Here is a 115,343-nt window from a genome sequence, read left to right as displayed (position 1 = left end):
CGGTGCGCCGCGGCCACGGCGCCATGCAGCGCGCCGGCATCGCCGCCCCGAAGATCGGCGTCTGCGCCATCAACCCGCATGCCGGCGAAAACGGGCTCTTCGGCTACGGCGAGGAGGCGGAGAAGATCACCCCGGCCATCGAGAAGCTCCAGGCCGACGGCATCGATGCCCGCGGCCCGCTCCCGGCGGACACGGCGTTCTTCCTGGCCGGCCGCGGCGACTACGACCTCATCGTGGCGATGTACCACGACCAGGGCCACGGACCGATCAAGGTCCTCGGCATCGAGGCCGGCGTCAACATCACGGTGGGCCTGCCCGTCATCCGCACGTCAGTGGACCACGGCACCGCCTTCGACATCGCGGGCAAGGGCATCGTGGACGTGCGCAGCATGATCGAGGCGCTGCGCCAGGCGGCCGAGATGTCGCCCAGCCCCGCGGCAGCCTGAGCTCTAGGAAATCTGCAGGCCGCCGTTGATATCGTACGTCGCGGCGGTGATGTAGCCGGCGTCCTCCCCCATCAGGAACGCCATGAGGGCGGCGATGTCTCGGACCGTGCCCACCCGGCCCATGAGGATGTCCCTGGACATGTCCGCCTTGCGTTCGTCGGTCAGGGTGCCGCCCATAATGTCGGTGTCCACCGGCCCCGGGGCGATGCAGTTGACGGTGATGTTGTACTGGCCCATCTCCCGTGCCAGCGCACGGGTGAAGCCGATGATGGCTGCCTTCGATGCACTGTAGGCCACCTTGGAATACGTGCCGCCACCGCGCTGCGCGGAGATGGAGGAGACGCTGACCACCCGGCCGAGCCTGCGCTCGATCATGCCGCGGAGCACGCGCTGCGTGACCAGGAACGTGCCGGTCATGTTGACCCGGAACACCCGCTCCCAGGCCTCGAGCGTCTCGTCCATGAACTCGGTGGGCGAGCTGATGCCTGCCAGGTTCGCCAGCCCCACAATGGGCGGCATGTTGGCCTCCACCTCGTCGATGGCGGCGTTCACGGTGGCCTGGTCGGAGACGTCGGCGCCCACGCCCCTGGCCGCCACGCCGTACACCGAGGAGATGTCCTCCGCCGCGCGCCGCGCAGCGTCGCCGTCGATGTCGAGGACGGCCACGGACCAGCCCTGGCTGGCGAGCATTTCCGCCGTCGCCCGGCCAATGCCCCGCGCGGAGGCTGCCCCGGTCAGCACCGCGGTGCGTTCGGCCGGGAACGTGTCGTGGTGCGTCATGTCAGTGATCCCCTCGTCGTTTGCTGCAGTGTCAGTACTTGGTGTCGTCGAACTCGTCGGCAGCGACTGCTTCTTCACCGACAGCAGCGTGGGTGCCCGGCTTCACGTGCCCTTCGGGACGTTTGCGGGCGTACAGGAAGGTGGCGACGGCGGTAACAGCGAGGCAGGCGGCCAGGAACAGCAGGCCGGAACGGTTGTCGCCGGTGGCATCATTGAGCACGCCCACGATGTACGGCGCCACGAAGCCGCCGAGGTTGCCGAGTGAGTTCACCATCGCGAGGCCGGCCGCGGCGGCCGCTCCCACCAGTGCGGTGGACGGCATCGCCAGGAACGGGGCGATGGCGGAGTAGATGCCCATGGCCGCGAGGGTCAGTGCGATCAGGGCCAGGATGGCGTTGACCTGCACCAGGCTGCCGGCAGCCACCAGGCCGACGGCGGCCATCACCATGCTGATGCTGGCGTGCATGACGCGGTTTCCGGTGCGGTCGGACCGGCGGCCCCAGTAGTAGACGAACACGGCGGCGATGGTGTACGGGATGGCGACGATGAAGCCCACCTCCGTGGTGGTGAACTTGCCGAGCGCGGCCACGATTGTAGGCATCCACAGGCCCAGGCCGTAGATGCCGCAGACCAGGCCGAAGTACAGCGCCGAGTAGGCGATGGTCCGGGAATCCTTCAGGCCGGCGAGGAAGTGGTGCGGCTGGCCCTTTTGCTTGTGGGCGAGTTCCGCGTCCATGGTCCGGGTGAGCCATTCCCGCTCGTCCGCGGCGAGCCAGTGGGCATGGCTTGGCCGGTCAGTCATGAGGACCGGGGTCAGGAGGCCGAGGAGGATGGCCGGGATGCCCTCAATGATGTACAGCCACTGCCAGCCGTGCAGGCCCGCGACGCCTTCCATCTGCAGCAGAAGGCCGGACACCGGGGCGCCGAGCGCATTCGAGACTGGCTGGGCGAGGATGAAGATGCCCAGCACCAGCACTCGCTGCTGGGCGGGGAACCAAAGGGTCAGGAAGAAGAGGATGGCCGGGAAGAAGCCGGCCTCGGCCGCGCCGAGCAGGAAGCGGATGATGTAGAAGGTGGTCTCCCCGTTCACCAGCGCCATGGCCGTGGCGAAGATGCCCCACGAGATCAGGATGCGGGCTATCCACTTCCGGGCGCCGAACCTGTACATGCCGGCGTTGCTGGGGATCTCCAGCAGCGCGTAGCCGATGAAGAACATGCCTGCACCGAGGCCATAGGCCGCGGCGCTCAGGCCGATGTCCTCGCTCATGGTCAGCTTGGCGAAGCCGACGTTGTTCCGGTCGAGATAGGCAACGAAGTAAAGCAGCACAATGAGCGGCATGAGGCGGCCGCGCACTTTTCGGAGGGTCCGGTGGCCCAGTTCGTCCAGATGGTTCGCCGGATTCATAGCGGTCATGGTGCACCTCGCAACGGGAGACGGGTCCGCCGGTTCCTCGGCGGAACAGTTAAGGTGTACCACTCCGCCAGCAGATAGTCATTATGCTTACTAATTCTTGAGCGAGCGCAACCTTCCAGTGACTGCCGCTAGTTCCTGCTGTTCAACCACTCCAGCAGCCGGTCCAGCAGCCACGTTGTGATGATGCGTTCAGCCGGAACCCCATTGCGTTCGGCACGCTCGGCGCCGTACTGCAGGAAGTCGAGCTGTCCCGGTGCGTGGGCGTCGCTGTCGATGCTGAAAAGGCAGCCGGCCTCGAGCGCCAGCTGCATCAGGTTGTCCGGCGGGTCCTGCCGTTCCGGCCGGGAGTTGATTTCGACGGCGACATTGGCTTCCGCGCAGGCCGCAAAGATCCGCTCGGCATCGAATTCGGACTCGGGACGGGTTCCGCGTGACCCCTGCAGCAAGCGGCCGGTGCAGTGGCCAAGCACGTTGGTGTGGGGATCGGAGATGCCGCCGAGCATCCGCTCCGTCATGGTGCGCCGGTCTGAGCGGAGCTTGGAGTGCACGCTGGCCACCACCACGTCCAGCCGGTCCAGCATCTCAGGCGTCTGGTCCAGCTCGCCGTTTTCCAGGATGTCCACTTCGATGCCGGACAGGAGCCGGAACCCGCCGTCGGCGTCGCCGTTCAGCCCGGCCACCACGTCCAGCTGCTTGGTGAGCCGCTCGGCAGTCAGCCCGTTCGCGATCTTCAGGTTCGGCGAGTGGTCCGTCAGGGCGAGGTAGTCGCGGCCCAGGTGCCGGGCGGCGGCGGCCATCAGCTCCGGCGGGGAACCGCCGTCGGACCAGTCACTGTGGCTGTGCAGGTCGCCGCGGAGCTGCGCGCGGAGCCCGTCTCCCCCGGCGGCCAGTGGCTTGGCGCCGCCCTGCCGCAGCTTTTCCAGATAGTCGGGCACACCGCCGTCCACAGCCTGCCGGATGACAGCGAAGGTGGTTTCGCCGATCCCTTTCGTCCGTTTGAGCCTGCCGTCACGGGCGCGCTCCGCCACCTCGTCCGGCGTCAGTCCGCTGATGACGCCGGCCGCCTTCCGGAAGGCCTGGACCTTGAACGTCGGCGCGGCGGAGCGCTCGAGCCAGAAGGCGATCTCGTTGAGGGCGTCAGCGGCGTCCATTCAGTGCTAGTCCTGGTGCAGCTGGATGTAGTTGCCGCAGCCGTCGTCGAACACTGCGGTGATCCCGAAGGGGTCCTCGGCAGGCTCGCCCCGGAACCGGACTCCGGCGGCGGACAGGCGCTCATACTCGGCTTTGACGTCCGGTGCGCCAAAGACGATGGCGGGGATCCCGGCGTCGTACAGTCCCTTGCTGTACGCGGAGGCGATTGGGTTGTCGCTGGGCTCCAGCAGCAGGCCAGCACCGGAAGCCGCCCCGGGGTCCTTGACGATGAAGAGGTTGTGCTCGGGCATGGCCATGAGCGTGTCGAAGCCGAGGGTCTCCGTGTAAAAGGAGTGTGCCGCGGCAGGGTCCTGGACGTGGATGCTGCACATTTTGAGTCGCATGGCGCCTACGCTACGCCGCACGGCCGCCGCTGCAAACCGCCCGTTGACCTGCGCCGCGATAGGGGCTGCAATTTAAGTGCGGCCCGAATTGCCGGGCAGCGCCCGTCCTTGGGAGGTGCAGTGGTGCCCGCAGTTTCCGAAGCCGCCCCGTTGGGGCTGCTGCAACTGGTCCTCTGGAGCGCAGTCCTGGCGGCCGCCGTCGCCTGCACGGTTATCGTCGTGCGCCACCACTTGAAGGCGTCCGACGGCGACAGTCCAGACCTGCTGTTCTGGGACCTTTTCGGCGGCGCGGTGGTGATAGCCCCGGCCCTGCTCATCCCAGCGGTTGCCTCGCCGCCTGCGGGCCTTGCCCTGGCCGCCGTGGCAGGGGTGAGCGCCATTGCCGCCTACCGCAGCAGTCCTGCGGTGCTCACCTGGTACGAAACCCGGCGGCGCCGGCGGGTGGACGGCCCGCTGTGCCGGGCGGCGGCCGTCGTGCATGAAGAGATCCTGGGGCGCTGGGCGCGCTACGAGCTGGACCCCGCACTCGCCATCAGCTATCCGGACCTCGCGGACGTCGCACGGCCTGAGACCGCTGATTTTGTGAAGGCCCTGCGGGAGGCGGAGACGCTGAAAACTGCCTGGGACTCCGGGTATCCGCATGCCGTAGACCGCCTCGGCCAGGCGCTGGACCGCGCGGAAGCCGCAGCGGGAGTCCCGGCCAGCCTGCGGCCGGCACCTTTCACAGGCACGAGGTTCACAGGCACAGCACAGCGGCGGTGAAGCCGCATCACACACCCGAATCGGACTATTTTCCCAGGCCGCACCAGCGGCCCGCCCGGTCTTTCGCCGGGCCCGGAGAATAGGAGATTCACAATGGCCAAGATCAACAAGACGACGGCAGGGATAGTCCTTGCCGCCGCCGTCGGAGGCGGGGCAATCGGCGCGGCAGCCCTCCCCGCCATGGCGGACAGCAGCACGGCATCCTCGACGTCGACGTACGCACAGGGCGGCTACGGTGACGCCGGTGGCAGCGGCGGCGGTAACAGCGGCGAAGCCCGGGGCCAGCACCAGGCGAACGGGAAGACCGAGGAAATCCTGACCGGCGATACCGCGGCCAAGGTCGAGGCCGCCGTCAAGGCCGCCCAGCCCGGCGCCACCATAGAGCGGATGGAAACCGACGCCGACGGCGCTACCTACGAAGCCCACATCAGCAAGGCGGACGGCACCCACGCCACCGTGTTGCTCGATGCGAACTTCGCAGTTACCGGCACCGAGGAGGGCTTCGGCGGTCCCGGCGGGCGCGGCGGTCCGCAGGGCTCCGGCGACGCCGCCGCCCGCAGCTAGCGGCGGCTACGATAACGGCCCGCTGTTTCCCCGGGTTGCAGCGGGCCGGTTGGAGGAGCCAGCCATAGGATGGGCCCATGTCAACGTACTCAGTCACGCGCAGCACTGTCATCCCCGCCCCGGCCAAGGACGTGTTTCCGCTGGTCAACAGCTTCCGCGGGTGGCCCAAGTGGTCGCCTTGGGAGTCCGTGGACCCGGACATGAAGCGGACCTACTCCGGCGCGGAAGCCGGCGTCGGTGCCAAGTATGCCTGGAGCGGCAACCGCAAAGCAGGTGCCGGCACCATGGAGATCGTCGAGTCGAAGGAAGCGGACGTCGTTCGAATCCGGCTCGAGTTCACCAAGCCTTTCCACGCAGTCAACCCCACTGCCTTTACGTTCGCTCCGGAGGGTGGAGGAACCCGGGTCACCTGGACCATGGTGGGCGAGCACAAGGGCATCGGCAAGGTCTTTGCGCTGTTCATGAACATGGACAAGATGGTGGGCGGCGACTTCGAGAAGGGCCTGGCGTCCCTGGCTTCAGCCGTCGGGAGCCGGCCGGCCTAGTCTGCGGTTCCTCGGTCACAGGTTCCTGCCCGGCACTTGTTCGGCATGCCTTTTTCGGCGAAGGTAGTAAGCACCCTTAGCAGTTCCCGAAATCGCAAAGGAGAACACCATGCAGATCGACAAGTCCCAGATCCTCGAATTCCTCAAGTCCCGAGGCGACAACGACAAGGCCGCCCAGGCCGAAAATGAGCTGCCGGACCAGGTGGACACCGACCAGCACGCAGGGCTGCTCTCCAAGCTCGGCATCAATCCTGCAGACCTGCTCGGCAAGCTTCCCGGTGGGTTGGGGGACAAGCTGGGGGGCCTCGGTCTGTAGCGAGGTCTAGGTGGAACCGGCTCCGGCTTGGCCGCAGTACCGAAAGGACGGGTTCCCGCGATTTGGCGGGGAACCCGTCTTTTCTGGGTGCGCGAACGCTGGACTATCGTCTAAACAGAGCACTGATCGACGTCAACCGATGGAGGGGCACGACGTGAAGCCAGAAGCCGCGCCGCGGCAGCGCCGCCTCCGGCAGGATTCGATCCGCAACCAGCAGGAACTCGTGGTAGCTGTCGGCGAGCTTCTCCGCGAAAACCCGGACTCGGCAACTATGCCCGCCGTGGCAGAACGCGCGGGCCTCTCCCTTGCCACGGCCTACCGGTACTTTCCAACGCTCGATGAGCTTCACCGCAAGTTCATGCTGAGCGTCATTGACGAGCTTTACGAGTCGACGAATAGCCTGGAAAGTACCGGAATGGAGCTCTTCAAGGACACCATGGCGCAATGGCTCAAGGTCGTGGCCGAGTACGGACCCGCCATGGTTCTTGTCCGTTCCCGCGAAGGGTTCCTCACCAGACTGCAGGCCGGCGAACCCCACGCCCATGCACTGGAACGTGTATGGGGGCCACCCGTCCGGGAGTTGCTCGAGGAAGCCAACATCGACGGGGACCAGCTTCCTTACGCGCTTTCCCTCTTCAATGCCATGTTCAACTCCAGGGAGATCATGGATTTCCGGGCGGTGGCAAGCATGCCTGACGAGCAACTCGTGCAGCGGTGCAGCCGCCTCTACTGGAGCGCCATTCAGGGATTGCGCAGCACGGAAGACTGACCGGCCACCCTGGGCCGCACGCCTTTCCTAACACCAACCAGCGCTAAATAACACTATAGTCTTAGATAAGCCCCGACCATCCGGCGTCGTAAGGCGGAAACAGAGCAGCGAGGACAGCGGCTTGGATGGAGTCTTAAAGGGATTCTTTGTGGTGGGCATGGTCCTGCTCGTCGGCTACATTTTGGCCCGGACAAACGCCCTTGGGCCGCACGGGACGAAGGTGCTGTCCACCCTGACCTTCATGGCCGGGCTGCCAAGCCTGATGTTTTCCACCATCGCTTCCCGGCATATCTCCGAAGTCCTCAGCCAGACAGGCCTCATCTCCGTTGTCACCGCACTTTGCTGCATGGCGCTGTTCGCGCTCAGCGGGGCAATCGGCAGGTGGGGCGTCCGGCGCACCACCGTCGGCGCGCTGGCCACGGGAATCGTCAATTCCACGAACCTCGGCGTTCCGCTGTCCCTGTACATTCTCGGCAGTGCCACGTTCGTCACGCCGATCATGCTGTTCCAACTGGCGCTGGTAACCCCGGTTGCGCTGACCATCCTGGACCTGACCGATCCTGAGGGGAAAAGGACGTCTGTGTGGAGCATCCTGTCCACTCCCCTGCGCAACCCCGTCACGGTGGCGGCCATCCTCGGCGTCATCGTCAGCGCGGCCGGGATTCAGCTTCCTGCCCTGGTGCTGGATCCCCTGAAGCTGGTGGCCCAGCTGACGGTCCCGCTGATGCTGATCATCTTCGGCATGTCGCTCCACGGCCTCTCACCGCGCCAAGACTCGGTGGACCGCGTCCCCACGCTGTTCGCGGTCATTCTCAAGTCGGCCGTCCAGCCGGCTCTCGCGTGGCTGCTGGCCGTGTTTGTGTTCCACCTCGATACCTTCAGCACCTTCGTTGTCACGGCCTGCGCGATCCTTCCCACCGGGCAGAACGTGGTTCTTTACGCTGTCCGGTACGGCGTGGGCCAGAACCTCGCGCAATCCACGGCCGTCATTACCTCGGCTTTGGCAATCCCCCTGCTTCTGGGGGCCGCCTGGCTGTTTGGCTGAGTCCTGCCCAGCTACTGACGGCTGGCGCATTCCCGGAATAAACTCTGCCATGGACTCCATGAACAGTGACGGGCCTTCGCTGGATCCCTTCCCGCAGTACGAAAAGATGCGGGAGTCCGCCCCCGTGTTCCGGGACGAGGCATCCGGAAGCTGGCAGGTCTTCAGGTACGACGACGTCCAGCGGGTGTTGTCCGAACACGGGACGTTCTCGTCGAGGATGGGAGGCGACGATCCATCCGAGACGGGCCAGCTGTTCGCGGCGAGCCTGATCACCGCCGACCCGCCCCGGCACCGGCAGTTGCGCTCCCTCGTGACCCAGGCGTTCACCCCGAAAGCAGTGGAGGCCCTTGCACCGCGGATCTCGAGCCTGACGGAGGAGCTGCTGGACGGGATCGCTTCCAAAGGATCGGCCGACCTCATCGACGAGTTGGCCTACCCGCTTCCGGTAATCGTGATCGCGGAGCTCATGGGCATCCCCGCCGAGGACCGCAGCCGCTTCAAGCACTGGTCCGATGTGATCGTCAGCCAGACGCAGACCGGCGCCCAGAACGCCGACCACAGCGCCACCAACCGGGAAATGACCGAGTACTTCCTGGCCCTCATCGAACGCCGCAGGCGCCAGCCCGGAACTGATCTGATCAGCAACCTGCTCGCGGCCGAGATCGACGGGCAGAAGCTGAGCGTGGCCGAACTGCTCGGTTTCTGCAGCCTCCTGCTCGTGGCCGGCAACGAAACCACCACCAACCTGATCGGCAACGCGGTCCTCAGTTTCACCGAACAGCCCGGGACGATGGAACGGCTCCGCGCCGAGCCGTCCCTGCTCTCCCACGCCGTAGAAGAAGTGCTGCGCTACCGCTCACCCGTCCAGTCGATGTACCGCGTGACGGCTGCTGACACCACGCTGGGTGACGTCCAGGTACCGGCCGGCGCCCCGCTGGTTGCCTGGATCGGTTCAGCCAACCGCGATGAGCGGCAGTTCCACCGGCCGGAACAGTTCGACATCCACCGGACACCAAACCGGCATCTCGCCTTCGGCCACGGCATCCACTTCTGCCTCGGCGCCCCGCTGGCCAGGCTCGAAGCCAGGATCGCGCTGCAGGGCATTCTGGACCGGCTCCCCGGACTCACCCTCACCCCGGGAGCCCACCTCGAACGGATGGACAGCACCATCATTTACGGAGTCAAGGAGCTGCCTGTCTCCTGGCAGGCGTCAAAGGAGCAGCAGTGACCACGCTTAGCGACGACGCGCCCGGAGCGCTTCAGGCCTACTACCGGATCCTTGGTGCAGGAATGGGGACCTACGATCCGGCCGGCGAATTCCGGACGCTCCTCGCGGACGATCTGGAGTTTGAAGGGCCCCTGGCCGGCAAACGCGCAGGTGCGGAAGGCTTTTGCCAAGGGGTCAAGGGTTTATCGGCAGCGTGACAGCCATTAGCGTCATCCAGGAAGTCCACGGATTAAACGGATCGGCGATCCTTTACGATGCCCGGATGCCCGGCGGGACAGTGCGATTCGCCGAATTCTTCAGCATCAGTGACGGCAACATTACTGCCCTGCGATTGCATTACGACGCGGCCGACTACACCCAAAAGGGCGGCCGCTGAAAGACAGGCCGGCCTGGCAGCCTCTTGACCCCGGCAGCCCGTGGAACCGATGCTTGTTTCTTCGTTCTGTCACCGCGCGAGGAAGGCCGATGATGTCCGCTACTCGATCTGCCCTGTTAAAATTCCGATGGCTTCCGGCGCTGGCCGCCGCCGTGCTGCTGATGCTTCCGGCCGTCCCTGCCCGGGCTGCCAGCGCGGGCGTAGGCAATGATGTGTCGTGGCCCCAGTGCGGCAAGGCCCTGCCGAAAGGACCGGCTTTCGGCATCGTGGGAGTCAACAACGGCCTCGCAAACACCACAAACCCGTGCCTGGCCACAGAGCTGACCTGGGCGGGGTCCTCGTCGGGCACCACAGGACAGCCCAAGGTGCAGCTGTACGTCAACACCGCCAACCCTGGGCTGGCCGGCAGCTGGTGGCCCACGAGCAACACGTACGCCGGAACCAAGGTCTTCAACCCCTACGGCGACTGCAAAGCGAAGGACGTCGGTCCGGCCTGTTCCTACATGTACGGCTGGGCCAAGGCCTACGACGACGCGAACATCCGCGGCATCAGCAGCCCGTCCAGCTACACCTGGTGGCTGGATGTTGAAACCGGCAACTCATGGTCCGGAGACAAGGTGTCCAACCGCGCGGACCTGGAGGGAATGGTGGCCTTCTTCGGCAGCATCAACGCGAAAACAGGCATCTACTCCACCGCCGCCCAGTGGTCGCAGATCGCCGGCACTGTCCCGTCCACCAGCCCGCTGTATACGCTCCCCAGCTGGCTGGCCGGGGCACGAACCCTGACTGCGGCCAGCCGCAACTGCTCGAGCGCAGCGTTGACCGGCGGCGGCAAGGTCTCGCTCACCCAATACGTCTCCGGCGGCTTCGACTACGACTACTCCTGCATCTGACGTACGAGGTCAGGGAGGCGTAGAAGCAGCAACGCGGTGGGCCCCGCCCGCAGGGTTCCCTGTGGGCGGAGGCCACGGTTGCTGTTGGCAGCGGAGCTACAGCTCCACAGTGCCGCTTTCACCGACGCTCATCCGGCTGTGGGTGACCCTCGACTTGACCCACTGCAGGACCGTCGCCGCGGTACCGCCGGGACTGGTCCAGTACTCGGCGGAGTCGGAGTCCACGCGCAGCAGGACCACCTCGGGGGTGTCCGGCCCGTCCGGGAACCAGGCGTCGACGGACTGGTTCCACAGTTCGCGTATCTTGGCCCGGTCGCGCACCACCTCGGCGGTCCCGGCGACCGAGACCCACTCGGTCCGTTTGCCGAAGGACACGTTGACCCTGGCGTCGGCAGTTACGTGGGCCACCTGGGAGGTTCGCTCCCCGGTGAAGAACCACATGTCGCCGTCGTCCTTCACGTCCTGGACAGCCAGCGGCCGGCTGACCAGGGCGCCTTCTTCATTGATGGTGGTGAACATTCCGATGTGGGAATCGTTGATGATGTCCGTGACCTTGCTGATGCTTTCCGTGTCCGTCATGCTGTCACCTCGTTCTGCTCGAGTACGTTCTCAGTACGTTCAGTTGGACCGGGTCAATGCCCTAACAGCCAGCCTATTGATAAGTGTGCTTAGTTTCCAGTCAGAGCCCCCGCGCCAGCACCTTGCCCTTGAAGAACTCGGGCCGGATCCGGGCCATCACCAGCATGCTCACCACGCCGAGCAGGATGACGCCCATGCCCAGGATGAACACCATGCCCACGCCGCCCACCGACGAACCGGAACCGTACTCCGGGTCCATGGAGTCGTACGCGGTTTTGACGAACATCACCAGCAGGATCACCCCGCCCAGCAGCGGAGCCAGGAACTTGAAGAGGAACGCCCGGGCGCTGCTGAACGCCATGGCACGGAAGAACCAGACACACGCCAGCGCCGTGATCCCGTAGTAAAAGCAGATCATCATGCCCAGCGCCGTGATGGTGTCCCACAGCGCGTTCTCCGACGTGGTCCGGGTGATGACGTAGAACGCCGCCGCGGCAACAGCCGCCGCAATCGTGGCGTAGCTCGGTGACTTGAAGGTGGGGCTGACCTTGCCGAACCTCCCGGGCAGGGCTTTGTAGTGGCCCATGGCCAGCAGCGTCCGGGCCGGGGAGACGAACGGACTGCAGTGACGCCGCGGAACTGCTCAGGATGGCCAGCGACATCAGGATGGCGAACGGCCCCATGACCGGCCCGGACAGGACCGCGAAGATGCTGGACTGGTTGTCCGGGTTGCCGGTGCCCAGACCGGCCTCCCCCACGCCCGCAAAGGACAGGGTGGCCAGCGCAGCCGTCATGTAGATGGCCACGATGACGACGACGGTCACGGTCGCCGCCCGCCCGGGGGTCTTCTCCGGGTTCCGCGTCTCCTCATTCATGGTCAGGGTCACGTCCCAGCCCCAGTAGATGAAGATCGACAGTGACACCCCGGCCGCGAAGGCTGAGAAGGAGTCCACGGCGAAGGGGTTGAACCAATCCGGCGAGACGGCCGTGGCGTCGAAGGCGGTTCCGTTGGCTACGTGCACGAACGCGGAGACGGCGAACCACCCCAGCACCAGCAGCTGGAACCCCACCAGGACGTACTGGACGCCCTTGGTGGTTTCCATGCCGCGGTAGGAGATCCAGCACGCCGCCGCAATGAACACCAGTGTGGTGGCGATGTTCAGCGGCAGATTCTGTGACAGCTCAGCGATCCCGGGTTTGCCGAGCAGCTGGGCGAGCATCAGATAGAAGAAGTCGACGGCGACCGCCGCCAGGTTGGACAGCACGATGATGGTGGCGGCGATCAGCCCCCACCCTCCCATCCAGCCAATCCACGGACCAAAGGCGCGCGTTGCCCACGTGAAGGAGGTTCCGGCGTCGGGCATTGCGTTGTTCAGCTCCCGGTAGCCCAGCGCCACCAGCAGCATGGGGATGAATCCCACGAGGAAGACCGCCGGCAGGTGCACGCCCACCTCGGACACGGTGGGGCCCAGGGCTGCGGTGAGCGTGTACGCCGGCGCGATGCAGGACACCCCGATCACCACGGCCCCGATCAGCCCGACGGACCCGGCCTTGAGGCCCTTTTCACTCAGGCTCTTGTGCGCGTCCGGGGTGACTGCAGCTTTTGTACTCATGGGATTGCCTCTTTGTCATTCATCGTTGAATGGGAAAATGCGCGGCTGCGCTGTTAGCCGACGGCGGCCGTTGCGTTCGCCAGTTCAGGCTCACTCTGCGCTTCGGCGGACGCCGCAGCGGCGGCGATGCGGGCTGCGGTGAACTGGCCCATGCGGACCGCCCCGTCCACGTGCTGGTAGCCTTCGGCGGCGAGGTCGGAGGAGCACCAGTAGATGGGGCCGACAGCTGCGTGCTGGTCCTTGCCGTACCGGTGCAGCCCGCCGAGGTCGTAGCTCGCGGCGTAGGCGCCGCGCGTCCACTCCTCGGAACCCCAGTCGGACTCGTAGTACACCTCAGGCTCGAGGGCCTTGTCCCCCAGGAAGCCGGCGATCGATTCCAGGATGGCCTTCTTGCGGTCCTCGGCACTCAGCTCGAAGACGGCGTCGGCCTTTTCGTCGGAGATGAAGCCCACGAGCGTTCCGCGGGTGTCGCCGTGGTTGGTGTTGTCGTAGACCTCCTGGACCAGCGAGCCAGCGCCGAACCCCGTTCCGGAGAGCCCGTCCTCGCGCCAGAAGGGCGTGCTGTAGACGGCATGGACCTTGATGACGAGGCCCAGCGACTGGTGCTGGTGCATCTGGTGCTGGCGGCGCGGCAGCGGAGGGTTGAAGGAGACCCGCGAGTACAGGTTGGGCGGCACGGCCATGATCACGAAGCGCGCGTTCACCGTGGCCCGGTCAGAGACCACGGTGACGCGGTGACCGTTTTCGCCGTCGGCCTCCCAGTTGATGGTTCGCACCGGGCTGTTAAGGATGACGTCGGCCCCAAGTTCCGCTGCCTGCAGCAGCGAGACCTGCTGCATCCCGCCGATAACCCGTTTGTCCAGGATGAAGTCCTCATCCGTGAGGTGGGAGAAGGAACCCGCGGAGGCGGCCATCAGGACGGCCTGCAGGGCGGAGAACGCGTGCGCCGGCTTGGTGAGCATGCCGCCGGCGATGAAAAGCCCGATGTTGTTGCAGGCCTCCTCGTCCGGGGAGTTCTGGCGCAGCCAGTGGTGGAAGGAGATGGTGTCCAGCTCCCGAGCCTTGGGGTGCGCCCACGGTTCGGTGGCACCGACCTCGGCCGCCAGTTCATCCAGCAGTGCGATGAGCTTGTCCATCTCGGCAGCCGTGGTGGCGCTGACGGGAAACATGTCCCCGGTGTAGCGGACCGGCGCGCCGTCCGACCCGACGTAGACGGACTCGCCTTCACGGTAGCGGGAGTACGTTTTCAGGCCGAGCTCCTCCAGCAGGGCCAGCAGTGCGGTCTGGTCCGGCGATACCCACTGGCCGCCGATCTCGAGCATGGCTCCGTCTACGGTGTCGGTCCAGGTCCGGCCGCCCACGCGGTCGCGGGCTTCCAGCACGGCGACGGTCAGGCCGGCTTTTTTCAGTTCACGGGCAGCGGTGAGGCCGGAGGGGCCGGCGCCGACGATCACTACGTCGCGGTCAAGATTCAGCATGATGTCCTCTCTCTGTGGCTGCGCGAGTGATGCGAACCACTAAATGAATGCCATTCATTTATAAAGAAACTATAGAGCCTTTGGCGAGGGAGCGGAAGAGGCTGATGGAATAATGCAAAGGACGTTCACCCGGAGAAAGGTCAGCCATGCCGGCATCACCAGCCGTAGCAACAGCCGGTTCAGCGGCAGCCGGGCAGGGCAGCCGGCGCCGCGCCGGACGCCCCGTGGGAGGCGTGCTGGACAAGGCCGGCATCACGGAAGCCGCGCTGCGGCTGATCGAGAAGAAGGGTTACGACGGCCTGACCATGGCCGCGCTGGCCCGCTCACTGAACGTCGCGCCGTCGGCCCTCTATAACCACGTGAAATCCAAGCGGGACGTGCTCCTGCTGCTGGAAGACCATCTCGCCTCCCTCGTGGACGTCTCGCCGTTCGGTGCCGGCCCGTGGGAGGACGCCGTCCGGACGTGGGCCTGGAGCTACCGCGACGTGTTCTCGCAGCACACCCCGCTGATTCCGGTCATTGCCGTGCTGCCCGTGACCGACGCGCCGCAGACCCTGGCCATGTATGAAACGGTCAGCGCCGGCTTCCGCGACGCCGGCTTTCCCGAGGAGCGGATCGTCTCCTCCATCGTCGCGCTGGAGTCCTTCATCTTCGGCTCGGCCTACGACGTCACGGCGCCGGCGGACATCTTTGATCCCGGAACCATGGCCGAGGCGACGCCCAGCTTCACGGGTGCAGTCCGGAGCCTGGCCGAGCAGGGGCATGAACGGCCGGCCGACGTCGCCTTCAGCCTTGGCCTTGAGGCTCTGATCAGCGGGCTGGGCGGGCTGCGGGGCTGATCCCATTTCCCACACCGTCAAAGGCGACTAAAATTCCCTAATACGCAACGTTGCGAGCTCAAGGACGGCGCCATGACCGTAATCGACCCGGAATCGCTGTTCTTTGAGTACCAGCTCCGGTACCGCGGTACGCCGGGGCTTGGGCATGAACCCTCGGACTATCCGCTGCGCTGGGAAGTCGCGGTGAGCTGTCCAAGTCCGACTCCTGGCGGCGACGAGGTGCGGCAGCTGGGGACCGCCGTCGTCCAGGTTGTTCCCAAAGCCGGCATGATCAATCTCTTCCTCACCACCGGCACGGCCGATCGGGAGATGGCCAAGGCCGTGGAGATGCTCACCATGGACCGTCCGGACCTGATCAGGGAGTACCTGCAGGACGGCGGGGACCTGATGATCGTCTCCTCGCTCGAGATTTTCCCGGAGTACCGTGGCGGCAGGACAGGCTACTCGGTGCTCAACGCCATCGTCGAAACGGTTGGCCGGTCCGTGAACCTGGTGGTGGTCCACGCCGCGCCGACGGCCGGTGAAGGGTCCCCGCCGGAGGACTCGCCGGCGTATGACGCGGCTAAATCGGCTCTGCGGGCGTACTGGAAGGACTTCGGGTTCGAGGACGCCACGGGCGACTACCTCGTGTTTTTCCACAAGAAAATCCTGGCCTGACAACACGCAGGCTACAGCGCAGACACGGTGAACCAGTCGTCCAGCTCGGCGGCAGGTACGGGGCGGAGGATATGGAATCCCTGCGCCTGGTCGCAGCCGTAGCTGCCCAGCTGGTCGAGTGCGCCCCCGTCCTCCACCCCTTCGGCTACCACCGTCAGGCCAAGGCTGTGCGCGAGGTTGATCGTGGAGGCCACCAGGGCAGCAGCCCGCGGGTCCTCTGTCATCGAAACGATGAAGGAGCGGTCAAGCTTCAGCTCGTTGATGGGGAGGTCACGGAGGTAGGCCAGCGAGCTGTAGCCCGTGCCGAAGTCGTCAATGGCCACCCGTATGCCGCGGGACTGCAGCCCGGACAGGATATCCCTGGCGCGGACCCGGTCCGGCATCATGAAATCCTCGGTGATCTCGACCATCAGGGCCGACTCCGCGAGGCCCCGCTCCTTGATCATGGCGGCAATCCGGTCCGGCAGTTCTGCGTCGATGAGTGAGCTGGCCGAGAGGTTTGCAGCCACGGTCATTGGCCTGCCCTGCGAATGCCAGACGGCTGCCTGATCCAGGGCCAGGGTGAGCACGCGGTCATTCAGGGCGTTCATGAGCCCGCCCTCCTCTGCCAGCAGGAGGAACGAACCGGGGGCAAGCAGTCCGTGCCGGGGATGGTTCCAGCGGACCAGTGCTTCCACGCCCTTCGCTTCCCCGGTGAGCACGTCCACCTTGGGCTGGTAATGCAGCACGAGCTGGTCCTCGATGAGCGCGGCGCGGAGCTCCTGGAGCATCCTCAGCCGCTCCTCCCCCGGACTGTGGTCTTCACTGGCGTACACGTGCCTGCCACTGCGCGAGGCTTTGGCCCGGTACATGGCCGTGTCCGCCTTGCGCAGCAGCGTCTTCAGGTCCTCCCCCTGCTCCGGGAACAGGGCGATGCCCACGCTGACACCGACCTGAAGGGCAATGCCCCTCAGCGTGAGGGGCTCGCTGAGTGCTGCCCGGAGCCGGTCGGCGAGCTGCAGGGCCTCGTGCTCGCCGGCATCAAGGAGGAGGATGGCGAACTCGTCCCCGCCCAGCCTGGCTATCAGGTCATCGGGTCCCAGGCAGCGGCGAAGCCGTTCGCTGACCTGGATCAGCAACCGGTCCCCCACGTCGTGGCCCAGGCTGTCGTTGATTTCCTTGAATCTGTCCGCATCCAGCAGGAGGAAGGCGCACGGCGCACCCTGCCGCGCCTCGAGCACGGCGGGAGCGTCGGTGTACAGCGCCCGCCGGTTCGGCAGCCCCGTCAGTTCGTCCGTCCTGGACTGCCGGCGCACCTCGGCGAGGGTGACCAGCTGGCGGAAGGCCAACTGGGTCCGGATGCCCGCGGATACCAGGGTGGCCGCGGCGAGCCCGACGGCGAGGTCCGGCACCGGGATCCCGGTGCCCACGATCAGGACCCCGAGCCCCGCGGCGGTGGCAACCATCGGAACGGCCGGCGTCCACGAGCCTTCACTGGCACCCTGGGCTTTCTCCTCCTGCCGGCCGAACCCGTCCGCCCAGGTTGCAATGAGGCACAAACCCGCCGTCCAGCCGGCGTCCAGCGGCGTGCCGAGGACGTAGTCGTCCGTGGCCAGCCGGGAGGCGTAAACAACGTCAGCGGCGGCGAACACCGTGAGCCCCAGCATCAGGGTAGCCCCGCTACGGGCCGTGGCAAGGCCCGGTACTGCCGCCATTCCGGCGGTCACGGCCAGGACGATGAGATCCAGGAGAGGGTAGGCCACCGCCACGGCCGTAGCCAGTGAGGAAAACCGGCCGGTGGCCGAGAGCAGCGGGCTGAGCAGAACCACCAGGATGGAGGCGGCACCGAGTGATCCGACGACGGAGTCCAGCAGCACGGAGCGCGCGAGCCGCTGGCGAAGCGGGAGCAAATAGACGAACAATCCGCCAAGTGCGAGCGGGTAAAACAGCAGGTAGCCAGTATCCGCAGGCGACGGGAAGGGCAGGGAGCTGGCCCCCGCGAGCGCGGCCACGTAGTAGGTGCTCCCCGCCGCAAACGCAGACAACGCCATCGCCGCCAGGGCGAGGGCCCAGTGGTCCTTGGCCCGGTAGGCCGCCAGCCAGGCCACCGCCGCGGGCGCCCACGCCGCGGGCACCCCGATCCAGACATTCACAAGCGGACTGAACCCCTCGCTGTCCAGCAGCAAGCCAGCCAGGTACAGGCCCAGGAGCACCCACATGAGCCACAACAGTGTGCGCCGCGGACCCTTCCCGCGGCCCAGTGGATGGCCGTTTGGAATCACGCCTGTTTTCATCCGCCCCCCAGCATCAGATGCGCCCAACAGCACCCGACGGGTACAAGGCAACCACTTGTGACTCGTATCGTACGTCACATGCGGGGTCCATCCGATAGCCGTCTCGTGATTGTGACCGCCCCTTGACTTCTGGTTACCGGCCGGTAGCTTTAGGGAAGCACTCCGGGACCCCAGATACCCGGAGGATTCGCCAAAGAAGCCCCGCACCGCCCTTTCACGGGCGGTGCGGGGCTTCCGCTTGGCTAGCCCCGAAAACCGGCTTGTCAGGAAAACCGGGCCGGACGGAACGTGGATAGCATCGGGTGCCTGTCACCGCTCAGGATCTCGCCGGCAAGGAGTTCGCCGACGACGAGCCCCAGGGTGGCTCCGGAGTGGGTGAACGCCACGAAGCAGCCGGGCACCTGGCCAAGCTCGCCCAGCACCGGCTCACCGTCGCCCGGGATGGGCTTGTAGCCGATCTTCCAACTCGCGGGCTTCAGCTCAGGGTTGCCGGAAATGAGCTTGGAGGCCTCGTCGGCGAGTTCCTGGACCACGTCGTCCGGGATGCTGAAAGAACCGTCCCCGTGCTCCGTGATGTGCCCCTCGTACCAGTCATGGTCCAGGGCAAAGGTGCCGCCCGGGTTAGGCCGCACGGCGGCGCGCGGCGTGTTCATCACCGTTCGGACGTCGTGCTCCACCGGCTTGGTCAGCACCAGCATGGACACCGGGGAACCGTTGGGGATGTCGACGCCGAGGGGCGCGACGACGGCGGGTGTCGCTGCGCCGCACGCCACCAGTACCGCGTCGGCGTCGTACGTCTGGCCAGCCGAGGTTTCGACGCCCACCGCCCTTCCGCCGTCGACCACCACGGAGGACCTGCCGGCGTTCAGCACCAGCCGGCCGCCGCGCTCGTGGAACTCCTCCATCAGGAAGTCCACCAGGTCCGGCAGGCTGACCCAGCCCTCACCCGGGTTGAAGATGGCGTTTTCAGGAACAGCACCCGCGTCGATGCCGGGCGTGAACGCCGCAATGCCTTCCGGGGCCAGCAGCTTGGAGTCGTAGCCGATGGACTTCTCGTAGGCGTGGCGGGCCTCGGTGGTCCCCCGCTGCCCGGCGGCGTTCCACATCAGGCCACCGCCGAACTGCAGCCACTCCCGGGTGGGATCCGCAGCGAAGAGCGTGCGATACCGGTCCACGCCGGCGAGGCGGAGCTGGTGGTAGGGCGTGGATCGCTCACCGGCGGAGTTGAGCCAGGACAGCGAACGGCCGGTGGCTTCGCTGGCCAGGCCGCGTTCGGTCAGCAGCGTCACGGAGGCGCCTTCGCGGAGCAGGTGGACAGCGGTGGAGACGCCCAGAATGCCGCCGCCGATGATGGCGACGTGCTTGGTGGCGGTGGAGGACATGAGTTCTCCCTTTCTATGGATGTTGGACACGGTTGATAAGGACGCGAAGCCGCGTCCGGAATGAGTGGGCGGCGAGTCGCCGCAGCAGTGATGGGTGGCGCTAAGTCTCAGGCCAGCGCGTGGATACCTTCGATGACTTTGAGAACCTCGAGCGGCTCTGACGGATCAACGGGCACCGGCCCCTCCCCGCGGAGGGCGGCGGCAAGCTGAACATAGAACTCGGGGTAGGCACCCCGCTCTGCTGGGACCGGACTGGCGGCCCCGTCCACTCCCAGAAGCCCCCAGGACTCCTGGGGATCGATGCCGTAGGCGGGATCCGAGGGCAGCATGCCGGCCGCGAGCGCGGGCTCCTGGCCGTCCAGGCCCCACTTCGTGTAGCCGGCTTCGGAGCCGAGGACGTGGAAGCGCGGCCCCACCTGCGCTGCCATGCCGTTCATCCACAGCCTGGTCCGGACTCCGGACCCGTGGAGCAGGGAGACAAACGCTTCCGTGTCGGCGGCGCCTGGATCGGAGCCTCGGTTGGCGGTCTCGCCGTAGCTCTTTTCAACCGGTCCGAACAGCTGGATGGCCTGGTCGATCAGGTGCGCGCCGAGGTCGTGGAGGATTCCGCCGCCCTGGGCAAGCGAGACGCTGTCCCGCCAGTTTCCAAAACCCTCCGGCCGCCACCATTCGAACCGTGATTCGAAGGTGCGCACCTCGCCCACAGCCCCCGACCGCAGCAGCTTCTGCAGGGTCAGGAAGTCGGCATCCCACCGGCGGTTCTGGAACACCGTGAGCTGCACCCCGCCGTCGGACGCCAGTGCGATCAGTTCCGCCCCCTGGGCGGAGGTGGGCACGAAGGGCTTGTCCACCACCACGTGGAGGCCGTGTGCAATGGCTGCAGCCGCCAGGTCGAAGTGGGTGTGTGGCGGAGTGCCCAGGATGACGAGGTCCAGCTCCCGGGCCTGGGCGAACAGCGACTCCGGCGTCGGAAGGATGCGCGCCTGCGGGTAAAGCCGGGCCGCGTCGGCGGCGCGTGCCGGGTCCGCCGTCACGATCACGTCCAGTGAGTACCGCGGATCCGCCGCTAGCAGCGGGGCGTGGAAAACCTTGCCGGAGATTCCAAAACCGACGACGGCAGTCCGGATGGGTGCCGCTGTACCGTTCCCCATCACAGCACCTCCGAGAGGAAGCGCTGCAGGCGTTCGCTGCGCGGGTTGTCGAAGAGTTCGGCCGGTGTTCCGGCCTCAACGACTTCGCCTTCGTCCATGAACACCACCTGGTCAGCGACCTTGCGTGCGAAGCCCATCTCGTGTGTGACCACCAGCATGGTCATGCCGCGCCGGCCGAGCCCGGCCATCAGGTTCAGGACGCCCTTGACCAGTTCCGGGTCCAAAGCGCTGGTGGCCTCGTCGAAAAGCATTACCTCCGGTTCCATGGCCAGGGCGCGGGCGATTGCCACGCGCTGCTGCTGGCCTCCGGAGAGGTCGCGGGGCCGGTGGTCGGCGCGTTCGGCCAGGCCTACTTCGGCCAGCCGGCGGCGGGCGCGTTCCATGGCCTCGGCCTTGGGCATGCCCTTGACACTCCACAGGGCCAGCGCCACATTTTCCAGTGCGGTGTGGTCCGGAAAGAGGTTGAAGTGCTGGAACACCATGCCGATCCGGCGGCGGAGGGTGTCCGGCCTGACCTGCAGGGCGCTTTCGCCGGCCAGCAGCACGTCGCCGCTCTTGGGTTCGTGCAGCCGGTTGACGCCGCGCAGCAGGGTGGACTTGCCCGAGCCTGAGGGGCCGATGATGCAGGTGGTGGTGCCGGGGGCGACCGAGAGGCTGACGTTGCGGAGGACCTCGATGTCCCCGTAGGCCATGGTCAGGTTCTGAAGCTCGAGGCTGGAGCCGTGGAACGTCTCAATGTCAGCTACTGTTTTGCTGTTGCTGGTGCTGGTGTTGGCGCTTGTGAGGTTCATGTGTTGCTCCCGGTGGTGAGCGGCGAGGCCGCGTCGAGTTCGGTGACTTCCTTCAGGCCGGACATGGGCGGGGTGGGCCGGCGGCGGCCGGTGCGGAACCTGTTGTCGAAGAAGTTGACCAGGTGGGTCAGGGGCACCGTGATCACCAGGTAGAAGATGCCGGCCATGACCAGGGGCGAGAGGTTGCCGGAGAGCACGGCGGCGTCCTGGCCCACCCGGAAGAGTTCGCGTTCGCTGACCAGCAGGCCCAGGAAGTAGACCAGGGAGGAGTCCTTGACGATGGCGATGAACTGGTTGACTAGAGCCGGCAGGACGCGGCGGACACCCTGCGGGACCACCACCAGGGCCATCGACTTGGCATAGCTCATGCCCAGCGCCCGGCAGGCCTCGCCCTGGCCCTTGTCCACGCTGAGGATGCCGGCGCGGAAGATTTCGCCGATGTAGGCGCTGGCGATGAGGCTCAGCGCGATGATTCCCAGCGGGTAGGGCGAGGGCCCGAAGATCGACTGGCTGAAGCGGGCGAAGCCCTGGCCGATCAGCAGGATGGTCAGGATTGCGGGCAGGCCACGGAAGAGGTCGGTGTAGATCCGGGCCGGAATGCGCAGCCAGCGGGACCTCGAGATGCCCATGACAGCCACCACCATGCCCAGCACGACGCCAAGGATGGTCGCTGCGACGGAGATGATCAGCGTATTCAGAAGGCCAACCCCGAGGAGTTGGGGCAGCACCTCGAGCATTGCTTCAAAGTCGAAGAAGGTGCGGCCGATGATGTTGAGCCAGTCCATTGATTGCTCTCAGACGTTAGTTGTTCGGTTCGGGTGCCGGGCGGGCTGTGGGTGCAGCCCGCCCGGCGGTGGTGAATCGGCTCGGCTGCCGCTTACTTGCTTGCGGTTGGCGCCGGGGTGGCGGTCTGCTCGGCCTTGGGCAGGTACTGCTCAGGCATCGGGGAACCCGGGAACCACTTCTGGTAGAGCTTCTTCCAGGTGCCGTCTTCCATTGCCGCGGCGAGGCCTTTGTTCAGCGCTTCCTTGAAGGCAGGCTTGTCCTTGGCGATGGCGAAGCCAGCGGGGGCGTCGAAGGACGGGATGTCAGCCGCGCTGATCAGGCCGTACTGTTTCTCGTAGGCCTTGGCGGCCTCGTAGTCGAGGAAGTGGGCGTCCACGGAACCGCTGTTGACGGCGGCGACGGCGGTGTTGTTGTCCGGGAAGCGCACCAGGCTGGCAGAGGTGAAGTTCTTGACGGCGTACGCTTCCTGAAGCGTTCCCTGCACCACGCCCAGGCGCTTGCCGTTGAGGCCGTCGACATCCTTGATGCCCGAGGTCTTGGTGGTGATGACCGTCAGGTAGCCCGCGAGGTAGCCGTCGGAGAAGTCAACCGTTTCCTTGCGCTTGTCCGTGATGCCGATCGCGGCCACGCCAACGTCGAACTGGCCATTTGCCACGGCGGAGAGCAGACCGGAGAAGTCCTGACCGGTGAAGACCACTTTGTCTACACCTGCCCGGTGGGCCACGTCCTTGAACAATTCGACATCGAAGCCCGTGAAATTACCCTGCGCGTCAGTGAAGGTGTACGGCTTTGAGTCACCCAGGCTAGCCACCCGGATGGTGCCCGGTTCAATCAGCCCGTACGGGTTCTCGGCCGGGCTGGAGGTGGCGGAGGACGACCCGCCGCAGCCGGAGAGGGCGAGGATGGCCGCCAGTGCGGCCGCAGCCACCGCGGCGGGGCGGAAGTTCAATTTGATCACAGCGTTGTCCAATCGTGGGAGGGAAAGCGGTGCTGTCAGGGGCCGCCGAAGGATTTGGTCGATGAAGCTCTTGCTGAGTCCGGTCTCAGTCCCTACGATTGAGACCGGACTCACATCGATTGCTAGAAATGTAGCGGAACTCACACGCCGCGTCAACAGCCCCTCTGAAAGGTGAACATGAGCAGTGACGGAGCAAGACGGCGGGACGTAACAGTTGCCGACGTCGCAAAAGCTGCCCAGGTCTCCAAAGCCCAAGCCGCCCGCGCGCTGGGCAACTACGGTGCCGTCAGCGACGACGTCCGCGAGCGGGTTCTTGCCGCCGCGGAGGAACTGGAGTACCGGCCGAATGAGCTGGCACGCAGCATGAATACCGGGAAATCGCACACCATCGGCGTAGTGGTGGGCGACATCGAGAACCCGCATTTCGGCCTGGCCACCAGGGGGATCACGGACACCGCCAAGAAGAGCGGGTTCAACGTCATCCTGATCAACACGGACGAGAACACCGCGGCGGAAGTGGACGCTGTCCGCGTGCTGCTCGACAAGAGGGTCGACGGCCTGATCGTCGCGCCGGCGTCGTCGGTGGAGACGCAGCACCTGCGGCGGGTCCACGAATCAGGCCGCCCGCTGGTGCTTCTGGACCGCTCTGCTGATGGCCTCGGGCTGGAGACGGTCGCCGTCGACATGGCCACCATCTCGTACGAATCAACGCGCTATCTTCTGGATGCCGGGCACCGAAGGATCGCCTTCATCTCGACGCTGCGCACCGACGTTGAGTACTCCGAGGGGACGCGGCTGGATTCATCGCAAATCTCGGACCGCCTGGAGGGGATGCGGCGGGCCTTTAGTGACGCGCGGTGCGAGTTCCCGGGGGACCTCGTGCGGCTCAACGCAGGGGATGCCGGCTCCATCCGGAACCTCACGCGCGAGGTGCTGCTCGGCGCTGACCCGGCCACCGCCGTCGTGGCTTCAGACGGCCTGATTGCCCTCAGCGTGGTGGAAGCCATCCAGGAGATGGGACTCCGGATCCCGGATGACGTGTCGTTCCTGATGTATGACGACTTCGCCTGGACCCGCCTGACCACGCCACCCCTGACGGTGGTGGCGCAGCCTGTCTACGACATGGGGGCCGCGGCGGCGAGCGCCCTGATTAGGCAGATCGAGGGCCGCCCGCCTCTGGCCCCGGCGCCGGAGTTCCACGCCACGCTGGTCCGCCGGGGCTCGGTGGGTGCGCTTCCCGGGTCAGAGCCGCCTCACTCGGCGTCGTCCTCCCTTTCGCCTTCCTTCAGGACCAGTGCCGTGCCCTGATAGGCGCCCAGCTCCAGGAAGAAGCTGTGCAGGTCGTCAACCTGCCCCACGGGCTCGCCGCTGAAGAGGTCGTGGACGCTGCTGCCGGGGACCAGGTGGGTCGACTGGATGCTGCCCGCGATGTCCTGGCCGGAGAAGTTGAGCACGGTGGCCTGAAGGTTCCCGTCCCCCAGCCTGTTAACCATGACCAGCAGGCCGCGCTGGGATACTTCCGGCACGTCCAGCAGGGTGCTGGTGGCAATGCCGCTTTCTTCCCGGACGGCAAGGATCTTCTGCAGCCGCCGGGCGAAGGACGCCGGGTCCTTGAGCTGGTCGGGCAGCGGGCCGTAGAGACTGCGGGCGCGCGGCATGCCGGCGGAGGAGGCCGTCGCTTCAGGGCTGGTGCCCATGATGTCGTGTGCGCCGCGGTTGATCCAGCGGGTGTCTCCCTGTGCGGTGAGTTCCCGTACCTTTTGGCGGTCAAGAGTGACTATGCCGGTGAGGTCCCAGCCGGACAGGGCAAAGACACCGGGCTGCAGGGCGTTGTACATGGACAGCAGGATGTGGACGTCCAGGATCTGGGCCTGCTGTTCGTCGGTGAGGTTCTCCGGGTCCTGGATGCCCAGGGCGGCCATGATGACGCTGGCCGTGGTGCAGGCGATGCCGTTGGTGGTGAACAAGGCGTTGTACGGGGTGTCCGGGCCCGTCAGCCTTTCCCGCAGGGTCTGCTGGACATGCTCCGCAATCTCGGCGCCGGTGAGTTCCTGGCCGTTGAGTTCGAAGACGTCGTCCTTGTGGCCGGCGGCGAAATGGACCAGCTCATAGGTCAGTTCATCGTGGTTCTGCAGGGCATGGACCAGTGATGCCTGGTCCACGCCGATTTCCATAGCGAGCCGCAGGGTCAGGCGCAGGAACTCCGTGTCGGCGGTCACCAGCGCGTAGTGGTAGGCCGGCCTGGTGACGAAGTCGTAGGAAAGGTCGGGACCCGCCTCCGAGGTGGCCTTGATGTCGTCGATGGTCAGGTTGAGTTCCTGGAAGGAGAACCCGCCCACCTTGCGGATCATGGACCCGATCAGCTGGTTTGCCGCTTCGGACAGCGGGTGCCCCTCGGACCAGCCCGGCTGCTCCTCGGCGCTCTTCTCCACGCCCAGGAACCCGTTCGCGTCCAGCCGCAGCGCACCCGTGCCCAGGTCGAGCAGCGAGTGCAGCGCGTCACCGACCACCAGGCGCATGCCCGCGAAGGTCGGGTCCAGCCAGTTGATGGACGGCTGGCCGGCCTTGAAGTAGTGAAGGTAGACCCAGCGCCTGGTTTTCCCGGCTGTGTCCACGATCGGGCGGGTGGCGCTCCAGTTGGTCTCCTTGACCCCGGGTTCGTAGAAAATCACGCGCTGCAGCCGGCCGATGATGTACCCGGCCTCCTGCAGTGCCTGCTCCGCGTCGGGGCTGAGGTTGACCGAATCTTCGCCTTCGGGAACGTCCGGCAGCAGGTGCCAGTCCTCTTCCGGGATGTCGATCATGTGGTAAATGCCCGGGTAGTCCCGGAAGTTCATCTCGGCCAGGCGGAAGTCGGCCCCCTTGCCGGTGTGGCCGGGAACGATGTCATCGATCACCGTGCCTTCGTGGTCGGCCGCGACCTCGCACATTTTGCGGAATTCGTCCTCGGTGCCGAACACCGGGTCGATCGCCATGCTGATGCGGTCGAAGTGCCCGTCCACGCTCGGCGTCTGCGACCAGCCGCTGATGCCGCCGGCGAGCTTGACGGGACCGGTGTGCAGGCCCCTGATCCCGATCTCGCGGAAAGCATCCCACAGCTCAGGATCCCCCAAAGCCGAGAGGAAGGACTGGCCCGGCCGGGTGATGAAGGACAGGGGGTAGGCGGTAAACCAGACGGGGGCGCGTTCCACGGCCGCCCGCGGGTTGGGATGGGCATACGAGTTCTGCCACATGCTGGCCTGGCCGGAGAGCTGCCGTGCCATAACGTTCGCGTCCCCCAGCATGGCCTGGTTCCGCAGCCACTCGACGTAGGCCGCGTTGCGCCCGTCGAATTCGAGCGATGGGCGGTCCGCAAAGAACTGGCGACGGCGGGCGATCGGCCTCAGCGCCTTGGGACGCGCGGGATAGAACTGCTCATCGTAGGTGATGTCGGCCGCCTCGGTGACTTCCGGCGCTTCGCCTGCTTCGGCCAATTCCGGCGCTTCGGCCGCCTCGGCTGCTGAGTCGGCCGGAACCGCTTCGTCGGCTGGGACCGCTCCTGCCTCGGGTCCGAATCCGTTGCTCTCGCCGTCAAACTCATCGGCTGCTGAAACGCTCTGGTTGAAGCTTGCTTCCCGCACAGACTGCTCCTTTATCGGTGGTTCCTGCGTGGCATCCCCGGGGTGTTCTCAAGTCTTTCCGTACCCCGGCATTTGGAGAGTATTCACGCTTGTCCGCTCCGCCCACCCTATGTCGACGGCGGCGGGAATATCGACTATTGCCTCAGCGGTTCTGACAGCCGGTCGGCTCACCGTCCTCCGCTGCTCCCCCGTCACCGGGGCGAGCCGGGCCAGTCGGGCCTACGTGCTGAGGTTCCAGTGGGCTCGGATTGCCTCTGCAATCGGGCTAACGGTGACGTCCACCCGGAAGGCAACGGGCGCGGTGCCTGTTTCTTCGATTGTCGTGTCACGGTATACGCGGCCGCATGAGGGACAGAGGGTGTAAAGATCCTCATCGGCGGGCCATTGCGCCAGCTCGACGGGGACGGAGGTGTTTCCGCCGACGTAAACCGGGACGCCTTGCGAGTTGGCCTGTATCAGTCCGTCCTTGCTGACGGTGTTGCCGCAAACGCAGGTGATGGTGGTGACGTCATGACCGATCACGTCGGCGGTTTCAGTTTCCACGATGAGCTCCCCGGGGCTGGAAGCGACCTTCTGGTATTAGCTTATGCCTGCCGGAACGTTCGTGTCGCTGCACAAAAAAGCCCCGGACCCAAAGGTCCGGGGCTGCACGAAAGTCCTTTACCGCTCGATGCTCACCGTGAGGTCCAGATGGATGTCCGTGTCGGCGGCAAGCCGGGTCTGGAGGTAGCGGGCAAGACTCGCGTCGGTGGCAGTATGAGCGCTCTGCGGGACCGCACCGCGGAGGAGCGCCTTGGAATTGGTGGACTTGACCATGTCCAACGGCACCCAGCCACGCTGGGTGGAAGTGAGGCGTTCCAAGTCGGTGCGGAAGGAGCGAGTGTGGTCGTCTCGGACCGTGGCGCACATAGTGAACGGGATGAAGGCAGTAGGCAAAGATGTCCTTTCACGAGGCCACCGATTGTCGGAGCCCGCTTAAGGAAAGGTCTTTTCGGTCGCGGCTATTCCTTGAAGCCGCCTTAAGAGTCCGACGTCACGGCACGGTGATCCTGGCCGCGCGGTGGCGGGCTAGTTCCCGTAATGCCGGGGACGGCGGGCCTTGCCGGCTTTCCGGAAGACCGTCAGCCCATCCTTCTGGTGGACCATGGCGCGGCCCTTTCCGCCCTCCTGGATGATCCAGAAAACGCTGCCGTCCAGGGACACCATGTCAACGCGGCCGGCCGCCACCTTCCGGCGGTCGCGGCACACGGTCACCTCGTCGGCACGCGAAAGCTTGCACCAGTTGGGGACGGGCTCGAGCGGGTTGAGGCGGGCGGGCTCGCCACCGGAGCCTGGCTGCGTCCGCAAACGGTGCTGGCGGGGCGTGGATGCGATCAAAGTGGACATGGGGCTTTCCTTGTAAAGTGCGGGGATATGGCTGAGGCGGGCCGGGATCCTGAACGGGAGCCCGGCCCGCCTCTTACCAAGCGGTGCTTCGGGTACTAAAACTGGCCGCCGTCGGCCTTCACGGCCAAAACGGGACGGTCAGCCTGCATGAGGATGCGCTGGGCGTGGCTGCCCAGGATGAACTTGCCCACCTGCGTGCGGTGCCGCAGCCCGATGACAATCAGGGAGGCGTCTTCCTCCCGGGCGACGTCGAGGAACTCATCCGCCAGGTCATGCTGGTAGGGCGGCTGGATCACCCGGGCCGTGACGCCTGCGTCCGCTGCCTGCCTGGAGGCCTTGGCCAGGACATCGTCCGGTGCCACGGACTTGTCAACCAGGGCGCCTTCACGGGCGGAATTGACGATCACCAGGTCCTGGTTGCGGAGGCGGGCCTCCGCAATGCCTGCCGCGAGGGCGGCCTCCCCCGCCGGGGTGGGGACGAATCCAACGATGATGCTCATACCTTCTCCTTGATTTCTGTGGCGGCGGTTTGCGCAGGGACGGTGGTCTTGCGCTTGGCCAGCGCCGAGCGGATGCCCGGGAGCGCGGCCACGAGGACGAAGACAATAAGGAGCGTGGCGGAGATCGGCCGGCTGAAGAAGCCGAGCGGGTCGCCGCCGAACACCAGCAGCGCGCGGCGCAGGGAGCTTTCCAGCAGCGAACCCAACACGAATGCCAGCACCAGCGGACCCGGTTCGAAGCCGAACTTCTTCATCAGGTAGCCCACGATCCCGAAGACCACCACGAGCGTTACGTCGAACATGCTGTTGTTGATCGTGTAGGCGCCAAGCAGGGTGATCAGCGCTGTGATGGGTGCCAGGATGGCGGCGCGGACGCGCAGGATCTTCACGAAGATCCCCACTAGCGGCAGGCTCATGATCAGCAGCAGGATGTTGCCGATGTACATGGAGTTCACCACGCCCCAGAACAGTCCGGGGTCCTGCTCCACGAGCTGCGGCCCAGGCGTAACGCCCTGGATGAGCAGTGCGCCGAACATCAGTGCCATGGTGGCGTTGGCCGGGATGCCGAGGGTCAGCAGCGGAATGAACGAGGACGTCGCCGCCGCGTTGTTGGCGGTTTCCGGTCCGGCCACGCCTTCCGGCGCGCCCTTGCCGAAGCGCTCGGGCTGCTTGGCCCGCTTCTTCTCCATGGCATAGGAGGCCATCGAGGCGATGGTGGCGCCGCCGCCGGGCAGGATGCCCAGGAAGAAGCCGAGGACCGAGCCGCGTCCAATGGCGCCGGACGCCTGCTTGAGGTCACTCCGGGAGGGCCAGACGTTTGCGACGGCGGAGGGCGCCTTCGCGGCGCGGTGCCGCTCTTCGAGGTTGTACATGATCTCGCCCAGGCCGAAGATTCCCATGGCGATCGGCACGAAGTCGATGCCGTCGGCCAGCTCAAGGCTGCCGAAGGTGAACCGGTTTTCACCGGTGAATATGTCCCGGCCAACGGTCGCCAGCAGCAGGCCGAGGGCGGCCGCGATGAGTGCCTTGGTCTTGGACCCGCTGCTGATGGTGGCCACCAGCAGGATACCCAGCAGCGCCAGGGCGGTGTATTCGGCCGGACCGAAGTCCAGGGCGAAGCTCGCCACGATCGGGGCCAGGAACGTCAGCCCGATGATGGCCGCGGTGCCGCCGATGAACGAGCCAATGGAGGCCAGGCCCAAGGCCGTGCCGGCCCGTCCCTGCTTAGCCATCTGGTAGCCGTCGAAGACAGTGACCACCGAGGATGCTTCGCCGGGCAGCCGCAGGAGCACCGAGGTGATGGTGCCGCCGTACTGGGCACCGTAGAAGATGCCAGCCAGCATGATGATGGCGGTGACGGGCTCAACGTTGTATGTGAGCGGGAGCAGGATGGCGATGGTTGCCGCGGGCCCCAGACCGGGCAAGACACCGATCAGCATGCCGATGACGACGCCGATCAGGCAGTACAGGAGGTTCATCGGCTCCAGGACGACTGCAAATCCGTTGATCACGGGATTTAGAAAATCCACGGTGGTCTCCTAGAAGAGGTGGGGGATGGAAGTGTTGAGCGCCATCACGAAGATGCCGTAAAAAGCTGCCACGACGACGGCGCTGACCACCAGCGTGGAGCGCCAGGTTTCGCCTCCGAGGAAGCGCATCCAGATGATGCACAGCACCAGGGCCGGCAGTTCGAAGCCGGCCACGGGCATGAGCGCCACCATGGCGGCCAGGGTGACCAGACCGGTCAGCGGCGCTACGGACATGCGGGTGAACTTCTCCGCGTCCCGGTTATGCCGGCCTATGATCAGCTGGAACAGCCCGAGGACCACCATGACGCAGCTGATCAGGAACGGCCACAGGCCGGGCTGCGGGGCGGCCGGTGTGCCCAGGCCCATCGCGATGGACAGGACCACGGCTCCGATGCCGACGCCGATGACCACCAGGGAGGATCCCACGTTGGCCAGCGCGCCGGCGGCCGGGGGCTTTTCTTCCTCCCACTGGGCTGCCAGCTGCTCCGGAGTCAGATCGTCCGGCTCGGCGAGGGGAAGGTCATTGGTGCCGTTCCCGGCGGAGGAAACAGTGCTGGAGCTGTTCCCTCCGCCGGATACCGGTGATGCTGCCTGCACTGGACTCACTTGTTCCCGGCAAGGCTGATGTCGTACTTCTCCACCAGGGCCTTGTACTTGGCTGCGTAGTCCTTCCACTGGGTGACTACTTCCTCACCGGAGATTGCCTTCGGGGTCAGCATGTTCTTCTTGTTGAACTCCTTGTACGCGTCCGACTTCAGGGTGTCCTGGATGGAGGCAAGGAGCTTGTCCTTGACTTCCTGCGGGGTTCCCTTGGGAGCGGCGACTGCGCGGTACTGGGCGACCGGGACGTCGTAGCCGGATTCCTTGGCGGTGGGCGTGTCCGGCAGGAAGGAGTTGCGGGCCTCCGAGAAGACGAGCAGCGGGGAGACCTTGCCGGCCTGGATCTGCGGCATCGCTTCACCAAGCTGGATGGTGGTGACTTCCACCTGGTTGCCGAGGACGGCGGTCAGGGCGGGCTTGCCGCTGTCGAACGGGACGTCGGTGCCCTTCACGTTGGCCTGCTTGAACAGGACGGTCTGGGCGAGCTGGCTGCCGGTGCCGACGCCGGTGGTGCCGTAGGTGATGTTGCGGCCGGCCGAGGTCAGGTCCTTGATGGACTTGAAGCCGGACTTTTCGCTGGCAACCAGAACGTAGTCGTCCTGGGACAGGCCGGTGATGATGTCAAAGTCGTCGATGTTGACGGCCTCGTCCGGGGTCACGGCCAGCGGGGTGATAGTGATCAGGGAAGCGTTGATCAGCAGCAGGTTCTGGCCGTCGGCCGGCTTGCCCGCCACCTCCTTGCTGGCGAGTGCGCCGTTGGCGCCTGGCTTGTTGACCACGGGGATCGGGGCGCCAAGGGTCTTGGCCGCGCCTTCCGAGACTGCCCGTGCGATGAGGTCGGTGCTGCCGCCGGGTGCCTGGCCCACGGTCAGGTTGACAGGGCCGTTGGGGTACTTCGATGAATCGCTGCTGCCGCCGGCAACGTTGCCGCATGCGGTCGTGGCCAGCAGGGTGATGGCCGATGCCGCTCCAAGAATGGCGCGGCGGGTGGGGAAGTGCATCATTGAAACTCCTCGTTTGCACTACGGGCTGCCTCAGCCCGACGGTCTGTGTGAACCGGGTCACTGCCGGTTCGCTAGGTCGAGTGTAGGGAGGCGCTATGATGCATGTCTAAGCCCAAATATGCATCAAGTAATACCGGGAGGGCATCATGTTTACCTTCGACCAGCTGACAGGGTTCATTGCCGTCGCCGAGGAACTGCACTTCGGCCGGGCCGCCGAGCGCCTCAACATGACCCAGCCGCCGCTGAGCCGCCAAATCCAGAAACTGGAAAAAACGGTGGGGGCAGAACTCCTCGATCGGGATAACCGCCGGGTTGAGCTGACCGCCGCTGGACGCGCCTTCCTTGATGAGGCCCGCAGGCTCATGGCACTGGCCAGCCGGGCACCTGTGACGGCACGGCGTATTGCCTCCGGCCGGCAGGGCCATCTCCGCATCGGCTTCACAGCCGCCAGCGGGTTCAGCATCCTGGGCCCCCTGCTGGAGGAGATCAGCGCAATCGTGCCCGATGTGGACATCGACCTCCAGGAGCTGGTCACGGGCGAGCAGATCCAGGGCCTACTGACCGGCGAACTGGACATGGGCCTCGCGCGGCCGCCCTTCGACACTGAAGTTTTCGACTCCCACCTGCTGTACCGCGAGTCGATGGTGCTGGCGGTTCCTGCATCACACCCGCTCGCGGACCTCAAGCGGGATATCCAGAGCGAGGACCTCAAGGACGAGCCGCTCATCATGCACTCCCCCACTCAGGCCCGGTACTTCTATGACCTCGTGGTCCGCCTGCACGATATCCGGCACGAGAACGTGGTGCACACGGTCAGCCAGATCCTCACCATGGTCTCGCTCGTGGCAGCGAAGCGCGGCGTGGCCTTCGTGCCGCACTCGGCAACAGCGCTGGGAATCCGCGGTGTGTCATTCCTGCGGCTGGCCAGCGGCGAAGAGGAGCCCGTGGAACTCCATGCCATCTGGAACAGGGACGCCAAGAACCCTGCGTTGGTGCGCCTGCTGCGCGACCTTGAGTTTGCAGCCGGCTAATCAATGGCTCGCCTTCGCTCAATGCGCCGAGGGTATCAATAGATACAAAAATGCACTTAGACAGGCATAGACGAGTGTCCCTAGTCTGAAAGGGAACCACCAACACTCCCGCCGCTCCCGGCACCGACTCCAAGGACAATCCCGTGGCTAAACTTTCACCCCAGGAACTCGCCAACACCCTCAAGGACGGGCTGCTGTCCTTCCCCGTGACCTCCTTTGATGCAGACCTGCAGTTCGACGAGGAAAACTACCGCAAGCACCTGGCATGGCAGGCCAGTTACCCCGTTGCCGGCCTGTTTGCTGCCGGTGGCACGGGTGAAGGCTTCTCCCTCACCCCGGCCGAGTCGGCCCGGGTGGTCCGCGCCGCCGTCGAGGAAGTCGGCAGCACCGTCCCCGTTCTGGCTTCCGCCGGCGGCTCCACCGCCCAGGCCATCGAAAACGCCAAGGCTGCCGAGGCCGCCGGCGCAGAGGGCATCCTGCTGCTGCCGCCGTACCTGACCGAAGCGGACCAGGGCGGCCTGATCGAGCACGTCAGCGCGGTCTGCAGCGCCACTTCCCTCGGCGTCATCATCTACAACCGCGCCAACGCCATCTACAAGGACACCACCGTGGCCACGCTGGCCGACCGGCACGAGAACCTGATCGGATTCAAGGACGGCGTGGGCGACCTCGAGCACGATGCCCGCGTCTACGCAAAGCTCGGCGACCGCCTGTTCTACCTCGGCGGCCTCCCCACGGCCGAGACCTTCGCGCTGCCGCTCCTGCAGCTGGGCATGAGCACCTATTCCAGCGCCATGTACAACTTCGTTCCGCAGTTCGCCCTAGACTTCTACCAGGACGTGCGCAACCAGGACCGCGTCGCCGTCAACCAGAAGCTCAACGACTTCGTCATCCCGTACCTGGACATCCGCGACCGCGTGAAGGGCTACTCCGTGTCCATCGTCAAGGGCGGCCTCGACGCCATCGGCCGTTCCGCCGGCGGCGTCCGTCCCCCGCTGCAGAACCTTGCGCCGCAGGACCTGGCCGACCTCAAGGCACTCATCGCTAAGGTCTCCTAGCCGGCCCTCGCCTCACTGCCGGCCCATCCCCCGGCTCCACCTATTTACCCAGGAGGAACAAACCGTGACCCTCACCGGACACTCCCTGATTGCCGGACAAACCGTTGCCGGCGAAGGCAAGACCACCTTCGCCTTCAACCCGGCCACCAACGAACAGCTCGAGCCCGCCTACACCCTGCTCAGCGAGGAGCAGCTCAAGGCCGCCACCGCCGCAGCCGCCGAGGCCTTCCAGTCATTCAGCACGCTTGACCCCGGAACCCACGCCGCGTTCCTGGACGCCATTGCGGACAACATCGAAGCCATCGGCGACGACCTGATCGTCCGTGCCGGCCAGGAGACCGGCCTGCCCGCCGCCCGGCTGCAGGGCGAACGCGCCCGCACCACCGGACAGCTGCGGCTGTTCGCGAACGTTGTCCGCCAGGGCGACTTCCGCGGCGTCCGCATCGATCCGGCGCTGCCGGACCGGGCGCCGCTGCCCCGCGCCGACATCCGCCAGCGCCAGATCCCGCTCGGTCCTGTGGCCGTCTTCGGTGCGAGCAACTTCCCGCTGGCCTTCTCGACGGCGGGCGGGGACACCGCCTCTGCCCTCGCCGCCGGCTGCCCCGTGGTTTTCAAGGCGCACAACGCCCACCCCGGCACCAGCGAGCTCGTGGGCCAGGCCATCGCCAAGGCCGTTGCCGATCTCGGTCTGCACCCGGGCGTTTTCTCCCTGATCTACGGTCCGGGCAGCAGCATCGGCCAGGCTCTCGTGGCGGACCCGGCCATCAAGGCCGTGGGCTTCACCGGTTCCCAGAGCGCCGGGATCGCCCTGATGCGCACCGCCGCCGCGCGCCCTGAGCCCATCCCCGTATACGCGGAGATGTCCTCTCTCAACCCGGTATTCGTGTTCCCCGGCGCGCTCAAGGGTGACGTTGACGCCCTGGCGCAGCAGTACGTCACTGCCGTCACCGGCAGCTCCGGCCAGCTCTGCACCTCCCCCGGCCTGCTGTTCGCCCCGGCAGGTGAGGCAGGTGACAAACTGGCTGCCGCCGTCGGCCGCGCTGTTTCCGCCTGTGCCGGACAGACCATGCTCACCGCCGGCATCGCCGGCTCCTGGAACTCCGGGACCGAAGCGCTTGGCGCCGCCGAGAACGTGACGGTCGTGGGGACCGGAACCCCCGGCCCCACCGAGAACGCGCCCGCACCCGCCATCTACGGCACGGAAATCCGCGACTTCATCAGCAACGAGGTGCTGCACGCGGAAATCTTCGGTGCAGCGTCCCTGGTGATCCGCTACTCCTCCGCCGAGGAACTGGTGGAGGCCACCAACCGGATCGAGGGGCAGCTCACCGCTTCCCTGCAGCTCACCGAAGAGGACTACCCGACGGCGGCACGCCTGATCCCCGCACTGGAACAGAAGGTGGGGCGCATCATCGTGAACGGCTGGCCCACCGGCGTCGAAGTTGGACACGCCATGGTCCACGGCGGACCCTTCCCCGCCACGTCGGACGCACGCACCACCTCCGTGGGTACGCTGGCCATAAATCGGTTCCTCCGGCCGGTCGCCTACCAGAACCTGCCCCAGGAACTGCTGCCCGCACCGCTGCAGGATGCCAACCCGTGGCAGCTGAACCGCCGGATCGACGGCACGGTTATCGCTGCCGACGCCGCACAGGCAGAGAAAGAGGAGGTCAACGCATGACCGCCCAGCCGACAATCGCCCGCGTCGAGGTCGTCCCGGTTGCGGGCTACGACAGCATGCTGATGAACCTCAGCGGCGCCCACGGGCCGTTCTTCACCCGGAACGTGGTCATCGTGACCGACTCCGACGGCCGGACCGGCCTCGGCGAGGTCCCGGGCGGTGAGAAGATCCGCACCACCATCGAGGAAGCCGGCGCGCTGATCGCCGGCAGGCCGGTGGCCCGCTACCGCTCGCTGCTGCGCGAGATCGCCGCGGAGTTCGCGGACCGCGACGCCGGCGGCCGCGGCCTCCAGACCTTCGACCTGCGCACCACCGTCCACGCCGTCACCGCCGTCGAGTCCGCGCTGCTGGACCTGCACGGCCAGTTCCTTGGCGTCCCGGTGGCCGAACTGCTGGGCGACGGCCAGCAGCGCACGTCCGTGCCGATGCTGGGCTACCTGTTCTTCGTCGGTGACCACAAGCGGACGGATCTGCCGTACCTCGTGGAGGACGCGCCGTCGGACCGATGGGGGGAACTGCGCCGCCAGGAGGCAATGACTCAGGAAGCCGTCGTCGCGCTGGCGGAAGCCGCGCAGGAGCGCTATGGCTTCAGCGACTTCAAGCTCAAGGGCGGCGTGCTGTCCGGCGACGACGAAGTGGACGTGGTCACCGCACTGGCCAAGCGTTTCCCCGATGCCCGTGTCACGCTGGACCCGAACGGCGGCTGGCTGCTTGAGGAGGCCATCCGGCTGGGCAAGCGGATGCAGGGCGTCGTGGCCTACGCCGAGGACCCCTGCGGCGCTGAAGGCCGCTTTTCCGGGCGCGAGGTCATGGCGGAGTTCCGCCGGGCCACCGGCCTGAAGACGGCCACCAACATGATCGCCACGGACTGGCGCGAAATGGCGCACGCCATCCGCAACAACGCTGTGGACATCCCGCTAGCGGACCCGCACTTCTGGACCATGCACGGTTCTGTCCGCGTGGCGCAGCTGTGCAACGAGTTCGGCCTGACCTGGGGCTCGCACTCGAACAACCACTTCGACATCTCGCTGGCCATGTTCACCCACACGGGCGCGGCAGCACCGGGCGAAATCACCGCGCTGGACACGCACTGGATCTGGCAGGACGGGCAGGGCCTCACCAAGAACCCGCTGCAGATCAAGGGCGGCGCCATCGAGGTTCCGGCCGCGCCCGGGCTCGGCATCGAACTGGACCGCGAGGCGCTGGACAAGGCGCACCAGCTGTACCTGCAGCATGGACTGGATGCCCGCGACGACAGCATCGGCATGCAGTACTACATCGACGGCTGGTCCTTCGACCCGAAGCGGCCCTGCCTGGTCCGGTAGGTTATTAACCTTCCGCACGGCCGCCCTCCCTGCGCAACTGGAGACGGCCGTGCGGGACCCCAACATGCAGGTAAATAGAAGGGCAGAGTGTGGGCGGCGTTGTCTCCGGAATACTCATCGTTTCGGCAGTCATCGCCGTCGGTTACCTCGCAGCAAGGTTCCGCATTCTGGGTCCCGAGGTCCAGGGTGCGCTGACGCGCACGGCCTTCTACATCACCAACCCCGCCCTGCTTTACACCGTGGTGGCCGGCTCCGATATCCGGGCCGCACTCGGAACGGACGCTCCGCTGGCGCTGCTTTCGGCAGCGGCGGTGGGGCTTCTTTACTGGCTGTTGAGCTTCCTGTTCTTCCGGCGCCCGGCCGCGGAGACCGCCGTCGGCGCGATGGCCAGCAGTTACGCGAACGCCAACAACATCGGCATTCCGGTCTCGCTGTACGCCGTCGGCACCGCCCAGCACGTGGCGCCTGTGCTGCTAGTGCAGCTCCTGGTTTTGGCCCCGTTCTACCTCACCCTGTTGGGGACCTTTGGCGGCGCCCGGATCTCGTGGAAGAAGGTGCTGCTCCAGCCGCTGTCCAACCCGATGATCATCGCGTCTGCACTCGGCGTCGTCGTGGCATTGACGGGCTGGCAGGAACCGGACCTGCTACAGAAGCCCATCGACATGCTGGCCGGCGGGGCCGTCCCCATGGTGCTTCTCGCCTTTGGCCTATCGCTCGCCGGGAGGGCACCGCTGCAGAAGGACGACGGCCGGACAGAGACGCTCGTGGCCACGTTCCTGAAGATCGCCGGCATGCCCGCGATCGTCTGGCTGCTGGGGCGTTTTGTCTTTGGCCTGGAGGGGCAGCATCTGCTGGCCAGCGTGATCATGGCGGCCCTCCCCACCGCTCAGAACGTCTTCCTCTTCGCCTCGCCCTATGGCCGGGGCATGACTGTGGCCCGCGACGTAATCCTCTGCACCACCATCCTGTGCGTGGGAGCACTCCTGGTTGTCGCATGGGTAGCAGGATAGCGGCTGCGACCGGGGCTGGTTCTAACGGAAGATGTTGTAGGGGGTCCAGCCTCGGCCTACAAAGGTCCGGGCACCCCAGGTGCCTTTGCTAAAGGGGTAGTTGGCGAGTCGGCCGTCGCTGAGCCGGGCCATGAGCCCGGAACTTCCCGTGGTGAACCCGGCCACACTGGTGATGCTGCTGATGCTGTTCCAGCCGGTGCCGACGGTGCGCCTGGCTTCGAAAGCAAAGCCGCCGTTTCCGGTGGACCGGTACAGCGCCAGCCTGCCGTCGCTGCGTTTGGCCAGAAGATCCTGCGCCCCGTCCTGGTCGAAATCAGTCATGGTGAGGTACAGGCCGCCCCAGCCGGTTCCGCTCCTGATGCGAGGTGACAGGAATGATCCGGTGCTATTGCCGTAGTACCACAGGGTCCCTGCGGCGTCGTAGCCAACGATTCCGGGGTACCTGTCGGTTGTGCGCCAGCGCCCGACCGTAATGCGGAAGCTGCCCCAGCCGTGTCCGATGACCCGCCCGACGGCGAATCCGCCGTCGGGCCTTCCGGCGTAGAAGCTCAGCCGACCGTCTTTCCATTGCGCAATGAGATCGAAAACGCCATCGCTGTTCCAGTCCGCAACGAACCCCTTGTTCAGCCCGGACCAGCCGACGCCGATCTTTTGCCGGGGCTGGAACCCGCCCCGGCCGGTTGCCGCGTAGTTCCACAGCACGCCGTCGGATCCGGCAGCGACGACGTCCGCTGCGCTGCGGATGGACGGCCCGGAGGTGACCGGATTGGTAGTGGGGGGAAGGGTAGCGGTGAAGGTCCAGGTTTTGTCTGCCGCCAAGGCGTTGCCGGCCGCGTCTTTCACTCCATTGATGCCTCCCTTGATGGTCGCCGTGTACGTCGCACCCGCGGCCAGGTCGGCAGTGGGGTTCAGTGTCGCTGCCCTGTTCGTGCTGTTATACGTCACAGCGGTCGGCACGGTCGTCGTCCCGGCGGTCAGCGTGAACGTGGCGGAGGTGACCGTCGAGGCGTTCATCGCTTCCGAGAACGTTGCCGTCACATTCGCCGTCGCCGCCGTGCCGGTCGCGCCGGCTGCCGGAGACGTACTCGTCACCGTCGGAGGCGTTGTGTCGTTACCACTGCCACCAGTGGAGTCGTAGTAGTGCCAGTACTGGCTTGTAGCGTTCACATCGGCAAGCACCAGCAGGCCGCTGTTGGCCGTGCCCTGCGCCGTACTGTTGAGGTTCTGCTTGGTCGACGTTACGTTGTGGACATACTGGTCGGCATCCACGATGCGGGCCGTCTTGGTGGTAGTGAAGTTGATGTTGTCCACTGGCGTGGATTTTTCGTAAATCGCGCCCCCGGAGCTGGTGCAGACACCGGCGTTCGTCGTGCCGCTTGGCTTGGGATAGGTGGCGAAGGTGCGAAGCCTCTGCGCGCTCTCATCGATCATGACGATCACCCGGTTCGGGCACTCCGACACAGTCGCGATCGTGTGCGCCGACCACGCCGTGCCGTCGAATGCCAACAGCTGGATCAGCGGCTGGCCCGCCGACGTGAAAGACGTCTTGGTAGCGGCGAAAACGCGGCCACTCGAGGAGTCCAGCCACTTCAGGTTCATGTGGTCATCACCACTGCGCTGGCCCGACACCGCCGCCACAGGTGTGCTCCAGGCGGTGTCTGGGGCTCCGTCGACGTGGGAGCTCCAGTACATGCCGTCCGTAGCGTCGCCGACCTGCCGGCTCCACATCACGCCGATCTTGCCGGGTCCGTACGCGATCAGAGCGGAATCGTCGTCCACAGACACGTTGCCCAGCGCCGCAGGAAGTGGGAACGGTGTCCCCCAGGTCGTGCCATCGGTGCCGGTGACGTTCACATAGATCTGGTTCCCCTGCTGCCACGTGGCCCACACCCGGCCGGTCGAGTCCTTATCGATGGATAGGGTCTCAATGGCGTGGTTGTTGATGTTCGTACTACTTTCCAGCGTGTACGTCTTAGTACTCGAGTCGTAGCTGTAACGCCGCATCGTCGACGGGAAGTTCGGCTCAGCCGGCAGACCGTCATTGACGAACCGATAGCTCGCCACGAACAACGTGCTTCCGTCCCACAACACGTCATGATGAGTGTTCGCCCGCGTCTCCGTCACTACGCCGGTGTTGACCCACGAGCTCGTCTCGGCGTTGAACCGGAAGATATGGAAATCCGAGGTGGCAGTGTCCCACAGGTTCCCCCACCAGGTCCCGTCGTTGAACCACAAGGCGTTCGTCTGCCGCTTCGTGCCCGTCGGAGTACCAGTCCCTGCATGCGAGGGACCCTCAACCCCGACATCGCCCGGAGCAGCCGAGGCCGTGCCAGGTACCACCAGACCTCCCAGCGCAAGCAGCAGCGCCGCCGTCAGTGCAGTGAAGCCCAGGTTTTTCCCTCCGTGCAGACGGGGACCGGCCGAAGGGCCACCTCCCCGCCTTACGCCAAGCCAGGAAGTCCAGCGGCCTCTGCCGCGCCCGGCCATGCGAAAAAACGTATAGTCCACGTCTAACTGCATAGGGTTATTCACTAGCCCCACCACTCCCCAAAGTTGTGTCCCTATGCCCGTCCGTGAACAACCATCCCGACTGGATACGGGAAATCACGGCCCATGCTGCTGCGGGCCTGGCACCTTGCGTACACTCCCCCTCGTAACAGGTTCACTCGGGCAACTTGTAAAAACCTTTGGGATTTTCTGGACCCGCCCCAGTTTTAGGGGTGACGATTCTTCCTAACGAAGCGCGGTGTCTATAACTTTGGGTTCAGCGGCTCCACCCACCCATCCGGCGGAAGGGCCTAATCACGAAGGAGCCGTGCCATGTGACCGCCCGGGGGAGCTCCATGTTCGTCGGTTGGGGCAGGCACCAGCGGGGCGAGTCCTGACAGCCAGGTGCCACGGATGAGCTAGCGGCGCAGGAGGCGTTTGCGTACGGTTGGCAGGGTCAATCGACGAGGCGGCGCGCCGGCCGGAGGCTTGGGCTGTTGCCACAACAGGCTGACATTCCGCTCGAACCAGGCAAGGGCAGGGGTGATAGCGTCCGGAGACGGAACCCGCCCGAGAACGTCGGCCAAGTGCGCGGCGCCGGCTATCTCCAGCGCCGCTCCCTGGCCGGCGAGGAGTGACACGGCGCCTGACGTGTCGCCGACCAGGACAGCCCGATCTCTGTGCTGTGGGCATGCTGACCTGAGCGACGACGACGTCGTACGGGTGCTCGGGGCAGAGCTCGATAAGCCGGTCCACCGCAGGACCCAGCCCCGCGAACTCCGTCCTGAGCGTGTGCCAATCCACGGATGGAACCGGGCCGTCGCATTCAAGTTGGTACCGCGGGACCAACGCAGACCCGGAACCATCGGCTCCATGGCTGGAATCCGGCGTCGAGATGCCTGCTGAATTGCCAACTTCAATGAGACAACCGAAGCTAGGTTTGTCTCACTCGAGTTGGCAAAAGCCCACGTCAGCGTTGCCAACTACATTGAGACTGGACACACCCTTCCTGCCATTTAAGCTCAACATGGCCGGCGTCGGCCGCTCATTTCGCCTCCACCCTGCTTGGCTATTTTAAGCGCCGATAATCGACGTTCCGTCAACCTGCTTGTCCCAACAATTGCTGGGACCAAAGGCACATGGCGGAGACGCTCTCGAGCTTGGTCGCTGCAGCACCCTGACCGTCCGCACCGACCCATATGCCTCGTCGTACCGAACGTGGAACTTCAAGGGCGATTTCCATGGAAGGCCCCAGATTCTTCCAAGGTGTATCGGGGATGATCGAATAACTCTCCGCTGGATGGACCTTCCAGCTTCGACCAGCGGGATGGACAGTCGGTTCGGACACGACCATCCCCCAGTGGCCATTCGCTCCGGCTGTCCAACACATGCATACTTCCAGCTGACTGCCGCATTTTTCCGTCTAATAACAGCCAAGTTGAAGGGAGATAACCGTGTTTCTTCAAACCAGCCTGACCGAAAGCATCGTAGAGGAACCAGGTGAGATTACTCGGATCGCCGTCCCTATCAACATGCACCAGCCCGAGTGGGCTAGCATTAGCGACTTTTTATTAGAGGCTCGGGAAGGGCGCGCAGGGTATGCGGCACACGAATTAGGGGAACGTGACCTCCTCCTCGCATTCGACACTCGGCGAACGTTGCCACGAGATTTGTCGACCAGATTACGAGAATTACAGTCCATGACGACCCCTCTCATTTACACCCTGACTCAGATGATTCAGGACCCCAAAGCAGGATTTATGGAACCAGTGAGCCATACAGTGTCTGCCGGGGTTCGCGCTGCCCTCCTAGAGCAAGAACTCATCGTAATCCGCCTTGTTGACTTATCACTTCTCGCAGGAGACTTTGCGGCTGATGGCACCCTGATCAGCATGCAGCCGGTGGAGTGCGAGAAAGGCTATGAACTGGCCGTTGTGGTTGCCGGATTGGAGCGGTTCCGTTTCACGCCCAGAATGGTCGAGCAACTACTTGCGCACCCTGTAGCTTTGTCTCTTTCGTTGGATCCTCTGATCGCAGTGATCAACCAAGTTCTGTCACAAGCCGAAGAGGGTCGAGATGAAATGCGGTATAAAGCAGAAGGTGACAAAGTTGATTGCTTGACAGTGTCCTGAAATGGACACGTCAACAACTGAAGGAGAAGCAACGATACCTCGGTACGAAGGGAAATAATCCAAGTTCATCGGATGATATTTACATATGTCATATGACGATTGGCGCGAACCAGTCGGGCTGCTGGAAGCGGGCAACGGGGCACTTGCACCCGAAGATGTGCCGCTATATGCGCTCTCAAAGCGGTTCGCATCAGCCTGGATCAACTAGTATCTAGCGGAACGACCATCAGTGCGCTTCGGTCTTTGCAACCTTGTCGGGGCACTGTTCGTGTCCGTCGATCAATGAGGTTCAAGGCGCCTGTCAGCATGTTCGAGGGCGGAACGGATCCCGGGAAGAGTCCGTGCGCAAGGCGCGGCATGGTCGTCAATCCGTTCCTGTTACGTCGCGCCCACAAGTAGCCCAGAAAGGGTTAGGCAACCGTGACCCTCGGGGCGTTCCTCCGTGAGGCAGCACCCATTAGTGTCAATGGCACCATCGGGAACGACGTAAGAGGCACCATGACCATCGACATCGGGCTCATCCTCAGTCACGAGGACGACTTTGCAGCCCAGACCGAAGCTGTCACCGCAGCAAGGCAACAGGTACGGAAACTGCACCTGGCATACAGTTGGGTGGGCACCGATGAGATTCGCTGCAGAGGATGCAATGCCCGCCTCGACATACCGTCCCTCGCCAGCACGAACGCCAACGCCGACAAGGCCTTTCGGGCGCACCAGACGGCCCAGGTCGACGCCATGCTGGCTGCTGACGGGCGTTATTCGATTCGAAACTATTCGGTGAGTCATGATCCGATGCGGGGCTTGAACCTGGCCGGATGACCCATGGCGGCCGCCGCAGTGTCCTGCTTCCGATACGAGAAAGAGGTCCCATCGGCGCTGCCCGCGTCCCGGCCGGCGACGCCTCAGGGTTCCAGATGCGGGAACAACGGCGCACTGGTATGCGTTGCAGTGTCGTCAGAAATGAACATCAACGAAACATCAGAAATGAGAATCACCTAAGTGGCAACCGATTATGATGAAGTCCGTTCCGACGTCAAGGAATCGCAGGACCGTTCGCTGGAGGCATTGCAGTCTGCAAACGCTCCGGATGCTCGCAGCGTCGTCAACGAACTGGACGAAGCCGATGCACTCGATGAAGGACTGACCCCCGGTGGAGAAATCGTCTCCGAGGAGCTCATCGTCCAGGTCATCCCAGAGGCCGCGGATGAATTCACCTGTTATTCCTGCTTCCTGGTCCGACACCGGTCCCAACTCGTGCGCGAGAGCAACGGCCACTCATACTGCATCGAGTGCGAAGGCTAAGGCCGCTGCCAGCGGAGTGCGGTGAAACTGGCGGAGGCGGTCAATCCTCCGGTGCCGACGCCGGGCGAATCGCGTCAGTTTCCTGTCCGTCTTCTCAGGGAGCTTCAAGGTCTGAGTGGGCATAATGCAGCTGGAGCTTCGGTCCACCGCTATGTGACCGGAGCTTCGCCAAAACGTAAGAAGGATCTCGACTTCTCAACGAGCATGTCTTAAACATCGCTGGAGTACCCCACGGCCACGCCTACCGCAGGCCGCTGAATTTCTGTCACCCTCATCCCTTCCGCATGATCGGTGACTTAGAGCCCTAAGGGTGCGTCGGCACGACCAAGAGCATGTTCGCGAATAGGCGTCTGCGGTGGATACGCTTTCAACGTGCAGTCATGGACAGCGGAGGGCCCTGTCTCGTAACGGCCGTCACCCCAATCCGAGGGCCGCGCTCATCGCTTCATCCGGCATCTCACCGGCTGCTTCGGCAAATGCGGATAGCGCCGTTTCCAGCATGCGACGGTCATCGGGTTTCATGCGCTCCACCACGTCATTGAGCGCGTGCCTGCGGTGAGACATCACGCGCTCAACCAATGAACGTCCCTCACCGGTGAGCCGGAGGCGGAGGGAACGCCGGTCCACGGGGTCTCCCTCCCTGCAGACCAGCCCAGCGGCTTCAAGCCTGTCTCCTGTGCGCGCGGCATTGGAAGGGTGCACTCCCAAATCTGCTGCGACCGCCCCAAGGGTCTGCGGACCGCGCGTCGCGATCAGAACCAGGACACGCCACTGAGGTGGGGTGACAAGGTCCTCAACTCCCCTGTGGACCCGCGACGTCGAGGAAATGATCCTGCCGCTGCTGCGCGAACTCGGCATCGGCTTCGTCCCCTACTCACCACTCGGACACGGCCTGCTGACCGGTCAAATCCGCTCCGTGGAGGACTTCCCCGACGACGACTGGCGCAAGACCAACCCCCGCTTCACCGGCGAGAACTTCCACCGGAACCTCGCGATAGTCGACGAGGTGAAAGCTATCGGCGCCGAAGTCGGAGCAACCCCCGCACAGACCGCCCTCGCCTGGCTGCTGACCCGAGGCAACGACACCGCCCCGATCCCCGGCACCCGCCGGGTCACCCGGGTCGAGGAGAACACCGCGGCCCACAGCATCGAACTCACCACCGACCAGCTAAACCGGCTGAACAGGCTCCGGCCCGCCGCCGGAGAATGCCACGACGAGACCAACACGGCCTCGATCGACCGCTGACTCAAGAGAGACAGGACACAAAGCCCACTTGATCCTTGGGGCTGAACTACATCCTCAGTGGGTGATGCCATCTTTGGACCGCCCACCAATTTGTGCAGAACTGCTCAACGACCTTCAAACCCGAACTGCTCTTCAGAAAGACCTAAGAAGTCCGATTCGAAGTCCAGTTGGCGACTATAGGAGCATCGTCGAAAGTGTCCGCGAGGGTAACAGCCGACAGGCACACGTTTCGGCCGCCAACGTGAGCATCACACCCAGGATCGCCACCGGAACCGGCGTGGACATGGCCATCGAACCACCGTGGGACCCCGAACAGCTCATAACCGAACCCGACCACGCACACGGGGACGGATGATAACCAAAGCCGCCCACGATTGATCGAAGAAGGAAAATCATGGTGCCTGAAACCCGGGGTTTCAACTGGTGCGATATAGCTTTGGTCCGGGGGTCGTCTACTGAGCGCGCAGGAGCGCCAGGAATTCGTCGGCCATACCGAGTTGTTCCTCCAGCTTGGCACGGCGCTTCGCTGCCTCTTCAATAAAGCCGTTCAACTCGGAGCGAACATTGGCGTCGCCTTCGCCGGGTTCGGACGCCTCCAGGGCGTCGATGACCCGGAGGAGGTCAGCCATGGCTTCCAGCGTGAACCCCAGCGGCTTCATCCTGCGGATCAAGAGCAGGCGGGTGAAGTCGCGTTCTGTGTACAGGCGGAATCCGCCCTCCGTGCGACCGGACGGTTTGAGCAGGCCGACCTCGTCATAGTGGCGGATGGTCCGCAAAGACATCTGCGAACGGTCTGCCAGCTCGCCGATATGCATTGTGGTCACGACCTCTTCGGCCGTCATGTCCTTCATCATCGCGTCACCCGTCCGACTCAACCCTCACGTCACGGTAATGTTGCAGTTACGGCCGAAAAGTCACCGGTCTGCTCTTCTCTCCGTCCATTGTCTTCCATGACAGGGCTGGAAGAGTGCGCATCGTGGCGCGCATACATGTCACCCACCCGCTCTCGGGAGAGAGCCAAGCCCCTGGAGTCGCTCCTTGGCCACCGCCGATCGCCCACACCTGGTCCGCAAACCGGTCACCGTCCTGAGCGCCCTGCGCTCCCCACGGCAGCTTTCCCGCGAGGTCCTTGCGGGCATGGTCACCACTCTCGCCCTGGTCCCGGAGGTCATTTCGTTCTCCATCCTCGCCGGAGTCGATCCGATGGTCAGCCTTGTCGCCTCCATCGTCCTGGCCTTGACGATGTCGTTCCTGGGCGGACGGCCGGGCGTGATCACCGCCGCGGCCGGATCCGTCGCCCTCGTCATCGCCCCGCTCGTGCACGAGCACGGCGTGCAGTACGTGCTGCCGACAGTGATCCTGGCCGGTGTCATCCAGATCGTCTTCGGCTTTGCCGGTCTTGCCCGGCTGATGCGCTTCATCCCACGGTCGGTCATGATCGGATTCGTCAACGCCCTGGGTGTGCTCATTTTCATGGCGCAGGTGCCCCACGTACTGAACGTTCCGTGGCTCGCCTACGTCCTGCTCGCTCTGACGTTCGCCATCATTTTCATCCTTCCACGTTTCACAAAGGCCGTCCCGTCGCCGCTGGTTGCGATCGTCGTCGTCACGGCGATCGTCATTGTCGCCCAGCTCGCCGTTCCGAACGTCGCCGACGAGGGACCCATCACCGGGAGGATGCCCGGGTTCACGCCGTTCCTCGTTCCGCTGACCCTGTCAACGCTGCAGCTGATTCTCCCGACTGCGCTGAGCGTGGCGTTCGTCGGCCTCATGGAAACCCTCCTCACCGCGAAACTCGTCGATGAAATCACCGACACCCCCTCGCACAAGGGCCGTGAGTCCTGGGCCCTTGGCCTGTCGAACATTCTTGCAGGGTTCTACGGCGGCATCGCCGGCTGCGCGATGATCGGCCAGACCGTCCTTAACGTGAAGACCGGGCAGGCCCGCACCCGCATTTCCACGTTTGTGGCCGCAGTGTTTCTTCTGGCCCTGGTGACCGGGCTCAGCTCGATCATGGGACAGATCCCCATGGTCGCCCTCGCCGCAGTCATGATGGTCGTCGCTGTCACCACCGTCGACTGGCACAGCGTACAGCCGTCCACCCTAAAAAGGATGCCGGTCCCGGAAACGATCGTCATGGCCGTCACCGTCGCCGTTGTCGTCCTCACCGGTAACCTCGCCTACGGGGTCCTCGTCGGCGTCATCCTCGCGATGGTGCTCTTTGCGCGCCGGGTAGCCCACGTCATCAGCGTCAACCGGATCCTGGCAGACGACGGCGCCACTGTCCGGTACGAGGTGGTGGGGCCGCTGTTCTTCGGCAGCAGCAATGACCTCGTCGACCATTTCGCATACCCCCACGATCCGACATCCGTGACCATCGATCTCAGCCGGGCCCAGATCTGGGACGCCTCAACCGTTGCCGCCCTCGACTCCATCGAGACGAAATACCGCGACCACGGTGCAACAGTGGCGATCGAAGGTCTGGACGAGCGCAGCACCGGGTTCCACCGCCGCCTCACCGGCCAACTCGGCGCCTAACCAGGCCGCATCTCCTCCGGGATCACCCCGCACTGTGCGGAACTGAGCTGGTAAGTACGGCAGCGTGAACGGGTCCGCTAACCAGTCGATCCTCATTGGTTTTATCGAACCCACCGTCACACAACGTGACGGCATCCGGATCGGACAAGCAACGTCCTACCCTTGACTGGTGACTTTGACTAAGATGCGCACCGCCGCCGCGAGCTCCCTCGCCGCCGCAGGTCTCCTGTTTACCCTCGCCGCGTGTTCCACGCCGGCCGCCACCCAGCCATCCACCTCAGCACCTGCTGCCACCGCAACGGCTTCATCCAGCGCCGCCTCCGGGCCCTGCGCAGGTGTGAAGGTCATAGTCGATTCGGGCGCCCTGAAGCAGGCTGCCGCTGACTCGTCCGTTTGCGTCCCCGTGGATGCGCCGACTCTCGCTTCAAAGGTGCTCGACGAGGCAAAGGTGAAAACCGAGGGCACTGACGCCTATCCCAAGGAACTGGTGTGCCGTGTGAACGGTGTACCCGCCGCAGACTTCGACATCGCCCACAAGGGCGGCACGTACCGGGAAGAATGCAAGAAGATGCCCGCCGCCTTTGCCTACTGGTCGCTTTGGGTTAAGCCGGCCTCCGGGGCTTGGGCATACGCGCAGGAAGGCCTCGCCACCCTGAAGGTGAGCCCGGGACAAAGCCTGGAACTGCTCTACACGGTGGACGGCGCACCCGCCGCACCCGCGGCGTGACCTTTCGACCCGCGCCGTTACGCGCAGCGGCGGCCCTCGCCGTCGTATTCATCGCGGCGCGGGTCACTTACCGCATCCTTTTTAACGGGGCGGGCACCGATGGCCCGGTTCTGGTCAACATGCCGCCGGTGCCGCTGCCTGCCCCCTACGCCCATGTGGTCCTCTTCGGCCCGGTAACAACACCTGGCCTGTGGGAGGCGGTCCTGTCCGCCCTGCCGATTGCCGGGATGATCCTCGGTTTCGGCATGCTCAACGCCTGGGTGGACGTGGCCCGCGGCTTCGTGCATCTGGCCCGCGGCGGCCCCATGCAGGGCATCGCCCGGATGCTTGTGGTGGCATGGGCGGCGCTCCCGGCGCTTTCGGACGCCGTGAAGTCGGTGCGCCTGGCTTTTCGGTTGCGGGGCGAACGCTTCGGACCCCGCGCCCTTGTTCCCGTGCTTGAGCGCACCCTCGAGCACGCCGGCCGGGTTGCCGCGGCCTTGGAGCTGCGCGGCTTCGCGAGCCGGGCAGCACACCAGCCCGGCCGCACTATCGAACCACCGGTGCTCGTCCGGGACGCACAATTCCGCATTGGTGACGCCCAGGTGCGCGTCGCCGGGTTCGCGCCGCCGAGCGGGTCAATCACGGTCATTACCGGGCCGACGGGCTCCGGCAAGTCCACGGTCCTGCGGGGTATCGCGGGGCTCCTCTCCCACGTTGACGGCGGCGAAATTTCCGGCACGGTGCGCATCGCCGGAACTCACCGTGCCACCACGCCGCCGCGCGATACCGCCCGCCTCATCGGCGTCGTATTGCAGAATCCCCGCGCCGCATTCGCCACCACCCGGGTCCGGGACGAAATCTCCCTCGCACTTGAGCTGCGCGGCATCTCGTCCAATACCGCCAAGGCCTGGGTGCTGGAGGTCGCGGAGCGCGTCGGAGTGTCGGCGCTGCTGGACCGGAACCTCAGCACCCTCTCGGCGGGCGAAGCCACGCTCGTGGCCATCGCCGCCGCGGTGGTGGAGCATCCGCCCCTGCTCCTGGTTGACGAGCCCCTGGCAGACCTCGACACCGCAGCACGCGGACGCGTCATCGCCGTGCTCAACACCCTCGCCCGCGAGGCGGGCGTCTGCGTCATCGTTGCGGAGCACCGGGCGGCGCCGCTCGCCCCCGTTGCCGACTCGTGGTGGAATATCGACGACGGCGCCCTGGTTCCGGGGGTTGCCCCCGCACCTTCGCACCCGGTCGCCTCACCGCCAACGCCGGCACAGCCGCCCGTCCAGCAGGTACAGCACGCGCCCGTGCTGACTGCGATCAACCTGGCGGTGCACCGTGAGGGCAAGCCTCTCGTGCGCAGCGCTTCCCTAACCCTGCACCGCGGTGAAGTGGTCGCCCTGGTGGGGCCGAACGGTGCCGGGAAGTCCTCCCTCCTTGTGGCACTCGCGCTCGGTGAAGGCGCGCTCAATGAAGGCACACCCGGTGGAAGCACGGTCGGCGGCGGCCACGTCGCCCTTGTGCCGGACGCCTCGGACGACCTCTTTACCAGGGATACCGTCGCAGCAGAGCTCCGTGCGGCAGAGCGGCGCCAGGCGCGGCGAAAGACAGGCGGCCGGCCTGCCCCCGGGGCCGCAACTGCACACCTTGCCCGTTTGCGGGGAGACGTTCGGATCCCCATTGGACACGAGCATCCCCGGGATCTCTCTGCTGGCGAACGCAGGATCCTTGCCATCGCGCTGCAGACCATGGACAGCCCACAGGTACTCCTGATCGATGAGCCCACCCGCGGACTCGATCCTGCGGCGCGCACAGCAGTCTCGGTGGCGCTGCGGGCCGCAACGGACGCTGGTGCGGCGGTCCTGATCGCCACCCACGACCTCGATTTTGCGCACGGCCTCGGCGCCCGGATCCTCCCGATGCGTGACGGCGTCGCCCCCTCATCCGGAACATCCGGAACAGAAGCCGCCCCGGCCAGTGCCGCCACAGCCAACGCGGCCCCCGCCAGTCCGGCCACAGCACAGCACATCACAGCACAGCGCAGCGCAACACCACGCATCGCAGCACCACCGTTCACCGGCCGGCCAACCGACCTTCCCGCCGCCGGGAAAGCCCGCCACATCCGGATGCCACGGGCCGCCGAGCTCGCAGTCCTCGCGGCTGCCAACCTTCTGGCTCTCGGTGCCTTCTGCTGGCCGTTGCTCGCTGCGGCACTCCCGGAGGATGCCGCAGCGGCCGTCCCCTATGCGGCGCTGGCCATTGCCCCCCTTGCCGTCGTTGCCGTCGTGGTGTCCCTGGACGGCTCGGTCCGCTCCGCACACACGGTGGCATTGCTCGGCGTCCTGGCCGCCGTCGGCTCGGCGGTCCGGGTGGCCAGCACCGGCGTCGGGGGTGTGGAGGCAGTCTTTATCCTGCTGATCCTGGCCGGCCGTGCCTTTGGCGCCCGTTTCGGCATGCTCCTCGGCGCCGCCACCATCGCCGTCTCAAGCGCCTTGTGGAGCGGCATCGGCCCGTGGTCCCCGTTCCAGATTTTCGCCTGTGCGTGGGTGGGCGCCGGGGCAGGCCTGCTCCCCAAACGCGTGCGGGGACGGGCCGAACTGTGGATGCTTTGCGGCTACGGCGTCCTGGCGTCTTACGTGTTCGGCCTGCTGACCAATCTGTGGTTCTGGCCCTTCGCCGTCGGCGCCGGAACCGGCATCTCCTACGTGCCGGGCGCGCCGCTATACACCAACCTCAGCAGCTTCCTGCTCTACTCGCTTTTGACCTCGACGGCGGGCTGGGACACCCTGCGCGCCGTCACCACGATCATCGGGATCGCCGTGGTGGGGCGGGCCATCCTCGCCGCACTGCGGCGGGTGAAGCCGGTCTCCAGCCCGGGTGGCCCGGGCGGGCTACCCGCCCGGGCTCAATCTATACAGGACAAGGACCGGCGTCAGCTCACACCTTGAAGTACTTCGCCTCCGGGTGGTGGAACACGAACGCGTCGGTGGACTGTTCGGGGTGCAGCATCAGCTCATCGCTCAGGACCACGCCCATCCGCTCGGGGTGCAGCAGTTCCACCACCTTGCGGCGGTCCTCCATGTCAGGGCACGCCGGGTATCCCAGTGAGAAGCGCGCTCCGCGGTAGTCGAGCTTGAACAGCCCGGCCTTGTCCTTCGGCTCCTCGGCCGCGAAGCCCAACTCCGAGCGGATCCGCGCATGCCAGAACTCCGCAAGCGCCTCGGTGAGCTGCATGACCAGGCCGTTGAGCTCGTAGTAATCGCGGTAGTGATCGCCGGCGAAGAGCTTGGCAGTCACCTCATCGACGTTCCCGCCGGCGGTGACCAGCTGCACCGGCAGCACGTCGATCTGCCCCGCTTCGCGCGAGCGGACGAAGTCGGCGAGGCACAGGTGCCGGTCGCGGCGCTGGCGCGGGAAGTCGAACCGCAACCGCTCGGTGCCGATCGGACCGCCTGACCCGCCGTCCGGGGCGAGGAGTCCCGGGGTGCCAAGCACGCCGTCGGGATCCGTACCGTGGTGCAGCACCACCACCTGCTCGCCCTCGGAAACCACCGGGAAATAGCCGTAGGCGACGGACGCGTCGAGCATTCCCTCGGCGAGGATGCGGTCCATCCAGTACCGCAGGCGCGGCCGGCCCTCGCGTTCCACCAGCTCGTCATAGGAAGCGCCGTCCTCGCCGCGGCCGGGCTTGAGCCCCCACTGTCCCATGAACGTAGCGCGCTCATCGAGGAACGCCGCGAAGTCGTGGAGGGCCACACCGCGCACGATGCGTGTACCCCAGAACGGCGGCGAAGGCACTGTGTTGTCGGAGGCGACGTCGGAACGGCCGGGCATGGCCTCCGGCTCGGTCAACGTGACTTTCGCACCGGTTCGATGGATCCGCTTCTTTAGAGCGGGGAGGCCGACGGCGTCCGGCGCCTCGCCCCGGGCAACGCGCACCAGCGGCTCCATCAGCGAAAGGCCTTCGAAGGCATCCTTGGCGTAGCGCACCTCGCCGTCGAACTGGCCCGCCAGGTCCTGCTCGACGTAGGCGCGGGTGAGGGCAGCTCCACCGAGGATCACCGGCCATTTCTTCCCAAGGCCACGCGACTGCAGCTCGGCCAGGTTCTCTTTCATCACTACCGTGGACTTCACCAGCAGGCCGGACATGCCGATGACGTCGGCGTTGTGCTCCTCGGCCGCAGCGATGATGTCGGCGATGGGCTGCTTGATGCCAAGGTTGATCACCTTGTAGCCGTTGTTGGTGAGGATGATGTCCACGAGGTTCTTGCCGATGTCGTGCACGTCGCCGCGCACGGTGGCGATCACCATGGTGCCCTTGCCGGAAGCATCCGATTTCTCCATGTGCGGCTCGAGCAGCGCGACCGCGTTTTTCATCACCTCGGCGGACTGCAGCACGAACGGCAGCTGCATCTCGCCGGCCCCGAAGCGTTCGCCCACCACCTTCATGCCCTCGAGCAGCTGGTCGTTGATGATGCCAAGCGGGGTCATGCCTTCGCTGCGGGCAAGGTCGAGGTCCTCCTCGAGGGCCTTGCCCTCGCCGTCGATGATGCGCCGCTGGAGGCGCTCGCCGGTGGGCAGCGCAGCAAGTTCCGCTGCGCGCTGGTCGCGCAGCGCGGCAGTGTCGACGCCGGCGAACATGTCCAGCATGCTGGCCAGGGGGTCGTACGTGACATTGCCGTCGGCGTCGTATTCGCGGCGGTCCCAGACGAGGTCCAGGGCCACCTTGCGCTGCTCCTCCGGCAGTGAAGCGAGCGGCACGATCTTGGCGGCGTCGATGATGCCGCTGGACAGGCCCGCCTCCACGGCTTCGTGCAGGAACACCGAGTTCAGGACGATGCGCGCTGCCGGGTTCAGGCCGAAGGATACATTCGAAACGCCGAGGGTGGTGTGGATGCCGGGGTACTTCGTGGTGATCTGGCGGATGGCCTCGATCGTTTCGATGCCGTCCCGGCGGGTCTCCTCCTGGCCGGTGGCGATGGGGAAGGTCAGGGCGTCGACGATGATGTCTTCCACCCGCATCCCCCACTCACCCACCAGGGCGTCGATGAGGCGCGAGGCGATGGCCACCTTGCCCTCGGTGGTGCGTGCCTGGCCGTGCTCGTCGATGGTCAGGGCGATGACGGCGGTGCCGTGTTCCTTCACGAGCGGCATGATGCGCGCGAAGCGGCTGTCCGGGCCGTCGCCGTCCTCATAGTTGACGGAGTTGATGACCGGGCGCCCGCCGATGTGCTCGAGCCCGGCCTGCAGCACGGGCGGTTCGGTGGAGTCGATGACGAGCGGGAGCGTGGAGGCTGAAGCGAAACGTGAGACGACCTCCTTGATGTCGGCCACGCCGTCGCGGCCCACGTAGTCAATGCACACGTCGAGCAGGTGCGCACCGACGCGGATCTGTTCGCGGGCAATATCAACGCAGTCATCCCAGCGCTCCTCGAGCATCGCCTGGCGGAACGCCTTCGAACCGTTGGCGTTGGTGCGCTCACCGATGGCGAGGTACGACGATTCCTGGTCGAAATTCACGTGCTGGTAAAGGGAGGCGATGCCTGCTTCCCGTTCGGTGGGAACCCGGCGGGCACCGGTGCCGTTCTCATTGCTGCGGAAGGGCGCAAGACGTTCGACGACGGCGGCCATGTGTTCCGGCGTCGTACCGCAACATCCGCCCACCAGGCCCAGGCCGAATTCCCGCACAAACTGCTCGTGCGAGGTGGCGAGTTCGGAAGGCGACAGCGGATAGTGCGCGCCGTCGGCGGTGAGGACCGGCAGGCCTGCGTTGGGCATGCAGGCGATCGCGACGGAGGACTGCTTGGACAGGTGGCGCAGGTGCTCGCTCATCTCATCGGGCCCCGTGGCACAGTTCAGGCCGATGGCATCCACGCCGAGCGGCTCGAGCGCGGTGAGCGCCGCGCCGATCTCGGATCCCATCAGCATGGTTCCGGTGGTCTCGACAGTCACCTCGACGAAGATTGGAAGCCGGACGCCGCGGGCCACGATCGCCTGCTTGCAACCGTTGACCGCGGCTTTGGTCTGCAGGAGGTCCTGGCTCGTTTCGATGAGGAAGGCATCGGCTCCCCCGTCGATGAGCCCCTCGGCCTGCAGGGCGAATGTCTGCTTGAGGTAGCCGTAGCTGGTGTGCCCGAGGCTGGGGAGCTTGGTGCCCGGCCCCATCGAGCCCAGGACCCACCGCATTCGTCCGTCTGTTTTTTCTGCCGCTTCGGCGCGGTCGCGGGCGATTTCGGCGCCCTTGCGGGCGAGCTCTTCGATGCGGTCGTCGATGCCGTAGTCGGAGAGGTTTGACCAGTTCGCGCCGAAGGTGTTGGTTTCGACTGCGTCGATGCCTGTGGCGAAGTAGGCGTCATGGATGTCCCCGATGATATCGGGGCGCGTGTCATTCAGGATCTCGTTGCAGCCCTCGAGGTTCTGAAAGTCGGCCTCGAGCGACAGTTCCCGGTCCTGCAACATGGTACCCATCGCACCATCGGCAATGACGACCCGTTGGTTCACAGCATCCAGAAGCGCCTGGGAGCGAACAGGACGGGGGACGGAGTCTATATCAAGCGCAAAACGAGGCATGTAAACAGACTACGGCCGGGGTCCGTAACAGTGCGCCGTATTTCCAAAGTGCTACGACGGCGGATGACCGCTTGAAGAACCAGTTACTTGTATTACAAGTAACTAACTTATATCCTAGGCAAGCGGGCAATGCCGCCCTACTTCCCAAGGAGAATCCATTGAGCACCGTCGATCTCATCCGGCACGTCAAACTTTCCACCGCACGCCTCCCGCTGGCCGTCCCGATCAGCGACGCCAAGGTGTTCACGGGCCGCCAGAAGCCCATGACGGAGGTCGTTTTCCTTTTCGCCGAGATCACCACGGAGCAGGGCCACACCGGCCTCGGCTTCAGCTACTCCAAGCGCGCCGGCGGTCCCGCCCAGTTCGCCCACGCCAAGGAAGTTGCCGAAGGAATCATTGGCGAGGACCCCAACGACATCGGCAAGCTCTACACCAAGCTGCTCTGGTCCGGCGCCTCGGTGGGCCGCTCGGGCGTCGCCACCCAGGCTCTCGCCGCCATCGACATCGCACTGTACGACCTCAAGGCCAAGCGCGCCGGGCTGCCCCTGGCCAAGCTCCTGGGCTCCTACCGCGACTCCGTCCAGACTTACAACACCTCCGGCGGCTTCCTGAACGCCACCCTCGACGAGGTGAAGGCCCGCGCCACGCAGTCCGTCGAAGAGGGCATCGGTGGCATCAAGATCAAGGTTGGACTCCCGGACACCAAGGAGGACCTGCGCCGTGTGGCGGGCATCCGCGAGCACATCGGATGGGACGTGCCCCTCATGGTCGACGCCAACCAGCAGTGGGACCGCGCCACGGCACTGCGCATGGGCCGCCAGCTCGAGGAATTCAACCTCATCTGGATCGAAGAGCCGCTGGACGCCTACGACTTCGAGGGCCACGCGCACCTCGCCCAGGTCCTGGACACCCCCATCGCCACCGGCGAAATGCTCGCCTCCGTGGCCGAGCACAAGGGCCTCATCGCCGCCAACGGCTGTGACATCATCCAGCCCGACGCCCCGCGCGTCGGCGGCATCACCCAATTCCTCCGGCTGGCAGCCCTCGCCGACGAACGCGGACTGGGCCTGGCGCCGCACTTCGCGATGGAAATCCACCTGCATCTGGCTGCCGCCTACCCGCGCGAACCGTGGGTGGAGCACTTCGACTGGCTGGACCCGCTGTTCAACGAGCGCCTCGAGACCAAGGACGGCCGGATGATCGTTCCGGACCGCCCCGGCCTCGGCGTCAGCCTCAGCGACCAGGCCCGTGCGTGGACCACCGAAACCGCGGAATTCGGCGCGTAACCTTGAACCCATGAGCCGGAACCTGACCGCGGACCTCGCCGCCGATCTTCGCACCCGCATTGTGGACGGCGTCATCCAGCCCGGTGAGAAGCTTCCGAGCGAAAACACCCTCATCGGTGAGTTCGGCGTCAGCCGGACGGTGGTCCGGTCCGCGCTCACGCGCCTCCAGGCAGAGGGCCTCGTGGAAACCGAACGGGGGCGGGGCAGCTTTGCGCTGACCCCGCCCCCGGCGGGTCCGACGTCGGGCCAGCCCACCAGGGCTGTGGTCACGGCCGAGGACCGGCTGCATCTGTTGGAATTCCGGATAGGCGTGGAAACTGAAGCGGCAGCCCTGGCTGCCGGAAACCGGACGGAGCGGCAACTGAACGCCCTGCGGCAGGCGCTGGCGGAGTTCACTGACAGCGTGGAGCACCCTGCCCATGCGATGAAGGCGGACTTTGAGTTCCACAAAGCCGTCGCCGCAGCCTCGGGAAACCCCTTTTACACCGACTGCCTCACAGCGCTGGGCCAGACGATGATCGCGATGCCGCGCACGCGGCTGATGACCGGCGTCGAGCACTATGCACGGGACCACTTCGAACAGGTGGTCCACGAACACGGGTCCATTTTTGCGGCCATTGCGGACAGCGATGGCGCGGCAGCGTCCGCGGCGATGCGAAATCACCTGGCCAACTCCCGGCGCAGGCTCCGGGCCGGACGGGACTAAGGGCCCCGGATCACGCCCCGCCGGCCGCGGGCTGGCCGCGCCGCTCACTTCCGGGCGAGCCAGCCGATTCAGGCGACCCAATCAGTTCCAGAAGCCTCAAAACCGCTGGGTTGGCCGTCTCTTCATTCCACGCGAGCTCCAGTTCCACGCGGTTCAGCTCCTGCACGCCGTTCCGTCCGTCGATCTCGTGGAATTCCACGCCCGGTGGGGCAAATGCCATGGCCGAGGCAGGAACTAGCGTCACTCCCAGCCCCGCTTGGACGAAGGCGAGGAGCGCCGGAACCTGGCTGGCGTACTGGGTGGTGTTGGCATGTGCTCCGGCGCTGGCGAACAACCGCAACACCAGGTCGTGGAAGTAGCGGGCCTCCTTGGTGGAGTACATGAGCAGGGGCAGCCTGTCCAGGTATCCAAGCGGCAGCGGCTCGCCGTCGCGCCCAACCATGTTGCCCAGCAGCGAACTGCCTTCGGGCAGCGCCACCACCAGGCGGTCCTGCATCAGCGGCCGGGACACCACACCGGGCCGGGCCACGATGGGGCGCAGCAGGCCGATGTCCACGTTCCCTTTCACCAGCCCGTCCATCTGGTCCGTCGAGACAAGTTCCCGAAGCACGAAAGACACCCTGGGCATGTTCTCGGCCGCAAGGCGCAGCATCAGCGGCAGCGCACTATGCCCGGCTATCGCCGTGTAGCCGACCGTAATGGTGCCTGCCTGGCCTGACGAGACCCGGCGGACGTCCAGATCGGTCTTGATGCACATGTCCAAGATCTGGCGTGCCCTCGGCAGCAGCGTGGCACCCGCTGCGGTGAGCTCCACCTTCCGGCTGGTCCGGCCGAAAAGCTGGGCACCCAGCTTCTTCTCGAGCATCTGGATCTGGCGGCTCAGGGGCGGCTGCGTCATGTTGAGCCGCTCCGCCGCAGCGCCGAAGTGCAGTTCTTCAGCAACGGCCACGAACGCCTCTAGCTGGGGTAGCGAAAACATCCATACCTTTACTGAATTATCGAGTGCAGAAATTAGCTTGGACTTGTATTGATGACTCCCCTTATGGTCGTGAACAAAGCAGCTTTTATCAACCCCCACGGGCCGAAAAGCTCAGCCCACCCAAGGAGCACAGCGCAGTGAACCAGGCATGCGAACCCGCCCAGCGCGTCAACCAGGCAAATCTCAACCAGGCCAGGATCACCGGCGTCTCCATCACGCCAGTGGCCTTCAAGGATCCGCCCCTGCTCAACACCGTGGGCGTGCACGAGCCGTTCGCGCTGCGGGCCATCGTCGAGGTGCAGACGGACGCCGGCGTCTCGGGCTTCGGCGAGACCTACGGCGATGCCGGCCACCTCGCACGCCTCCAGTTGGCAGCCTCCGTCCTGCCGGGGACGGACGTGTTCAACATCAACGCGTTGCGCAGCAGGATCGCCCAGGCACTGGAGCAGGACACCGTCCAGGGCGGCCACGGCATGGGCGGCATGGTCACGGGCTCGAGCACCGCTGACCGCGTGCTGTCCGCCTTCGACGTCGCCGCCCTGGACATCCAGGGCAAGCTGCTGGGCCTGCCCGTCAGCGACCTGCTGGGAGGCGCCGTCCGCGGGTCCGTCCAGTTCAGCGGCTACCTGTTCTACAAGTGGGCAGGTCACCCGGGCCAGGCCGACGACAGTTGGGACGCCGCGCTGGACCCCGCAGGAATTGTTCAGCAAGCCCGGACAATGGTGGACAGCTACGGCTTCAGCGCGCTGAAGCTGAAGGCAGGCGTCTTCCCGCCGGAGGAAGAGATTGCCGCCATCCAGGCGCTGAGGGTTGAATTCCCCGGCATGCCGCTCCGCATCGACCCCAACGGCGCGTGGACGGTGGAGACCTCCATCCGGGTGGGCAAGGAACTGCACGGGGTCCTTGAGTACCTCGAAGACCCGACGCCGGGCATTGAAGGCATGGCGGCCGTCCGCCGCGAGGTAGGGATGCCCCTGGCAACGAACATGTGCGTGGTCAGCTTCGCCGATGTTGCCCCCGCCGTGGCCGCCGGCGCCGTCGACGTTATCCTCTCGGACCACCACTTCTGGGGCGGCCTGCGGCGGACCCAGTCCCTCGCCGGCATCACTGAGACGTTCGGCCTGGGACTGTCCATGCACTCAAACTCCCACCTGGGCATCAGCCTCGCCGCCATGGTCCACCTCGCGGCTGCCACCCCCAACCTCGACTATGCGTGCGACACGCATTGGCCTTGGAAGGACTCCTCCGAGGACGTCATTGCCGACGGCGTGTTCACGTTTACGAACGGTGCCGTGCAGGTCCCCACCGGTCCTGGGCTCGGAGTGGAAGTCGACCGTGACGCCCTGGAACGCCTGCACCGCCAGTACCTGGAGTGCGGGCTCAGGAGCCGGGATGACACCGGCTATATGAAGCGGCTCCACCCGTCGTACGAGCTCCAAAGCCCCCGGTGGTGACGGCGGGGGCTGGCTCGTCGGCCATGGAATCCCTGAGGATTGTGGTCACCGACCCCATCATCAGCCGCTTTTCTGACCAATTAACGGCCGACGGCGGCACTCACTACTGGGATATGGCGGCGGCTTGGACTCCGGAACGCCGGCTTGACGCGCTGGCGGGGGCCGACGTCGTCGTCTGTTCCTCCCTCAGCCCCGTGGAGGCCCAGACGGCCTCCCGGGTGCGCCTGGTCCACGTCACCGGCGCCGGCTACGACAAGATCTGTTTCCCCCGGCTGGCGCCCCCGGCCCTGGTGGCCAACACCTTCCACCACGCGCGGCCCATCGCGGAGCATGTCCTCATGGTCACCCTGATGCTGTCGCGCAACGCTGCCGTTGCCGAGCGCGCGCTCCGGCGAGGAGAGTGGCGAACCATCGCCACGGACGCCGACGTGCCTTTCCATCCCATCCTTGCCGACCTGACGCTGGGACTGGTGGGCCTGGGTTCCATCGGCGCCGAGGTGGCCCGCGTGGCGGGCTCGCTGGGGATGAAGGTCCGGGCCGTTCGGCGGAACCCGGCAGCTTCCCTTCCTGACGGCGTCCGGCTCGACTGGGTGGGCGGGGACGGGCAGCTCCATGAGCTGCTGGCCGCGTCCGACGTCGTCGTGGTCACGGTGCCGCTGGATGCCGGTACGAAGGGGATGATCGGTGCAGCAGAACTGTCTGCCATGAAGGCAACAGGACTGCTCATCAACGTGGCGCGGGGCGCCGTGGTGGACCAGTCCGCGCTCTACGCGGCGCTTAAGGAAGGGCGCATCGCCGGGGCCGGCATCGACGTCTGGTGGGGTTTGCCGGCGGACGGCGCGGTCCCGCCCGCCGAGCTGCCTTTTGCGGAACTGCAGAATACGGTGCTCACACCGCACCATTCCGGGCATGCGCGCATCACGTTCGAGCGCCGGGCGGACGACATTGCCGCCAATATCGCCCGGCTTGCCCGCGGCGAGGACCTGGTGAACCTGGTGGCCCGTCCCGCTACAGAACCAGCAGTATTGCCGGCTGCACAATAAGCAGCACGCTTATACCGAAACTTCCTGGCCGCCTGCAGGCAGGCGGCCAGGAAGATCACCCCGGCGATGACGGCGTACTCTGCACCCGTCACAAGGCGGTGGCCGCGGCGCCGGTGAGCCCCTTGATGGAATCGAGCGGGAAGTGGCACTCCGCGACGTGCCGGGTGCCGTCGGGGGCCGCCAGAACCTGCGGTTCCGGCGGTACTTCGGCACAGATGTCCTGCGCCTTCCAGCACCTGGTCCGGAAGCGGCAGCCCGACGGCGGATCCAGCGGCGAGGGCAGCTCGCCGCGGAGAACGATCCTGTCCCGCGGCGTTCCGCTGACGTCCAGCTTGGGGGACGCCGACATCAGGGCCGCGGTGTAGGGATGTTTGGGGTGGTCAAAGACCTCCTCTGTGGCGCCGGATTCGATGATGCGCCCGAGGTACATCACGGCCACCCGGTCCGCCACATGCCGGACCACCGTCAGGTCGTGCGAGATGAAGATGTAGGAAACGCCAAGTTCCTTCTGGAGCTCATTGAGCAGGTTCAGGACTTGCGCCTGGACGGAAAGGTCAAGGGCGGACACTGGCTCGTCGAGGATGATGACGTCCGGGTTGAGCGCCAACGCCCGGGCGATGCCAATGCGCTGGCGCTGGCCGCCGGAGAACTCCTGGGGCGACTTGCGGGCATCGGAGGGACGCAGCCCCACCATGTGCAGCAGTTCGCGGACCCGGGCGTCGCGTGCCCTCGACGTCGGATACAGGCTGCGGTGGGTGGCCCATGGTTCGGCGATGATGTCGGCGGCGTTCATGCGGGCGTTCAGCGAGGCAAAGGGGTCCTGGAAGACCATCTGCACCCGCCGCCGCCAGTTCAGCAGTTCCTTGCCGCGGAGACCAAACGGGTTGGTACCTTCAAACGTCACGGTTCCTTCGTCGGGCGTTTCCAGCATCATCAGGGTCCGCGCCAGGGTGGACTTGCCGCAGCCGGACTCGCCGACAAGGCCGAGCGTTTCCCCGCGGCCCACTGTCAGGCGGATACCGTCCAGGGCCTTGAGCCGGGTGTTGCCGCTGGCGCTCTTGGCAACGTGGAAAGTCTTGGTCAGGCCGTCAATGGCCAGAAGCGGCTCAGGCATTGGTGATCTCCTCGCTGAAGTGGCAGGCGGCGGTGCGTGTGGGTGAGTTATCAACTGCCCGCAGGGCGGGCCGCTCGGCCCGGCAGATGTCCTGGACCAGCGGGCAGCGCGACTGGTAGACGCAGCCCGCCGGGATGTGGTGGAGCTCGGGCGGGCTGCCGGGGATGGATTTCAGCTGGGCGCCGCGCTCCAGGTGGACGGGCACTGATTCGAGCAGCCCTTTTGTATAGGGATGCCGGGGGTCGGCGAAAACCTCGGACACCGGTCCGCTTTCCACCACGTTGCCGGCATACATCACTGCCACGGAGTCCGCTTCCTCCGCGACCACCGCCAGGTCGTGGGTGATGAGAATGACGGCCATCTGGCCCTCTTCGCGCAGCGTCCGGAGAAGTTGCATGATCTGGGCCTGGACGGTGACGTCCAGCGCGGTGGTGGGTTCATCGGCGATCAGCAAGCGCGGATTGAGGGCCACGGCCATCGCGATGAGAATGCGCTGGCGCATGCCGCCGGAGAACTGGTGGGGGTAGGAGTTGACCCGTGATTCGGGTTCGGGGATGCCCACCCGCTTCATGAGGTCGATCGCCTCAAGCCGTGCCTGCTTTGCATTCAGGCCGCGGTGGATGCGGAAGGCCTCGCCCAGCTGGGTTCCTACTGTATATACGGGGTTCAATGCGGTCAGGGCGTCCTGGAAGACGATGCCCAGGCCGGGGCCGGCGAACTTGAGCCGTTCCTTGGGGCTGAGGGCGGCGAGGTCGGTGCCGTTGAGGAGGATCTGGCCGTCGGCCAGGTCGCAGACAGGGTCCATGATGCCGGCCAGTGCCTTGGCTGTCATGGATTTACCGCAGCCGGATTCCCCGAGCAGGGCCAGGGTTTCTCCGGCGCGGGCCTCGAATCGCACGCTGTTTACGGCGCGGACGGTGCCGCGGTGGGTGCGGATGTCCACGGCGAGGTCGCGGACCTGCAGGACGACGTCGCGGGCTTTTGCCTGCACGGCGGGCGTGCCGGCGGTGACGGGGCACTTGCTGGACGCTTGTTCGGCAGCTGTTTTCACGGCTGGGTCTCCTTCACTGGAATGCGGGCGATCAGCCGCTTGCGGGGAAGGGCCAGGCGCCAGCGCTGGGCCGGGTCGGTGGCGATTCGGAGCCAGGCGGCGAGGACGTTGGCGGCTATGGTGGTGACCACGATGGCGGCGCCGGGGAAGATGGACAGCCACCATGCGGTCTGCAGGTACTGCCGGCCCTGGGAGACCATGAGGCCCCAACTGACGTCCGGCGGCTGGATTCCGATGCCAAGGAAGCTCAGCGAGGATTCGGCGAGCATCACGTAGCAGAACTCGAGGGTGGCCAGCGTGAGCAGGGTCGGCAGTACCACCGGGATGACGTGCCGGACGATGATGGCGCTGGGCTTGGCCCCGAACGTCCGGGCAGCATCCACAAACGTCCGGCTCTGGAGCTCCGCCGATTCAGCGCGGGCGGTGCGCAGATATATAGGAAGGCGGGTGAGGGCCAGGATCAGCACGATGTTCGCGGCGCTGGGGCTGAAAACATAAAGCACGACGACGGCGAGCAGCAGGGAGGGGAAGCTCATGATGACATCCGCGATGCGCATGGAGACGTTCTCCCGCCAGCCGCGGTGGTAGCCGGCCCAGACACCCCACAGGGAACCGATGACCAGGGCGACCGCCACGGCGGGCACGGCGACCGACAGGGTGGTGCGGCTGGCCACCACCAGCCGGGCCAGCATGCTCCGGCCGAGCGAATCGCTGCCGAGGAAGTACTCCCAGCCGTGCGCAAACGTGAACGGTGCCTTGTTGGCGAACAACAGGTTCTGTCTGGTGGCCAGGTCGCCCATCAGGGCGGGGCCCAGGATCGCAGTCAGGCCAACGAACACGAGGATCACCGCCGAGACGGTGGCGAAGCGGTCCTTGAGCAGGAGCCGGAACAGGTTCAGCTTCCCGTTCTGCTTGCTTTCCTTGCCGGCTTTGTTGCTGCCCTCTGGTTGCTGGGTATCCGCCGGCAGCTGCTCCGCGGCCGCCCCCTCAGTCAATGAAGTCTGCATGGCTACTCCTAAGCCTTTACCGTGATGGGACGGACGCGCGCGTCCAGTAGCGCATAGCCCATGTCGATGAGGATATTCAGGGCGAAGATTGCGACGGCGGTGAGCAGGACGGCTGCCTGCAGGACGGCAAAGTCGCGCTGCAGGATCGAATCGATCATGAGCTTTCCAATGCCAGGCCAGCCGAAGATGGTCTCCACCACGACGGCGCCGTTGACCAGTCCCACGGTCAGGTCGCCGGCCACGGTCAACGCCGGGGCCGCCGCGTTGCGCAGCGCGTGGTGAGTGACCACCCGGAGCTCACCGGCCCCGCGGCTGCGGGCCAGCTTGATGTAGGGCTCCGAGAGCGCGGACACCATGGAGCCGCGGACGATCTGGACCAGCACACCGAATGGCCGCAGGAGCAGGGTGGCGATGGGCAGCACCCAGGAGCCGGCTCCCGACACACCCGATGTCGGCAGCCAGCCCAGGGTGATGGCGAACACCCAGATACCCACGATGGCCAGCCAGAAGTCCGGGATCGAAGCCGCAGCCATGGAGACAAAACTTGAGATCCGGTCCGCGATGCCGTTTGGCTTCAACGCGGCCCAGCACCCCACCACGAGTCCCAGCAGCACGGCCAGCACCATGGTGGTGGTGGCCAGCTGCAGGGTGGCGGGGAAGGCGCGAAATGCCATGGCGGCGGCGTCCTGCCCGGTGCGCAGTGAGTGCCCGAAATCGAGGCGGAACACCCCACCGAAGTACTCGGCCATCTGTACCAGCAGCGGCTGGTCCAGGCCGTTGCGCGCGCTGAAGTCGTCGCGCATCTGTTGGGTTGCGTTCAGGGGCAGGTACAGGCTGGCGGGATTTCCCGTCATCCTGGCCAGGGCGAACACCCCGACGATCACCACCACCAGCGGCAGCGCGCTGGAGACAATCCGCTTTCTCAAGTAGATCAGCATGGCTGTCCTTCTCTCCCGGACGTCCGGGCTAGCTTGCCGGCGTCATTTCCGAAACACGCAGCTCATCGCCGCTGGACGAGTTGGGCGTGTAGTTCACGGACTTGGCCTTGCCGATGATGCCGGTCTGGTGCGAGATGTTTGCGAACTGCACAATCTTGTCGTTCTGGTAGGCGAAGATCTCCTCGAAGTCCTTCTTCCGCTCGCTGCCGGACGCCGCATCGGCCTTCTTGATCATGGCGTCAAACTCGGGGGTACCGAAGTAGCTCTGGGCGCCGGTGGACAGCATGTACTGGTCCACGGTGAAGGCTGCGTCGCCGGCCTGGTTGCCGTGCTGGGTCATCAGCGCCACTGCGCCTTCGTCCTTGGCGAAGGGACGGACCTGGTAGGTCAGGTGCTGGCTGGTCTCGAGCATCTTGAGCTTGACGTTGAGGCCGGCCTGGCTGAGCTGCTCCTGCAGGACCTGGCCGAGTTCAGTGATCTTGGGGAACTGGGCGCTGCGGACCACCAGCGAGATCTGCTTGGAAGTGTCCACGCCGTCGGCCTTGGCCTCGGCAACGAGGGACTTGGCCTTGACCAGGTCGAATGGCCAGGCTTTCAGCGCGGAGTTGTGGCCCACGATGCCCTCGGGAACCAGCTGCGCAGCCACCTTGTGCTTGCCTTGGTAGAGGGAGTTCACGATTCCCTCTTTGTCGATGGCGTAGTTGATGGCCTGGCGGACACGGATGTCATTGAGCGGGGCAACATTGCCGTCAAGGCGCAGGGCAACTGTTTCGTTGTTGGGGTAGTCGACGCCAAGATCACCGATGTTGTCGTCCGGGCTGAGACCCATGGCAATGTCGGCCTCGCCGCTGGTGATCATGGCGGCCCGCACGGAGCTTTCGGAGCGCCACTGGTATTCGGCCTTGGCGTAGGCGGGTTTGGCGCCCCAGTAGCCGTCCCAGGTGGAGAGCGTGATCTTCTGCCCTGCGTCCCACTGCTCGATCTTGTAGGGGCCCGTGCCGATCGGTTCGCGGACCTTCTCGGTGGTGCTGGTCGACGTCGGAACCACCTCGAGGAAAGAAAGGCGCAGCGGCAGGATGGGATCGGGTGCGGGAGTGGAGACGGTCAGCGTGGTGGCGTCCACGGCCTTCACTTTGAGGTCGGCATCGCCGAACACGTAGCCCTCCACGTTGCAGCCGAGCTTGGAGTTGACTGCCCTGTTGATGGTGAAGGCGGCGGCTTCGGCGTTGAACGGCGTGCCGTCCTGGAACTTCACGCCTTCACGCAGCTTCAGCGTCCACTCGGTAGGGCTCGTGGCTTTCCATTCGGTGGCGAGCTTCGGTTCGAGTTCGCCCGTCTTGGGGTTCCTTTCAATCAGTGGCTCGGTGACGTTCGAGCGCACCACAACGCCGGTGGAGGTCAGGTTCGACTCACAGGCTTCCAGGGTGGGCGGTTCCTGTCCGAGGACCACGCGCACCGTGTTCGAGGAGGGGGCGGCTGCGTCGGAGTTGGCCACTGAGCAGCCGCTCAGGCCCAGCACTGCGACGGAGGCGAGTGCCGGCCACTTGAGCATGGCTGCGGCAAAGGGAAGCTTTGAAGAAGACGTCATTGTATTTCCTCCGGATCGGGTGATTGCGGCAGCGGCTGGTCCTGCGCTGGTGGAACTGCCCATGGGGATCAGGTGCTTGGGGCCGCGCTGGACTCAAGCTAATTGAGGTCCAGGGGGTCCACAAGGATTTGGCCGGGCATCAGCGGCGCGTGCAGGACGGCCAAGGCCGCACTAGGGCCCTGTGACGGCCACCTCGTGATCCGGAAATCCGCGTGATTCCGCAGGCGAGGGCGTATCAATTCACTCCGGGCATCGATCCATGCCATTTACATGTTGGACCTGTATGAATCGAAATCCTTAGGGTGCAGATATGAAGAGCATCGCCGTCCTGCAGGTCGGACCCCTCATGCCAACCGTCCAAGAATCAATCACGGAAGAATATGGAGCCGTCCGGCTCCCCGATGACCCCGCCGGGCAGGAGGAGTTCCTGCGGGTGCACGGCCGGGCCTTCGAAGTCGTCGTGACGTCCGGGAAGTTCGGCGTCGGGGCGGACCTGATGAGCGCTCTGCCCAACCTGCGCGCCGTCATCAATTTCGGCGTCGGCTATGACACCACAGACGTTGCCCAGGCTGCCGAACGCGGCATCACCGTCAGCAACACGCCAGATGTCCTCAATGACTGCGTGGCGGATATCGCCGTCGCCCTTTATCTGGACGTGCTGCGCAAAGTCAGCACGGCTGACCGCTACGTCCGCCGCGGCGACTGGCTCGCGAAGGGCAACTTCCCGCTGGCCACCAAGGCCAGCGGCAGGAAAGTGGGGATCCTGGGTCTGGGCCGAATCGGACGGGTCATCGCACGCCGGCTGGAAGGCTTCGACTGCGACATCAGCTACCACAGCCGCAATCCGTTGGACGACGTCGCATACCCGTATGCGGCTTCCCCCGTTGAGCTGGCCGCCGGCTGCGATGTGCTGATCGTGGCTGCCGCGGGAGGTCCAGGCTCAGCCAAGCTGGTGGGCGCCGACGTCATCCACGCACTGGGACCCGAGGGCTACTTGATCAACATCGCCAGGGGCTCCGTCGTGGATGAGGAAGCCCTCGTGGCTGCCCTTCTGGCCGGCCGGCTGGCTGGCGCAGGGCTGGATGTCTTCGCGGACGAGCCGAAGGTTCCAGAGGACCTCCTCAGCCTCGACAACGTCGTCCTCCTACCCCACCTGGGGAGCGGCACCCACGAGACTCGGGCCGATATGGCCGTACTGACCCTCGCGAACCTGCGTTCATACATCAGCACCGGCAGCGTCCTGACGGCGGTGCTGTGATCAGCGAGGATGCCGCAGTAGTTCCCTGCGGGTATCACGCCATGCAATATGTGTGTTGGACGGGCATGAAACCGACTGTTTACAGTTAACGCGTGCTGTGGCGAGGACCACAACGGGCTGCCCACGTAACCCCCGCAGCGTGATCTTGCTGATCTATCAAAGAGGATTCCCCCATGCAGTCTGTAGACACCGCTGTCACGGATCTGGCTTCGGCCATGAAGAAGTTTTTCCGGCGCGTGCTGCCCATCATGCTGGTCATGCTCGTGTGCAACCAGTTGAACAGGTCCAACATCGGCTACGCCCAGGACCATCTGCAGGCTGACGTCGGCATCGGCGCCGCAGCCTACGGCTTCGGCGCCGGGCTGTTCTTCATCGCCTATGCCATTTTCGAGCTTCCCAGCAACGTGATGATGGAAAAGTACGGCGCCAAGATCTGGCTGACCCGGATCATGGTCAGCTGGGGCATCGTGTCCTTCCTGATGACTTTTGTGCAGAACGAGATGATGTTCTACGTCTTGCGGTTCCTGCTTGGCGCTGCCGAAGCCGGCTTCTTCCCGGCCGTCATCTTCTACTTCGCCCGCTGGGTCCCCGCTGGCCAGCGGGGCAAGGCGACTGCCGTCTTCATCGCCGGATCGTCGGTGGCAGCCGCCCTGTCGGGCCCCATCGCAGGCCTGCTCCTGAGCCTGCACGACGTCCTGGGCCTGCGCGGCTGGCAGTGGCTGTTCGGCTTTGAAGGCGTGCTCTCCGTCGCCGTCGGCATCATCGTATTCTTCTTCCTCGACGCCAAGGTCCAGGATGCCAAGTGGCTGACGGCCGGCGAAAAGTCGGCTCTGAACGCAGAGATCGCCCACGAGGACGCCCAGCACGCCGAGGCTGACGGCGGCAAGGTCAACCGCTGGAAGATGCTCCTGAACCCTCAGATTCTCCTGCTGTGCGGCATCTACTTCTCGGTGCAGCTCTCTATCTACGCGAACACGTTCTGGCTGCCGACCATCGTCAAGCAGATTCCCGGCACCACGGACCTCAGCGTCGGCTTCCTCTCCTCTATCCCGTGGGTGTGTGCCGTCTTCGCCATGTACTTCGCCGCCAAGTGGCAGGACAAGGCAAAGTCCAAGCGCCCGCTGCTGGTCGCCGCACTCCTTGTGGCCGCCGTCGGCACCCTCGCCGCAGCCGTTGCTTCCCCGGTCCTTGCCCTGGTGTTCCTCGCCGTCGCTGCCATGGGCTTCAAGAGCGCGTCGCCGCTGTTCTGGACCATCCCCCAGTCCGCTCTGCACCCGCTGGTCCTGGCCCCCGCAATTGCCATCATCAACTCGCTGGGCAACCTCGGCGGTTTCGTGGCACCGTTCGGATTCGGCATCATCAAGGAGCAGACCGGCAGCGTGGTTCCCGGCCTCTTCGCCCTGGCCGCGGCGTCAACGGTGGCTGCCATCCTGGTGTACTTCCTCAAGGAGCGGAAGCCCGTCTCCGAGGTCGCCGAGAAGGCACCGGCCGCCGTCGCAACACCGCTGGAGCCGTCTACGGCGAAGTAGTGCAGCAACACTCATTGATCATCCCGCATTGGTGGGACGGGGCCGTTCGAATGAAGCTTTGGGCGGGTGTCGGGATTCCGGCACCCGCCCAGCGGCGTTTTGGGGTAGCGGGCTCAGGGCTACACAGTCCCTCAAACAAGAAAGAACCCCGGGAAATCATCGATTTCCCGGGGTTCTGATGCGTGCGCGAGGGGGGATTTGAACCCCCACGCCCTTTCGGACACTGGCACCTGAAGCCAGCGCGTCTGCCGTTCCGCCACTCGCGCGCAACTTCTTCCACTTGGCCCAGCCGGAATCCAGCTTGCAACCTCGTAAAAGCAGCGAGATCAAGCATAACGGACACTCACCGCAAATTCCTAATCGGGGCTTTCGGCCGCCCTGCAGCCACGATCTGCGCCGGCACAGTCGGCCGTTGCGAGGCCATCAAGGCGTCCGCTGTGCGCAGATTCCAGCCTGTGATCGCGCCCACAACCACCGGGGAGAAGTGAACGAATCGGGTACCCGGCGCGTTGTGGATTAAGGTCATTCCCAGACGTGGCAAGTAGTATCGGATACATAAGGGCCCGCTTCCGGCGGGCACGGTGTTTTGTTGTGACTGCATTGCCAGAATGAGTTCCTCGGGACGTACTGTCCCTCAGCAGCAAGGAAAGGAGAGGACCATGGGTTTGCTGGACAAAGTCGAACGCGGCATTGAAAAGGCGGTCCGCGGCGTCTTCTCCACCGGCTCCAAAGCCCAGGTTGAGCCCGTGGAAATCGCGAGCCGCCTGCGCCGGGAAGTGGACCATAAGGCCATCACCATCGCTGCCGGACGCACCTTGGTGCCCAACGTCTTCGATGTGCTCCTGAGTGACGAGGATTTTCAGCGCGCCCAGGAATGGGGAACCCCACTGGCCGAGGAACTCTGCGACGTCGTTATTAACCACGTCCGCAGCCAGGGATACACGCTGCAGGGCCCGGTCCGCATCTCGTTCCGCCGGGACGAATCCCACCGGGCCGGCGACTTCGAGATCACGTCAAAAACCGAAAAGTCCTCCGGTTCAGCGCCGGCCGCCCCGCGGGCAAACGTCCCGGCAGCGCCAAACCGCCAGCCAGTCCGGCTGCAGCCCGTCCTGGACATCGACGGCCAGCGGTATTCACTCAATGCGCCCTCAGTCGTCCTGGGCCGTTCATCAGAGGCTGACATCCTGGTGGACGACACCGGAGTCTCCCGCCGGCATCTGGAAATCCAGACCCACAGCGGCACCACCACCGCCGTCGATCTGGGCTCCACCAACGGCAGCTACGTCAACGGACACAAAGTGGCCGGCAGCATCGAACTCACCGACGGCTCCACCATCACGATGGGACGGACCAAAATTATCTTCCGCCTCCTGCCCGCCAACAGCGGCGGCCGCCCATGAGCGAACTGACCATAACCGCCCTGCGCTTTGGATTCCTGCTTCTTCTCTGGGTACTCATCTTCAGCATCGTCTCAGCCATGCGCCGCGACCTCATGATCGGCCGCAAGGCCGCCACGGGCGCCCCCACGGCCAGGCAGGTGCGGAAGAACCCCGAACTGGCAGAGCCGGCGCCCGCTCCCGCCAAGCAGCATGCCCGCCAGCTGGTGGTCACCGAAGGCCCACTCAAGGGCCGCACGGTCCCATTGGCTGCCAGCCCCATCCTGCTGGGGCGCGCGCAGGAGGCCACACTGGTTCTTGAGGACGACTACGCTTCCGGCAGGCACGCCCGGCTCTTTCCACAGGGAAGCCGGTGGTTCATCGAGGACCTCGGCTCCACCAACGGCACCTATCTGGCCGAACAGCAGCTCACCAGGGCCCTGCCCGTGGACCTTGGTGTACCCGTGAGAATCGGCAAGACGGTCATTGAATTGAGGCCGTAGCCATGGCCGCTCCGGACATGCCCGCAGGCGAGGTGCCAGCCTCGCCCCGGCCCCTGATCCTGCGCTATGCAGCGCGATCTGACGTCGGCCGCATCCGCGCCAAGAACGACGACTCCGCTTACGTGGGCCGGCACCTCGCCGTCGTGGCGGACGGCATGGGAGGCCACGCCGGCGGCGACGTTGCTTCCGCCGCCACGGTCCTGGACATGATCCACCTTGACACCGACGATTACGATGACGACGCGGGCACCGTGCTGGCCGACGAGATCCAGACCGCCAATTCGCTGCTCTCGGAACTCGTTCACATCAATCCCAAGCTGGCGGGCATGGGCACCACCGTGACTGCCCTGCTGCTGGCTGAGGGCAAGCTCCATTTCGCCCACATCGGCGACTCCCGTGCGTACCGCCTGCGCGACGGCGAGTTCGAGCAGATCAGCATTGACCACACCTTCGTCCAGCGCCTCATCGACGAGGGCCGGTTGCGCCCCGAAGAAGCGGAAACCCATCCGCACAAGAACGTCCTGATGCGCGTCCTCGGTGACGTCGATGCGAGCCCCGAACTGGACCTCGCCACCATCGAGGTGCAGCCCGGAGAACGCTGGCTGCTCTGCTCCGACGGTCTAAATTACGTCGCCGGCCACGTCGTGGAGCGCACGGTGCGGGAAACGCCGAATCTGAGCGAATGCGTCGAGACGCTCGTTGACCTCACCCTCGAGGCGGGCGCGCCGGACAACGTCACCGTTGTCATGGTGGAAATCGTGGAGGAAACGCCCGACGACGTCAGCACGGCCGCCGTCGACATCGTCCCTGACGCCGAACAACCGGAAGCGATTACCGGGACAAAGGCTGCGGCCCCGGCCGAGCCATCCGCCGCCCCGGTTTCCGAACCAGGCGATCCGGGGCCAACGGAATCGAAGCCTGGATCCACGGATTCTTCCGCCCCGCCAGCCGCAATACCCACATCCGACGGCTCCGGCCCCGACCGGACTTCCGCGCCCGACGCGACAGACGAGGGTGCCGGCACGACGCCGCCGAACGAACCGGCTACCAGCACCGATCCGCACTTAGGCGAGCATCTGTCCGCGGAGGTACTGCGCGAGGAGCTGTCCTCCCGGCCCCACATCCTCGTCGGCGCAGCCGTCGCTGCTGCCGAGACCGGTTCCATCCCCACCATTGCCGGCCGCACCGTCGCGCGCCGCGCGGCAACCGTCCTGACACACAAGTCGGACCATGCCCGCGAAGAAGCCGAGGAATTCACGCCCATGAGGGGTCCACGCCGCTGGCTCACCCTGGGAATTGCGGGCGCGGCACTCCTGGTTCTCGCCGTCGGGCTCTGGCTCGGTTACGCCTGGACCCAGACGCGCTACTACATCGGTGAATTCGACCAGCGGGTGGCCATCTTCAACGGCGTCTCCCAGCGCCTCGGCCCCATCCAGCTCTCTACCCTGGAAGCGGTCACGGACATCCGGATGGAATCACTGCCCCAGTTCTCGCAGCAGCGGGTCCGCCAGACGGTCCCCGCGCGCGATTTGTACGATGCCCAGCGGATCGTCAAGAACCTTGAGCGCACGGGAAGCACCGCGCCCTCGGATGAATGCCTGACGCCGTCTCCGACGGCCACCGCCTCGGCGCGGGCTACGGCATCAGCCACGGCGAAGGCCTCCGCCACGCCCAAGCCGACGGTCACGTCACCGAAGGCGACCACAACTGCCAAGCCGACGGCATCGCCAACCGCAACAGCCGGAGCCTCGGCCGCACCCACCCCAACCGCAACCTGTGAGGGGGGCCAATGAGCCACGCCGACACAATGCCCAAACCCCGGCGCAACGTGGAACTGCTGCTGCTCGTGCTCGCACTGTCGGTCAGCATCGGCGCCAACGCACTGATCAGCATTGACGAACAGACCTCTCTGGACACCGACTTCTGGTTCCAGTCCAGCCTGCTCGCCGCTGCGTCCCTGGTGTTCCATGTGGTCCTCCGGCTCCGGGCTAAGTATGCCGATCCGGTAATGCTTCCGCTGGTTGTTGCCCTGAACGGCCTCGGCTTGGCGATGATCCACCGCCTCGACGCTCCGGGCGACGACACCGGCAACAACCAGCTGCGCTGGACCGTCATCGCCATGGCCGTTGCCATCGCCGTTATCTGGTTCCTCAAGGATCACCGTGTCCTGCGCCGCTTCACCTACATTTCCTTGGCCGTCAGCGCACTGCTCCTGATACTTCCGTTGGTCCCCGGAATCTCCGCCGGCGAAATCCTCGGCGCCCGGGTGTGGATTCGCCTCGGTCCGATGACTTTCCAGCCAGGTGAGGTCGCCAAGATCACCCTCGCCATATTCTTTGCCGGATATCTTTCCTCAAACCGCGACCTCATCATGCTGGCCGGCCGCAAGATCGGGCCCATGCAGTTCCCCCGGTTCAAGGACATGGGACCGATGATCACGGCCTGGCTCGTAAGCATCGGCGTGCTGATCTTCCAGCGCGACCTCGGATCATCCGTGCTGTTCTTCGGCCTGTTCATTGTGATGATCTACGTGGCCACCAGCCGCATCAGCTGGGTGGTCATCGGCCTCACCCTGATCCTCGGCGGCGGCTTTGTGGCATCCAAGGTCTTCTCACACGTTGCCCTGCGCATCGACAGCTGGCTCAATGCCTTCACCGAGGAAGTCTTCGGGCGGTCCCCCGGCGGCAGCGGCCAGATCGTGGAAGGCCTGTTCGGCATGGCCAGCGGCGGACTCGTGGGCACCGGCCTCGGGCAGGGCAGGCCCAACCTGGTGCCGTTCGCCAACAGCGATATGATCATCGCCTCCTTTGGCGAGGAACTGGGCCTGATCGGCCTCTTCGCCATTGTGATGATGTACCTGCTGCTCTTCACCCGCGGTTTCCGTGCGGCCCTCGGCACCCGCGACGCCTTCGGCAAGCTCCTCGCCTGCGGCCTGTCCTTCGCGGTGGCGCTGCAGTGCTTCGTGGTGATCGGCGGCGTCACGCGGCTGATTCCTCTGACCGGCCTCACCACGCCGTTCCTGGCCGCTGGTGGCTCCTCGTTGCTGGCCAACTGGATCATCGTTGGCCTGCTGCTGATGATCTCGCACACGGCCCGTGGCCCGGTGGACACCTCACCGATGCAGCCCGGCCGCACACCTGAGGCACAGAAGCCGGCTCCGGTGACAGCCGCAGGAAGCCGGCAGGACCGGAACACCACCCAGACTCTCCCAGACGCTCCCACCGAGGCGGTGAAACACCTGTGAACCAGGCCATTCGACATTCATGGATCGCCGCGATCGCCATGTTCGCCCTGATTTTCGGTGCGATCAGCTACGTCCAGGTGGTGGGCGCGGACGAGCTCAAAGCCAATCCGTGGAACCGGCGAGCCATACTGCAGAACTACTGCAATGACCGGGGAGCGATCCTCGTGGGTGGCTCCGCCATCGCCGAATCCGTCCCGGGCAATGAATCCTGCAAGTTCCAGCGCCGGTACAACCAGCCCGAGCTGTATGCCGGGCTGACCGGATACTTTTCCCGGAGCTACGGGGTCACCGGCCTCGAAAGCGCCATGGATGCCCAGCTGGCCGGAAGCTCGGACCAGCTCTTCTTCGACCGGATCGGACAACTCTTCCTGGGCAACCAGCCCAAGGGCGCATCCGTCGAGCTGACCATTGACCCCAAGATCCAGAAGCTGGCTTACGACCTCATCCCGGACGGCCAGCGGGGGTCGATCGTCGTCACCGATCCCAAGACGGGCAACATCCTGGCCATGGTCAGCAAGCCCTCCTACGATCCCAACCTCATCGCCACCCAGGACGTGGCCAAGGAACAGGCTGCCTACAACGCGGCCATCAAGGTCCCGGGCGTCAATCTGAACCCCTCGGTCAGCGGCCCCACGGGCGCCCTGCTGGCACCGGGCTCCGTTTTCAAGCTGGTGGACACGGCAGCAGCCCTGAACTCCGGCAAGTACAACGCCGACAGCGTGCTGCCCAACCCGGCCCAAATGAGCTTCCCGGGCATCCAGTACCAGCTGCCCAACTACGCCGGCGGCAACTGCTACACCCGGAACACAGCGAGCTTCGCGTTCGCGCTGCAGCAGTCCTGCAACACGCCCTTCGCCAGTATTGCCCGGGATCTCGGGGAAAAGGCGATCGCTGAGCAGGCCAGCAAGTTCGGCTTCAATTCAGACCTCGGCGACCAGCTCAAGCTGGACTACGCCCCCAGCATCTTCCCCTCGGACCTCGATGCGGCCGGACTCGCGCAGTCCGCCATCGGCCAGCGCGACGTCCGTGCGACGCCGCTCCAGATCGCGCTGATGACCTCCGCCATTGCCAACAGCGGAGTGCAGATGGCGCCAAACCTGATCAAGGCCGTACGTTCCCCGGACCTCCGCGTGATCGACCAACCAAAGCCGGTGGCTTTGCGGACCTCCACGACGCCGGAAATCGCCGGACAGATCACCGAATGGATGACCAGCGTGGTCAGCGAGGGCATCGGCTCCGGCGCCGCCGTCCCCGGCGTCGAGGTCGCCGGCAAGACCGGCACCGCCGAGCTCGGGGACGGCCTGAACAACTCTTGGTTTACGGGGTTCGCCCCGGCTAACGATCCGCAAGTGTCCGTCACCGTCGTCATGCAGGGCGTGGACATCACCGCCGGAGCACAGCTAACCAGTCCGAACGCAAAGAGAATTTTTGAGGCGGTGTTGAATAAGTGAGGCCTACATCGGGAATCACCCTCGGCGGCAGATTCCAGTTGACCACGCGTATTGCGATCGGCGGCATGGGTGAAGTCTGGAAGGCCAAAGACCAGATCCTGGGCCGGATCGTGGCCATCAAGGTGCTCAAAGAGGAGTACACGGGCGACCCCGGCTTCCTCCAGCGGTTCCGCGCGGAAGCCCGCCACACCGCGCTCCTCAACCACGTCGGCATCGCCAACGTCTTCGACTACGGCGAGGAGGAAGGCTCCGCCTACCTTGTGATGGAGCTGGTCCCCGGCCAGCCGCTGAGCAGCATCATCGAGCACGAGCAGGTGCTCTCACCGGACCGTACGCTGTCCATCATGGCGCAGACTGCGCGGGCCCTGTCCGTGGCCCACGCCCAGGGCCTGGTGCACCGTGACATCAAGCCCGGAAACCTGCTCATCACCCCGGACGGTCGGGTCAAGGTCACCGACTTCGGCATCGCGCGCCTGGCGGACCAGGTGCCGCTGACCCAGACCGGCCAGGTCATGGGCACCGCCCAGTACCTCGCCCCCGAACAAGCCACCGGCCAGACCGCCACCGGCGCCTCGGACATCTATTCACTCGGCGTCATCGGTTACGAGTGCCTCACGGGGCACCGGCCGTTCTCCGGCGAATCCCAGATCGCCATCGCCCTGGCCCAGGTCAACGACGCGCCGCCGCCCCTGCCGGAGTCGCTGCCCAAGCCGGTCCGTGCCCTCCTGATGTCCATGCTGGCCAAGGATCCGAAGAACCGTCCGGCCAATGCCATCAAACTGGCCGAGGCAGCGGAGGCCATCCGCAACGGTGACATCGCGGCAGCCCACGCCGCTGTCCCCGGCATGCTCCTGTACGAAGGGGGCACCGGCGCCATGACGGCCCCGGTCAATATCGCCACGGCACCAACCGGCGTGATCGGCTCGGAGAAAAGCCCGACGGCGGCCACCTCCGCGCTGCCCGTGCTCGGCGCGGCAGCCGCTGGCGCTGCCGCCGGCGGAGCCGCTGCTGCGGCCGCCGGGAACCCCTCAGATGCCGCGCCCACGCGGGCGGGAAGCACGCTGTCGCGTGCCGATGCCCTGGCCGCCGAGCGCAGTTGGGACCAGGAAGAGGATCAGTACGCGGCACCGTACGACGGCGAACCCGCCGATGAGCCCGAGCGGCGGAAGCGCAGCCCGTGGACCTGGCCGTTGATCGCCCTGATCCTGCTGGTGTTGTTTGCCGTCGCCGGTATCCTCCTGAGCCAGGCCGGCTTCCTGTTCCCGGGCCAGAGCCCTGCCGCCACCACGTCGAGCACACCCAGCCGCAGCGTGACCACCAGTTCCACGCCAACGCCTACCCAGACGTCGGAGAAGCCGACGCCCACACCGACCCCGACGCAGTCCACTCCTGAGGCCATCAACGTCATTCCGGACGCGTACCTCGGTAAGCAGTACAGCGAGGTCCGCACCGAACTGATCGCGCTCGGGCTCAAGGTCGACGGCGATGAAGTCTTCAACCCCGCTACACCCGGCACGGTCACGGACCTCAACCCGTCCGGCCCGCTGCAGGCCGGCGACACCGTAAAGGTCACCTATTCCAAGGGACCGAAGAAGATCGCCGTCCCGGACATCAGCACGGGCAGCAGCGAGTCCGAAGTCCAGTCAGCCATCGAGAAGGCCGGTCTGCGCTGGCAAAAGGGTGCCGACGTGCCCGGCGATTCCGGCCAGGACGCCGGAACCTTCGTCCGTTCCGAGCCCGAAAGCGGCCGGGAGGTCGACGCAGGCACTGTCGTGACTTACCACCTGTCCGAAGCTCCGATCCCTACTCCCTCATCCACGCCTTCATCCACGCCGACTCCAAGCGGCTCGCCCAGCGGACCATAAGCCGTGACCACGCCGCGAACGCCGTCACACCGGGAAGACAACATCCCGGTGACCAGTCAGCGCGTCCTGAACGGGCGCTATGAACTTGGCGAACTCATCGGCCGCGGGGGCATGGCCGATGTGCACCGTGGCCTGGATACCCGGCTGGGCCGGACGGTTGCCATCAAGCTGCTCCGCCCCGACCTGGCCCGTGACCCCCAGTTCCAGGCCAGGTTTAAACGTGAGGCCCAAGCCGTCGCGGCCCTGAACCATCCGTCGATCGTGGCCATCTACGACACGGGCGAACACACGGTACCGGGCGACGCGCATGACCAGGTCCGCGTTCCCTACATCGTCATGGAGTTCGTGGCAGGCAAGACGCTCCGGGACCTGATCAGGGCCAGGGACATCACCATTGACCAGGCGGTGGAGTACACACTGGGTGTCCTGTCTGCACTCGAATACAGCCACAAGGCCGGAATCGTGCACCGGGACATCAAACCGGCGAATGTGATGTACTGCGCCAACTCGGACATGGTCAAGGTGATGGACTTCGGCATTGCCCGCGCGGTGGCCGATTCCTCCGCGACCATGACCCAGACCCAAGCGGTGGTGGGCACCGCCCAGTACCTGTCTCCGGAGCAGGCGCGCGGGGAGGCAGTGGATGCCCGCAGCGATCTGTACTCGGCAGGCTGCCTGCTGTACGAAACGCTGACCGGCCGTCCGCCCTTCGTTGGTGAAAGCCCCGTCTCCGTGGCCTACCAGCATGTCCGCGAGAAGCCGGAACCACCCAGCAACTTCAATCCGGAGGTCTCCGGAGCGCTGGACAGCGTGCTGGAAAAGGCGCTGCAGAAGAACCGTGCTGACCGTTTCCAGGACGCGGCGGCCTTCCGCCGTGCGCTGCGGGCCGCCAGGAACGGGATCCCCGTTCCTACATTGTCGGCAAGCGAAGCGCCGACGGACCCTAATGACATTCCTGAGCCGCACCGCACGCCGGCCACCGAAGCGTTTTCCATGACCGGAGCCAGCTTCCTCGACGACGCTCCCGCTGGCCGCCTGCGCCGTAGCCGGGACACGGACGATGATGCGTCAGTGCTGCCGACCGAGGCCGCGGCGGTTTACGAGACGGCCGAGCACGATGAACTTCCGCTGGGCCTGCCCCGCGAACGGGAGCGATCGGGCTTACAGAAGTCCCGCCGTCGGGCCTGGATCACGACATTCGTGATCTTCACACTCCTGGTGCTGGCCGGCGGCGGCCTGTGGTTCTACAACTTCTTCAACCAGCCGCCTCCCGAACCGGTGCGCGTCGCGATTCCCGCGGTGGAGAAGCTCTCCGAATCAGAGGCGCTGCAGGCGCTCTACGACGCGAAGCTGCGGCCGCAGATCAAGCGGGTGCAGAACGACTCGATCGCGAAGGGCACCGCCATTGGCACCGCTCCGCCGGCGGGATCGTCGCTGGAACCGAACTCGGAAATTGTCCTGAACATTTCGGCGGGCCCCAGTGCCGTCAAGATCCCGGAGACGCTGCCGGGACGGACGGAGGCGGCGGCCCGCGACATCCTGCGGCAGGCGGGGCTGGTGGGCGCGCCGTCCACCACTATGACCAACAGCGCCACTGTTCCGGCGGGCCTGGTGATCACCACCAAGCCGGCGCCGGGCCAACAGGTGGCGGTAGGGAGCACCGTTGAGATCCTGCTGTCCACAGGCAAGGTGGCCATGCCGGAGCTTCGCGGCATGAACCGCGCCGAGGCCGAGGCTGCGCTCAAGGAGATCGGCCTGGTTGCCGTCATCAGTGAGGTGGAGAACTCACAGGTCCAGCCGGGCAAGGTGACCGGTCAGAGCGATCCGGTCAACTCGCTCGTGGAGCAGGGCAAGGCCATCACCGTTACGGTAGCCAAGGCCCCGGCGCCCGCACCCACCCCGACGGCAACGCCGACGCCTACGCCTAGCCCCACGAAGGGCAAGTAGGGCCCTCCGCTAGTGCTGGATCAGGGGGCTGAGCTTGGCTGCCCGTTCGGCCGCACCCTTCATGCCGAGCGACTCGAGCCAGTTGCCCAGCATCTGGTAGCCGCCCTCGGTCAGCACGGACTCGGGATGGAACTGGACACCGCACAGCGGCGCGGTGCGGTGCTGCAGGCCCATGATGACGCCGCTGGCGGTTTCCGCCGTGATCTCCAGGATCTCCGGAATCGTGTTCCGGACGGCAGCCAGGGAATGGTAGCGCGTGGCCGTCACGGGGGAGGGCAGGCCGGCAAAAACGCTGGCCCCTTCGTGCTGGACCAGGGAGGTCTTGCCGTGCATGAGCTCCGGGGCATGGGTCACCGTTCCGCCATACGCTTCCGCAAGGGCCTGGTGCCCGAGGCAGACGCCAAACATCGGCTTCGTCTTCTCCCCGCACCAGCGGATCAGCTCGATGCAGACCCCCGCTTCGGACGGCGAGCCCGGGCCGGGCGAGATGAGTACGCCGTCGCGCGCTTCTGCCATTTCGATCGCCTCGGCGATGGTCACATCATCGTTGCGAACCACAGTTGTCTCTGCGCCCAGCTCCTGGAGGTAGCCCACCAGGGTGTAGACGAAGCTGTCGTAGTTGTCCACGACGAGAATCTTTGCTGTGCTCATGGGTTTCTTGGCGCACCAATCGTTGAGTCGGTGAATTGGGTGAACTGGGACATCCAGGGGAAAAGGAACTCGGCCATCAGGAACACGGCGCCGGCAGCCAACAGTATCGACGTGAGGACGCGGAGCCAGAGCGGGCCGGGAAGGTGACGGAAAATCCAGCCGTACATGCCTAGCCTTCCCCCCGTGCCCGCGCTACCTGGGCTGCGATCTCGGCGGGCGGCCCCGCCGACGCCGGCTGCCAGCGGTCCAGCACCGAATAAGCGATGATCCGTTCCTCGGAGCCGAAGCGGGGATTGCAGCTGGTCATGGTGAGAAGCCTTTCAGTGGGGCGCACCCCGGGCTGGTTGGGCACCGGGAGGAGGACATCGGCTTCGCTCGGCAGAACAATGCGGTTGTTGCGGAACACATAGACGTAGTAACCATCCCGTGTCTGGACATAGATCTTGTCCCCTGGAACCAGCGTGTGGATATTGTCCAGCACGGCGCCGTGCGTCTGCCGGTGGCCTGCCACGGCAAAATTACCCACGGCGCCGGGCATGGACGTGTTGCCGTAGTGGCCGAGGCCCAGAGTGTCCAGGACGTCGCCGCTGGTGCCCTCGACAATGGGCCGGGTGTAGTTCTCGCCAAACCGTGGAATGTACATGATCCCGATGGTTCCGCCGTGCCCGGGGGCTTCTCCCACCACCGGCGTTCCGTAGTCCTTCGGGCCGGAAGCAGCCGTACCGCCCGTCGCAGCAGGTGTGGGCGCGGCGGCCACCGGACCACCCAGGTCCCTGGCAAAGTCCTTGACCGCGGCGGTTTGCTTGGCATCGGACTCCACGTTGGTCCACCAAAGCTGCCACGCGACAAACAGGAGCAGCACTATTCCGGCGGTGATGAGCAACTCACCGAAGATTTGGACGGCCTTCCGCAGGATTACGACGCCGGTTGCCGGCTTGGCGGTTGCCATCACCTTCTCCTGCAGTACCACGCGATCTCCTCCAAGGCGGTTGGGGCACCGGCGCGGACTGAACTACAGCTAGAATTGGCTGCTAGTAAGACTTCAGACCTGACCAAGAGTGTGCAGACCGCCGGCAATCCCCTTACAGCAGGATATCAAGCCCCGGTCCCTCCTCTTGATTCAGCAGCCAAGGAGGACATGTGCCCGAGTCAAAGCCACGTAAGAAGACTGCCCGCCCGGCCGAGCCCGTTTCCACCGAGGCCTACAAGCCGAACCCTGTCTGGTTCAAGCCTGTCATGTTCGGGCTAATGATCATCGGGCTGCTCTGGATCATTACCTTCTACATCAGCGAGGGCCAGCTGCCTGTGCAGGCATGGGAGTCCTGGAACATTCTGGCCGGGTTTGGCATCGCAATCGTCGGCTTCCTGATGACCACGCGCTGGCGCTCCTGAACTGACGCCCATGACCCCAGACGGCATCATCATCGGCGAGGATGGCCTGGCCCGTCCGCTGTGGGCTTCCACGGATCCCCTTCTGCGCGAGTATTACGACACTGAGTGGGGCCTGCCCGTCCGGGACGAGCAGGGCCTGTACGAGCGCATCAGCCTCGAAGCTTTCCAGGCGGGCCTGTCTTGGGCCACGATCCTGCGCAAACGCCCCGCCTTCCGTGCGGCCTTTGACGACTTCCACCCCGAAACCGTGGCCGCCTTCACCGAGGCCGATGTCGAGCGCCTCCTTCAGGACCCCGGCATCGTGCGAAACCGCCTCAAGATCCGTGCCGCCATCACCAATGCCCGGGCCACCATAGCGCTGCGGGACGAAGGCGGCCTCGTTGACTTCGTCTGGACGTTCCAGCCGACCTCGACCCCTGCCCCCGCCACATACGCCGACGTGCCCACGACGTCCCCTGAGTCCATCGCCCTCTCCAAGGCGTTGCGGAAGAAGGGCTTCGCCTTCGTGGGGCCCACCACCATGTTCGCCCTAATGGAAGCCATTGGCATGGTGGACACACATCTGGTGGACAGCCACCGCAGGGGAACCTCAGGCGTCTGGGCCTGACCGCTGCCGGGCGTTGAACCGCTGCAGGTGTTGGACCGCTGCGGGCCCCGCGGCGACGCCCTGCGCCCGCCGGTCCACACATGTTGGTAAAGATATCCACAGTGTTGATAACTTCGCCGACTGCAGTCTGCCGCCAAGGCACTGCGCGCCCGGATAGCCGCGTCCGGAAAGCCAAACTTGCATTTCCGAAGTTATTAACAGTTGTGGAAATGACTGTGGAAAACCCCGGCGTTCAGCCCTCCTGAGGCCGGACAGGATGCTGGCTCGTGATGGAGACGCGGTTGAAGGCGTTCATCGCGATGGCCAGCCAGCTCACTGCTGAGTACTGCTCGTCGGTGAGGTGCTCCCGCGCGTACGCATCCTCCAGCTCGCGCGTGCGGGCGTCTGGGAGAACCGTGATGCTCTCGGCCAAGGCCAGCGCCGCACGCTCGTGGTCCGCAAACACCGCGGTGTCCCGCCAGGCTGGCAGGACGGCCAGGCGCTGCGTGGATTCACCGCCCTTGACCGCATCGGCGACGTGCATGTCGAGGCAATACGCGCAGCCGTTGATCTGCGATGTCCGGACGTTGAGCAGTTCGATGAGCCTTTCATCGAGGCCCGCTTCAAGCACCGCTTCCTTGGCCTTCAATCCGAGCCCGTTCAACGCCCGCCAGGCCGCGGGGTGGTGCTTGTCCAGGAAGAGGTGGCTGTGGGTAGTCAAGTCATTGCTCCTAGGGGTCGCACGGGTTCATCCCCCGTGGCTGTGAGTCAGAGACTACACGTACGCGCTGCGCGCGCACTCGGCCGGGTTATCCACTTAGCAACAGGCGACTACCCACAACTTATCCACAGGTGGGGAAAACTTGTGGGTAGTGGATGCGCAAACGCCAGAATGTAGGCGTTGTGGGGCTCGTGAACCACGGACAGACACCCCGGTGAGTTATTAACAGTGTGAATAACCCTGTTGAAAGGGCGCCTGTTAATCCCTCTCAGCAACTCTGATGTGCCTCCTTATGCCAAGGACACCCCGAGAAGGCAAAATTTGGGCAAAGTTGTCCACTTAACCACAAGGGCAGGCGTCAGAGTTATCCACAGGTGTGGACTGAAGCGTGAAAAATGATCGGACGTGGCCCTGTAGCCCGCTCTCCCCGGGGGCTGGCCCTTGACTTACAACCGTGTAAGTTACTAACAGTGTGGATAACTCCTGTGGAAAACCCACCGAGCGGTGTGCGTTCGCAGCCGCGGTCAGTGGACAGAGAAATGCCCCCGCTTCGGAAAGCAGGGGCATTAGGGGGAGGGCCCTACCAGAAGGCCGTAAGAAGTTGTCAGGACACTACGAGCACGCGGTACCAGGAAGCCACGGCCAACAGGGCCAGAACGAGCGCCAGCCCTCCGGCTTGCAGGATGTTGCGCCGCGGGCCGCGCGGGGCGTAGGCAATGACCGCGGCGCATAGGGCGCCGGTGATGAACCCGCCCAGATGGGCCTGCCAGGCGATCTGCGGCACCATGAAGCCGATGACGCCGTTGATGGCGATGAGCACCCAGAGCTGTCTTGTCTCCCCGCCGCGGTGCCGCTGCACCACGAGCATGGCACCGAACAGTCCGAAGATCGCGCCGGAAGCACCGACCAGGCCCACAGGGCCGCCCTCGGGCAGGATCGGTGTCATAAGCAGGTATCCCACCGACCCGCCGATGGCAGACAGCAGGTAGACAGCAAGGAAGCGGATCCGCCCCAGCAGCGGTTCCAGCGCCTGGCCGAAAATCCACAGCGTGTACATGTTCAGGACGATGTGGAGCAGGAAGCCCTGGGAGTGCAGAAAAGCGGAGGTAAGCATTCGCCATGGCTGGAACACCCCGTACTCAGGCGTTGCGTAAACCGACGCGTAAGCGAGGGTCCGGAACACCGCGTTTCCGGGAAGCACCCACTGCAGAAGAAACAGGAGTGCACACGCTGCGATAATCGCGAACGTTACTACAGGCTTGCCGGACGCAACGGCGCCGCCGTAGACGGTCCGGGCGGTCGGCGTCGTACGCTTTGCTTCGTTGACGCAGTCAACGCATTGGAATCCGACGGCGGCCGCGCGCTGGCACTCGGGGCATGCCGGCCGCCCGCAACGCTGGCAGCTGACATACGAGGGCCGGTCCGGGTGCCGGGGGCACACCGGTGCCTGCGCTGACGGCTCCGCCGCCGGAGTTCCGTAGCTCATGTGGCTAGAGCTGCTCGATGTCGATGCTGTTGATGGTCACATCTTCAACCGGGCGGTCGCCCATGCCAGTGCGGACACCTTCAATGGCGTCCACAACCTTCTTGGATTCCTCATCGGCAACTTCGCCGAAGATGCTGTGCTTGCCCTGCAGCCAGTCGGTGGGGATGGTGGTGATGAAGAACTGTGAACCGTTGGTTCCCTTGCCCATCTGGATTCCGGCGTTGGCCATGGCCAGCTTGTACGGTGCGCTGAAGCTCAGCTCGGGGTGGATCTCGTCGTCGAAACGGTAGCCCGGTCCGCCGGTGCCGCGGCCCAGCGGGTCGCCGGCCTGGATCATGAAGTCCTTGATGATGCGGTGGAAGATGGTGCCGTCATAGAGCGGCGTGCCGGTCTTGTCCTCGCCGGTCTCCGGGTGGGTCCAGGCCTGCTCGCCGGTGGCGAGTCCGACGAAGTTCTTAACAGTCTTGGGCGCGTGGTTGCCGAAGAGGTTCACGACGATGTCGCCGAGGCTGGTGTGGATGGTTGCTTTTGCAGTTGCTGAGGCAGTCATATGGCCATTCTTTCACGGCGGGTCAACGCGAACGCGGGCGGAAAAGACAGTTCCGCGCTGGGTGAAATCCACCGTGAATCCGCCGGAACGATAGCAGCCCGGCTATTCGTGCACGTAGGCTAACAACAGAACCGTCACATTAATCGGGAGGTAGTTGTGAAGAAATCGGATCGTATTGCCCGCGAACTGGAGTTGTCGGTCAGTTCTGCAGTAGAGAACGCCAAAGACCGCGTGGAAGCAGCAGTGGACTGGGCAGTTCCGCGCCTGCAGCAAGGCATTGACACCGCTTCCCCCAAAATCCAGGAGGGACTCAAGGTGGCGGCCCATAACCTTGCCGGCGGAGTTGCAACGGTGACGCCCCGGATCCAGGACGGCCTGGCGCAACTTGCACCCAAGATCCACGACGTCGTGGAGGGTGCCACGCCGCGCATGCACGAGGCCCTGGACCGGGCAACGCCCGTCATCACCCAGGCCCGCGACCGCGTGGTGGTGGAATACCTTCCCCGGTTCTCCGACCAGATCGGAACCGCTTCCGAGGTGGTCCACCGTACCCTTGAGGGCACACCGGCACGCATTGACGCGGTGGCCCAGCGGCTTGGTGACGTCGGCATCATCCACACCATCCAGGAGCAGGCGAATCTGGCTGGCGGGCACCTGAAGTCAGCCGCCAGCGAGGCTGGCCGGGGGGTGACCGGCAAGGCGCTGGTGGTGGAGCCGGAGAAGCCCAAGAAGCGCGGCCTCCTGATTGTCGGTGTAATCGCCGCGGCCGTGGCCGCCGGCGTTGCGGCGTGGAAGGCTTCGAAGCCCGTCGAGGACCCGTGGAAGACCCCAGCGCCCGTAACGCCCGCACCGTCGACCTCGGAGGTCACCACCCCGGCGGTTGGATCCGCCGCAGGTGTTGGTTCAGCTGCGGAGACGCCGGCACCGGTTCCGGCCGCACCGGCTGGCAGCTCTTCTTCCGCACCCGCCGATACACCGCTCGATGCTGCCTTTGCGCTGGCGGCCGAGGACGAAGCCGACACTTCTTCTGACAAGGCAAAGCACGTTGCTGACGACGCGGATTCCGACGCCGGCGAAGTTGCGACCGATGCCAAGGCCGCGGTGAAGAACACCGCATCCAACATCGAGAACGGCGCAGACAACAAGTCGTAGCCATTTGCCCGCACGGGCAGTAACAGGAGGGGTTCCGCAGCCGCGGGGCCCCTCCTGCCGTCTGTACGGGCGTATCCGCGCACCGCTCTGCCTGACAGGCACGGTGCCGCCGTGATGGAAAGCATCGGTGCTAAGTTTGAGGGGATGTCACCCGATAGATCCGCAGAGGACGCCTTGACTGACACTGAGCCGCGCGTATCGATTGTTATCCCGGCCTACAACGAGGAAAGTGTCATCCGGCAGTGCCTCATCGCGGCGGTATACCAGTCGGTTCCGGCGCACGAGATCATTGTGGTGGACAACATGTCCAAGGACCACACGGCGTCGATCGTCACGCAGATGCAGCAGGAGTACCCGGAGAGTCCCATCATCCTGCTCCGCCAGGACAGGGAACAGGGACTCATCCCCACCCGAAACTTTGGCCTGGACCACGCGACCGGGGACATCCTGGGCCGGATCGATGCCGATTCAGTGGTGGAACCTGACTGGGTGGAGCAGGTACAGAAGGCCTTCGAAGACCTGTCCACCTCAGCTGCCACCGGCCCCGTGGTTTATTACGACATGCCGATGCGGCGTTTCGGCCTCAAAGCGGATGACAAGATGCGCCAGCTGATGCTGAAGCTGGCCAAGCACCAGTACCACTTCCTGTTCGGGTCCAACATGGCCCTCCGCCGGTCCGCATGGGAAACCATCCGCAGCGAATGCTGCCGGGACGAACGGGACGAGATGCACGAGGACATCGATCTGTCCCTGCATCTCGCTGACCACGACCTCAAGGTCCAGTACTGGCCGCAGATGGTCTCCGGGATGTCGGCCCGCCGGCTTGAGGACTCACCCCGCGACTACCGGTACTACGTGACGCGCTTCGACCGCACCTACAAAGCACACAACGTGAAGAAGATGGCTCTCAAGGCCCCCATGGTGGTGTTCTTCTCCGTGTATTTCCCGGCCAAGCTCCTGCGCGCCATCCACACCGTCAACACCAGCCAGCCAGTCCGGCGCGGCGGCCAGTAACGCCCGTCAGATCGCACGGCGTCGTCAGTCAGCTCCCAGCTCCGCCAGCGGGCGTTCCTCCGGCGGCTCGTTCCGCCCGGCCTTGCCACTCCTTTGCCCGGCCACCACGACGGCGAGCCCCACGAGAATGAGCGCTAGCCCGGCGTAGGTGCCCGCCGGCAGCGTCTCGTTCAGGAACACGGCAGCCAGCAGCGCCGCTCCCGGTATTTCCAGCAGGATGATCATGGACACCAGCAGCGGGCTCATGGTGGCCAGCAGGTGGTTGAATGCCGTATGCCCCACGAGCTGGGCGCACACGGTGATGGCCAGAATCCCGAGCCAACCGCCGGCGTCGAACCCGGACAGTGGCTGGTTGGTGAAGATCGCCAGGACCGCGACCAGGACAGCACACATGCCGTAGCAAAGGGCCGTGTACGTTCCGGTGGTCATGCTCTGGCGGGCCCGGCCGCCTGCCAGCGTATAGATTCCCGCGAGGAGCCCTCCGGCCATGGCCAGGAGATCGCCCAGGAAGGCGTCCGGGGAGGTCCCCATATCGAAACCCGTGATGGCCACGACGCCGCCGAAGGCGATGCCCAGGCCCACCAGGACCTGCCACCGGTGCCGCACCCCGCGGAAGAGCTGAATGAGGGCGATCCAGGCGGACTGCAGGCAGACGAGGGCCGTAGCGGCAGCTACGGAGGTCAGCTGCAGGGACGTGATGAAGCAGGCGAAGTGGAGAGCCAGAGCCACGGCCGCCACGAGCGACCAGCGGAACTCATAGCGGCCGATGCGGACGAACTGGCGCGGTTCCCGGACCAGCGTTGGGGTGGCCATGACGGCTGCCGCGATGGCGTTGCGCCAGAAGGCGATGGCGAGGGCCGTTACTGTGGTGGCGCCGAGTGTGGCGGCAATGAGCGGTCCTGACGAGGCCACGCCCAGCACGCCCAGGGCCGCGAGGAAGAGATTCACTGTTCCACAGTAGTGCGCACCGCTGGTCGAGCCTGTCGAAACCCGCACCGTTGGTTGAGGCTACCGAAACCAAGGCAAAGCAAAAGGTCCCGGTCGTTTCCGACCGGGACCTTTCTTATGGTGGAGGCACGGGGACTCGAACCCCGAACCCCCTGCTTGCAAAGCAGGTGCGCTACCAATTGCGCCATGCCCCCATAAGAAGCAACCCGCCCATCATACCCTAGTTCCGGAGCCTGACTGACCAGCCTCCGCACCGGGATCCGGGCTACTCAACCTTGTCGGTTGATTCGCTCCAGACTGTTTTCCGGGCTTCGGATTCCTGCACTTTTTTCTTGTAGAGGAGGGCGCCTGCGACTGCAGCTGCAATGACCAGCAACTTCTTCACATGCACCCCGTTCCGGATTGATTCCTATGGAATCCAACCTAAACCTCAACTTGAACCTGTGCAGGTTCCGTGGGCGTACCAGGACTTGAACCTGGGACCTCTTCGTTATCAGCGAAGCGCTCTAACCGCCTGAGCTATACGCCCCGATGCCTCATCGGGCCGAGACAAGACTTTACAGCACATCCCGGCCCGATCTCAAATCGAGGCATTCCACCGGAGTTTTCCCCCGGAAATACAGGGTTTTTAGTCGTCGGTGAGGGTCACGCCGATGCCGCCAACAAGCGTCGCCGAGATGTTGTACAGCACGGCCGACAGCATGGACAGGGCAGTCAGCAACACCACATTCACAACGGCGATGATCGTCGCGAAGGACGCCACCTGGCCCAACGACGCGACCTTCTTCAGTTCGAAGCCGCCGCCCTCGGAACCGGCGAGGGTTCCCAGCAGGCTGTCCACCTGGTCGAAGATGCCGGTCAGGTCCAGCACGGTCCACAGCACGATGGCGGCCACGACTGTGACGATGCCAAGCGCGACGGACAGCAGGAACGCCATTTTCAGGACAGACCAGGGGTCAACCTTGCTGACCAGAAGCCGGGCACGGCGCACCTTGGCCTTCGGAGCCGGCTTGACCAGTCCGGCCGCACCCTGCGGGGCCTGCGGCCGCTGTCCGGGGGCTGCGGGGCGCTGTGCCGGCGCAGCCGGCCGCTGGCCCTGTCCTGCGGGCGCCGGGCGCTGTCCCGCACCTGCAGGACGCTGTCCCGGAGGGCCCGACGGCGTGGCCGGGCTCTGCTGGGGACGCACCGGGGCATTCACCCGGGGAGCGGACGCCGGCTGACGCATCCCGCCGGGACCATTAGTGCTCGGCTTGGGAAATGAGTCGGAATTGCTCACTCGTTACCTCCGGTGTTGTCTTCGTTCGCCTCAGCATCGCCGGACGTTCCTTCTGCTTCATCGGCCAGTCCTGAAGCCGCCTCTGCGGCTTCCTCGTCTGGTCCGGCATCTTCAGCCAACGTTACGTCATCGGCAGCGATAGCCAAGATTTCTGACGCACTCGGTTCATCAGTGTGGTCGGCCTCGGATTCACGCTCTGCGCTGGCTTCAACTTCCTCTTCGAGGCCGCGTTCAGTGTTGCGGGCCACCTCGATGATGCGGTCGTTCTTGTCCGGCTTCGCGAAGATGACGCCCATCGTGTCGCGGCCCTTGGCGGGGACGCCGGCCACGGATGAGCGGACAACCTTGCCGCCGCCCATGACCACGAGGACTTCGTCTTCCTCCTGGACCACCAGGGCACCCACAAGGTCCCCGCGTTCCTCGGCGAGCTTGGCCACCTTGATGCCGAGGCCGCCGCGGCCCTGCAGCCGGTATTCCTCGACGGCAGTGCGCTTGGCATAGCCGCCTTCGGTCACCACGAAAACGTAGGAGCCCTCGGCCACCACGTTCATGGCGAGCAGTTCGTCGTCCTCCCGGAACTTCATGCCTGTCACGCCGGACGTGGCACGTCCCATGGGCCGGAGTGCGTCATCGGTGGCCGTGAAGCGGATCGACTGCCCCTTGCGGGAGACCAGCATGAGGTCGTCCGTCTCGGAAACCAACTGCGCGGAGACCAGTTCGTCCTCATCCCGGAGGTTGATGGCGATGACACCCGCGGACCGGTTGGTGTCGTAGTCCTCCAGCCGGGTCTTCTTGACCAGGCCGCGCTTGGTGGCCAGCACCAGGTACGGCGCGTGCTGGTAGTCCTTCAGGTCCAGCACCTGGGCGATGTGCTCGTCCGGCTGGAAGGCCAGCAGGTTCGCCACGTGCTGACCCTTGGTGTCGCGGCCGCCCTCGGCAAGTTCGTAGGCCTTGGCCCGGTACACGCGTCCGAAGTTGGTAAAGAAGAGCAGCCAGTGGTGTGTGGTGGTGACGAAGAAGTGTTCCACCACATCATCGCCGCGCAGCTGGGCACCCTTGATGCCCTTGCCGCCGCGCTGCTGCGAACGGTAGTTGTCGCTCCGCGTGCGCTTGACGTAGCCGCCGCGGGTGATCGTGACCACCACTTCCTCTTCAGGAATGAGGTCTTCCATGGACATGTCGCCGTCGTAACCCATGAGGATCTGCGTGCGGCGGTCGTCCCCGTGCTTTGCCACGATCTCGGCGAGTTCCTCGCTGATGATCGAGCGCTGGCGTTCCTCCGAGGCGAGAATCGCGTTGTATTCGGCGATCATGGCTTCGAGTTCGGTGTGCCGGTCCTGGATCTTCTGTCGTTCCAGGGCAGCCAGCCGGCGCAGCTGCATGTCGAGGATGGCGCGGGCCTGGATCTCATCGATTTCCAGCAGCTGCATTAGGCCATCGCGTGCTGCCTCCGTAGTGCTCGAGGCGCGGATCAGGGCGATGACCTCGTCCAGCATGTCCAATGCCTTGAGGAGGGCACGCAGGATGTGCGCTTCTTCCTCGGCCTTGCGCAGGCGGTAGCGCGTGCGCCGGGCGATGACATCCATCTGGTGCGTGACCCAGTGCCTGATGAACGCGTCGAGGCTGAGAGTGCGCGGCACTCCATCCACGATCGCCAGCATGTTGGCGCCGAAGTTCTCCTGCAGCTGGGTGTGCTTGTAGAGGTTGTTCAGCACCACCTTGGCGACGGCGTCGCGCTTGAGGACGATAACCAGGCGCTGCCCGGTGCGGCCGGACGTCTCATCGCGGAGGTCGGCGATGCCCTGGACTTTTCCGTCCTTGACCAGTTCGGCGATCTTGATGGCCAGATTATCCGGGTTGGCCTGGTAGGGCAGCTCGGTGACGACGAGGCAGGTCCGCCCCTGCAGCTCCTCCACATTGACCACAGCGCGCATGGTGATGGAGCCACGGCCGGTGCGGTAGGCATCCTCGATGCCCTTGTGGCCCAAAATGGTGGCGCCGGTGGGGAAATCGGGTCCCTTGATGCGCTTCAGCAGCTCCTCGAGGAGCTCCTCGCGGCTGGCGGTCGGGTTGGCCAGGTACCACTGGACGCCGTCGGCCACCTCCCGGAGATTGTGCGGCGGAATGTTGGTGGCCATGCCGACGGCGATGCCCGAGGACCCGTTGACCAGCAGGTTGGGGAACCGCGCCGGGAGGATGGTGGGTTCCTGGTTCTTGCCGTCGTAGTTGTCCTGGAAGTCGACGGTCTCCTCGTCGATGTCCCGAACCATCTCCATGGCGAGCGGCGCCATCTTGGTTTCCGTGTACCGCGGGGCCGCGGCGCCGTCGTTGCCGGGTGAGCCGAAGTTGCCCTGGCCCAGTGCCAGCGGGTAGCGCATGGTCCAGTCCTGGATCAGGCGCACCAGGGCATCGTAAATCGCCGTGTCGCCGTGCGGGTGGTACTGGCCCATGACCTCGCCCACCACACGGGCACATTTGTTGAAGGCGCGGTCCGGGCGGTACCCGCCGTCGAACATCGCGTACAGCACGCGGCGGTGGACAGGCTTCAGCCCGTCGCGTACGTCCGGCAGCGCACGGCCGACGATGACGGCCATGGCGTAGTCGAGGTAGGAGCGCTGCATCTCCGTCTGGAGGTCCACCTGCTCCACGCGGTCCACCAGCACGTCGCCCTCCAGTACCGGCTCCGTGCCTTCCGGAGACTCAGCCGGGACCTCGGGTGTTTCGTCACTCATAGTCTGTTTTTTCCGTTTCAGGTATATGTCGGTTCTGGAATATCAAGCGCGCAAACCGCTAAATATCGAGGAACCTGACGTCCTTGGCGTTCTGCTGGATGAAGTTTCGGCGGGACTCCACATCCTCGCCCATCAGCACGGCGAAAATCTGGTCGGCGGCGGCTGCGTCCTCCATGGTCACCTGCAGGAGGGTGCGCCGGTCGGGGTCCATGGTGGTATCCCAGAGTTCGGTATAGTCCATCTCGCCCAGACCCTTGTAGCGCTGGATGCCGTTTTCCTTCGGAATGCGGCGGCCTGCGGCCTGGCCGGAGACCAGAACGGCGTCACGCTCACGGTCGCTGTAGACGTAGTCGTGCGGTGCGTTGGACCACTTGATCCGGTACAGCGGCGGCTGCGCGAGGTAGACGTAACCGTTCTCGATCAGAGGCCGCATGTAGCGGAAGAGCAGAGTCATCAGCAACGTCGTGATGTGCTGGCCGTCGACGTCGGCATCAGCCATGAGCACGATCTTGTGGTACCGCAGCTTGCCCAGATCGAAGTCCTCGCCGATGCCCGTGCCAAACGCGGTGATCATGGACTGGACCTCGTTGTTGCCCAGTGCCTTGTCCAGGCGTGCCCGCTCCACGTTCAGGATCTTGCCGCGGAGCGGAAGGATGGCCTGCGTTTCAGGATTGCGGCCGCGCTTGGCCGAACCGCCTGCCGAGTCACCCTCCACCAGGTAAACCTCGCACTTCGAGGGATCCTTCGACGAGCAGTCGGAGAGCTTGCCCGGCATGCCGAAGGACTCCAGCGGGCTCTTTCGGCGTGCATTGTCACGGGCCTTGCGGGCGGCCATCCGGGCCTGCGCGGCGGAAATGGCCTTGCGGATCACGTCGCGCGCGGGGCCGGGGTTGCGTTCCAGCCAGTCGCCGAGCTGATCGGTGACCACGCGCTGGACAAAGCCCTTGACTTCAGAGTTGCCCAGCTTGGTTTTGGTCTGACCCTCGAACTGGGGCTCGGACAGCTTCACCGAGATGACGGCCGTCAGGCCTTCGCGGATGTCGTCGCCGGTAAGGTTCTCTTCTTTTTCCTTGATAATGCTCTTCTCCCGCGCGTAGCGGTTGATAAGCGACGTCATCGCGGCGCGGAACCCTTCTTCGTGGGTACCGCCTTCATGCGTGTTGATGGTGTTGGCGTACGTGTGCACGCTTTCGGAGTACGCAGTGGTCCACTGCATAGCCATTTCGACGGCGATATGCCGCTCGGTGTCCTCGGTCTCGAAGGCGATGACGTCCTCGTGGACCACATCCACCTTCTTGCTCGAGTTAAGGTGCTTGACGTAGTCAAGCAGACCGTCGTTGTACTGGTAGACCACCGTGCGGTGCTCGGCAAGGACCTCGCCCTCGGTGAGGACACCGTCCAGGTCCAGGTCGCCGGCTTCATCAGTGCCGGCGGCGGCTTGGCGCTCGTCCGTCAGGGTGATGCGCAGCCCCTTGTTGAGGAAGGCCATCTGCTGAAACCGGGCGCGGAGTGTTTCGAAATCGAATTCCACGGATTCGAAGATGCTGGGATCCGGATAGAAGGTCTGGGTGGTTCCCGTTTCGTTGGTCTCCTCACCCTCGACCAGGGCGCCCTGGGGCTTGCCGCCGTCGGCAAAGGACATCCGCCAGACGTGGCCCTGCCGGCGGACCTCGGTGTTGACGCGGGAAGAGAGGGCGTTGACCACCGAGATACCCACACCATGCAGACCACCGGAAACGGCGTAGCCGCCGCCGCCGAACTTTCCGCCGGCGTGCAGGATGGTCATGACCACCTCAACGGTGGGCTTGCCCTCGGTGGGGTGGATGTCCACCGGGATGCCGCGGCCGTCGTCGGTTACCTTGACGCCGCCGTCCGCCTGCAGAACAATCTCGATGTGCGTGCAGTAACCTGCGAGGGCCTCATCCACCGAGTTGTCCACCACTTCGTACACCAGGTGGTGCAGGCCGCGCAGACCGGTGGAGCCGATGTACATGCCAGGCCGTTTGCGGACGGCCTCTAGGCCCTCAAGAACGGTGATGTCGCTGGCGCCGTACTCCCGCGGTGTGGCGGTCTCAGCCCGGTCACCGGTGGTTGGGGCATCCTCCGTCACGGGATCCACTGCCTCGATATCTGCATTGTCGTTAGCCACAGGCGCTTTCGACTCCTCTACGTTCGATGATGGCCGGCCTCCGCCGTCCGCCGAAGCAAAGGGCGGCCGCCAAAAGGCACGTCACTGTAGCGCCAGCTGCTTGGTCGACCTGCGGAACCGCTCCCGCTCATGAAAAAGCACGGGAAAACGGACTCAGTCGACGTTTCACCCGCGCCCAGTTATCTAGGGGAATTCTATCGTGAAATGCCGCTGTTTCCCGCATTGGCGGGGCGCGGACGCGGCCCAATATGCCCCTAGCTGGCCATTGGCTCCGCCTGCAAGGCTCCAGCAGGCCACGTTTTGGGCTCCTATACGGCCGACGGCGGTTTAAGCGCCCTATACGCCGTTTGCGGTTTCACTCTTACCCGTAGGTGTCCCGGGGTCCGCGGCCGTTGACGGTACGCCCGCCCTTGCGCCAGCTTGGTGCCGCCGGGCCCAGCACCTGGATGCTCGTGACCACGCCATCACCGAGTTCGGAACGGAACTTTTCGAGCAGGCTCATGCTGAGCAGCCGGAGCTGAGTCGCCCACGCCGTTGAATCACACCTGACGTGGAGGGTGGTATCGGTGAAGCTCTCCGGGGTGCAGTGGGCAGAGATTTCCGGCCCCACAAGCGTCGGCCACTCGGCCATGACCGAGCCCACGGCCACCGGGGAGGTCCAGCCGCGTTCGGCGACCAGCCGCCCCACGACTTTTCCCAGTCCCAAGGGATCGCGTCCGGTCGAGTGGAACTGGCTGAAGCCCCGCGTTCCCCCGGAAGCGGTTCGCGGTTTTTGGCTGGCGCCGGCCCGCGGCGCCTTCCGGCGGATTTCGCCGCGGGCTGCGGCTGCCTCACGCATTCTGTTCAGCGCCGCCTGGGCGGCATCGATTTCATCGGGATCGCGGCCCGGCTGCAGGCCGCCGTCCTTATCCCTGTTCATCGATGCCTCCCGGGATTACCTTCACCCGCCGGCCCGACAGCTCGTCCGGAATATCGGCGTCGACCGCGGCGGTGACCAGCACCTGCTCGGCGCCGGCAACTATTGCCGCCAGTTTACGCCGCCGTTGGACATCGAGTTCAGCGAAAACGTCGTCCAGGATGAGGATCGGTGCGGAGCCTCCGGTGCGGGCGTCGTCGAGCATGACGTAGTAGGAGGCCAGCCGCAGGGAAAGGCACATGGACCATGTTTCACCGTGCGAAGCGAACCCCTTGGCGGGAGCCTGGCCCAGCACGAGTTCCAGCTCATCCCGGTGCGGACCCACCAGTGAGATGCCCCGTTCGCGTTCTTTGCGGCGGGACGCCGCGAAGGCCTGCACGTAGCGTTCGGCAAGCTCATCCACGGACAGCAGGCGCAGATCATCTGCCGGGTCTCCCGGCCCGGATGGTGCCGTCGAAGCGCTGGCCGGCTCGCCGTCGTCGTCCATCATGTTCTGCAGCGTTGAGCGATAGACCGCATCCGCGGCCTTCGAGCCATCGGTCAGCTGGGCGTAGGCATTGTTGAGGTGGGGCCGCAGGCGCTCGACGAGTTCCAACCTGGCGTGGAGCAGCTCCGCCCCGGCGCGTGCCATGTGCTGATCCCAGACATCGAGGGTGGCGTCGTGGCCGGCGGTGAACTTGCCGGCCCGTGCCGACTTCAGCAGTGCGTTCCGCTGTTTGAGCACCCGGTCGTAGTCGCTGCGGGTGGCAGCGTGGCGCGGAATGAGGCTCACCAGGAGCTCGTCCAGGAAACGGCGCCGGTTTGACGGATCACCCTTGACGAGCGCCAGGTCCTCCGGGGCGAACAGGACCGTGTGGCAGATGCCCAGCAGGTCGCGCGCACGGACCGGGTTGCTGCGGTTGATGCGTCCGCGGTTGGCCCGGCCGCCGTTGATTTCGAGCTCCAAGATGGTGGACTGTTCGCCGCGGACCAGCTTCGCCCGGATCAGGGCACGCTCGGTTCCGAAGCGCAGCAACGGCCCGTCGGCGCTGACCCGGTGCGAACTCAGGGTGGCGAGGTAGCCGATGGCCTCCATCAGGTTGGTCTTGCCTATACCGTTGGAGCCGACCAGGACCGTCACGCCCGGGTCAAACCGGAGATCCACCTGGGCGTAACTGCGGAAGTCGGTCAGGGACAGGTGTTCTAGGTACACTACTTGGCTGGACGGGTGGCATGCCCGCCGAACTGGTTACGCAGTGCGGACACCATCTTCATGGCCGGCGAGTTGTCCTCCCGCGAGGCGAAGCGGGCAAACAACGCGGCGGTAATGGCGGGGGCCGGAACCGCATTGGCAATCGCCTCTTCGACGGTCCAGCGGCCTTCACCGGAGTCTTCGACATAGTCGTCGATCGAGGCCAGTCCCGGATCCTCATCCAGGGCCTTCACCATGAGGTCGAGCAGCCAGGACCGGACGACGGTTCCCTTCTGCCAAGCGCGGAACGTTCCCGGAAGGTCCGTGACAATTTCCTTGGCGGCGAGGAGTTCATAGCCTTCCGCGTAGGCCTGCATCAGGCCGTACTCGATACCGTTGTGCACCATTTTCGCGTAATGGCCTGCGCCGACGCCGCCCACATGGACGAAGCTGTCCGCTCGGTCCCCTTCCGGGCGGAGGGCGTCAAAGACGGGAAGGGCACGTTCGATGTCCTCGGCGTCGCCGCCGGCCATAAGCCCGTAGCCGTTTTGCAGGCCCCAGACTCCGCCGGAGACACCGCAGTCGGCGAAGCGGATTTCCTTTTCGGCCAGGGCCGCGGCGTGCTTCTGGTCCTCGGTGAAACGGGAGTTGCCGCCGTCGATCACCATGTCGCCGGGCTGCAGCTTCGCACCGAGTTCGGTGATGACGGCGTCGGTGATTTGACCGGCCGGAACCATGACCCAGATCAGGCGCGGCGCAGGAAGTGCAGCGATGAGCTCGTCCGTGGAGGCGACATCGGTGACATCGGGGTTACGGTCGAAGCCAGTGACGTCAATTCCGCCCTTGCGCAGCCTTTCGCGCATGTTGAAACCCATTTTTCCAAGGCCGATCAGTCCGATATGCACCGTGTGAACTCTTTTCTGCGCGGATGGTTAGGGGTTCAGGACCGCCCAACTAGGTAGCACCTCGGGGCGTTCTGAGGGCTCAGAAGCCCCTCAGCTGCTACTTAGTTGGGCGAGTGGCTTAGTTGGGCAGGCGCACCGGCATCACGAGGTAGCGGTAGTCGTCCTGGTCCTCACCGTCGATGTCGTTCTGCGCGGTGATCATGGCGGGCTTGGGGGCCGTGGTGAACGAGAAGCGCACGAACTTAGTTTCGATCACGCTGAGGCCTTCAACGAGGTAGTGCGGGTTGAAGGCCACGGTGATGTCTTCGCCGGACAGCTGTGCTTCGAGCTCTTCGGAGGCCTGTGCGTCCTCGCCGGTGCCGGCGTCGAGGTGCAGCTGGCCCTGTGTGAATGCGAGCCGGACCGGGGTGTTGCGTTCTGCGACGAGTGAAACGCGGCGGACGGCCTCCACAAGTTCCTGGGTCTGCACGGTGGCGTGAATCGGCGTGGAATCCGGGAACAGCGAGCGGATCTTGGGGTAGTCGCCGTCGACCAGCAGTGACGTGGTGGTGCGGCCGCCGCTTTCAAAGCCGATGAGCCGGCTGTCGTCCTCGGCGATGGCCAGGTTGATGTCCCCGCTGCCGCCCAAAGTCTTGGCAACCTCGTTCAGCGTTTTGGCTTTGACCAAGGCACTGGTGGAGATGCCCGGAGTGACGGGCTTCCAGGGTACTTCGCGCATGGCGAGCCGGTAGCGATCCGTGGCCAGGAGCGTGATGAGGTCATCCTCGATCTCCATCCGCACGCCGGTGAGGATGGGAAGGGTGTCGTCCTTGCTGGCCGCGATGATCACCTGGGATACAGCCTGGGCGAAGGCGTCGCCGGCGACAGTACCGGTGATGGTCGGAAGCGCAGGCAGGGGCGGGTATTCCGCCTCGGGCATGGTCGCCAAGTGAAAGCTGCTTCGGCGGCAGGTGAGTGTGACCTTGTTGCCGTCGGTTTCGATGTCCACCGGGGCCGACGGAAGGCTGCGGCAGATGTCTGCGAGGAGGCGACCGGAAACCAGGATGGTGCCTTCGTCCCTGATGTCGGCAGGAATCTCAAGGCGCGCTGAGGTCTCGTAATCGAAGCTGGACAGGCTGACGGTCCCGGATTCGGCCTTGAGCAGAAGGCCGGAGAGCACGGGAACTGGCGGCCGCGGAGACAACGACCGGGCTGTCCATGTGACGGCTTCTGCCAGGACGTCCCGTTCGACTCTGAACTTCACGGAAGGGTGCCGCCTTTCATTGCTGCTGCCATTTTTTGAACGGGAACTCGCTAGGAGCCCACTAGACCGGTGCCCCAAAGTCCCGGAACCTGCATGGTCCGCGCATGGCAGACCGCAAACAAACCCAGGGATGGGAGCGCTGCAGACAGCTTAGCCGGAATAACAGGGATTTCCCCATCCCCGCCAGTGATGCCGGCTCTGCCGGCTGCCAGTGGCCGATGCTTTGGCCGGTGCGGTGGAGGTCCGGGAACGAGATTGTTATTTGAGGGATTTCAATTTTTTGGGATTAGTAGTGTTAATAACTGCTGTGGAAACTGTGGATAACCGGGTTTCACGGCTCGGATCCGCGGTTAAGCCCTGTTCATGGACTGTGGGTTCGGCACGTTTTAAACAGGGTGTGGATGGGGACAACATTTTTGGCCTGTTGCGGTGATCCACAGACGCCTTAAGGGTTTTAAGCCCATTAACCGCGGTTGTCCCCTTAACTGTCCACAGGGTTATCCACACACCCCTGTTAATAAGGTTAAGAACCTGGGATCAGGAGTCGCGCTGCTGCTGCTTGATCCGGTTGGTGAGCTCGGTGACCTGGTTGTAAATCACACGTCGCTCGGCCATGAGTTCACGGATCTTTCGGTCTGCGTGGATCACGGTGGTGTGGTCGCGGCCGCCGAGCTCCTGGCCGATCTTGGGCAGCGACATGTCGGTCAGCTCGCGGCACAGGTACATGGCGATCTGGCGTGCGGTCACCAGAGTCCGGGTCCGCGACTTGCTGCAGAGCTCCTCCAAGCTGAGCTTGAAGTAATCCGCGGTCTGCTGCAGAATCTGGCCCGACGTGATTTCCTGGGCGCCGTCGTCGGTGATGAGGTCCTTGAGCACCATCTCCGCGAGAGCCACGTCCACCGGCTGGCGGTTGAGGCTGGCGAACGCCGTCACACGGATGAGGGCGCCTTCGAGTTCGCGGATGTTGCTCGCTATTTTCGAAGCGATGTACTCCAGCGCGTCGTCCGGCGCGGAGAGGCCTTCGCTGAGGGCCTTCTTCCGGAGGATGGCGATGCGGGTCTCCAGTTCGGGCGGCTGGATGTCCGTCAGCAAGCCCCACTCGAAGCGGGACTTCATCCGGTCCTCGAAGCCCGCCAGTAGCTTGGGAGGCTGATCCGAGGTGATGACCACCTGCTTGTTGTTGTTGTGCAGCGAGTTGAACGTGTGGAAGAACTCCTCCAGCGTCCGGTCCTTGCCGGCCAGGAACTGGATGTCGTCGATCAGCAGGACGTCGACGTTGCGGTACGTCGTCTTGAAGCTGGCGCCCTCATCGTCACGGATCGAGTTGATGAAGTCGTTGGTGAATTCCTCGGAGTTGACGTACCGGACGCGGATGCCGCTGTAGAGCCGCCGGGCGTAGTGGCCAATGGCGTGCAGCAGGTGGGTCTTGCCCAGACCTGAATCGCCGTAAATGAACAGCGGGTTGTACGCCTTGGCCGGGGCTTCGGCCACTGCGACGGCCGCAGCATGGGCAAACCTGTTGGAGGAACCGATCACGAAGGTGTCGAAGACGTACTTGGGGTTGAGCCGGCCGAATTCGTGTGAGGTGCTCGGCAGCATGGGCTGCGGCTTCTGTTCGAGGGACGGATCGGTTGCGAGGGAAAGCTCGACGGCGGGTTCCGGCTCCTCGTGGATGGGCACCAGATCGGTGTCTACGTCGATGGCGCAGCGGATGTCGTCCGAGAACACGTTCCGGAGCGCATCATCGAGCGCGTCCTTGACCTGGGTCTGGAGCACTTCCCTGGTCAGTTCGTTGGGCACAGCAACGAGAAGGGTGGAACCGATGAGGCCCTGGGCCTGCGCGAGGATGACAAAGCCGCGTTGCCGGGGCGAGACGCGGTCATCCTGCTCGAGAAGATTCACCACGCGCCGCCAGGAACTTCCGACAGTGTTGGCGTGGTTGGCTTCGTCTACTGTCATCAAATTTGGTTCCTCAAAGCTTGCTGCCTGCATTACATGCAGCCGCAAGCCCGAAACCAGGGTGCTGGCCCGGCTTAATCCACAGCGTTATGCACAGTCCGTGGATAATCGGCTACTGGGACACTCTAGGGGATGAAAAGCCTAGAAGATAGCTGGGAAGTGCCTTGTGGATAATTACACCGTTGTGGTTCGAAAACGGCGATCGTGAGCCGCTTCATCCACAGGCTCGGCGCCCTGTTAGCCACAGCTGGGGAAACACGCCGGATAGTCTGCTGGTTTGACTCGCGGCGGCGTTTTGCCCTAACGTTGTGGAGTCCTTTGTGCCTGCTTTCTGACCCCATTTTGGACTATCGGACGCTTTACGCGTTCCGGGAAAATCCAGGGGAAGCAGACACATACAAAACTTAGCGTCGGCCAGTTCTTCCCCTTTTCTGATCGGGTGGGCGCACCTTTGATCCACTGGAGTAACTAACGTGAGCAAGCGGACTTTTCAGCCGAATAACCGCCGTCGGGCCAAGAAGCACGGCTTCCGCCTTCGTATGCGCACCCGTGCCGGCCGTGCCATTCTGGCCGCCCGCCGTGGCAAGGGTCGCACCGAACTGTCGGCCTAAATACTGACTTGTCGGTCTTCTTCCTTCTGCGAGATTAGCGGTGCTTGCCACCCGGAACCGCCTGAGGACTTCAACCGATTTTTCAACAACAGTACGTTCCGGCGTCCGCAATGGACGCCGGAACGTAGTGTTATATACGGCAACTATTGGAGCCGACGAACCCAGCCGCATCGGTTTCATCGTTTCCAAAGCTGTCGGGAACGCTGTTGCCAGGAACCTCGTTAAGAGGAGACTAAGAGAAGCTGGCGCTGTCTCGCTGCGCGAGTACGGCACCGGGTTCGCTATTGTGGTGCGTGCTTTACCCGCCTCGGCAACAGCCAGCTGGGACGAGCTCCTGGCGGATTACAACGCCGCCTTGGAACACACCATGAGGCGGCTGGCTGGGCGCCTTCCGGTGGTGACCGGAAAACGGCCGGCCGGAACGCAACCGGACGCAACAACACAGGAAGGGACACAGCGTGCTTGACCCGAGTGCCGCCGTCGTCCGACCCCCCAAGTCCGCAGCAGCGGCCGCGGGCAGCTTCATCTGGAACCTGCCCCGCAATATCCTCATTCTTCTGCTCCTGGCCTACCGCAAGGTGGTTTCTCCCTTGTACGGCCAGGTTTGCCGTTTCTTTCCCTCCTGCTCGGCCTATGCGCTTGAAGCAGTCACCGTCCACGGTGCCGTCAAGGGCAGCTGGCTGGCCGCCCGGCGTCTGGCACGCTGCCATCCGTGGAATGCCGGTGGCGTGGACCATGTCCCCGCCGGCCACCGGGAATGGCCTGAAAACCGGACCCCCACAATTGTTGTGCTGAACAACCCGGACAAGTATCTGGCTGCTCAGACTGATGAAGAAGGCCGCGCTGCGGCCTGACGAATAGGGAAATCGTATGGACTTCTTTGGAACAATCATGGCCCCGTTCAAGTGGCTGGTATCAGTCATTATGGTCGGCTTCCATGACGGATTGAGCTTCATCGGCCTGCCGGCCGCGAACGGCTGGACGTGGACTCTGTCCATCATCGGGCTGGTGCTGGTGATCCGTGCCGCCTTGATCCCTGTGTTCGTCAAGCAGATCAAGGCCCAGCGAGGGATGCAGCTGCTGCAGCCGGACCTGAAGAAGATGCAGGACAAGTACAAGGGCAAGACCGACCAGCTTTCTCGCCAGGCCATGGCGCAAGAGCAGATGGCCCTGTACAAGAAGCACGGCACCAACCCGTTCTCTGCCTGCCTCCCCATGCTGATCCAGATGCCGTTCTTCTTCGCGCTGTTCCAGGTTCTCTCCGGCATCAGCTCGGCCAAGGCCGGCGGCCAGGGCATCGGCGCCATGAGCGTTGAGCAGGTCAAGCAGTTCGACGAGTCAAGCATCTTCGGCGCTCCGCTCTCCGCGACCCTGCTTCACGGCACGCCCCCCGGCGGCAACGTGGTGGCGGTGTGGATACTTTCCATCGTGATGATCCTGGCCATGACGGCCTCGCAGTTCATCACGCAGAAGCAGATCATGGCCAAGAACATGTCCGAAGAGGCCATGGCCAGCCCGTTCATGCGCCAGCAGAAGATGATGCTCTACATCCTGCCCATCGTGTTCGGTGTGGGCGGCATCAACTTCCCCATCGGTGTCCTCATCTACTGGACCACCACCAACCTGTGGACCATGGGCCAGCAGTTCTTTGTCATCCGCCGCATGCCGACGCCGGGATCCCCCGCCGCCAAGGCCCTCGCCGAGCGCCGTGCCGCCAAGGGCCTTCCGGCCCTTCCCATCTTGGGTGGCAAGAAGGCTGACCCCGAAGCGGAAGCTGCTGCTGCCGCTGCGGTTGCCGAGGCCCGGACGCAGCGCATTCAGCCACAACGCAAGAACAGGAAGAAGAAGTAATGTCTGTTGAGAGCTCTGAACACGCACTTTCCGCTGAAGCCGGCGAAGACCAGGATTCCGTTGCCTCTACCGTAGATGCGGGCAAGGGCACGACGGCAAGCCGCCTGGAAGAAGAGGGCGATGTAGCCGCCGACTACCTTGAGGAACTGCTTGACATCGCCGACATCGACGGCGACATTGACATCGAGGTCCGCAACGGACGCACCTACATTTCGATCGTGGCTGAGGAAGAATCCGCCGGGCTGGAGAGCCTCGTCGGGCAGGACGGCGAGGTCCTGGAAGCCCTTCAGGAACTGACCCGGCTGTCCGTTCTTTCTGCGACGGAAAACCGGTCACGCCTGGTGCTCGACATCAATGGCTACCGCAAGGAACGCGCGGGCCACCTGCAGAAGATCGCTGAAGACGCCGTCACCTCCGTCAAGGAAACCGGCGACGCCGTCGCGCTGGAGCCCATGAGCGCCTACGAGCGGAAGATTGTCCACGACGCCGTCGCCGACCTTGGATTCGTCAGTGAGTCCGAGGGCGAGGGTGCAGGCCGGCACATCGTCGTTTCCGCCGACTGAACCGTTGGCTGACTTACAGATGGTTGAAATGACGGCAGCCGAGCGCCAGGCGGCTGAGAAGATCTTCGGCGACCGCCTGGGCTTGGCTGAACGGTATGTGGAACACCTGGCCACGTCAGGCACCGAGCGCGGGCTCATCGGCCCGCGGGAAATCCCCAGGCTTTGGGGACGCCACGTCCTGAACTGTGCAGTGATCGAAAGTGAAATTGCCCAGGGCAGCCACGTGGCCGACGTCGGCAGTGGCGCCGGTCTGCCGGGCCTTTGCCTGGCCATCGCTCGCCCCGACCTCGAACTGACCCTCATCGAACCGCTGGAGCGCCGGGTGATCTGGCTGCAGGAAGTGGTTGACGATCTCGGTTTGAGTAACGTCACCGTCATGCGCACGCGTGCCGAACTTGCCGTCGGGATGGTAACGGCCAACGTCGTCACCGCCCGGGCAGTGTCTGCCCTGAGCAATCTCGCCGGCCTCACCATCCCGCTGCTCGGCGGCGAGGGTGAAGTCGTGGCCATCAAGGGCCGCAGCGCCGCCGATGAGATTGACAAGGCGGCCAAGGCCATCCGCAAGCTTGGTGGCGTGGAGACGTCGGTGGTAACTGTTGGCCAAGACCTGCTCGAGGAGCCCACCACGGTGGTGCGCATCGTAGTTAAGAAGACCCAAAAGAGGGCCTAGCCCCGCAAGGTGCCGCGGGTCCTTAGGGTGTAGCGGTTAGGCTAGAGAACGGCAGTGAAAGCCGAACGAGAGTGAGTGTGTCCAAGTGACCAGTAGCGAAACCTCCACGCAGCGGATCCCCCCGTTCGTGTCCCTGGGGTCGGCGCGTGCCTTTGGCGTATCACCGGTCGCTACGACAGTAAATCAGCCCAATCCGGTTGCAGCTACGAGTGCCCCTAAGGTTTCACGTGAAACCGCAGCCCGGGGCAACGTCTTGGACACCCTGGATGACTCAAGCCCCATCGCCCGGGAACTCGCGCACGAGAACAGGAGGCGGGAACGGCTCCTCGGCCGCAACCTGCCGAAACCGGAGAAGACACGGATCTTCACGGTTTCAAACCAAAAGGGTGGAGTGGGAAAGACCACAACCACCGTCAACATTGCCGCAGCGCTGGCGGCTGCTGGCTTGAACGTCCTGGTCATCGACATCGACCCGCAGGGCAACGCCTCCACGGCATTGGGCATTGAGCACCATGCCGACGTCGACAGTATCTACGATGTCCTGATCAACGATCTGCCTCTTGAAGACGTCGTCGCCCAGTGCCCGGACATCAGCAACCTCATCTGCGCCCCGGCCACCATCCATTTGGCCGGTGCCGAGATCGAGCTCGTCTCCCTGGTGGCACGCGAGCAGCGCCTCCGCCGCGCCATTGACGTCTATGCCAAGGCGCGGCAGAAGAAGGGTGAGCAGCGGCTCGACTACATCTTCATCGACTGCCCGCCCAGCCTGGGCCTGCTGACGGTCAATGCCTTTTGTGCGGCCGGCGAGGTGCTCATCCCCATCCAGTGCGAATACTATGCACTTGAGGGACTGAGCCAGCTGCTGAAGAACATCGAGATGATCCAGAAGCACCTGAACGCAGATCTGGAAGTTTCCACGATTCTCCTCACCATGTACGACGGGCGCACCAACTTGGCCGCCCAGGTGGCAGCAGAAGTCAGGCAGCACTTTCCGGAGCAGGTTCTCGGCGCTGTCGTTCCGCGCTCCGTGCGAATCTCCGAAGCGCCGAGTTACCAGCAGACGGTCATGACCTACGATCCATCCTCCAGCGGCGCGTTGTCCTACCTCGAAGCCGCAGCGGAAATCGCTGAGCGTTAGAATTTTCCAAACACAGCAACAGCCGGAGCCCGGCATAGCCGGGCTCTTCCGATGGAGGGAATCATCCATGAGCGATAAGCGACGCGGGCTCGGTCGCGGTCTTGGCGCACTCATTCCAAGTTCCGCGTCCGCAAGCGCTTCGGGTAACGGAGCAGCTCCGTCGCGCCCTGTGGATCTGTTCTTCCCCGAGGCGCGTAAGACGGCTGAACCCGTCCCGGCCGTTGGGCCGGATAAGCCTGACCTCGACGAAACGCCTGCACGCCAGTCCAGTCTGAAGGCTTTGGCCGAAGCTCCGGCTGAGGCGGGTGCGAATGCAGGCACCGACGGTGCTTCGGATGTGATGAAGCCCTCCCCTGCCAGATCCACGGCGAAGACCGCCGCTTCCAAAGGCGTTGATTCCGACGCCGGCGGCGTGTCTGAAAAGACCGGGGCGGCCAAGGCGGCAAAGGATGCAGCGACGTCCGGAGCCGCTCGCCCGGACACGTCCTCGGCGGATGAGGAGGATGCCGCTTCTGCCCAGGTCACCTCTGCCGGGAAGAACGTAGACTCCGCTGCTGTCCCGGACAACGGCGTTGACCTCGTCGAGGTACCAGGCGTACGTTTTGCGGAAATTCCTGTTGCGGACATCCATCCAAACCGTAAACAGCCCCGTTCTGTCTTCGATGAGGATGACATGGCGGAGCTCGTCCACTCCGTACGTGAAATAGGCGTCCTCCAGCCAATTGTGGTACGTACTTCAACCGAAAAGGGTGGAGAGCCGTATGAACTGGTCATGGGTGAGCGCCGTTGGCGAGCGGTTCAAGCCGCTGGACTCTCTACGATCCCCGCGATTGTCCGGGACACGACGGATGATGATCTGCTCCGGGACGCTCTCTTGGAGAACCTGCACCGCAGTCAGCTGAATCCTCTCGAAGAGGCCGCCGCTTACCAGCAGCTGCTGGAGGACTTTGGCACGACGCACGAGCAGTTGGCTGACCGTATCGGCCGCTCACGCCCGCAGGTATCCAACACTCTGCGGCTGTTGAAGCTTCCGCCGCTGGTGCAGCGTCGCGTTGCCGCCAATGTGCTGTCTGCCGGCCACGCCAGGGCACTGCTGTCGCTTCCCGACGCAGCGTCCATGGAACGCCTGGCGCAGAAGATTGTGGCTGAGGGCATGTCCGTCCGGGCCACCGAGGAAGCGGTCACCCTGCACCGTGAACCCGCGACGCCGGCGAGGAACAACATTCCCCGCCCGGGCGCACGTCACGAACGGCTGGACTACCTGGCCTCCTCGCTCTCGGACCGGCTCGACACCAACGTGAAGATCTCGCTCGGAGCACGTAAAGGCCGTGTGAGTATCGAATTCGCTAGCGTTGAAGACCTCAACCGCATCATGGACGTCCTCGCCCCAGGGGCCGAAAACTAAAGAACCAGTCGAGAAGGGCCCGTTCACGTGAACGGGCCTTTTTCTGTGTCCACAAGGTCTATTTTTCCGTATGCGGTCTGTGTCCGACGATAATGCAGAAGTTTGCAGGTTGGTCACGGTAGCCCTGTATTGGTCAGAGCCACGTTTGATTGCGTAGCACCGACGGCGAGCAGGCTAGTGGGCTCCGGACTTCACTTTCGCTTTGCCTGACAAGCAGGCCACACCTCGATGTGGACTAACCCTGGCTTACGGGTTGCATGCACCCGGGCGTGTGCCTTCTTCTTGTGACGGCAGTCCCTAAGCTCTTGCATGAGTGACTCGACACGAATGCCGCTGGCGCCGTAAGGAGCTCCTTTTCTGCTCCATAGATAATTTGTCAGCCGCTCCTGTCTGCGTGAATTGTGCTTGGCTCCGTGTGGCTGGCATTTTCCACGCAGACTGCAACCGAACGCTCCTTCTCGCTATACGTGGTCTTCGCAGATGTGAGGGTTTAGAACGCTGGTCCCATGCTTTTAGTGCCTCGGGAGACGCGCTTCTGGCCGCGCTCAGCGCCTGATAAGCCCTCCTGCAGCCATCTGCGAGCTATGTTGGCGCGGACCCTAGCCCTAGCCCGCGCTGTGTAAGCGGAACCGGGGAGGTAGCCCGATCTCCCTTCGCCGCGTGGGCATCATCCCTGGAACTGTCACTAGCGCTAGCCTGCTTCTGGAATACGAGGGAGGGGCGGCACCAGTCGGTGCCAGTCTCCTGGGGGCGCCACGAGCCGTTGCGGTGGGGCCTGCAGACGGTGGGACTGTTTCACGTGAAACAGGGGCCGGAGTGGTCCCCCGGGGCGACTGACCTCCAGGCAACCGACGTTTCTCCGCCGCCGTGCTGCCTCTTGTCCGCAAGCAGCCGGGGCAGCAATGCGATAGTAAATGCGCCCGGCTGGACCTTTTGCCGTCCGTTCTCCGGAAGCGCGCAATTCTGTTGGCGCCCCACCGCCCGATCTGTAGTGTCCTCGCGTCCTGTTCTATTGCGCCTCCTTGCACCGCTCTAGAATGCTAAAGGCCATTTCGGCTGGACTTGGTGGGTATAGCGGGCCCGCTGCTCCTTAGCGGAGCACGCCCACTGTATCCCTTGGTGGTGATCGGCTAGTGTCGCGGGCCCACCGCGTTCGTCACGTGACCATTCCGCTGGACCACGTACCACGCGTCTCCGTCCGAGAGCACCAGGACCGCGTCAAGCACCGAACTAGTGGGGTCGGCCAGAGTTCACCTGATGGTCCACGGCGATTGGTACCTCTTCTGCGCAGGCCGTCTCGTCTACCGGGGATGTTTCACGTGAAACGAGCGACTAGGCTGGCCGCACATGTTTCTGAGGCAACAAGGTGGAGCACTTCCAGTGGCTAGCCACGTCTCGTCTTGCCAACGGACGCCCTCGTCGGATGAGCAAGACGAGGATGGCACAGCCGCATCGCCCGGTCCTTGCGCTGGCTGCAGAGCTGTTGAGCGGGTAAGCCACCACTTGCTTCTAAGCGTGTGACCGAAGGCATCGCCGAACGCAGGCGACATAATGTCCAGTGGTCGGGAACCGAAGTTGCCGCGAGAACACGGACCTAGGGTGCGTCAGAGCGCAGCGATTCAGTGATGTCTGCGGCGCTAAAGTCGTAGCTCGTGAGAAGAGCGCCCCGAAGACTACGACCGGTGCGGCTTTGGCTCCAACTGCGGTCCTGGTTGCTATTTCGCCAGCCCGTGCGCGCAGAGGGTCGAGTGGAGGACCCCCTTGGGGTGGCAGCATTCGGATGCCTGCCTGCCTGCCTGCCTGCCTGCCTGCCTGGCCCGCCGGACAGTCGGTGGTGGACCACAGCAGCGTCTCCGAGCCGGTTAGATTTTTGACTCCCCTCCAAGTCAGCTCGTGGTGTTTCACGTGAAACGTCCCCACTGGCGCCGTCCGGCATAGCGAAAGCCGCCGCAGCAACGATTGCCTTGAGTGGAAGCTGCGGGGCTGCGTTGGGACCTACGCAGCTATTCGTTCTGATGGGCTGACATCGAGGACGGACAGAGGTGCAGACTCGCACGGGAGAAGCGACTCCCCAAGCGGTGACCGCGACGGATTCGGCACGGCGTTGTGCCCACCGCTATTCGCAGGGGGAAGGGTGTGAAGGGGCTGGCATATGTGCCTGAGCATTCGGTTCACCCCCTCGCGTGACTCGTCCGCAGTCTGGGAGGCGGCAGGGGCTACGGTCATCTACTCGCGACTTCTGGATGGGCGGCCCGGGACAGGTCTCGGACATGTCCCCTGCGCGGAGATCGCACTTCGAAGCCACCCCGCCCTTAACGATGCCAGCCGCGGCCGAGGCGGAAGGTGCCCCTGGTCGATGTCCTCCAGCAGACCGGCAGGTGCTGTTCGACCTGAGCCGAACGTGGGCTCTGACCTTGTCCCCGTGACCCCAGGAGATGGCGATAGGCTGGTGGATAAGCCTGTGGATAACTCTGTGGGTAACCAAGTGGATATGGCGCGCTCGCCTCGAGTTTGGCCGTGCCTGTCCGAGCCGGTTGTCACGCATGGGTCCCATGCGACGCGGCGGGGACAGTAAGTGTTTCACGTGAAACCGGGCGGTGGCCGCGCCGCCTTGGGGAGCCAGCTTGCTTTCCAATGTGCTGCAAGTCCGTTCATCGAATGAAATAGGTTACCTGGTAGGTGACTTACCGCACAATTCGATCGTGCTGCTTGGTCTCGGCCTTCATGAAAGACTCGCACGCAGCTGGCCCACCGCGGCATTCCCCGAAGTGTATCTGTTGTGAGGTTTTTCACCGACAGCGCGCGGGTGCCTCCGGGCACAACAGGCGGCTGTGGATAAGCCTGTGGATTGGCCTGTGGATAATACTGTGAATAATGTCATGGTGCGACTCAGTACATCGGTCCATGTCATCCTTCGGCTGAGCCTGGAGTGGGTCATCTTCTTGTCGCCAAAGGACCTTGTGGCCACGGTGTCGGACTGGGGCAATTCAGATTCCGGGTCCTTAAGCGTTCACCAACTGATGCCTGCTCCAGCCAGAGCCAAGTCAGAAGAGCGCATCTGGTCTCCCCGCAAGTCGCATGCAGTAATAGTGAGTTGAGCACGCGCTGTAGCCGGGGTCTAAGGGGGGCCCGCATTTATTGGCCCAACCGTTGATTGTGGTGTGGAGAAGTTGCGGCGCCCAATCGTTGAGCTTGTCATCACCGCAGCAGCAACACACCGGCAGTTCAGGCCAATTGGTCAAGGACCGACGTCGTCTTCCCTTCATTCGTCGTCGAGGAGGAGAAGGACTTTGACGCAAGAATTGGAACCGGCGCGTTCTTGAAAGCAGTCAGGGGTCGAGCAGTTCCACGTGCATGACTCCAATCGAAGTTCGATTATCCTTAGGGGCGCACCGCGCGAATCCCACCACGAGGTGTAAGTCCAAGGTCACCCAAGGGGCCACTTCGCTGCAGTCGAAACATTGCAGGCCAGTGCGGGGCACTGACGGGGCACCCTTCCGTCCTCCGCTGTTGGATTCGCTGGTGACGGGTGGGCACTTTCCGCGCGTTGAAGCGAGTTCGACCGTCAGCAGCAGGGGAGGAAGTGTGAGCAGGCCACATCACTACCCGGCGCCTGTCCGCATCTGATTCTCCTCCATCTCGCAGGGCGTCGTGCCCCGGGGTTCGGGAGGGCACGCAGCACCAACCCCTCGTGCGGAACATAGTAGTGGCCGTCGTGCGAATTGGGCGCCGGGTCCATGCGGTGAGCCGGCAGCTGCCGGTTACAGATTGGGGTTTGCGACCACGAAACGATCGCACATGGGTAGAGGTTGCCGATGACGTGATCCTGCGGCTGCACGGCCGTGCATAGAGGTAGAGCAGACGCCGTCGTCCGGGGGCTCCCGCATTGAGAATCTTAAGCATGCCGTCGGAGCCGCATCCGCCGAGCCCCGATTCGAGTTCCGTGTCGCTGCTTGTTGGTGACCACCGGGGTGTGCCCTCTTTTGACGGGAGTGGAGGCATCCGACATGGTTACGTCGTGCCCCGGGCTGTACTCTCATGATGTGGGCGGCTGGCTGCGTGGCCGCCTTGCCGCTGCCCTGTCGTTTCACGTGAAACGGCTAGGCCATGACGGGTATCAGATTGATGGCAGCGTAGCGGAGCGCGACGCCGATCTACAGGTAATGCCGCTATCGATATCAGCGTCCTTTGAAGCGGTATCGCTACACGAATGCGAAGGGCTAGCATGCAGGATGGCAGCTCGCATCCGCGGAAGGGCCAGCAGTTTAGTTGATTTAGGTTGTTAAACGTTGCCGCTTGGCACGGGCGCCGCATGAGAACGTGCGCAGCGCCACCCGGAAAGGAAGATCGGTCGCCAATACGTGCTCGTGCCTGCGCATCGCCCTTACCAAAGATGCGGCAGCAGCTGTACCTGCAGTGTTTCACGTGAAACGATGCGCACCGGACTCGGCGCCCCAATGCGATAGTAAGCGTGGTTTCACGTGCACCGCACCTTCCTCTCCTTGCCTAACCGCGCGAAGGCCAGCACGAGGTGTTGCCAGGAGCTTGGCAAGCAACTCCCCACAATAGCCCCGCCGGAGCGGTCACCGCACGTTCGGCTGCAACCGTGGCAGTCTCACGGATCCCGTCGAAAACGCACCGTCGGCTGGCAGCGACGCTGGAACCCACCCCTTCAGGTGCCGCGACATGAGGTGCAGGGCGAATCGGGGGTTCGAAGTCTCTCTCCGAAAACCATCGGCGCCAACATACCCTGGCGTCGGCAACGAGGCGGGCGACCGCACTACGCACGCTCGTCTGGTTGGTGGAATCTGCCCGCGGGCGGCAAGCCCCGGAGGCTCGGCCGCGGTGACTATGGGGGCGGATCGCGCAAGAGGCCGGAAAATCAGTTTCGCGTTCCTTTGTGGGTAGAAACGGGTCCTGCCAACGCCGCGCGCTATTCGCATGGGTTGAGACCAATTTTCGGTCTGGGGCCTATTTCCGTGTGCGACCTCGTCCTTCCGTGTGCGACCTCGTCGCCGGGATCCCCCCGCTGCGGCTGGTCCGCCGATTACCTCCGATGCGTCTCCTGGCGTGGCATCGGCACCGGCTTCGGCATGCGTGGATGCGTTGGGAATGGGAACCAGTGCGCACTGCTGACGCTGGCGGTGCGTTTCCGACCAGCAGACATGGCGAGACAATTGGCGTGTCGTGTGCAGCCGGAGGCGCATTCCCGGGAATACGAGGGTGGGCAGAAGGAGGGATGAGTCTCGGTTCTTCGGTTGTACGGGAGGTGACGTGCGTCGGTCGCGTGAGACCCGTGCGGAGCTGCCGCTCCCCCATGGCGCTGCGAAGCCATCGCATCTCAGCGACTCGAGCACTTAGACCGCACGACGCGCCAGGCAGTCCGTGTTTCACGTGAAACAGGAGGGCGCGCGGGACGGTGTCCTTGTAAGGTCACGGAATGTCTGGCTGACCCAAAGCCCGGGGCCCCATGCTCATTAATGGTCACTCCTGCACACGCGGCCTACGCGATTACACCTGAGGGTGCGTTCGACAACAAACAGGAGGCACCTATGGGATTTCCCGGATAAGCAGCGGCGGGAGTCACCTTTAGGCATCGCATGTGGCCTTCCACCAGCCTGGGCGAGGCGGCAGGCGCAGGTGTCGTCTGAATACGCACGTGCCGTGACAACCGCTGGCTAGGGTTGTCGAACCTTTAGGTCGCATGTCCCACTAGCATGCACCTTGCACCTCGCAGTGGCATCAGCTCTTATCTACGCGGTAGTGTTGATCGAGATGATTCCACGAGTTCGGGCAGCTGGAATGAAGGGAATTGTGGGCCGCGGCTCGACTCTGGTTCCAGGCGAGCCTGCACGTTTCACGTGAAACATCTACGCCAGCGCAACCCTACCCCACCAAACCGCATAGCGCGCCCTTGTCGAGACGCCCGCATCTGGAGCGAACGCGCTCAATAGGCCGCGGTTGCGGCGTTGTATGAGCACGTGTCGCCCGTATTGAAGATGTGTGACGCCTGAGGCCGTTGGGCGAGGAACGGCGCAGAATTAGCCCGCGAAAGGTTTCCTTCGGACGCCGGGCAGACCACTGGGAGGCGCGCAAGAGCTGGGCTACGCTGACGGGGCCGAATGAGTGGGCCAGAGGGTGCTTGGCCTCCGGTGACTGGAGAGTCGTCCGACTCGCATCTGGATCGGCAGATCCTTAGCACGATCGCTTGGCTGAGATGCTTCACTGAACAAGGTGTCCATGGTCATCGAGATCCAGATCCATCTGGGGAACAAAAAGGTGGCCATCACTCCCCTAGGAGTGGTGGCCACCTTGTGAGCGCAACCGTTACCGGCGTTGCCTGTCAGATATCCCGTCCGGCGTTAGGCCTAGGACAGGACGTCCGCGAATTCCTTCTCGAAGAACTGCTTCGGCTTGGCGCCGATAACCGTGCTCTTCACTTCGCCGCCCTGGAACAGGTACACGGCAGGAATGGAGGTGATGCCATACTCGGCGGCGATGGCAGGGTTGTCATCTACGTTAACCTTAACGACGTTAACCTTCTCGCCGTACTCCACCGAGATCTCATCCAGGATGGGACCCAGCTTCCGGCACGGACCGCACCATTCGGCCCAGAAATCAACGATTACCGGCTTGTCGGCGGCGAGTACGTCACTGCTGAAGCTTGCGTCTGTTACGTCTTTTGCGTTGCTCATAACCCTTGTCTCTCTCTTCGAATGATTCTCAGCGCCGGTCAGGCGTGAAGGTCTGCGAGGTAGTGCTCCACGTCGATCGCCGCGACACAGCCGGAGCCGGACGCTGTGATCGCCTGGCGGTAGGTCGGGTCCACAACGTCGCCGGCGGCGAAGACGCCCTTGATGCTGGTGCGGGAGCTGCGGCCCTCTACGGCAATGGTCCCCGCTTCTGTGATCTCCAGGCTTTCCTTGACGAGCTCGGTGCGCGGATCGTTGCCGATAGCCACGAAGACGCCGGTCACGGCAAGTTCGGACTCGGTGCCGTCGACCAGGTTCTTCAGCTTCAGGCCAGTGACTTTGGCTTCGCCGAGAACGTCCTCGACGGCGGTGTTCCACACGAAGTTGATCTTCTCGTGGGCCTGTGCCCGGTCACCCATGATCTTGGAGGCCTTCAGCGTGTCGCGGCGGTGGACCACCGTCACGGACTTGGCGAACTTGGTGAGGAAGAGCGCTTCTTCCATGGCCGAGTCGCCGCCGCCGATCACTGCGATGTCCTGGTCCTTGAAGAAGAAACCGTCGCAGGTTGCACACCAGCTGACGCCGTGGCCGGACAGGCGCTTTTCGTTGGCCAGGCCGAGCTCGCGGTACGCCGAGCCGGTGGACAGAATGATAGCGCGGGCGCGGAAGGTCTCCCCCGTCGCGATGGTGACAGTCTTGATGTCGCCGTCGAGCTCCAGGGCCGTGACGTCCTCAAACTGGATTTCGGTGCCGAAGCGCGCAGCCTGCTTTTCGAAGTTCTCCATGAGGTCAGGTCCCATGATGCCGTCGGGGAAGCCTGGGTAATTCTCGACGTCAGTGGTGTTCATGAGCTCACCGCCCGCAGTGACGGAGCCAGCCAGAAGCAGCGGCTTCAGGTTGGCGCGGGCCGTGTACACGGCGGCCGTGTAGCCTGCGGGGCCGGAGCCGACGATGATGACATCACGTACTTCTGACGCGCTGTTTTCTGCGGTGCTCACTGAACGGTGAACCTCTTCCTTTGTCGATGCGCCAGCCTTCCGGCCGGCCACATGGCACAACTGATTGGCAGTGTGGAATATTCCAAACGTGTCTGCAGGCAGGCACAAACGCCCGTGCCTGCACGCGAACACCGCCACGGGACTTTCCACAAGGGTACCGTTTCCGGCGATGTCGGGCATGCCGGTTACGCCCCGGAGGAACGTGATCGCCGAATGGCAGCGTCTCCGACGGGGCGGTGTCCCCCAATTGGGCAGGGTCCTCTACTGGACCTTGATCTCCGCGAGCCGCAGGCCGTAGCCAAAGCGGGTCTTCGGGGCTGCGAGCTTGGGCAGGTTCTTGATCGAGACGATGACGTACTGGGCTGTCACCGGTTCGGCCAGAGGCATGGTGAGGTCAGGCGAGGTGAAGCTGTTGGTTCCCACCTGCTTTGCACCGTCCAGCGACGGTCGGTCGTTGGTGAAGACCGTGATGCTTCCGCCCGAGGCACCCAGCTGGTTCAGGGTGATCGAGGAGACCTTGGAAGGGCTCTTAAGCTTGACCACCAGTGGGACACCCTCGGGAGCAAGGCCGCCCCAGTCCTCGGTGGCGAACTCCATGTCTGACCAGTAGCTCGCCGCGTTTCCGTCCGATGCCTTGCCGAGGTCGCCGTCATACGTCGAAGCGAAATCGAAGTTACCCTGGCGGGTGATTCCCTCGATGGCCGGCGGCCCTGCCGCCGGAGCGGTGCTTTGGGTTGGCTTTCCGGTACTCGGCTGGGTGGCAGCCGACGGCGGTGCGCTGGCTCCGGGGGTTGCTTCCGTTTGCGGTGCGCTCTTGAAGAGGCTGCCGAGGTTGGTCACGGCAAAGATGAGTCCGACGATCAGGACGGCCGCGAGAAGGCCACCAACGAGCCAACGCATGGAACGCGGCTCCTTCTGTGGCTCGTCGTCTTCATCGTCGTAATAGTCGGGCGCGGGAGCAGCGCCGGAGCGGGTTACGGGAGGGAAGTTGCCTGCACGGCGGTCCGGCTCGTGCGCGTCGCTGCCGTCGTCGTCATACCCGTCTTCGGGGACGTAGTCATAGTCGTTCTCGGACCACAGCGACACCTTGGATGAGCTGCGGCCGTCGCCGGAAGCCCCGGCGGAAGCTGCGGCTGCCGCACCGGCACCGGCGGCTCCACGTGCGGCGTTTCCGGAGCGGTTGCTGTCGCGCTGCAGGAGCGCCTGCTCAACAACGTTGTCGTGCTGGACGGACTCGTGGCCGGCGTCCTGCTGGTAGCCCCTGTCCGGCTGAACCGGCTGAGGCGCAGTGGTCTCCGGGACGACCTGCCGGTTTCCCCGCGAACC

The 115,343-nt window shown here is 64.8% G+C and carries 97 protein-coding genes, 3 tRNA genes and 4 pseudogenes (1 of these 104 only partly in view); 51 read left to right on the top strand and 53 right to left on the bottom strand.

Annotation, left to right across the window (positions count from 1 at the left end):
- On the top strand, positions 1-446 hold the final stretch of the coding sequence (gene pdxA / locus G9E11_RS13245; RefSeq protein WP_190606439.1) for a 4-hydroxythreonine-4-phosphate dehydrogenase PdxA. It extends 1,951 nt beyond the left edge of the window; 446 of the gene's 2,397 nt are visible here — the last part of the coding sequence; the start codon falls outside the window, past its left edge; it ends in the stop codon at positions 444-446.
- 3 nt (positions 447-449) lie between these two features.
- Here pdxA and G9E11_RS13240 read toward each other — a convergent pair whose 3' ends face one another.
- The 4 genes from G9E11_RS13240 to G9E11_RS13225 all read right to left on the bottom strand — a co-directional run bounded on the left by G9E11_RS13240 (position 450) and on the right by G9E11_RS13225 (position 4,175).
- The gene (locus tag G9E11_RS13240; RefSeq protein WP_190606437.1) at positions 450-1,226 is read right to left on the bottom strand and encodes an SDR family NAD(P)-dependent oxidoreductase; all 777 of its coding nucleotides are present in this window, start codon (positions 1,224-1,226) and stop codon (positions 450-452) included.
- 31 nt (positions 1,227-1,257) lie between these two features.
- Positions 1,258-2,640 (bottom strand): MFS transporter, encoded by a 1,383-nt coding sequence (locus G9E11_RS13235; protein WP_190606435.1) that lies wholly within the window; start codon positions 2,638-2,640, stop codon positions 1,258-1,260.
- A gap of 128 nt (positions 2,641-2,768) precedes the next feature.
- Positions 2,769-3,791, bottom strand: coding sequence for a PHP domain-containing protein (locus tag G9E11_RS13230; protein ID WP_190606433.1), 1,023 nt, complete (start codon positions 3,789-3,791; stop codon positions 2,769-2,771).
- A 6-nt stretch (positions 3,792-3,797) separates the two neighbouring features.
- A complete protein-coding gene (locus G9E11_RS13225; protein WP_190606430.1) occupies positions 3,798-4,175 on the bottom strand; it encodes a VOC family protein in 378 nt (125 codons plus the stop codon).
- A gap of 123 nt (positions 4,176-4,298) precedes the next feature.
- On the opposite strand from G9E11_RS13225, the gene G9E11_RS13220 reads away from it, so the two are divergent.
- From G9E11_RS13220 to G9E11_RS13180, 10 genes are all read left to right on the top strand, one after another.
- Positions 4,299-4,937, top strand: coding sequence for a hypothetical protein (locus G9E11_RS13220; protein WP_190606428.1), 639 nt, complete (start codon positions 4,299-4,301; stop codon positions 4,935-4,937).
- 93 nt (positions 4,938-5,030) lie between these two features.
- Positions 5,031-5,501, top strand: a complete 471-nt coding sequence (locus G9E11_RS13215; RefSeq protein WP_190606426.1) for a hypothetical protein — start codon at positions 5,031-5,033, stop codon at positions 5,499-5,501.
- Positions 5,502-5,578: 77 nt separating this feature from the next.
- Positions 5,579-6,046 carry an SRPBCC family protein gene (locus G9E11_RS13210; RefSeq protein WP_190606424.1) on the top strand — a complete coding sequence of 156 codons (468 nt, stop codon included), beginning with the start codon at positions 5,579-5,581 and terminating at the stop codon, positions 6,044-6,046.
- A gap of 109 nt (positions 6,047-6,155) precedes the next feature.
- On the top strand, positions 6,156-6,362 hold the full coding sequence (locus G9E11_RS13205) for a hypothetical protein (protein WP_102971447.1): 207 nt from the start codon (positions 6,156-6,158) through the stop codon (positions 6,360-6,362).
- A gap of 154 nt (positions 6,363-6,516) precedes the next feature.
- Entirely contained in the window at positions 6,517-7,131 is a 615-nt protein-coding gene (locus G9E11_RS13200) for a TetR/AcrR family transcriptional regulator (protein WP_311764370.1), read from the top strand.
- A 121-nt stretch (positions 7,132-7,252) separates the two neighbouring features.
- Entirely contained in the window at positions 7,253-8,176 is a 924-nt protein-coding gene (locus tag G9E11_RS13195; RefSeq protein ID WP_190606422.1) for an AEC family transporter, read from the top strand.
- 49 nt (positions 8,177-8,225) lie between these two features.
- Entirely contained in the window at positions 8,226-9,404 is a 1,179-nt protein-coding gene (locus G9E11_RS13190) for a cytochrome P450 (protein WP_190606420.1), read from the top strand.
- Positions 9,401-9,601: a hypothetical protein gene (locus tag G9E11_RS21140; RefSeq protein ID WP_246468927.1), complete on the top strand. Its 201-nt coding sequence runs from the start codon at positions 9,401-9,403 to the stop codon at positions 9,599-9,601. The genes G9E11_RS13190 and G9E11_RS21140 overlap by 4 nt, the downstream gene beginning before the upstream one ends.
- Positions 9,598-9,780 carry a hypothetical protein gene (locus G9E11_RS21135; RefSeq protein WP_246468926.1) on the top strand — a complete coding sequence of 61 codons (183 nt, stop codon included), beginning with the start codon at positions 9,598-9,600 and terminating at the stop codon, positions 9,778-9,780. The genes G9E11_RS21140 and G9E11_RS21135 overlap by 4 nt, the downstream gene beginning before the upstream one ends.
- 89 nt (positions 9,781-9,869) lie before the next feature.
- Positions 9,870-10,673, top strand: a complete 804-nt coding sequence (locus G9E11_RS13180; RefSeq protein WP_190606418.1) for a glycoside hydrolase family 25 domain-containing protein — start codon at positions 9,870-9,872, stop codon at positions 10,671-10,673.
- A 96-nt stretch (positions 10,674-10,769) separates the two neighbouring features.
- Here G9E11_RS13180 and G9E11_RS13175 read toward each other — a convergent pair whose 3' ends face one another.
- From G9E11_RS13175 to G9E11_RS13165, 3 genes and pseudogenes are all read right to left on the bottom strand, one after another.
- On the bottom strand, positions 10,770-11,252 hold the full coding sequence (locus G9E11_RS13175; protein ID WP_190606416.1) for a pyridoxamine 5'-phosphate oxidase family protein: 483 nt from the start codon (positions 11,250-11,252) through the stop codon (positions 10,770-10,772).
- Positions 11,253-11,352: 100 nt separating this feature from the next.
- Positions 11,353-12,865 (bottom strand): annotated as a pseudogene (locus G9E11_RS13170) (APC family permease).
- 53 nt (positions 12,866-12,918) lie between these two features.
- Positions 12,919-14,343: a flavin monoamine oxidase family protein gene (locus G9E11_RS13165; protein ID WP_190606413.1), complete on the bottom strand. Its 1,425-nt coding sequence runs from the start codon at positions 14,341-14,343 to the stop codon at positions 12,919-12,921.
- Positions 14,344-14,489: 146 nt separating this feature from the next.
- Between G9E11_RS13165 and G9E11_RS13160 the strand changes: the two genes are divergently transcribed.
- Together G9E11_RS13160 and G9E11_RS13155 are read left to right on the top strand one after the other, a co-directional pair.
- Positions 14,490-15,182, top strand: a complete 693-nt coding sequence (locus tag G9E11_RS13160; RefSeq protein ID WP_190606411.1) for a TetR/AcrR family transcriptional regulator — start codon at positions 14,490-14,492, stop codon at positions 15,180-15,182.
- 72 nt (positions 15,183-15,254) lie between these two features.
- Positions 15,255-15,839, top strand: a complete 585-nt coding sequence (locus G9E11_RS13155) for a hypothetical protein (RefSeq protein WP_190606409.1) — start codon at positions 15,255-15,257, stop codon at positions 15,837-15,839.
- Positions 15,840-15,850: 11 nt separating this feature from the next.
- Here G9E11_RS13155 and G9E11_RS21535 read toward each other — a convergent pair whose 3' ends face one another.
- The 6 genes from G9E11_RS21535 to G9E11_RS13125 form a co-directional block, all read right to left on the bottom strand.
- On the bottom strand, positions 15,851-18,100 hold the full coding sequence (locus G9E11_RS21535) for a putative bifunctional diguanylate cyclase/phosphodiesterase (protein ID WP_190606406.1): 2,250 nt from the start codon (positions 18,098-18,100) through the stop codon (positions 15,851-15,853).
- A 275-nt stretch (positions 18,101-18,375) separates the two neighbouring features.
- Positions 18,376-19,494 carry an NAD(P)/FAD-dependent oxidoreductase gene (locus G9E11_RS13145; RefSeq protein ID WP_190606404.1) on the bottom strand — a complete coding sequence of 373 codons (1,119 nt, stop codon included), beginning with the start codon at positions 19,492-19,494 and terminating at the stop codon, positions 18,376-18,378.
- A gap of 107 nt (positions 19,495-19,601) precedes the next feature.
- Positions 19,602-20,645 (bottom strand): Gfo/Idh/MocA family protein, encoded by a 1,044-nt coding sequence (locus G9E11_RS13140; protein WP_190606402.1) that lies wholly within the window; start codon positions 20,643-20,645, stop codon positions 19,602-19,604.
- The gene (locus G9E11_RS13135; RefSeq protein WP_284691182.1) at positions 20,645-21,436 is read right to left on the bottom strand and encodes an amino acid ABC transporter ATP-binding protein; all 792 of its coding nucleotides are present in this window, start codon (positions 21,434-21,436) and stop codon (positions 20,645-20,647) included. Before G9E11_RS13135 ends, G9E11_RS13140 begins: the two co-directional genes overlap by 1 nt.
- Positions 21,433-22,221, bottom strand: a complete 789-nt coding sequence (locus tag G9E11_RS13130; RefSeq protein ID WP_190606399.1) for an amino acid ABC transporter permease — start codon at positions 22,219-22,221, stop codon at positions 21,433-21,435. Before G9E11_RS13130 ends, G9E11_RS13135 begins: the two co-directional genes overlap by 4 nt.
- Positions 22,222-22,313: 92 nt before the next feature.
- Positions 22,314-23,180, bottom strand: coding sequence for an ABC transporter substrate-binding protein (locus G9E11_RS13125; RefSeq protein ID WP_190606397.1), 867 nt, complete (start codon positions 23,178-23,180; stop codon positions 22,314-22,316).
- Positions 23,181-23,357: 177 nt separating this feature from the next.
- On the opposite strand from G9E11_RS13125, the gene G9E11_RS13120 reads away from it, so the two are divergent.
- On the top strand, positions 23,358-24,488 hold the full coding sequence (locus G9E11_RS13120; protein WP_190606395.1) for a LacI family DNA-binding transcriptional regulator: 1,131 nt from the start codon (positions 23,358-23,360) through the stop codon (positions 24,486-24,488).
- On the opposite strand, the gene treS is transcribed toward G9E11_RS13120, so the two are convergent.
- From treS to G9E11_RS13080, 8 genes are all read right to left on the bottom strand, one after another.
- Positions 24,434-26,653 (bottom strand): maltose alpha-D-glucosyltransferase, encoded by a 2,220-nt coding sequence (gene treS, locus G9E11_RS13115; protein ID WP_194718198.1) that lies wholly within the window; start codon positions 26,651-26,653, stop codon positions 24,434-24,436. The genes G9E11_RS13120 and treS overlap by 55 nt on opposite strands.
- Before the next feature lie 366 nt (positions 26,654-27,019).
- Positions 27,020-27,343: a hypothetical protein gene (locus G9E11_RS13110; protein WP_190606391.1), complete on the bottom strand. Its 324-nt coding sequence runs from the start codon at positions 27,341-27,343 to the stop codon at positions 27,020-27,022.
- 117 nt (positions 27,344-27,460) lie between these two features.
- Positions 27,461-27,736, bottom strand: a complete 276-nt coding sequence (locus G9E11_RS13105) for a hypothetical protein (protein WP_190606389.1) — start codon at positions 27,734-27,736, stop codon at positions 27,461-27,463.
- Between the two features lie 132 nt (positions 27,737-27,868).
- Positions 27,869-28,186 (bottom strand): hypothetical protein, encoded by a 318-nt coding sequence (locus G9E11_RS13100; protein WP_190606387.1) that lies wholly within the window; start codon positions 28,184-28,186, stop codon positions 27,869-27,871.
- A 95-nt stretch (positions 28,187-28,281) separates the two neighbouring features.
- Entirely contained in the window at positions 28,282-28,686 is a 405-nt protein-coding gene (locus G9E11_RS13095; protein WP_190606385.1) for a universal stress protein, read from the bottom strand.
- The gene (locus tag G9E11_RS13090; protein ID WP_190606383.1) at positions 28,683-30,215 is read right to left on the bottom strand and encodes a tripartite tricarboxylate transporter permease; all 1,533 of its coding nucleotides are present in this window, start codon (positions 30,213-30,215) and stop codon (positions 28,683-28,685) included. Before G9E11_RS13090 ends, G9E11_RS13095 begins: the two co-directional genes overlap by 4 nt.
- 9 nt (positions 30,216-30,224) lie before the next feature.
- A complete protein-coding gene (locus tag G9E11_RS13085; RefSeq protein WP_190606381.1) occupies positions 30,225-30,812 on the bottom strand; it encodes a tripartite tricarboxylate transporter TctB family protein in 588 nt (195 codons plus the stop codon).
- Between the two features lie 5 nt (positions 30,813-30,817).
- Positions 30,818-31,819, bottom strand: a complete 1,002-nt coding sequence (locus G9E11_RS13080; RefSeq protein WP_190606379.1) for a Bug family tripartite tricarboxylate transporter substrate binding protein — start codon at positions 31,817-31,819, stop codon at positions 30,818-30,820.
- A gap of 146 nt (positions 31,820-31,965) precedes the next feature.
- On the opposite strand from G9E11_RS13080, the gene G9E11_RS13075 reads away from it, so the two are divergent.
- The 5 genes from G9E11_RS13075 (at position 31,966) to G9E11_RS13055 (ending at position 37,924) form a co-directional block, all read left to right on the top strand.
- Positions 31,966-32,850, top strand: coding sequence for a LysR family transcriptional regulator (locus tag G9E11_RS13075; protein ID WP_190606377.1), 885 nt, complete (start codon positions 31,966-31,968; stop codon positions 32,848-32,850).
- A gap of 143 nt (positions 32,851-32,993) precedes the next feature.
- Positions 32,994-33,908, top strand: coding sequence for a 5-dehydro-4-deoxyglucarate dehydratase (kdgD, locus tag G9E11_RS13070; protein ID WP_190606375.1), 915 nt, complete (start codon positions 32,994-32,996; stop codon positions 33,906-33,908).
- Between the two features lie 64 nt (positions 33,909-33,972).
- The gene (locus tag G9E11_RS13065) at positions 33,973-35,589 is read left to right on the top strand and encodes an aldehyde dehydrogenase (NADP(+)) (RefSeq protein WP_190606373.1); all 1,617 of its coding nucleotides are present in this window, start codon (positions 33,973-33,975) and stop codon (positions 35,587-35,589) included.
- On the top strand, positions 35,586-36,914 hold the full coding sequence (locus G9E11_RS13060) for an enolase C-terminal domain-like protein (protein WP_190606371.1): 1,329 nt from the start codon (positions 35,586-35,588) through the stop codon (positions 36,912-36,914). The genes G9E11_RS13065 and G9E11_RS13060 overlap by 4 nt, the downstream gene beginning before the upstream one ends.
- 89 nt (positions 36,915-37,003) lie before the next feature.
- On the top strand, positions 37,004-37,924 hold the full coding sequence (locus G9E11_RS13055; RefSeq protein WP_190606369.1) for an AEC family transporter: 921 nt from the start codon (positions 37,004-37,006) through the stop codon (positions 37,922-37,924).
- Between the two features lie 21 nt (positions 37,925-37,945).
- On the opposite strand, the gene G9E11_RS13050 is transcribed toward G9E11_RS13055, so the two are convergent.
- Positions 37,946-40,264, bottom strand: a complete 2,319-nt coding sequence (locus tag G9E11_RS13050; protein WP_311764369.1) for an Ig-like domain-containing protein — start codon at positions 40,262-40,264, stop codon at positions 37,946-37,948.
- Positions 40,265-41,865: 1,601 nt separating this feature from the next.
- On the opposite strand from G9E11_RS13050, the gene G9E11_RS20770 reads away from it, so the two are divergent.
- The 3 genes from G9E11_RS20770 (at position 41,866) to G9E11_RS13035 (ending at position 43,845) form a co-directional block, all read left to right on the top strand.
- Positions 41,866-42,543, top strand: a complete 678-nt coding sequence (locus tag G9E11_RS20770) for a hypothetical protein (protein ID WP_194718155.1) — start codon at positions 41,866-41,868, stop codon at positions 42,541-42,543.
- A 498-nt stretch (positions 42,544-43,041) separates the two neighbouring features.
- On the top strand, positions 43,042-43,362 hold the full coding sequence (locus tag G9E11_RS13040; protein ID WP_190606365.1) for a hypothetical protein: 321 nt from the start codon (positions 43,042-43,044) through the stop codon (positions 43,360-43,362).
- Positions 43,363-43,542: 180 nt separating this feature from the next.
- Positions 43,543-43,845 (top strand): DUF4193 domain-containing protein, encoded by a 303-nt coding sequence (locus G9E11_RS13035; protein WP_190606363.1) that lies wholly within the window; start codon positions 43,543-43,545, stop codon positions 43,843-43,845.
- Positions 43,846-44,259: 414 nt separating this feature from the next.
- Here the strand turns inward: G9E11_RS13035 and G9E11_RS21530 are convergent, their stop codons facing one another.
- Together G9E11_RS21530 and G9E11_RS21525 are read right to left on the bottom strand one after the other, a co-directional pair.
- The gene (locus tag G9E11_RS21530) at positions 44,260-44,472 is read right to left on the bottom strand and encodes a hypothetical protein (RefSeq protein ID WP_311764383.1); all 213 of its coding nucleotides are present in this window, start codon (positions 44,470-44,472) and stop codon (positions 44,260-44,262) included.
- Positions 44,473-44,490: 18 nt separating this feature from the next.
- Positions 44,491-44,703: pseudogene (locus tag G9E11_RS21525) on the bottom strand (MarR family transcriptional regulator); the annotation flags it as partial.
- Here G9E11_RS21525 and G9E11_RS13025 point away from each other — a divergent pair.
- Positions 44,627-45,091, top strand: coding sequence for an aldo/keto reductase (locus tag G9E11_RS13025; RefSeq protein ID WP_311764368.1), 465 nt, complete (start codon positions 44,627-44,629; stop codon positions 45,089-45,091). The pseudogene G9E11_RS21525 and the gene G9E11_RS13025 overlap by 77 nt on opposite strands.
- Before the next feature lie 452 nt (positions 45,092-45,543).
- On the opposite strand, the gene G9E11_RS13020 is transcribed toward G9E11_RS13025, so the two are convergent.
- Positions 45,544-45,933, bottom strand: coding sequence for a MerR family transcriptional regulator (locus G9E11_RS13020; RefSeq protein ID WP_414635194.1), 390 nt, complete (start codon positions 45,931-45,933; stop codon positions 45,544-45,546).
- 196 nt (positions 45,934-46,129) lie between these two features.
- Between G9E11_RS13020 and G9E11_RS13015 the strand changes: the two genes are divergently transcribed.
- The 3 genes from G9E11_RS13015 to G9E11_RS13005 all read left to right on the top strand — a co-directional run bounded on the left by G9E11_RS13015 (position 46,130) and on the right by G9E11_RS13005 (position 51,277).
- Positions 46,130-47,629: a SulP family inorganic anion transporter gene (locus G9E11_RS13015; protein ID WP_190606357.1), complete on the top strand. Its 1,500-nt coding sequence runs from the start codon at positions 46,130-46,132 to the stop codon at positions 47,627-47,629.
- Between the two features lie 169 nt (positions 47,630-47,798).
- Positions 47,799-48,356 (top strand): hypothetical protein, encoded by a 558-nt coding sequence (locus G9E11_RS13010; RefSeq protein WP_311764367.1) that lies wholly within the window; start codon positions 47,799-47,801, stop codon positions 48,354-48,356.
- A complete protein-coding gene (locus G9E11_RS13005; protein WP_190606355.1) occupies positions 48,353-51,277 on the top strand; it encodes an ATP-binding cassette domain-containing protein in 2,925 nt (974 codons plus the stop codon). Before G9E11_RS13010 ends, G9E11_RS13005 begins: the two co-directional genes overlap by 4 nt.
- Here the strand turns inward: G9E11_RS13005 and metH are convergent.
- On the bottom strand, positions 51,267-54,899 hold the full coding sequence (gene metH / locus G9E11_RS13000; RefSeq protein WP_190606353.1) for a methionine synthase: 3,633 nt from the start codon (positions 54,897-54,899) through the stop codon (positions 51,267-51,269). The genes G9E11_RS13005 and metH overlap by 11 nt on opposite strands.
- Before the next feature lie 158 nt (positions 54,900-55,057).
- Here metH and G9E11_RS12995 point away from each other — a divergent pair, with 158 nt between their 5' ends.
- Complete coding sequence (locus G9E11_RS12995; RefSeq protein ID WP_190606351.1) at positions 55,058-56,185, top strand: L-talarate/galactarate dehydratase; 1,128 nt, start codon at positions 55,058-55,060, stop codon at positions 56,183-56,185.
- 10 nt (positions 56,186-56,195) lie between these two features.
- Positions 56,196-56,891 carry a FadR/GntR family transcriptional regulator gene (locus G9E11_RS12990; protein ID WP_190606348.1) on the top strand — a complete coding sequence of 232 codons (696 nt, stop codon included), beginning with the start codon at positions 56,196-56,198 and terminating at the stop codon, positions 56,889-56,891.
- Between the two features lie 10 nt (positions 56,892-56,901).
- Here the strand turns inward: G9E11_RS12990 and G9E11_RS12985 are convergent, their stop codons facing one another.
- Entirely contained in the window at positions 56,902-57,870 is a 969-nt protein-coding gene (locus G9E11_RS12985; RefSeq protein WP_190606346.1) for a LysR family transcriptional regulator, read from the bottom strand.
- Positions 57,871-58,007: 137 nt separating this feature from the next.
- Between G9E11_RS12985 and G9E11_RS12980 the strand changes: the two genes are divergently transcribed.
- Positions 58,008-59,324, top strand: a complete 1,317-nt coding sequence (locus G9E11_RS12980) for a glucarate dehydratase family protein (RefSeq protein ID WP_190606345.1) — start codon at positions 58,008-58,010, stop codon at positions 59,322-59,324.
- Positions 59,321-60,367 (top strand): 2-hydroxyacid dehydrogenase, encoded by a 1,047-nt coding sequence (locus G9E11_RS12975; protein WP_311764366.1) that lies wholly within the window; start codon positions 59,321-59,323, stop codon positions 60,365-60,367. The genes G9E11_RS12980 and G9E11_RS12975 overlap by 4 nt, the downstream gene beginning before the upstream one ends.
- 88 nt (positions 60,368-60,455) lie before the next feature.
- Here G9E11_RS12975 and G9E11_RS12970 read toward each other — a convergent pair whose 3' ends face one another.
- The 5 genes from G9E11_RS12970 to G9E11_RS12950 are packed head-to-tail and all read right to left on the bottom strand — an operon-like array spanning position 60,456 to position 66,065.
- Complete coding sequence (locus tag G9E11_RS12970) at positions 60,456-61,481, bottom strand: ABC transporter ATP-binding protein (protein ID WP_190606343.1); 1,026 nt, start codon at positions 61,479-61,481, stop codon at positions 60,456-60,458.
- Positions 61,474-62,532, bottom strand: coding sequence for an ABC transporter ATP-binding protein (locus tag G9E11_RS12965; protein WP_311764365.1), 1,059 nt, complete (start codon positions 62,530-62,532; stop codon positions 61,474-61,476). The genes G9E11_RS12970 and G9E11_RS12965 overlap by 8 nt, the downstream gene beginning before the upstream one ends.
- A complete protein-coding gene (locus G9E11_RS12960) occupies positions 62,529-63,539 on the bottom strand; it encodes an ABC transporter permease (RefSeq protein WP_190606340.1) in 1,011 nt (336 codons plus the stop codon). The genes G9E11_RS12965 and G9E11_RS12960 overlap by 4 nt, the downstream gene beginning before the upstream one ends.
- Before the next feature lie 8 nt (positions 63,540-63,547).
- Positions 63,548-64,477 carry an ABC transporter permease gene (locus G9E11_RS12955; RefSeq protein ID WP_190606338.1) on the bottom strand — a complete coding sequence of 310 codons (930 nt, stop codon included), beginning with the start codon at positions 64,475-64,477 and terminating at the stop codon, positions 63,548-63,550.
- A 28-nt stretch (positions 64,478-64,505) separates the two neighbouring features.
- Positions 64,506-66,065, bottom strand: coding sequence for an ABC transporter substrate-binding protein (locus tag G9E11_RS12950; RefSeq protein WP_190606336.1), 1,560 nt, complete (start codon positions 66,063-66,065; stop codon positions 64,506-64,508).
- A 310-nt stretch (positions 66,066-66,375) separates the two neighbouring features.
- On the opposite strand from G9E11_RS12950, the gene G9E11_RS12945 reads away from it, so the two are divergent.
- The gene (locus G9E11_RS12945; RefSeq protein ID WP_190606334.1) at positions 66,376-67,323 is read left to right on the top strand and encodes a 2-hydroxyacid dehydrogenase; all 948 of its coding nucleotides are present in this window, start codon (positions 66,376-66,378) and stop codon (positions 67,321-67,323) included.
- A gap of 173 nt (positions 67,324-67,496) precedes the next feature.
- Positions 67,497-68,852, top strand: a complete 1,356-nt coding sequence (locus tag G9E11_RS12940) for an MFS transporter (protein WP_190606332.1) — start codon at positions 67,497-67,499, stop codon at positions 68,850-68,852.
- A 183-nt stretch (positions 68,853-69,035) separates the two neighbouring features.
- Here G9E11_RS12940 and G9E11_RS12935 read toward each other — a convergent pair.
- Positions 69,036-69,118, bottom strand: a tRNA-Leu gene (locus G9E11_RS12935).
- Between the two features lie 393 nt (positions 69,119-69,511).
- On the opposite strand from G9E11_RS12935, the gene G9E11_RS12930 reads away from it, so the two are divergent.
- From G9E11_RS12930 to pknB, 7 genes are read left to right on the top strand one after another with little or no spacing between them, the layout of a single operon-like run.
- On the top strand, positions 69,512-70,252 hold the full coding sequence (locus G9E11_RS12930) for an FhaA domain-containing protein (protein ID WP_190606330.1): 741 nt from the start codon (positions 69,512-69,514) through the stop codon (positions 70,250-70,252).
- The gene (locus G9E11_RS12925) at positions 70,249-70,731 is read left to right on the top strand and encodes an FHA domain-containing protein FhaB/FipA (protein ID WP_190606328.1); all 483 of its coding nucleotides are present in this window, start codon (positions 70,249-70,251) and stop codon (positions 70,729-70,731) included. The genes G9E11_RS12930 and G9E11_RS12925 overlap by 4 nt, the downstream gene beginning before the upstream one ends.
- A gap of 2 nt (positions 70,732-70,733) precedes the next feature.
- Positions 70,734-72,524: a PP2C family protein-serine/threonine phosphatase gene (locus tag G9E11_RS12920; protein WP_190606326.1), complete on the top strand. Its 1,791-nt coding sequence runs from the start codon at positions 70,734-70,736 to the stop codon at positions 72,522-72,524.
- Positions 72,521-73,975: an FtsW/RodA/SpoVE family cell cycle protein gene (locus G9E11_RS12915; RefSeq protein ID WP_190606324.1), complete on the top strand. Its 1,455-nt coding sequence runs from the start codon at positions 72,521-72,523 to the stop codon at positions 73,973-73,975. Before G9E11_RS12920 ends, G9E11_RS12915 begins: the two co-directional genes overlap by 4 nt.
- Complete coding sequence (locus G9E11_RS12910) at positions 73,972-75,426, top strand: peptidoglycan D,D-transpeptidase FtsI family protein (RefSeq protein WP_190606322.1); 1,455 nt, start codon at positions 73,972-73,974, stop codon at positions 75,424-75,426. Before G9E11_RS12915 ends, G9E11_RS12910 begins: the two co-directional genes overlap by 4 nt.
- Positions 75,423-77,291 carry a protein kinase domain-containing protein gene (locus G9E11_RS12905; RefSeq protein ID WP_190606320.1) on the top strand — a complete coding sequence of 623 codons (1,869 nt, stop codon included), beginning with the start codon at positions 75,423-75,425 and terminating at the stop codon, positions 77,289-77,291. The genes G9E11_RS12910 and G9E11_RS12905 overlap by 4 nt, the downstream gene beginning before the upstream one ends.
- Before the next feature lie 3 nt (positions 77,292-77,294).
- Positions 77,295-79,238 (top strand): Stk1 family PASTA domain-containing Ser/Thr kinase, encoded by a 1,944-nt coding sequence (pknB, locus tag G9E11_RS12900; RefSeq protein WP_190606318.1) that lies wholly within the window; start codon positions 77,295-77,297, stop codon positions 79,236-79,238.
- A 9-nt stretch (positions 79,239-79,247) separates the two neighbouring features.
- Here pknB and G9E11_RS12895 read toward each other — a convergent pair whose 3' ends face one another.
- Together G9E11_RS12895 and G9E11_RS12890 are read right to left on the bottom strand one after the other, a co-directional pair.
- Complete coding sequence (locus G9E11_RS12895; protein ID WP_190606316.1) at positions 79,248-79,889, bottom strand: aminodeoxychorismate/anthranilate synthase component II; 642 nt, start codon at positions 79,887-79,889, stop codon at positions 79,248-79,250.
- Positions 79,890-80,058: 169 nt separating this feature from the next.
- Positions 80,059-80,859: a class E sortase gene (locus G9E11_RS12890; RefSeq protein ID WP_311764364.1), complete on the bottom strand. Its 801-nt coding sequence runs from the start codon at positions 80,857-80,859 to the stop codon at positions 80,059-80,061.
- Between the two features lie 170 nt (positions 80,860-81,029).
- On the opposite strand from G9E11_RS12890, the gene G9E11_RS12885 reads away from it, so the two are divergent.
- Positions 81,030-81,281, top strand: a complete 252-nt coding sequence (locus tag G9E11_RS12885; protein ID WP_102972605.1) for a cell division protein CrgA — start codon at positions 81,030-81,032, stop codon at positions 81,279-81,281.
- A 10-nt stretch (positions 81,282-81,291) separates the two neighbouring features.
- Positions 81,292-81,888 (top strand): DNA-3-methyladenine glycosylase I, encoded by a 597-nt coding sequence (locus G9E11_RS12880; RefSeq protein ID WP_190606314.1) that lies wholly within the window; start codon positions 81,292-81,294, stop codon positions 81,886-81,888.
- Between the two features lie 232 nt (positions 81,889-82,120).
- On the opposite strand, the gene G9E11_RS12875 is transcribed toward G9E11_RS12880, so the two are convergent.
- The 3 genes from G9E11_RS12875 to G9E11_RS12865 form a co-directional block, all read right to left on the bottom strand.
- Positions 82,121-82,588, bottom strand: coding sequence for a carboxymuconolactone decarboxylase family protein (locus tag G9E11_RS12875; protein ID WP_190606312.1), 468 nt, complete (start codon positions 82,586-82,588; stop codon positions 82,121-82,123).
- Between the two features lie 604 nt (positions 82,589-83,192).
- On the bottom strand, positions 83,193-84,074 hold the full coding sequence (locus G9E11_RS12870) for a rhomboid family intramembrane serine protease (protein WP_190606310.1): 882 nt from the start codon (positions 84,072-84,074) through the stop codon (positions 83,193-83,195).
- 4 nt (positions 84,075-84,078) lie between these two features.
- Positions 84,079-84,624 carry a peptidylprolyl isomerase gene (locus tag G9E11_RS12865; RefSeq protein ID WP_102972601.1) on the bottom strand — a complete coding sequence of 182 codons (546 nt, stop codon included), beginning with the start codon at positions 84,622-84,624 and terminating at the stop codon, positions 84,079-84,081.
- A gap of 156 nt (positions 84,625-84,780) precedes the next feature.
- On the opposite strand from G9E11_RS12865, the gene G9E11_RS12860 reads away from it, so the two are divergent.
- Both G9E11_RS12860 and G9E11_RS12855 read left to right on the top strand, forming a co-directional pair.
- A complete protein-coding gene (locus G9E11_RS12860) occupies positions 84,781-85,776 on the top strand; it encodes a hypothetical protein (protein ID WP_190606308.1) in 996 nt (331 codons plus the stop codon).
- 144 nt (positions 85,777-85,920) lie between these two features.
- Entirely contained in the window at positions 85,921-86,790 is an 870-nt protein-coding gene (locus G9E11_RS12855; RefSeq protein WP_190606305.1) for a glycosyltransferase family 2 protein, read from the top strand.
- 24 nt (positions 86,791-86,814) lie between these two features.
- On the opposite strand, the gene G9E11_RS12850 is transcribed toward G9E11_RS12855, so the two are convergent.
- From G9E11_RS12850 to dnaA, 12 genes and pseudogenes are all read right to left on the bottom strand, one after another.
- Positions 86,815-87,738, bottom strand: coding sequence for a DMT family transporter (locus tag G9E11_RS12850; RefSeq protein WP_190606303.1), 924 nt, complete (start codon positions 87,736-87,738; stop codon positions 86,815-86,817).
- Positions 87,739-87,856: 118 nt separating this feature from the next.
- Positions 87,857-87,932: transfer RNA gene (locus G9E11_RS12845), tRNA-Ala, on the bottom strand.
- A 71-nt stretch (positions 87,933-88,003) separates the two neighbouring features.
- Positions 88,004-88,123: a DLW-39 family protein gene (locus tag G9E11_RS20875; RefSeq protein ID WP_223256960.1), complete on the bottom strand. Its 120-nt coding sequence runs from the start codon at positions 88,121-88,123 to the stop codon at positions 88,004-88,006.
- A gap of 70 nt (positions 88,124-88,193) precedes the next feature.
- Positions 88,194-88,267 (bottom strand) — tRNA-Ile (locus tag G9E11_RS12840).
- Between the two features lie 99 nt (positions 88,268-88,366).
- Positions 88,367-89,014 (bottom strand): DUF3566 domain-containing protein, encoded by a 648-nt coding sequence (locus tag G9E11_RS12835; protein ID WP_190606302.1) that lies wholly within the window; start codon positions 89,012-89,014, stop codon positions 88,367-88,369.
- The gene (gyrA, locus tag G9E11_RS12830) at positions 89,011-91,746 is read right to left on the bottom strand and encodes a DNA gyrase subunit A (RefSeq protein ID WP_190606300.1); all 2,736 of its coding nucleotides are present in this window, start codon (positions 91,744-91,746) and stop codon (positions 89,011-89,013) included. Before gyrA ends, G9E11_RS12835 begins: the two co-directional genes overlap by 4 nt.
- A gap of 58 nt (positions 91,747-91,804) precedes the next feature.
- Positions 91,805-93,895 carry a DNA topoisomerase (ATP-hydrolyzing) subunit B gene (gene gyrB, locus G9E11_RS12825; RefSeq protein ID WP_190606298.1) on the bottom strand — a complete coding sequence of 697 codons (2,091 nt, stop codon included), beginning with the start codon at positions 93,893-93,895 and terminating at the stop codon, positions 91,805-91,807.
- 361 nt (positions 93,896-94,256) lie between these two features.
- On the bottom strand, positions 94,257-94,814 hold the full coding sequence (locus G9E11_RS12820; RefSeq protein ID WP_190606297.1) for a DciA family protein: 558 nt from the start codon (positions 94,812-94,814) through the stop codon (positions 94,257-94,259).
- A complete protein-coding gene (gene recF / locus G9E11_RS12815) occupies positions 94,801-96,003 on the bottom strand; it encodes a DNA replication/repair protein RecF (protein WP_190606296.1) in 1,203 nt (400 codons plus the stop codon). The genes G9E11_RS12820 and recF overlap by 14 nt, the downstream gene beginning before the upstream one ends.
- Positions 96,003-96,914, bottom strand: a pseudogene (gene gnd, locus G9E11_RS12810) (phosphogluconate dehydrogenase (NAD(+)-dependent, decarboxylating)); the annotation flags it as partial. The gene recF and the pseudogene gnd, both read right to left, overlap by 1 nt.
- A 91-nt stretch (positions 96,915-97,005) precedes the next feature.
- Entirely contained in the window at positions 97,006-98,130 is a 1,125-nt protein-coding gene (dnaN, locus tag G9E11_RS12805) for a DNA polymerase III subunit beta (RefSeq protein WP_190606294.1), read from the bottom strand.
- A gap of 537 nt (positions 98,131-98,667) precedes the next feature.
- Positions 98,668-100,089, bottom strand: coding sequence for a chromosomal replication initiator protein DnaA (gene dnaA, locus G9E11_RS12800; protein ID WP_190606293.1), 1,422 nt, complete (start codon positions 100,087-100,089; stop codon positions 98,668-98,670).
- A 473-nt stretch (positions 100,090-100,562) separates the two neighbouring features.
- Here dnaA and rpmH point away from each other — a divergent pair, with 473 nt between their 5' ends.
- The 8 genes from rpmH (at position 100,563) to G9E11_RS12760 (ending at position 106,327) form a co-directional block, all read left to right on the top strand.
- Entirely contained in the window at positions 100,563-100,700 is a 138-nt protein-coding gene (gene rpmH / locus G9E11_RS12795; RefSeq protein WP_003800212.1) for a 50S ribosomal protein L34, read from the top strand.
- A gap of 40 nt (positions 100,701-100,740) precedes the next feature.
- The gene (gene rnpA, locus G9E11_RS12790) at positions 100,741-101,166 is read left to right on the top strand and encodes a ribonuclease P protein component (RefSeq protein ID WP_190606292.1); all 426 of its coding nucleotides are present in this window, start codon (positions 100,741-100,743) and stop codon (positions 101,164-101,166) included.
- Positions 101,159-101,554 carry a membrane protein insertion efficiency factor YidD gene (gene yidD, locus G9E11_RS12785; protein WP_190606291.1) on the top strand — a complete coding sequence of 132 codons (396 nt, stop codon included), beginning with the start codon at positions 101,159-101,161 and terminating at the stop codon, positions 101,552-101,554. Before rnpA ends, yidD begins: the two co-directional genes overlap by 8 nt.
- A 16-nt stretch (positions 101,555-101,570) precedes the next feature.
- Positions 101,571-102,551 (top strand): membrane protein insertase YidC, encoded by a 981-nt coding sequence (gene yidC / locus G9E11_RS12780; RefSeq protein ID WP_190606290.1) that lies wholly within the window; start codon positions 101,571-101,573, stop codon positions 102,549-102,551.
- Positions 102,551-103,114: a Jag family protein gene (locus tag G9E11_RS12775; protein WP_190606289.1), complete on the top strand. Its 564-nt coding sequence runs from the start codon at positions 102,551-102,553 to the stop codon at positions 103,112-103,114. The genes yidC and G9E11_RS12775 overlap by 1 nt, the downstream gene beginning before the upstream one ends.
- A 19-nt stretch (positions 103,115-103,133) precedes the next feature.
- Entirely contained in the window at positions 103,134-103,784 is a 651-nt protein-coding gene (gene rsmG, locus G9E11_RS12770; protein WP_190606288.1) for a 16S rRNA (guanine(527)-N(7))-methyltransferase RsmG, read from the top strand.
- An 85-nt stretch (positions 103,785-103,869) separates the two neighbouring features.
- Entirely contained in the window at positions 103,870-104,922 is a 1,053-nt protein-coding gene (locus G9E11_RS12765) for a ParA family protein (RefSeq protein WP_311764363.1), read from the top strand.
- Between the two features lie 67 nt (positions 104,923-104,989).
- A complete protein-coding gene (locus tag G9E11_RS12760; RefSeq protein ID WP_190606287.1) occupies positions 104,990-106,327 on the top strand; it encodes a ParB/RepB/Spo0J family partition protein in 1,338 nt (445 codons plus the stop codon).
- 6,368 nt (positions 106,328-112,695) lie between these two features.
- Here the strand turns inward: G9E11_RS12760 and trxA are convergent.
- The 3 genes and pseudogenes from trxA to G9E11_RS12745 form a co-directional block, all read right to left on the bottom strand.
- Entirely contained in the window at positions 112,696-113,022 is a 327-nt protein-coding gene (trxA, locus tag G9E11_RS12755) for a thioredoxin (protein ID WP_111903149.1), read from the bottom strand.
- 38 nt (positions 113,023-113,060) lie between these two features.
- Positions 113,061-114,017: a thioredoxin-disulfide reductase gene (gene trxB / locus G9E11_RS12750; protein ID WP_190606286.1), complete on the bottom strand. Its 957-nt coding sequence runs from the start codon at positions 114,015-114,017 to the stop codon at positions 113,061-113,063.
- A gap of 261 nt (positions 114,018-114,278) precedes the next feature.
- Positions 114,279-115,343, bottom strand: a pseudogene (locus G9E11_RS12745) (ABC transporter substrate-binding protein); the annotation flags it as partial.

It is taken from the genome of Arthrobacter ipis (genome assembly GCF_014694315.1).
Taxonomy (GTDB): Bacteria; Actinomycetota; Actinomycetes; order Actinomycetales; family Micrococcaceae; genus Arthrobacter; species Arthrobacter ipis.
Note: the sequence above shows the minus strand (reverse complement) of the source record. Positions and strands in the feature narration are given on the sequence as shown.

Excerpts from the sequence above, each read along its gene's own strand:
- G9E11_RS13240 (WP_190606437.1), bottom strand. The coding sequence starts at position 1,226 with ATGACGCACCACGACACGTTCCCGGCCGAACGCACCGCGGTGCTGACC.
- G9E11_RS13235 (WP_190606435.1), bottom strand. The coding sequence starts at position 2,640 with ATGACCGCTATGAATCCGGCGAACCATCTGGACGAACTGGGCCACCGG.
- G9E11_RS13230 (WP_190606433.1), bottom strand. The coding sequence starts at position 3,791 with ATGGACGCCGCTGACGCCCTCAACGAGATCGCCTTCTGGCTCGAGCGC.
- G9E11_RS13225 (WP_190606430.1), bottom strand. The coding sequence starts at position 4,175 with ATGCGACTCAAAATGTGCAGCATCCACGTCCAGGACCCTGCCGCGGCA.
- G9E11_RS13215 (WP_190606426.1), top strand. The coding sequence starts at position 5,031 with ATGGCCAAGATCAACAAGACGACGGCAGGGATAGTCCTTGCCGCCGCC.
- G9E11_RS13210 (WP_190606424.1), top strand. The coding sequence starts at position 5,579 with ATGTCAACGTACTCAGTCACGCGCAGCACTGTCATCCCCGCCCCGGCC.
- G9E11_RS13205 (WP_102971447.1), top strand. The coding sequence starts at position 6,156 with ATGCAGATCGACAAGTCCCAGATCCTCGAATTCCTCAAGTCCCGAGGC.
- G9E11_RS13190 (WP_190606420.1), top strand. The coding sequence starts at position 8,226 with ATGGACTCCATGAACAGTGACGGGCCTTCGCTGGATCCCTTCCCGCAG.
- G9E11_RS13180 (WP_190606418.1), top strand. The coding sequence starts at position 9,870 with ATGATGTCCGCTACTCGATCTGCCCTGTTAAAATTCCGATGGCTTCCG.
- G9E11_RS13175 (WP_190606416.1), bottom strand. The coding sequence starts at position 11,252 with ATGACGGACACGGAAAGCATCAGCAAGGTCACGGACATCATCAACGAT.
- G9E11_RS13165 (WP_190606413.1), bottom strand. The coding sequence starts at position 14,343 with ATGCTGAATCTTGACCGCGACGTAGTGATCGTCGGCGCCGGCCCCTCC.
- G9E11_RS13160 (WP_190606411.1), top strand. The coding sequence starts at position 14,490 with ATGCCGGCATCACCAGCCGTAGCAACAGCCGGTTCAGCGGCAGCCGGG.
- G9E11_RS13155 (WP_190606409.1), top strand. The coding sequence starts at position 15,255 with ATGACCGTAATCGACCCGGAATCGCTGTTCTTTGAGTACCAGCTCCGG.
- G9E11_RS13145 (WP_190606404.1), bottom strand. The coding sequence starts at position 19,494 with ATGTCCTCCACCGCCACCAAGCACGTCGCCATCATCGGCGGCGGCATT.
- G9E11_RS13140 (WP_190606402.1), bottom strand. The coding sequence starts at position 20,645 with ATGGGGAACGGTACAGCGGCACCCATCCGGACTGCCGTCGTCGGTTTT.
- G9E11_RS13135 (WP_284691182.1), bottom strand. The coding sequence starts at position 21,436 with ATGAACCTCACAAGCGCCAACACCAGCACCAGCAACAGCAAAACAGTA.
- G9E11_RS13130 (WP_190606399.1), bottom strand. The coding sequence starts at position 22,221 with ATGGACTGGCTCAACATCATCGGCCGCACCTTCTTCGACTTTGAAGCA.
- G9E11_RS13120 (WP_190606395.1), top strand. The coding sequence starts at position 23,358 with ATGAGCAGTGACGGAGCAAGACGGCGGGACGTAACAGTTGCCGACGTC.
- G9E11_RS13100 (WP_190606387.1), bottom strand. The coding sequence starts at position 28,186 with ATGTCCACTTTGATCGCATCCACGCCCCGCCAGCACCGTTTGCGGACG.
- G9E11_RS13095 (WP_190606385.1), bottom strand. The coding sequence starts at position 28,686 with ATGAGCATCATCGTTGGATTCGTCCCCACCCCGGCGGGGGAGGCCGCC.
- G9E11_RS13080 (WP_190606379.1), bottom strand. The coding sequence starts at position 31,819 with ATGATGCACTTCCCCACCCGCCGCGCCATTCTTGGAGCGGCATCGGCC.
- G9E11_RS13075 (WP_190606377.1), top strand. The coding sequence starts at position 31,966 with ATGTTTACCTTCGACCAGCTGACAGGGTTCATTGCCGTCGCCGAGGAA.
- G9E11_RS13060 (WP_190606371.1), top strand. The coding sequence starts at position 35,586 with ATGACCGCCCAGCCGACAATCGCCCGCGTCGAGGTCGTCCCGGTTGCG.
- G9E11_RS13040 (WP_190606365.1), top strand. The coding sequence starts at position 43,042 with ATGACCATCGACATCGGGCTCATCCTCAGTCACGAGGACGACTTTGCA.
- G9E11_RS13020 (WP_414635194.1), bottom strand. The coding sequence starts at position 45,933 with ATGACGGCCGAAGAGGTCGTGACCACAATGCATATCGGCGAGCTGGCA.
- metH (WP_190606353.1), bottom strand. The coding sequence starts at position 54,899 with ATGCCTCGTTTTGCGCTTGATATAGACTCCGTCCCCCGTCCTGTTCGC.
- G9E11_RS12990 (WP_190606348.1), top strand. The coding sequence starts at position 56,196 with ATGAGCCGGAACCTGACCGCGGACCTCGCCGCCGATCTTCGCACCCGC.
- G9E11_RS12985 (WP_190606346.1), bottom strand. The coding sequence starts at position 57,870 with ATGTTTTCGCTACCCCAGCTAGAGGCGTTCGTGGCCGTTGCTGAAGAA.
- G9E11_RS12970 (WP_190606343.1), bottom strand. The coding sequence starts at position 61,481 with ATGCCTGAGCCGCTTCTGGCCATTGACGGCCTGACCAAGACTTTCCAC.
- G9E11_RS12960 (WP_190606340.1), bottom strand. The coding sequence starts at position 63,539 with ATGCAGACTTCATTGACTGAGGGGGCGGCCGCGGAGCAGCTGCCGGCG.
- G9E11_RS12955 (WP_190606338.1), bottom strand. The coding sequence starts at position 64,477 with ATGCTGATCTACTTGAGAAAGCGGATTGTCTCCAGCGCGCTGCCGCTG.
- G9E11_RS12950 (WP_190606336.1), bottom strand. The coding sequence starts at position 66,065 with ATGACGTCTTCTTCAAAGCTTCCCTTTGCCGCAGCCATGCTCAAGTGG.
- G9E11_RS12945 (WP_190606334.1), top strand. The coding sequence starts at position 66,376 with ATGAAGAGCATCGCCGTCCTGCAGGTCGGACCCCTCATGCCAACCGTC.
- G9E11_RS12940 (WP_190606332.1), top strand. The coding sequence starts at position 67,497 with ATGCAGTCTGTAGACACCGCTGTCACGGATCTGGCTTCGGCCATGAAG.
- G9E11_RS12930 (WP_190606330.1), top strand. The coding sequence starts at position 69,512 with ATGGGTTTGCTGGACAAAGTCGAACGCGGCATTGAAAAGGCGGTCCGC.
- G9E11_RS12925 (WP_190606328.1), top strand. The coding sequence starts at position 70,249 with ATGAGCGAACTGACCATAACCGCCCTGCGCTTTGGATTCCTGCTTCTT.
- G9E11_RS12920 (WP_190606326.1), top strand. The coding sequence starts at position 70,734 with ATGGCCGCTCCGGACATGCCCGCAGGCGAGGTGCCAGCCTCGCCCCGG.
- G9E11_RS12915 (WP_190606324.1), top strand. The coding sequence starts at position 72,521 with ATGAGCCACGCCGACACAATGCCCAAACCCCGGCGCAACGTGGAACTG.
- G9E11_RS12895 (WP_190606316.1), bottom strand. The coding sequence starts at position 79,889 with ATGAGCACAGCAAAGATTCTCGTCGTGGACAACTACGACAGCTTCGTC.
- G9E11_RS12880 (WP_190606314.1), top strand. The coding sequence starts at position 81,292 with ATGACCCCAGACGGCATCATCATCGGCGAGGATGGCCTGGCCCGTCCG.
- G9E11_RS12870 (WP_190606310.1), bottom strand. The coding sequence starts at position 84,074 with ATGAGCTACGGAACTCCGGCGGCGGAGCCGTCAGCGCAGGCACCGGTG.
- G9E11_RS12865 (WP_102972601.1), bottom strand. The coding sequence starts at position 84,624 with ATGACTGCCTCAGCAACTGCAAAAGCAACCATCCACACCAGCCTCGGC.
- G9E11_RS12855 (WP_190606305.1), top strand. The coding sequence starts at position 85,921 with ATGTCACCCGATAGATCCGCAGAGGACGCCTTGACTGACACTGAGCCG.
- gyrA (WP_190606300.1), bottom strand. The coding sequence starts at position 91,746 with ATGAGTGACGAAACACCCGAGGTCCCGGCTGAGTCTCCGGAAGGCACG.
- G9E11_RS12820 (WP_190606297.1), bottom strand. The coding sequence starts at position 94,814 with ATGAACAGGGATAAGGACGGCGGCCTGCAGCCGGGCCGCGATCCCGAT.
- dnaA (WP_190606293.1), bottom strand. The coding sequence starts at position 100,089 with ATGACAGTAGACGAAGCCAACCACGCCAACACTGTCGGAAGTTCCTGG.
- yidC (WP_190606290.1), top strand. The coding sequence starts at position 101,571 with ATGGACTTCTTTGGAACAATCATGGCCCCGTTCAAGTGGCTGGTATCA.
- G9E11_RS12775 (WP_190606289.1), top strand. The coding sequence starts at position 102,551 with ATGTCTGTTGAGAGCTCTGAACACGCACTTTCCGCTGAAGCCGGCGAA.
- rsmG (WP_190606288.1), top strand. The coding sequence starts at position 103,134 with ATGGTTGAAATGACGGCAGCCGAGCGCCAGGCGGCTGAGAAGATCTTC.
- G9E11_RS12760 (WP_190606287.1), top strand. The coding sequence starts at position 104,990 with ATGAGCGATAAGCGACGCGGGCTCGGTCGCGGTCTTGGCGCACTCATT.
- trxA (WP_111903149.1), bottom strand. The coding sequence starts at position 113,022 with ATGAGCAACGCAAAAGACGTAACAGACGCAAGCTTCAGCAGTGACGTA.